This is a genomic window from Nocardioides hwasunensis (genome assembly GCF_014779665.1).
Classification (GTDB): domain Bacteria; phylum Actinomycetota; class Actinomycetes; order Propionibacteriales; family Nocardioidaceae; genus Nocardioides; species Nocardioides hwasunensis.
Map to the genome: position 1 here is coordinate 340,621 of NZ_JACXYY010000002.1, position 112,475 is coordinate 453,095.

Here is a 112,475-nt window from a genome sequence, read left to right on the forward strand (position 1 = left end):
CCAGGAGCTCACCCGCGCCGGTCTCGACCGCGACATCTGGCAGATGCCCGTCGTGCTGCTCGCCGACGTCCGCTCCGTCGGCGTACAAGGGGACGGCCGCACCTACGGCCACCCCGTCGTGATCCGCCCGGTCACCTCCGAGGACGCGATGACCGCTGACTGGGCCCGCCTGCCCTACGAGGTCATGGAGCGCATCTCCACGCGCATCACCAACGAGGTCGAGGAGATCAACCGCGTCACCCTCGACATCACCTCCAAGCCCCCGGGCACCATCGAGTGGGAGTGACCTGAGGCTCGCTCACGCCAAGGTCGAAGATCGCTCGTGCATGGTGCGAGCAGACTTCGACCTACGAGCCTGGCGGCGGACCGTCGGAGCGGCGTAGCGTCCAGCCCATGGCGAAGGGAACCGCTGACAATCCCCACACCTACCCGCAGGGCGTCACCTGCTGGATCGACGCCCAGGTCCCCGACGCACCGGCGGCGGCTGCGTTCTACGGTGAGCTGCTCGGCTGGCAGACCCGCGACGCGCTGCCGCCCGAGGTGCCGGCGTCGTACCTGGTCGCCACGCTCGACGGTCACGACGTGGCCGCGATCGAGCCACGCGAGGGCGAGCAGGCGTTCTGGCTGACGTACGTCGCCGTGGACGACGTCGACGCGATGGTGCCGCGCGCGGTGGACGCGGGAGCGACGCTGGTCGACGGTCCGCACGACGCGGGCCCCGGCGGGCGGTGGGCCGAGCTCCGCGACCCGGAGGGAGCGGTCTTCAGGATGTGGCAGGCCCGCAACCGGCTGGGCTCGCAGCTCAACAACGCGCCCGGCGCGTGGAACTTCAGCGACCTGCACACCACCGACGTCGCGCGCGACCTCGACTTCTACCGCGAGGTGTTCGGGTGGGAGGTCGAGGACATGGGCCCCGACGCCGGCGCGACGATCAAGGTCCCCGGCTACGGCGACCACCTCGAGGCCACCGTCGACCCCGACATCCGGGTCCGGCAGGCCGGCGCCCCCGAGGGTTTCGCCGACGCGATCGGCGGAGCAGTCGGGCTGACGGGCGAGGAGCATCCGCACTGGCACGTGACGTTCAGCGTGGCCGACCGGGACGCTGCGGCGCAGCGGGCCGAGAGCCTCGGCGCGAGCGTCGTCAGCACCGACGAGGGCACCTGGGCGCGGACGGTGCGCATCCGCGACCCGTGGGGCGCCGAGCTCACCCTGAGCCAGTTCGTCGCACCGGGCTGAGCCTCCCTTCGCAGGGGTGGTCGCGCCGCACGCCGTGACAGGTCTAGGTTGCTGGATGGCCCACACATGAATCTTGGGAGGTGCGCATGTCGTCCGACACCTTGATCAACGCATCCTGGCTCGACTACCTGCTGGTGGCGATCTACTTCGGCTTCGTGCTCGGCATCGGCGTGATGGCCCGGAGACAGGTGTCCGACTCGATCGACTTCTTCCTCTCGGGCCGCTCGCTGCCCGCCTGGGTGACGGGCCTGGCGTTCATCTCCGCCAACCTCGGTGCCGTCGAGATCATGGGCATGTCGGCCAACGGCGCGCAGTTCGGCCTGCCGACGGTGCACTACTTCTGGGTCGGCGCGGTGCCCGCGATGCTGTTCCTCGGTGTCGTGATGATGCCGTTCTACTACGGCTCCAAGGTCCGCTCGGTCCCCGAGTTCATGTTCAAGCGGTTCGGCACCGGGGCCCACCTGGTCAACGCGATCAGCTTCGCGGTCGCGCAGCTGCTCATCGCCGGAGTCAACCTCGCGCTCCTCGCCGGCATCGTCCATGCGCTGCTCGGCTGGCCGATCTGGGTCGCCCTCGTCGTCGCCGGCGCGATCGTGCTGTCGTACATCACCCTCGGCGGGCTGAGCGCCGCGATCTACAACGAGGTCCTCCAGTTCTTCGTGATCGTGGCCTCGCTGCTTCCGCTCACGCTCATCGGCCTGCACCGCGTCGGCGGCTGGAGCGGGCTCACCGACAAGATCACCGCGGCCGCCGACAGCGCGCCCGCCAGCGCCGGTGTGGCCCCCGCGGCCCAGCAGCTCGAGTCCTGGCCGGGCCAGGCGCTCTCGGGCTTCGACTCGCCGCTGTTCTCGGTGATCGGCATCGTCTTCGGCCTCGGCTTCGTGCTGTCCTTCGGCTACTGGACGACGAACTTCGTCGAGGTGCAGCGCGCGATGGCCTCCGACTCGATCTCCGCGGCCCGCAAGACGCCCATCATCGGGGCCTTCCCGAAGATGTTCGTCCCCTTCATCGTCATCGTGCCCGGCATGGTCTCCGCCGTCTTGGTGAAGGAGATGATCGACCTCAAGAACGGCGGCTCGCCCGCGGGCGGCGCCTCCGGCGACGGGGTCGCCTACAACGACGCGCTGCTGCTGCTGATGCGCGACGTGCTGCCCAACGGCCTGCTGGGACTGGCGATCGCCGGTCTGCTGGCAGCCTTCATGGCCGGCATGGCGGCCAACATCTCGGCCTTCAACACCGTCTTCTCCTACGACCTGTGGCAGCGCTACATCCGCAAGAACCACAGCGACGACTACTACCTGCGGATCGGGCGGCTGGCGACCGTCGCGGCGACCGTCATCGCGATCTTCACCGCCCAGATCGCCATGGGCTACGACAACGTCATGAACTACCTGCAGACGCTGTTCGGGTTCTTCAACGCCCCGCTCTTCGCCACCTTCATCCTCGGTATGTTCTGGAAGCGGATGACGCCCACCGCCGGGTGGGTCGGCCTGGTCGCCGGCACGTTGTCCGCCATCGCGGTCGACCGGCTCGCAGCCGCCGGGGTCATCGACCTGCCCGGCCAGGGCGCGGCGTTCCTCGCCGCGTCGACCGCCTTCGTCGTCGACATCGTGCTGAGCATCGTCGTCTCGCTCGTGACCAAGCCGAAGCCGGCCTCCGAGCTGAAGGGGCTGGTCTACTCCGAGACGCCCCGGGAGGATCGCACCGACCCGCACGAGGCGGCCATGCCGTGGTACCAGCGCACGGTGCCCCTCGCCGGCATCGCGCTGGTGATGGTCATCATCCTCAACTTCGCCTTCTGAGAGAGGGGCAGACATGTCCGACGACACGACCGGCGGTGCCCCGCACAAGGCGGGCGCCTTCGACATCCGCAACATCATCGGCGCGCTCATGGGCGTCTACGGCATCATCTTGGCCCTGGCCGGGCTGTTCGGCGAGCACGAGCCGGAGAAGACGGGCGGCGTCAACGCCAACCTGTGGACCGGCATCGCGCTGATCGTCGTCTCGGCGGCCTTCATCGGCTGGGCACAGCTCAAGCCGATCGTGGTGCCGGCCGAGGTGGAGCGTCCCGACGACGACCCGACCCGTCCCGCCCCGCAGCGCAAGCGGCCGCCCGCCCACTGATCGCCCCGGTGGTCTCGACCACTCGGTAACGAACCGGCAACAGCGCCCCGTGGGGTCTGGACGTGACCGTCATCACTACATATGTTGTGTCGAACAACATATGTACGGCGGTCCGGCGCTGAGCCACCACCGACCGTGCGATCAGAAATCGCTAGGAGGCGGTTCGCGTGAAGCGGAAGCACAGTTTGGTTCTCGTCCCTCTGCTGGGTGCCGCTATGGCGCTGACCGCCTGTGGCAGTGACTCCGACAGCGGATCGGACGGCGGGTCGGACGCCGGCAGCGGCGGCGGCGACGCGACCGGCAAGATCGGCGTCATCCTCCCCGACACCGAGTCCTCGGTGCGCTGGGAGAGCGCGGACCGCCCGGCCCTCGAGTCCGCCTTCAAGGAGGCCGGGGTCGACTACGAGATCCAGAACGCCGAGGGCGACGCCGAGAAGATGACCACCATCGCCGACAGCATGATCGGCAGCGGCGTCACGGTCCTCGCGATCGTCAACCTCGACTCCGAGTCGGGCGCGGCCATCCAGGAGAAGGCTGCGTCGCAGGGCGTGGCGACCATCGACTACGACCGGCTGACGCTGGGTGGATCGGCGGAGTACTACGTCTCCTTCGACAACACCAAGGTCGGCGAGCTGCAGGGCCAGGGCCTGGCGGACTGCCTCGGCGACAAGGACGCCAACATCGTCTACCTCAACGGTTCGCCCACCGACAACAACGCCACGCTCTTCGCCGAGGGCGCGCACAGCGTGCTCGACGACATGAGCAACTACACGGTCGTCGGTGAGCAGGCCGTGCCGGACTGGGACAACGAGCAGGCCGCCACGATCTTCCAGCAGCTCTACACCGCTGCCGACGGCAAGGTCGACGGCGTGCTCGCGGCCAACGACGGCCTCGGCGGCGCGGCGATCAGCATCCTCGAGGGTGCCGGCCAGGCCGGCAAGGTCCCGGTCACCGGCCAGGACGCCACCGTCGAGGGCCTGCAGAACGTGCTCGCCGGCACGCAGTGCATGACGGTCTACAAGTCCGCCACGCAGGAGGCCGGTGCGCTGGCCGACGTCGCGATCGCGCTCGCCAAGGGTGAGGACGCCGAGACCACCGGCACCACGGTCGACTCCTCCGACGACAGCGAGGTCCCCTCGATCCTGCTCGACCCGCAGTCCATCACCAAGGACAACGTGGGCGACGTGATCGACGACGGTGGCCAGAAGGCCGCGGACGTCTGCACGGGCAAGTTCGCCGACCTGTGCAAGGAAGCCGGGATCTCCTGATCCCGGTCTGACGACCCAAGGACGACGCCCGGGCCGGGACTCCGGGCCCGGGCGTCGCTCCTGTCCACCCGCACAACAAATCAGTCTCGCGATCGGAAGTGAATTGCATGGTCGAGCCGCTGCTCCAGCTGAGCGGAGTCAACAAGAGCTTCGGCGTGGTGCACGTCCTGCACGACGTCGACTTCGCCGTCTACCCCGGACAGGTCACCGCGCTCGTCGGTGACAACGGCGCCGGCAAGTCGACCCTGGTGAAGATCATCGCCGGCATCTACGGCCGCGACTCCGGTGACTACCGCTTCGAGGGCAAGGCCGTCGACGTCCACGGCCCGCGCGACGTCGCTGGCCTCGGCGTGGAGGTCGTCTACCAGGATCTGGCCCTCTGCGACAACCTCGACATCGTCGAGAACATGTTCCTCGGTCGTGAGGAGACCACCCGCTTCGGGCTCGACGAGGTCTCCATGGAGACCCGGGCCCGCGAGACCCTGGCGTCGCTGTCGGTGCGCACCGTCAAGTCGGTGCGCCAGAGCGTGGCGAGCCTCTCGGGTGGGCAGCGCCAGACCGTCGCCATCGCCAAGGCGGTCCTCTGGAACTCCAAGGTCGTGCTGCTCGACGAGCCCACTGCCGCCCTCGGTGTGGCGCAGACGCGCCAGGTGCTCGACCTGGTGCGCCGCCTGGCCGACCGCGGGCTCGGGGTCGTGCTGATCTCGCACAACATGGGCGACGTGCTCGAGGTCGCCGACCGCATCACCGCGCTCTACCTCGGACGCGTCGCCGCTGACGTGGCTGCCAAGGACGTCACGCACGGCCAGATCGTCGAGCTCATCACCGCCGGACGCTCCGGAGACCTCGGCATCGCCGACTCCGCGACCGCGGCCGTCTGACAAGGACCGGAGACCTCCATGACCGTCGACAACGACACCCAGCCCGCCCCCGCGGCCCAGCCTGCGGGTGGCTTCGACAACGACAACCGCCAGGCCGGCAGCGTCGGCGACGCAGCTCGCGACTACGTCAACCGCCTCCGTGGCGGCGACATGGGCTCGCTGCCGGCGATCCTCGGCCTCGTCGTCCTGGTGGCGATCTTCGCCTCCCTCAACGACCGGTTCCTCACGACCTACAACATGGCCAACCTGGTGATCCAGGCGAGCTCGATCATCGTGCTGGCCATGGGCATCGTCTTCGTGCTCCTGCTCGGCGAGATCGACCTGTCGGCCGGTGTCGCAGGCGGCGCCTGCGCCACGATCACCGCCTTGATGCTCATCGACTACGACTGGACGTGGTGGATGGCCACGCTGGCCGGCGTCGCGTTCGGCGCCGTCATCGGCCTGGCCATCGGCTCCCTCGTGGCGCTGCTCGGGATCCCGTCCTTCGTCGTCACCCTCGCGTTCTTCCTCGCCCTCCAGGCGGTGCCCCTCAAGCTGATCGGCTCCGGCGGGTCGCTGCGCTTCAACGACCCCGTGCTGCGCGGCCTCTCCATCAAGAACGTCCCGGCGTCGGCAGGATGGATCGCGGCGATCGTCATCGTCGCGGTGTTCGCCGCCCTGTCGCTGTGGCGCTTCCGCTCCCTGTCGTCCAAGGGCCTGGTCCACCCGCCCCTGGGGCTCGTGGTGATCCGCATCGGCGTACTGGCCGTCATCGTCCTCGGCCTCACAGCGCTGCTCAACCTGAACCGCTCGCCGAACCCGACGTTCAACATCAGCGGCATCCCGTGGGCGGCACCGGTCGTGATCGCGCTGCTGCTCTTCTGGACCTTCATGCTCACCAAGACCCGCTTCGGCCGGCACCTCTACGCGGTCGGCGGCAACGCCGAGGCTGCGCGTCGCGCCGGCATCAACGTGCGCCGGGTGAAGATCACCGCCTTCGTCATCTGCACGAGCATGGCGGCGCTCTCCGGCCTGCTGTCGGCGTCCTACACCGGCAAGGTCTCGCCGGGCTCCGGTGGCCAGAACGTGCTGCTGTACGCCGTCGCGGCGGCGGTCATCGGTGGCACCAGCCTCTTCGGTGGACGTGGCCGGGCGATCGACGCGGTCATCGGGGGGTTGGTCATCGCGACCATCGGCAACGGCCTCGGGCTGCTCAACCAGGCCGCCTACATCAACTTCCTGGTGACCGGTGGTGTGCTGCTCCTCGCCGCGAGCGTGGACGCGATCTCGCGCCGCCGTCGTTCCTCGGCCGGCGTGTAGGCCCGGAGCATGAGCCCGCAGCGGCGCTCGGGCCTCGGCACCAACCAGGAGGCCATCCGCCGTCACAACCTCGGCACGGTGCTGCGGCACGTCCACGGTGCCGGCCAGACGTCGCGAGCAGAGCTGACCAGCCTCATGGGTCTCAACCGGAGCACGATCGCGGGGCTGGTCAGCGAGCTGGAGTCGCTGGGCATCGCCGAGCACGCCACGCCGCTCGAGGGATCGCGTCAAGGTGCGGGACGGCCGTCGGCCCGGGTGCGGATCGCCCGGGAGGGGCCGTACGTCATCGCGGTCGACCTGGGGGTCGACCGCGCCGTCGTAGCCCGCGTCGGACTCGGCGGACACGTGATCCAGCGCGCGCAGGCCCCCGTGCTGCGCGACGGGGAGGCCTGGCAGGTGGGGGCGGCGGTCGCGACCCTCATCCGCACGGTCATCGAGGGCGCGCCGAGCGCAGCGCCACTGGTGGGGATCGGGATCAGCGTCCCCGGCCTGGTGCGCCGCAGCGACGGCCTGATCCGCCTCGCCCCCAACCTCGAGTGGCACGACGTCTCGTTCGGCGGCATCGTGCTGGCGGCCCTCGGGCTCGACGTGCCGGTCTCGCTGGCCAACGACGCCGACCTGGGAGCACTCGCCGAGCACACGCGCGGGGCCGGGGTCGGCGTCGACGAGCTCATCTACGTCTCCGGCAACGTCGGTGTCGGTGCCGGCGTCATCTCGGGCGGACACCGCCTCGAGGGCGTCGGCGGCTACGCGGGCGAGGTCGGCCACCTGCGGTTCAATCCGGACGGACGGCCGTGCCACTGCGGCAACCTCGGGTGCTGGGAGACGGAGGTCGGGGCCTTCGCGATCGCCGAGGCGATCCAGTGCCCGCCCGACAAGGTCGCCCAGCTCGACGAGGTCCTGGACGAGTTCGACCGGCCGTCGACGGCGCTCCGCGCGACCGGTACGTCGCTGGGCCAGGGGCTGGCGAGCATCGTCAACATGTTCAACCCGCAGGTCGTCGTGCTGGGCGGCTACTTCCGCTCGCTCTACCGCCTGGTGGGTGCTGACGTGGACGCGGGCCTGGCCGACCGGGCGCTGCCCGCGCCGCTGGAGTCCGTGCGCCTCGAGCTCCCCGGTCTCGGGTCCGACTCGCCCCTCCACGGCGCGGCCGAGATCGCGCTGGAGCCGCTCTTCGTGGACCCCGTCGCTGCCCTCGGCACGGCACTCGTCGACGTGCGCGCTCGGCTGGCCGGCTGAGGATCCCGGGGCCTCGCGCGGGTCAGGCAGACAGCTCGAGCTCCCCGGTGAAGACCGGACCGAAGGACCGCTCGGCCGCGCCGAGCGCGGCAGCCTCGATGCCCAGCGTGCTGGGCCGCAGGTCGGGTCGCACCTGCATCTGCGAGGGCAGGCGCTCGTCGAGCGTGCGTCGAGCGGGCTCGAGCACGAGGTCGCCGAGCGGGGCGAAGTAGCCACCGAGCACGACCACCTCGGGATCGAGCACGTTGCTGAGCATCGCCAGCCCGAGGCCCACGTCGCGACCGACGCGCTCGAGCCCCGCCCGGACCCCGGGATGGGTGCGGGCGCGCACCGCGACGGCCTCGGCGGTGCGCAGCGGAGTGTCGAGCTCGACCATGTCGACGGCGGCGAGCATCGCGTGCAGCCCGATCGACGCCTCCCAGCAGCCGCGGCGTCCGCATCCGCACAGGGCGGTGGAGTCACCGACAGGCATGTGGCCGACCTCGCCAGCGAAGCCTGCGCCGCCGCGCATCACCTCACCGTCCTGCACGATGCCGGCCCCGATGCCGACGGTGCCGGTGAGGTAGAGGGAGTGGGCCACGCCGACGGCGGCACCGTGGTGCGACTCGGCGTACGCCGCGCAGTTGGCGTCGTTGCTGACCTCGATGCGTCGGCCCGGGACCAGCGTCTCGAGGAGGTCGGACACCCCCGGCCACGCGACGTGCAGGTTGGGTGCCCACGCGACGGTGGCGTTGTCGCCCCGCACCAGTCCGGGCACCGCAAGCGTCGCCCCCACCAGGCGGGTGTCCGCGCCGACGTGCTCGGACAGGGTGGTGCGGGCCAGGTCGCGGAGGTCCTCGCCCGCGCTGCCGGGGCGACTCGAGCTCGCCACGATCGTCCCGGCGAGGTCGAGGACCACAGCGGAGACGTAGTCGACGTTGAGCTCCAGCCCCAGAGTGAGGAAGCGCCCGCCCCGCAGCGCGACCGGTCGTCCGGGCCGACCGCGCACGCCGGGCCGTGAGCCCTCCTCGATGACCGCACCCGCCTCCTCGAGGTCGGCGACGATCACCCCGACGGTCGCCTTGGCCAGGCCGGTGTCACGGGCGAGCTCGACCCGCGTGGACGGACCGAGGCGACGCAGCGCACGGAGCACGGCCCCGGTGTTGCTGCGCCGCAGCCGCTCGGTCCCGGCGGTGGAGCGCTGCCGCACCGTCAGCGGACGCCGTACAGGTGCTCGAGTGCGAGTTGGTCGAGCAGCTCGAACCCACCGCCCCGCTGCGCGAGGACCTCGGGGTCGGCCAGCTCGGCGTCGAGCAGGCCCTGCCAGCCCTCGCCCTCGGCGACCGTCGAGATCCCCAGCTCGGGCACCTTGGCGGCCTCCATCGCGGCCTGCACCTCAGGGTCGGCACGGAAGGCCTTCACCTTCTCGCGCAGGATGAGGTAGTTGCGCATGTTGGCCTCGGCCGAGATCCACACGCCGTCCTCGTCCTCGGTGCGGGCCGGCTTGTAGTCGAAGTGGACCGGGCCGTCGTAGCCGCCGGCGAGCAGCGCGTCGACGACCCAGAAGGCGCCCCGCACGTTGCCGGCGCCGAAGCGGAGGTCCTGGTCGTACTTCGGACCGTTCTGGCCGTTGAGGTCGATGTGGTAGAGCTTGCCGGCCCACATGGCTTGGGCGTAGCCCGCCGCGGCGTTCATGCCGGCCATCTCCTCGTGGCCGATCTCCGGGTTGACGCCCACCAGCTCGGGACGCTCGAGCTGCTCGATGAAGGCCAGGGCGTGGCCGATCGTCGGCAGGAGGATGTCGCCGCGCGGCTCGTTGGGCTTGGGCTCGATCGCGAACCGCAGGTCGTAGCCCCTCTCGGTGACGTAGTCGCCGAGGACGTCGAAGGCCTCCTTCATGCGGTCGAGCGCGAGCCTGGTGTCCTGGGAGGCGCCGTACTCGGCACCCTCGCGGCCGCCCCAGGCGACATAGACCTTGGCGCCCAGCTCGGCGGCGAGATCGATGTTGCGCATCACCTTGCGCAGCGCGAAGCGTCGGATGTCGCGGTCGTTGTTGGTGAAGCCGCCGGACTTGAAGACCGGGTGGCTGAAGAGGTTGGTCGTCGCCGTGGTGACCACGAGGCCGGTGTCGTCGAGGCCCTTCCTGAAGCGGGCGATGATCTGGTCGCGGGTCGCCACGTCGCTGCCGAACGGGATCACGTCGTCGTCGTGGAAGTTCACTCCGTAGGCGCCGAGGGCGGCGAGCTTCTCCAGTGCGTGGACGGTGTCCATCTGCGGGCGGGTGGCACCACCGAAGGGGTCCACGCCCTGCCAGCCGACGGTCCAGAGGCCGAAGGAGAACTTGTCCTCGGCGGTGGGGGTGGGGATCTGGGTGCTCATGACATGCCTTCCGTGGTGGGTCTGCGGCTGGTGGGTGAAGGGATCTCAGGGGTCCAGGCAGCGGTGTGCTGCTCCAGCCCCCGTCCGTCGTCGGCGTCGGGGGACGGCCTCGGTGGAACGGGTGGCACAGCAGATGCCGAGCACGAGAGCCTCGGCCTCATTAAGTACGAGACTCAAACTAATGTCAAGCGCGCCGCACCGGGCCTGCCCGCGACGGAAGGTCCGAGGCCTGTGAGACTGGGGCGCATGGAACAGCGAAGCCTCGGAAGGACCGGCCGGCAGGTCTCGGTCGTCGGACTCGGCACCTGGCAGCTCGGGGCCGACTGGGGCGAGGTCAGCGAGGCCGACGCACGTGCGGTGCTGGAGGCGTCGGCCGAGGCCGGGGTCACCTTCTACGACACCGCCGACGTCTACGGCGACGGGCGCAGCGAGCGGATCGTGGGGGAGTTCCTCGCCGCCCACGCCGAGGACGGCTTCACGGTCGCCACCAAGATGGGACGGCGCGGTGAGCAGGTGCCCGCCAGCTACGTCGAGGACAACTTCCGCGCCTGGCTCAACCGCTCCCGTCGCAACCTCGGCGTCGAGCGCCTCGACCTGGTGCAGCTGCACTGCCCGCCCGCCGAGGTCGTCGAGGACGACGCGACCTACGACGTGCTCGACCGGCTCGTCGACGACGGGGTCATCGCTGCCTACGGGCTCAGCGTGGAGACCGTCGACCAGGCGCTCGCCGCCATCGCCCGTCCCCACGTGGCCAGCGTGCAGATCATCCTCAACGCCTTCCGGCTGAAGCCGCTCGAGGCGGTGCTCCCGGCTGCCGAGGCGGCCGGCGTGGGCATCATCGCCCGGGTGCCGCTCGCCTCCGGGCTGCTCAGCGGGAAGTACGGCCACGACACCCGCTTCGCGCCCGACGACCACCGGTCCTTCAACCGGGACGGCAGTGCCTTCGACGTCGGCGAGACCTTCTCCGGCGTCGACTACGACACCGGGATCGCGGCTGCCGCAGAGTTCCGAGAGCTGGTGGAGTCGAGCGGGCTGCAGGACGTGTCGCCCGCGCAGGCCGCCATCGCATGGGCCTGGCAGCTCCCCGGCGTCTCGACCGTGATCCCGGGGGCACGCAACGTGACGCAGGCGCAGTCCAACGCCGCCGCCGGCGAGGTCGCCGAGCTGCCGGCCACGTTCCTCCAGGGTGTCCGCGACCTCTACGACCGCCGGATCCGGGCGGAGCTCCATGACCGCTGGTGACCGCTGGTTCGGTCGGCTCCCCGACGGGCGCGACGTCGAGGTGGTGAGCATCGGCCACGCGCCCGGTCCGGTGGTGGACGTGCTGACGCTGGGCGCGACGGTGCACCGGCTGGAGGTCAGCGGTCGGGACGGCGTACGACGCAACGTCGTGCTCGGACTCGCCGACGTCGACCAAAGGCTCGCGAGCGGCTCCTACATCGGTGGGACCATCGGCCGCTACGCCAACCGCATCGCGGCCGGATCCTTCCCGCTCGACGGGCGCCAGGTGCACGTCCGCACGCATGATCGCGGCAACAGCCTCCACGGAGGACCGGACGGCTTCGACCTCCGCCTCTGGGAGGTGCGCGAGCAGGGGCCGGACGAGGTGGTGCTGGCGTTGACCAGCCCGGACGGCGACCAGGGCTTCCCCGGCACGCTGGCCGTCACCGTCGGCTACCGGGTCGACGGCGACACTGTGGTCGTCACGATGGAGGCGAGCACCGACACCACCACGGTGGTCAACCTGACGAACCACGCCTACTTCGACCTCTCCGGAGAGGGTTCAGGCACGATCGAGGACCACCTGCTCCAGGTCGAGGCCGATGAGTTCACCCCGATCGACGCGACGGGCATCCCGCTCGACGGGCACGCGCCGGTCGCGGGAACTCCCTTCGACCTCGGGGTGGCGACCCCCCTCGGGGTGGCGCTCGCCTCGGAGCACCCCCAGATGGCCACCGCGCACGGCATCGACCACAACTTCGTGGTGCGGGGTGCCGGCCTGCGACGGGCCGCGGTCCTGGCCTCGCCCGACGCTGCCACGGAGCTCGAGCTGTGGAGCGACCAGCCGGGCCTGCAGGTCTACACCGGCAACGCCCTCGACGGCACCCACCACTCCGCCGGCGGCGCGCGGCACCAGCGTCGCGGGGGAGTGGCGCTCGAGCCGCAGCTCTTCCCGGACTCCCCGAACCGACCCGAGTGGCCGTCGGCGACGTTGCGCCCGGGAGAGACCTACCACTCCGTCATCGAGTGGCGCTTCGGTGGACCTGCGGGCTCCGCGGGGCGGCTCGGATAACCTCCTCCGGATGCTTCGTGCCCGACTTCTTGCCTGCCTGCTCGTCGCCGTTGCACCCCTGCTGAGCGGGTGCATCGGCGACGAGCCGACGGTCGCCCTCCTTGTTGCCGACGGCTCCGACTCCGCCGCCCGCGCCGTCGACGCCGACGCGTTCACCGAGCGGGTCGAGGCCACCTGCGACGAGTGCCGGGTCGTCGTCTTCGACGCCGAAGGTGACGCCGGCACCCAGAAGAGCCAGGCCCGCCAGGCCGAGGCGAGCTCCGCCGACGCGATCGTCGTGGATGCCGTCGACCCCGACGACCTCCAGGCGGTCGCCGGACGCGAGATCCCGCTGATCTCGCTCGGCACCCTCGTGCCGGGCTCGGAACGCTTCGTCGGCCTCACCGGGGGTGACGTGCCCGAGCGGGCCGGTTCCGACCTCGACGCTGCCCGCGACCTGGTGCTGGGCGAGGAGAAGACGATGTCGTGGGTGCCCACCCGCGCGATGAGCGAGCGGGCCGCCGACGTCGCGGTCGCCTTCCTCGCCGACATCGAGCCGCCGGACGGCGAGGACGTCGACGGCGTCGAGACCTGGCTCTACGAGGAGCAGGACATCACCCTCGACAACCTCACCAGCGTGCTCGTCGCCCAGGGCATCCTCTCGCTCGACGACATCTGCGGCGGCGAGACCGCGAAGCGGTGTGCGAGGCTAGGCCTGCGATGATCGAGATCCTCACTCCCGTCCAGGTGGACCGGGCCCGGCGCACGGGTGCCCTCGTCGGCACCATCCTCCAGACGCTCAAGGAGCGTGCCGAGGTCGGCACCAACCTGCTCGACCTCGACCGCTGGACCCAGGAGATGATCCGCGAGGCCGGCGCCGAGTCCTGCTACGTCGACTACGCGCCGTCGTTCGGCCGCGGGCCCTTCGGCCACTACGTCTGCACCGCGGTCAACGACGCCGTGCTCCACGGCCAGCCGCGCGACCAGCGGCTCCAGGACGGGGACCTGCTCACGCTCGACCTCGCGGTGCGCCTCGACGGCATCGCGGCCGACTCCGCGATCAGCTTCGTCGTCGGCGACAGCCGCCCGGCTGGGAGCGTGGAGCTGATCGAGGTCACCCAGGAGGCGCTGGCCGCCGCGATCGACACCGCCGGCCCCGGCGTACGCATCGGCGACCTGTCACACGCGATCGGCTCCGTGCTCAGCGGCGCGGGCTACCCCATCAACATGCAGTTCGGCGGCCACGGCATCGGCACGACGATGCACCAGGACCCGCACGTCTCCAACGACGGCCGCCCCGGACGCGGCTACCAGCTCCGCCCCGGCCTGCTGCTCGCGCTCGAGCCGTGGGTGATGGCCGACACCGACGAGCTGGTCACCGACGACGACGGCTGGACCCTGCGCAGCGCCACCGGCTGCCTGACCGCCCACAGCGAGCACACCGTCGCCATCACCGAGGACGGCGTGGAGGTCCTGACCCTGCCGGGCTGATGCCCGCAGCCGTCGGTCAGTGCACCGTCTCCATCGGCACGTCGACCTCGGCCTCGGTCAGCGGCGCGTCGGCCGAGTCGAGCTTGCTCGGCCACCAGATCTTCCCGCCCAGGTCGAGGTTGAGCGCGGTCACCAGCACCGACCGTACGACGATCGTGTCGAGCATGACGCCCAGCGCCACCGCGACGCCGAGCTCGGCGAGGAACACCAGCGGCAGCGAGCCCAGCACGAGGAACGTCGCGGCCAGCACGACGCCGGCCGAGGTGATCACGCCACCGGTGGAGGCGAGCGCGATCAGCGAGCCCTTGCGGGTGCCGAAGGTCGCGGTCTCCTCGCGCACGCGGGTCATGAGGAAGATGTTGTAGTCGATGCCGAGCGCCACGAGGAACACGAAGGCGAACAGCGGGAACCCGGGGTCGGAGCCGGCGAACCCGAAGACGTGCTCGAACAGCAGCGCCGAGATGCCGAGCGCGGCGCAGAAGGACAGCACCACCGTCGCGATCAGGATCAGCGGGGCGATCACGGCCCGCAGCAGGCCGATGAGGATGAGCAGCACCACGGCGAGCACCAGCGGCATGATCACCCGGCTGTCACGGTCGGAGGCGATCTTGGTGTCGAGCAGGAACGCCGATCCGCCACCCACGAGGGCGTCGGCGCCGTCGACTCCGTGCACCGACTCGCGCGCTGCCTCGACGACGTCCGAGGCGGCGGACGAGGAGGCGTCGGCGTCGATCGTCGCCTCGAACCACGAGCGGCCGTCGGCCAGGGGCTGCACCTCGCCCGCGGCGCCGAGCCCGTCGACGCCCTTCAGCGAGGCGACCACGTCCGCAGCCGCGTCGGTGTCGGTGACGACCTGGATGGTGTTGGAGTTGTCGGACAGGTCGTGCTCGGCGAGCAGCCTCTGTCCCTTGATCGAGTCGAACTCCTGGGTGTAGCTGTCCTCGGCCGACAGCCCGGAGGTGTCGAGCTGCAGCAGGCCGAGGCAGGCGATCAGCAGCACCCCGGTCGTCATCACCCACACCCGGCGCGGGCGGTGGCTGATGACGCGGCCCACCTTGGCCCACAGGCCGTCGGAGGTCGGCTCCGCGCTGCGGTAGGTCGGGCGCTTGGGCCAGAAGACCCAGCGCCCGCAGATCACCAGCAGCGCCGGCAGCAGCGTGATCATCACGAGCATGGTCACGGTGACACCGATCGCCGCCACGGGTCCGAGCCCGGCGGTGGAGTTGAGGTCGGCGAACGCCAGGCACAGCATGCCGACCGCGACCGTCGCGGCGCTGGCGAGGATCGCCGGAGCGGCACGGTGGAGCGCGAAGGCCATCGCCTCGTGACGGTCCTCGTGGCGACGCAGCTCCTCGCGGTAGCGCGCCACGAGCAGCAGCGCGTAGTCGGTGCCGGCGCCGATCACCAGGATGCTGAGGATCGCCTGGCTCTGGCCGTTGACCGTCAGGTCGGCGTACTTCGCGAGCAGGTAGACCAGGCCGGTGGCGATGAAGTTCGCGACCACGGCGCAGGTGATCGGCAGCAGCCACAGCACCGGACTGCGATAGGTGAAGAGCAGGATCACGATGACGACACCGAGCGTGGCGAAGATGAGGTTGGTGTCGATGCCCTCGAACGCCTCCGCGGAGTCGGCGGACTGGCCGCCGTAGCCGGCGAGGTGGACCTCGCCGCCGTCGATCTTCGCGATGTCGCGGATCTCGTCGGCCGCCGCGGGGATGTCGTTCCAGCCGTTGCTGCCGAAGTTGAGCACGAGGTAGAGGTAGGCGACCTGGCCGTCGTCCGAGACGAGCGTCGGCACCGGCGCCCCCTGGGCGGCGGCCGCCTTCGCGGCGTCAGGTGTCAGCACGCCCTGGTCGGTGACGCCCTCGAGCTCGGCGATCTCCTTGCCGTCCTCGTCCATCGCGGCGAGGTCGGCGTCGGTCAGCCCGCCGTCGCGGTGGTAGACCACCAGCGTCGGGATGTCGTTGGGGTCCACCGATGCCGACAGCTCGTCGAGGACCTTGGTCGACTCGGCCGAGCCCGGCAGCCAGGAGGACGCCTCGTTGTTCTGCACCGAGGCGAGCCTGGCCGAGAAGGTCGTCATGATGCCGGCGACGACCAGCACGGCCACGAGGACGAGCCACTTGGTGATCCGGCCGGTCAGCGACCCGGCGATCCGTCGATGCATGGCACCCAGTGGATCAGCGTCGGTGCGCACCGTGCATCGGTGATCCCACCGAGGTCTAGACCGGGATCGTCCCGGGGACCGTCACCGGGTCTGCAGCTGGAACGGCGACCGCACGTCGGTCCCGGTGCGCGGGGCGACGGCGTACTCCATCGATCCGTCGACGCCGAGGCGCACGACCGCCCACTGGCCCTGGCCCCCACGACCGCGCTGGAAGGTCACCACGAGCACGTGCGCCGCGTCCTCCCAGACCTGCTCGAAGTACGTCGCCGAGCGGGCGTTGCCGGTGAACGAGTGCACCACGGCGCCGTCCTTCGTCGCCAGGACGTCGAGCTCCAGCGGGCCGAAGCCGTCCGCGTAGGCCGGGGTCCCGATGACGTGCCGGTTGTCGGTCGAGATGCCGGAGAGCTGGTTGTCGCACGTGCGCCAGCGCACCTTCCCGCCGCGCATCATCACGCTGCACGAGCCCATGTCGGAGAGCGACGTGATGCCGCCGAGCCAGCGGTTGCGGCCGGTCGTGGTGGTCCGGACCTTCGGCGCCGTGTCGACGATGCCGTGCGAGGAGGTGAACCAGCTCCCGGCGCGGCCCGCGTCGGTGCCGTTGACGTAGATCGTGCAGCCGTTGCCGTCGTCGCCCTCCTTGCAGCTCTCGCCGACGAGCGCGGCGGCACGCCCCTTCCCCGGGATCGGCACGGGGTTGAAGCGCAGGACCCGGTCGCCCTCGTCGTCGATCGACCAGACCTTGCCGCCGCGGCCGGAGAACGCCACCGCGCGGCCCTCGGCGGAGACGGCGAGGCCGTAGCCGGTCTTCCAGGTGCGGCGCCCCGGCGTGCCGTCCGAGCCGACGAAGTACGTCGTCGGCGGCCGGGCGCCGGCGGTCTGGATCACGTAGCCCGAGCCCATCGGCGCCAGCTCGCTGATGCTGTGGGGGACCGGTGTGGCGGTGCCACCGACTCCGTGGATCACGGTCCGCCCGGATCGACGCTCGGCCCACGCGATGGCCGGTGGTGCGCCCTGCTCGAGGTGGCGCACGTCGAGCACGGTGCTGGGTGCCCGGTCGTCCGCCGCGGCGGGCGCGGTGGTCGCGGCGCCCGAGGCTGCCGGGGCCAGGCCCGCCGCGAGGGCGAGCATGGTGGCGCCGATCAAGGAGGTCCTCATGACAGGGAGACGCCTTTCGCAGGGCGATGGTTGCTGGGAAAAGCGAGGGGGAGCGGGAGTTCCTCGGAGGCGAGCACGTCGCGCAGCCGCTCGGGACGGTTCGTGATCAGCCCGTCGACCCCGATCCGCACGAAGTGGCGCATGGTCGGCTCGTCGTCGACCACGTAGGGGATGACCGCGAGCCCCGCCGCGTGCGCCTCCTCGACCATCGCCTCGGTCGTGAACGGGCGGTACGTCGGGTCGTCGACGCCGCTCGTGTAGGGAGAGCCGTGCACCGGCGAGATCGCCGTGAAGCCCGCGGCCGCGGCCGTCCGGACGAAGTCGGGGTCGACGACCAGCCCGTCGAACCAGGGGGAGGGACCGTCGGCGGCGCCCCGGAGGTAGGCGGGGGAGACGAGCAGGTTGCGCTCGAGCGACGGGTCGGCCTCGGCGACGCGGACCAGCACGCCCCAGTCGAAGCACTGGATGCTCGTGCGGGGGACCATCTCGTCGACCCGGAGCGCGTCGACCACCTTCTCCACGAAGGCCTCCCGGGTGGTGAGCCCGGACGCGTCGAGGGCGTCGTACTTGATCTCGAGGTTGACCCGCACCGTGTCGGCGTCGCGCTCGTCGAGGAGGGCGGCGACCTGGCGCAGCAGCGGCATCGTCGGCGGCAGCTCTGCTCGGGTGAGCTCGCGGATGCGGCGGGCGTCGGCAAGCCCGCCGTGGACGGTGGGGTCGTGCGAGACCACGACGTCGTCCTGTGCGGTGAGGTGCACGTCCAGCTCGAGCGTGCTCACCCCGAGGGCGAGGGCGCGACCGAAGGCTTCGAGGGTGTTCTCGGGCCAGAGGCCGGCACCGCCGCGGTGGGCCTGGAGGTCGAACCTCACGCGTAGAGGGCGTCGACGACGTCGGCGTACTTGGTCCTCACCACGCGCCGCTTGAGCTTGAGCGTGGGAGTCAGCTCCTCGGACTCAGCCGTCCACTCGTCGGCCAGCAGCTCCCAGGCCTTGACCTGCTCGGGCCGGGAGAGGCGCTCGTTGGCGGCGTCGACGGTGGCCTGCGCCATCGCGCGGATCTGCGGCTCCTGCGAGAGGGCGGCGAGGTCGGTGAACTCGATGCCCATCCTCGCCGCGACCAGCGGCGCGATCTCGCCGTCGAGGGTGAGGATCGCGACGACGTACGACCGGTCGTCACCCAGGGCCATCGCGTGCCCGATGAGCGGCGACTCCTTGAGGAGGTTCTCGATGTTGGAGGGCGCGATGTTCTTGCCCGCCGAGGTGATGATCAGCTCCTTCTTGCGGTCGACGACGGAGTAGAAGCCGTCGTCGTCGACGACCCCGATGTCCCCGGTGTGCAGCCAGCCGTCCTCGTCGATCAGGGCGCGGGTGGCGTCGTCCTGCAGGTGGTAGCCCGGGGTGTTGACCGGGCCGCGGGTGAGGATCTCGCCGTCGTCGGCGAGGCGCACCTCGATGCCGGGGTTGGGCACGCCGACGGTGCCGAGCCTGAAGTGGTCGGGTCCGTTGGAGGTGAAGGCGCCGGTGGTCTCCGTCATGCCGTAGACGTCGTAGACCCGCAGGCCGAGCCCACCCATGAAGGTGGCGACCTCCAGCGGCATCGGCGCCGCGGCACTGGCCGCCCACGTGACCTGGTCGAGCCCGAGCAGCAGCCGTAGGAAGCCGAGGATCGCCTCGTCCGCCCGGGCGTACGCCGTCTCGATCTCCGGGGTCATCGCGTTGCCGTGCTCGTGCGCCCGGGTCCACGCCAGCCCGGCCGCCATCGCATCGCGCACGAGCTCCTGGTTGGCCGGGTCGGGGTCCTCGGCGAGCTTGGCGGAGATGCCGGTCCTGATCTTCTCCCACACCCGCGGGACGCCGAAGAACGCCGTCGGGTGCACCTCGCCGAGCGCGCCGAGCAGCCCGGCGGGGTCGGGGATCGCGTGGACGTGGCTGCCGAGGAAGGGAGGGGAGTACGTCGCCAGGATCCGCTCGGCGATGTGCGCGAGCGGGAGGTAGCTGATCGAGCGCTGCGGGCCGACGAGGCCGGCGTTGTCGAGGGTGGAGACCGCCTCGAACATGACGTTGTGGTGGGTCAGCACGACGCCCTTGGGGTTGCCGGTCGTCCCGGAGGTGTAGAGGAACGTGGCCGGGAGGTCGGGGGTGATGCCGGCCGTGCGCGCTTCGACGCCGCTGGTGTCCCGTCCGTGCGCGAGGAAGTCGTCCCACGTCATCGCGCGCGGGTCCTCGACCCGGTCGGCGTCGCCCAGCATCACCACGTGCCTGATCGAGTCGACCTCGGTGAGGGCGCGCTCCCAGCGCTGGTAGCGGTCATGGTCCTCGAGCACCACCACGACCGGCCGGGCCTCGGCGGCGATGAACGCGACCTGGTCCTGGGCGAGGGTGTCGTAGATCGACATCGGCACCGCGGCCGCGGTCATCGCGCCGTAGTCGGCCAGCGTGTGGGCGGTGCGGTTGGTCGCCATGATCGCCACCGGGTCGCCCGTCTCGACGCCGAGGTCGATGAGCGCGGCCGCCACCTGCTGGGTCAGTGCCCACGTCTCGGCCCAGGTGATGGTCGACCACAGCTCACCCTCGGGCACGTCGAACCGGTCGGAGAACGCCGGCTGGTCACCGAAGCGCTCAGCAGCCTGCCTGACGGTCGCTGGCATGTGCAGTCCGCGGATGCGCGTCTCGTACGCCTCGCGGACGGCGGCGACGTCGGCCGGGACCTCGGCCTGGACCCGGGCGGTGGTGTCGGCCATGGCTGCTCCTCGCGGACGTGCGGTGTGGCGGGGGTCACATCATGCCTCACCTGCCAGCGGGGTCCAGCCCGTCGCGTACGGTCGGGCAGGGTCCTGACTGACACTGGAGGCGACATGGTGGCGAGCCGCTCGGCCCGCGAGCGGAGGGCGACCGCCCAGGCGGGTCCGCTGGGACGGGCCAAGGTCGACCTCGACGGCGACCAGCAGTTCCTCTACCGGATCAGCTGCACGGCCTGCACAGCCCGCGGTCACCGCGCGTGGTCGACCCATCGCGCCGGTGGCGACAACGGCTTCATGGCCGCCATGGACCGGTGGATCTTCCACCTCGTCGAGAGGCATCCCGGACAGGATGCGCCGTGCCTGGAGTTCCTCCCCGAGGCACAGCGGAGGCTCCACGAACGGCGCGAAGAGCGGTAGGCGCGCGGAGTGCGCTACCGTGGGTGCTGTTGAAGGGTCGACCCCGGTCGTCCTGGTCGCGCACCTAGCCGCGGCTCGTGTCTCGTACTCCTGGTTTTCGGTTCGCTGGATATCAGCTCAGTTGGATGTCTTCAGCAGCTGGAGGGCACAGCGTCCTCCGCACCGAACAAGGGAAAAGATCATGGCTCAGGGCACCGTCAAGTGGTTCAACGCTGACAAGGGCTTCGGCTTCATCGCGCAGGACGGTGGCGGCGAGGACGTGTTCGTCCACTTCTCCGCCATCCAGACCAACGGCTACAAGTCGCTCGACGAGAACCAGAAGGTCGAGTTCGACATCACCGCCGGCCCCAAGGGCCCGCAGGCCGAGAACGTCCGCGGCATCTGATTCATCTCGAAGGGCCCCGACCGCACTGCGGTCGGGGCCCTTCGTGCGTCCTGGGCACGTCTCCTGCTGAGCTCGTGGCGTCGCCCGCCGTCGGCCCTGCAGGAAGCCCGCGCCCGCGGCGATGACGGGCTCGGCGGTGACGGACCCGAGCAGGCTGGGGATGCGGGGGACACAGCGTGTGCGGCCCCCGCATCCCGGCTGGTGGGGTCAGACGTGGGCGGAGCTGCGGCGCTGCGTCATCTGCCAGATGACCAGTGCGATGACCGCGCCGATGATCGAGCCGATGATGCCGGCGGGCTGGAGGAAGCCGTCGCCGGCGTCCTTGCCGAAGAGCAGGTAGCCGAGGAAGCCGCCGACCAGCGAGCCGACGATGCCGAGCCCGATGGTGGCCACGATCGACATGTCCTGGCGTCCGGGCACGAGCAGCCGGGCCACGAAACCGGCGATGGCGCCGACGACGAGGATGGTGATAATGAGTCCGAGCATGGGAGTGCCTTCCGTTCGAGGGCCACGGTGGAGGCCCTTGAGGTACACGGAAACACCCCCGAGGGAGGTCAAACACACCCCGGGGTGGGTTAGGCTCACCTGCGTGAGCCAGCCCGGTCGTCCCATCCAGGTCGCCATCGTCGACGACTACGACGTCGTGGTCGTCGGGGTGGCGAACATGCTGGAGCCCTATCGCGAGCGCGTCGTCGTGGCCGAGCTCGACACCAACAAGCCCTTGGTCGACGAGGTGGACGTCGCGCTCTACGACTCCTTCGCCCAGCCCGAGTCCGACCACGACGAGGTCCGGACGCTGATCGACAACCCACGTGCTCGCAAGGTGGTGATCTACACGTGGAACTTCCACCCCGACCTCCTCGACATGGCCCGCGAGCTCGGGGTGGACGGCTACCTCTCCAAGGCGCTGTCCGCTCGTGAGCTGGTCGCGGCCCTCGAGGCCGTCCACGCCGGCGAGACCGTGATCAACGAGCCCGCCGCGAGGACGACGCGCACCACCGCCGGTGACTGGCCCGGACGCAACGAGGGCCTGTCCGACCGCGAGTCCGAGATCCTCGCCCTGATCACCCAGGGCAAGAACAACGCCGAGGTGGCGGCGCTGACCTACCTGAGCCCCAACACGGTGAAGTCCTACATCCGCGGGCTCTACCGCAAGATCGACGTCGAGAGCCGCACGCAGGCCGTGCTCTGGGGCGTACGCCACGGGTTCATGCCCGACCACCGGCGCATCGACCACTGGCGCGGCGGCCCGTGAGCGGCGGCTCGGGACTCGCAGCCTGCTGCCCCGGGCACTCTCGCCGGACGATCTGAGGACGCCGCGCGACCCCGTCGCGGGCGACATCGAGCTCACCGGCGAAGCAGTCCCCACCCGCTGCCGCGTCGCCTTGTGTGGGACTCGTGCTGGAGGGGCGCGTCACTGTGGGCGACGCATGTCGAACCGGTTGCCGGTGTCGATGCCGAAGTAGGCCGTCGGTCCGCCTGCCCGCAGGATCGGCTGCGCCCGGGCTGTGTCGTAGACGCCGTCGACCAGCAGGTCCTCGTCGATGTGCACGCCGACCACCTCGCCGACGGTGAACCAGGAGCCGCTGGCCTCACCGGCTGCCGTCTGCAGCTCGACGATCTGGGTGACTCGGCACTCGAAGGTGACCGGCGCCGCAGCGACTCGAGGCGCCCCGACCTCCCAGGAGGCGACTGCCTCGAGCCCGGCCGCCTCGAACTCGTCGACGTCCTCGGTGGTGGAGGTCGTGTTCATCTGCTCAGCCAGGGAGCGGGTGACGAGGTTCCAGGTGAACTCGCGCGTCGCCTCTGCGTTGGCGACGGTGCCCTTCCAGCCGTTGCTGGAGAACCCCACTAGCGGCGGGCTGTAGTTGAGCGCGTTGAAGAAGCTGTAGGGCGCCAGGTTGCGTCGGCCCTGCGCGTCCAGCGTCGCGATCCAGCCGATCGGGCGCGGGGCGACGATGGAGTTGAAAGGGTCGTGCGGCAGCCGGTGGCCGTCCGCAGGGCGGTAGAAGTGTTCGCTCACCTGTGCATGACATCAGAGCGCACAACACCGCTGACGAGGGGGACCGCGCCCACGGCGCCTGCGAGTGGTGCGGTCCTCGTCAGCGCCGACGATCAGGCCAAGGATGCGGTCATTCGGATCGAGACGAGCAGGCCAGGCACCTCGGCTCCGAGCCTGGCCGCGTAGCGCGCCGGCGGTTCTGTCGGGAACCAGCGGGCGTACTCCTCGTTCATGCCGGCGAAGTCGCCCGGGTCGCTGAGCAGCACGCCCACTTCGACGACGTCATCGAGCGACGCACCTGCCGCCCGCAGGATGGCCTCGCAGTTCCCGAGCGCCTGCCTGGTCTGGGCTCGGATGTCGTCGCCCGCCATGCGACCGGTGCTCACGTCGATCCCTGTGGTGCCTGAGACGAACACCTGGGACCCGGCCCTGACTCCTTGGCTGAAGAGCGGCGAGTGGGGCGCGTCTGGAGTGGTGATTGTCTGGCGGGGCATGTCCGACCTCCTGCTCGATGGTCGCACCACCAGGTGCCCAGTGGAAGACGGTAGTCGTCGCACGCCCCGCCACGCGGTGGAATGCGGCTTCCTGGCGGCTGATGCGGTGGCCCGACGGATCGAGGAACGTGGGTCACGCCCGCCGGGGGGCCGTCCGCTGTCGACTCGTCGCGCTTCTGAGCCGATCGCGACACGCATGTCCAAAGCGTGAGCAATCGCGACGTCGGAGGAACCTTGTATCTACTATCTTGACCATGTCAGTAGAGATAGGCCTCAATGAGAGGTCGCCAACCACCGATGAGTCCTTGCGTCTCGGGATGGATGACCGCCTGGCCACGCCGGTTCGCTCGCGCCGCGCGCGACGTCAGGTCCCGCACGGCCTCGGCCGGCTTCTCGGACCGGTCGTGCTGGTGGCGTTGTGGTTCGTCGCGACGAGCGCAGGCTGGGTCGACGCGCGCACCCTTGCCTCACCCGCCGCCGTCTGGGATGCCGCACAGCGGCTCCTCGAGACCGGCCAGCTCCAGGACAACCTCCTGGTGTCGCTGCAACGTGCGATGACCGGCCTCGCCATCGGCGTCACGGTCGGGGTCGTCCTCGCCCTGGTCTCGGGACTGACCCGCGTCGGGGAGTTCCTCCTCGACGCGAACCTGCAGATGCTGCGGTCGATGCCGATCCTCGCGCTGGTGCCCCTGGCGATCGTGTGGTTCGGCATCGGCGAGGAGGTCAAGATCCTGCTCGTCTCCCTCGCGGTGATGTTCCCGATCTACCTCAACACCCATGCCGCTGTCCGCGGTGTCGACAGCCGCTTCGTCGACCTCGCCTCGACGGTCGGCCTCGGCCGGATCGCCCTCGTGCGGCGGGTCATCCTGCCCGGCGCACTCCCGGGCTTCTTCACGGGCCTGCGCTTCTCCGTCGCCATCGCCTGGCTCGTCCTCGTCGTCAGCGAGCAGATCAACGCCTCGTCAGGGATCGGCTACCTCATGACCCAGGCACGCAACATCGGTCAGACCGACGTCATCATGGTCGGGCTCGTGGTCTACGCGCTCCTCGGCCTCATCTCGGACACCCTCGTCCGACTTCTCGAGAGGAAGGCGCTCACGTGGCAGTCCACCCTGCAGTCCCGCTGAACGACGCACCCGTCACCGACCGCCCGGCCGGACCGGTGGCCGTACGAGCGTCTGGCTTGTCACGAGCATTCGACGGACGCGGCATCCTGCACGACATCGACCTCGAGATCCGGCAGGGCGAGTTCGTCGTGCTCCTCGGCCGCTCCGGCTCGGGAAAGAGCACGCTCCTGCGGATCCTGGCCCGGCTCGACGCCGAGTTCGACGGCGAGCTCCGGGTGCCCGACCGGCCGTCCGTGGCCTTCCAGGACTCCCGGCTCCTGCCCTGGAACCGGGTGATCGACAACGTCACCCTCGGACTGACCGACAAGGACGCCAAGCGCCGCGCGGCCGAGCTCCTCGCCGAGGTCGGTCTCGCCGACCGGGCGCGCGCCTGGCCCAAGACGCTCTCGGGCGGCGAGGCCCAACGCGCCGCACTGGCCCGCGCGCTGATCCGTGAGCCCGAGCTGCTCCTGATGGACGAGCCGTTCGGGGCGCTCGACGCGCTGACCCGCATCCGGATGCACCGCCTGCTCCGCACGCTGTGCGAGCGCTACCGACCCGGCGTGCTGCTCGTCACCCACGACGTCGACGAGGCCGTGCTGCTCGCCGACCGGATCCTCGTGCTGACCGACGGCCGCGTCTCGCTCGACCTCACCGTCGACCTGCCGGCCGCAGGACGTCGCCACACCCAGGAGTTCACCGACCTCCGGACCCGCCTGCTCACCGAGCTCGGGGTCGAGGACGACGACCAGTAGGTCCTCGCCACCGGCCGGTCTCGGGCCGTCTCACGCCCTCGCACACACTCACCTCGAAGGAAGACCCATGCACACATCGCTCCTGCGCGCCCGGAACATGGCGGCCGTCGCAGTCGCCGGCGCCCTCCTGCTCGGCACGTCCGCCTGCTCCGACGACGCGTCCGCCGACGCCGCGTCGGGTGGCGGCGACCGCACCCTCAACGTCGGCCAGCTCGGCGCCAGCAAGGTCACCGAGGCACTCCTCGACGCCGCCGGCGAGGCCGACGACCTCGGCTACACCGTCGAGTACAGCCTCTTCCCGACCGGCGGAGGCGGCTTCATGGAAGCCGTCCCCAGCGGATCGGTCGACGTCGCCCTGATGGCCGACACCCCACCCATCTTCGGCCAGGTCGCCGGCGTCGAGACCAAGGTCGTCGGCGTCCAGACCTCGGTGGTCGACGGCGCGTCGACGGTCGAGGTCTTCGCGGGCAAGGACTCGGGCATCGAGTCCGCCGCGGACCTCGCGGGAAAGAAGGTCGCGCTCACCGAAGGGACGATCCTGCAGTACACCGTGGTGAAGGCCCTCGAGGAGGAGGGGCTGAGCTATAAGGACATCACCCCGGTCAACCTCCCGCCGGCTGACGCCATCACCGCCTACCAGAGCGGTGACGTGGACGCCGTCGCCGCGCTCGGCCCGCAGCTCGCGCAGCTGACCGCCGCCGGCGACGCCGTCGTGGCCGACGGAGTCGGCACGACCACGGGCTACCAGTACGCCGTGGCCACCTCCGCCGCGCTCGATGACGAGCAGAAGGTCGACGACATCACCGACTACCTCCAGCGCGTCGGGCGCGCCCAGGCCTGGGCCGCCGACCACCAGGACGAGTGGGCCGCGAAGTACGCCGAGGTGACCGGTCTGCCCGTCGAGATCGCCCAGATCCTCGTCGAGCGCGAGTCCTACGAGTGGCTGCCGATCGACGACAGCGTCATCGCCGCCCAGCAGGCACAGGCCGACGCCTACACCGACCTCGGCCTGATCCAGACCGACCTCGACGTCGCGCAGGAGTTCGACGACCGCCTCAACGACACGCTGGCCGGGAGGTGAGCGACGTGACCGACCAGGACCCCACCACTTCCACCCCCACGTCCAGCTCCGGCTCCAACGGGTCGGGCATCCCGCCGCACGCACGCGGCTACGAGGGCTTCCCGGGCACCATCGGGCGTACGGTCCGCGAGTCGACTCGAGCCTGGCCGCGCGAGCGCCGCGCACCCGACTCCGCGCCGAACATCGTGGTCGTTCTCCTCGACGACATGGGCTACAGCGACATCGCACCCTTCGGCTCCGAGATCCCCACGCCCAACCTCGACCGCATCGCCGGCGGTGGGCTGAGCCTGGCCAACTACCACACCACCCCGGTCTGCTCCCCTGCCCGCGCGGCCATGATGACCGGCCTCAACCCCCACCGGGCCGGGTTCGCCAGCGTCGCCAACTCCGACCCCGGCTACCCCAACATGCGCGTCGAGATCGACGAGGACGTCGCGACGCTCCCCGAGGTGCTGCGTGGCCAGGGTTACGCAACGTTCGGCATCGGGAAGTGGCACCTCACTCGCGACGCCCTCATGAACGACGGGGCGCCGAAGCACACGTGGCCGCTCCAGCGCGGCTTCGACCGCTACTACGGCACGCTCGAGGGCTGCAACAGCTTCTTCCACCCCAACCGCCTCGTCCGCGACAACACCGCACTGGACGTGGCCGAGCTGCCCGACGACTACTACCTGACCGACGACCTCACCGACCAGGCCGTCTCGATGATCAAGGGCCTGCGAGCCAACGACTCGCGCAAGCCGTTCTTCCTCTACTTCGCCCACCACGCCATGCACGGTCCGCTCGGCGCGAAGCCCGAGGACATCGAGCGGTTCCGCGGGAAGTACGACGAGGGCTGGGACGTCGTGCGCGAGCGACGCCACGCCCGTCAGGTCGAGCTCGGCATCATCGGTCCCGACGTCCCCCTGCCGCCGCGCAACGCCGAGCCGGGCTTCGACGTCCCGGCCTGGGACTCGCTGCCAGCCGAGGAGCGCGAGCTCTACGCGCGCTACATGGAGGTCTACGCCGCCATGGTGCACAGCGTCGACGAGAGCCTCGGGCGCATCCTCGACACCATCGAGGAACTCGGCGAGCTGGACGACACCATCGTCATCTTCACCTCCGACAACGGTGGCACGGCCGAGGGCGGTGCGGAGGGAACGCGCAGCTACTTCAGCCGGTTCGTCCACATCCCCGGCATCCCGAAGGACTGGGAGGCTGACGTCGCGCGAGACCTGGACCTGATCGGCGGACCGCGGACCATGGTCCACTACCCGCGAGGGTGGGGGATGGCATCGAACACGCCGTTCCGCTTCTACAAGGGCCAGACCTTCGCCGGCGGCGTCCGCGTGCCGTTCCTCATCAGCTGGCCCAACGGGTTCGGGGCGGGAGGGGTGCGTCACCAGTACCAGTACGTCACCGACGTGCTGCCCTCGCTGCTCGATCTCGCCGGGCTCGAGCACCCGGGGGAGCGCAACGGCGTACCGACCAAGAGCGTCGACGGCTTCAGCTTCCGACCGCTCACCGAGTCGCCCGATGCCGAGAGCACCCACCCCGAGCAGTACGCCGAGTTCGGCGGCAACCGAGGCTTCTACCGTGACGGCTGGAAGGTCGTCACGAACCACGCGCCCGGGACACCGTTCCACGACGGCGAGTGGGAGCTCTACGATGTGCGCACCGACCCCAACGAGCTCAACAACCTGGCGGACGACGAGCCCGGGCTGCTCAAGGAGCTGGCCGAGGCGTGGGAGGACGCCGCCTGGCGCAACACGGTGTTCCCGCTCGGCGCCTCGATGCTCCCGGGCCGCCGGCCCGCCGAGGAGGAGCTCGCGCGCTCGGTCCGGATCCTGCCGGGCACGCCGAAGCTCGAGCGCTACCGCTCGAGCCGACTGACGTCACTGCGCTCCTTCGCAGTCGAGATCGACCTCGACCACGCCGACGATGACGCAGGCGTCCTCGTCGCGCACGGCGACCAGGGTGGCGGATACGCCGTCTACATCGAGGACGGACGCCTGCGGGTGGCCTACAACGAGTACGGCCGGATGCGCGACATCGACGGCGGCGCTCTGCCCGAGGGACACCACCTCGTCGAGCTCCGCGTGGACTGGCAGCCGGACTTCCACGTCGACGTGCACCTCGTGCTCGACGGCGTGGAGGTCGGGGCCCTGCCGGGCGTCTGGATGCTCGTCGGGATGGCCCCCTTCAGCGGCATCGACGTGGGCCTCAACCGAGGCGGCCCGGTCCACTGGGAGCTCCACGAGCGCCACGGCAGCTTCCCCTACTCGGGACGGCTCCACCACGCCACGTGGACACCAGGAGAGGTCGCTGACTACGACCCCGCCCAGGTCGCGCAGGCCGAGATCGAGACGGCCGCCTTCTACGACTGATCAGTCGGGGCCTCGAGCGTGTCCGCGCTCGAGGCCCCGACTCACTCGATCGCCCCGTGGTGGTGGGGGCGGAGGAGTCGCCGGGTGAGGCCCCACGAGGCAGCCTGGCCCGTCGGGCAGGCATCCGTCCCACCCGCACGCACGCCGCAGCAGGCGACGAGCCGGGTCAGCCGCGGCCACCCCGAGACACCGACGGGTGCGCCAGCGCATCACGCACCGCAGGCACGACGTCGTCGACGCTCGCCACGCACCGCGCGATGGCGAGGTCGGCAGGGTCGACGATGAGCCCGGCACCGACCACGTCGCGGACGTCCTGCCACGGCTGGCCCACCATCACGAGCTGGGCAGCATCGGGTTCGGTCTGCGCGGCGCCCCAGACCATCGCGGCCTCGGCGAGGGTGCCGAGCCCACCGGGGAGGGCGACCACGACGTCGGCGGCCATCAGGTGCCGCAGCCGTTCGGCGTAGTCGGCGGCCCAGCGCACCTCGGCGTTGCTCTCGTGCGGGGTGAGGTGGGTCCACGCCGACATCGGCAGGCCGACGGTGTGCCCACCGGCCGCGGCCGCGCCCGACGAGGTGGCGCCCATCAGGCCGCCGTAGCCGCCGGTGACGACCGTCCAGCCCTCGGTCGCCAGCGCCCGCCCGAGTCGTACGGCGTCCTGGTAGACCTCGTCGTCCGGACCCAGCCGGGCGGACCCGATGACGGCGATCTCGACACTGTCCCTCTGCGCACCCATGCGTCGAAGCCTCGCACGGGTAGGTTCGAGGGGTGTACGACGACTACGACACGTGCTCCGTGTGCGGCTCCGCGGTCCGGCTGCTCCCGAACCCGGGTGCATCGGCTGATCCCTCGGACGGGCCGGGCGGCCCCCGCGACGGGTTCGTCGGGGCGGGTGACGACCCCGTCGACGTGCGCGAGTGCACCAACGAGGACTGCCCGACGCGGAAGGTCGACGGCCCGAACGCCTAGCTGCGCGGGGGCAGCCGGTGGAGCGTGACGTCGCGCAGCTGCCCGTCGGCGGCCGTCGCGGTCAGGTAGGTGCCGTGCGGCTGGCGCCGCCGGTCGGTCGGGGAGCCGGGGTTGAGCAGCCGCAGCCCGGTGGCGGTGGTGCTGTCCCACGGGATGTGGCTGTGCCCGAAGACCAGGACGTCGAGGTCGGGGTGGAGCTCGCTCATCCGCTCCTCGCGGCCCTTCGCCTGCCCGGTCTCGTGCACGACCCCGATCCGCACGCCCTCGACCTCCACCCGGGCGACCTCGGGCAGGCGGGTGCGCAGCTCGCCGTGGTCGTTGTTGCCGAAGACCCCGACGAGCCGGCGCGAGCGTGCCTCGAGCGCGTCGAGGAGGCGTACGTCGACCCAGTCGCCGGCGTGCACCACGACGTCGGCCTCCGCGACGGCACCCCACACCTCCGCGGGCAGGTCCTTCGCCCGCTGCGGGAGGTGGGTGTCCGCCAGGAGCAGCAGCGAGGTGGCCATCCCCCTAGGCGAGCGTCACCGGCATCGCCGGCAGCTCGCGGTCGGTGTCGGCGACCGACATCATCTTCTCCACGAGGGGCTTGACCGGCGCCGATGTCATGACCTTGTCGGCCAGCCCGCGGAGGGCCAGCCCGAGCCGCGTCTGCGGGTAGGCGAACCCCAGCACGGCCTTCGGGATGGTCTGGACGTCGTCGACCAGCGGCCGCATCCACTCGTCGTAGGCGGCGAACGCGGCCTCGAGGTCGTCGGGGTGCTCGGCCAGCGAGGCGGCGAGGACGTAGCCGCTGGTGAGCGCGAGGCTCGCGCCTCCACCGCCCATCGGCGTGACGCACCATGCGGCGTCACCGGAGACGACGACGCGGCCGCGGTGCCAGGACTCCATCCGGATCTGGGTCAGGCTGTCGAGGTAGACGTCGTCGGAGTCGTCGAGTCCGTCCAGGATCCGCGGCGCCTCCCACCCGACGCCTTCATAGCGCTCACGCAGCGCGGCGAGCGCGTCGTCCCGGTCGAGGGCGGCGAGGTCGTCGTCGTCGCGGTACGCCAGCATCGCGCGGGTGGTGCCGTGGTTGTCGGGGCGCAGGTGCACCTGGCGGCCCTCGGTCGTGGTGTGCCAGCGCCACTGCCGGTCGTCACTCGGCGTGCGCGCGATGGTGCCGAAGGCCATGTTGACGCCGAGCGGGTGTCGCTCGACGTCGTCGAAGACCAGGTCGCGCGTGCGGGAGCGCACGCCCTCGGCGACGACGAGGAGGTCGGCGCTCCACGACTGGCCGGCGGCCGTGGTCACGGACACCGCGCCGCCGACGTCGTCCACCGTGCTGATGGCGTCGTCGAAGACGATCTCGACCCCGTCGGGCAGGTGGTCGCGCAGCACCTGGGCGAAGTCGCCGCGCAGGATCTCCAGCTCGGCGGTCGCGCCGTCGGTGCCGTCGGACGGCAGCTCGGCGGTCACCTCGCCGTCCTCGTCGACGAACACCGTCCCGGTCTCGGTGGTGTTGAGCGCCTTCACCGCGTCGAAGAGGTCCATGCGACGCAGCACCTCGCGCGCCACGCCGCGCACGTCGACGTTCTGCCCGCCGTCGCGGAACTCGGGAGCGCGCTCGACGACCACGACGTCCCAACCGGTGCGGCGCAGCCAGTAGGCGGCGGACAGGCCGGCGATGCTGGCGCCGGACACGACGGCGAGTCTGTTGCTCATGCGGCCAGTTCAGCACGTGCGACCTAGGGTCGTGGCATGGCTGACGTCGTGGTGGTGGGTGCGGGCATCTCGGGAGTCGCCTGCGCGCGCGAGCTGCGCATGGCCGGGATCGACGTACGCCTGGTGGAGCGCGGGCACACCGCCGGCGGGCGGATGGCCTCACGCGGGCTGTGGGACCGGCGGGTCGACCTCGGGGCGTCCTACTTCACGGTGACCGACCCCGGGTTCGCCGCGGTCGTCGACGACTGGTCGGCCCGCGGGCTGGCGCACGAGTGGACCGACACCTTCTGCCTGCTCGACCGCGGCGACGTCTCGCTCAAGCAGGGACCGGTGCGGTGGGGCGCGGCGCGCGGCATCCGGTCGCTGGTCGAGGACCTGGCGACGGACCTGCGGCGAGACCGGCACGAAACGACGTCGCTTGCCGACCTCGAGGAGCAGGTCGTCGTGCTCGCCATGCCCGACCCGCAGGCGCGACGCCTGGTGGGGGAGCACCCGGTCGCCGAGCAGCTCGCCCGCGAGTGGGAGCCGGTCATCGCGCTCGCCGCGCGGTGGCAGGCGCGCACCTGGGACCGGGTGAGTCCGACCGGTCGCTTCGACGGTGCCTTCGTGCACGGTGACGACGTCCTCGACTGGATCGCCGACGACGGGCGCCGGCGCGGTGACGACGCAGCCGTCCTGGTGGCCCACTCGACGGCCGCGCACGCGCAGGCACACCTCGCGGACCCCCAGGCCGCGGGACCGTCGATGCTGGCCGCGCTGCGCGACCTCCTCGGGCTGGACGAGCCGGCCCAGACCCACGCGCACCGCTGGACGTACGCCCGCCCGGCGGGTGAGCGAGACCTGCCGTACGCCCTCGCCGAGGGCGACCGGCTCGTCGGCGTCTGCGGCGACGGATGGGGCGCGGCACCCAAGGTCGAGACCGCCTGGCTCTCGGGCGCGCAGCTCGGCCGCGAGCTCGCGGGTCGGCTCAGCGCGACCTGAAGCCCGAGCACAGCACCCGCAGGTGCTCGATCCGCTCGCCGCCGCGGTAGTAGGCCTGCTGCTCGGCGACGAACGCGCCGTCCGCGTTGGTCAGGTCGAAGCGATAGCTGACGCGCGCGGTGTCGGCGACGTCCGTGCCGTCCTCGACGTCGATGACCCGCTCGATGGTGTCGGACTCCTCGAACCACGACCCCAGCACCGTCTCCACCACGGCGTCGGGTCCGGTGCCCTCCCACAGCCGCCCGGGCGTCAGGCCCTTGAAGTCGACGTCGTCGGCGAGCAGGTCGCGCAGCGCGGCAGCGTCCTTCGCGGCGATGGCGTGCGCAAGCCGGCTGCCGAGGGACTCGTTCATCTGCTCAGTGTGCCCGCGTCCGGGCGGCCCGGGAAGGTGGCGGGCGAACCGGACGTCGCCGACCTCGCTAGAGTCCGCGTCGTGGCCGGTCCCGACATGCGTGCACGCGACTCCGACCGCAACGAGGCGATCGAGGTCATCGAGACCGCGTGGAGCGACGGACAGCTCGCCCGTGAGGAGTACGACGCCCGCACCACGAAGGCGTTGACCGCGACCACGCTCGGCGACCTCGAGCGACTCGTCCGCGACCTCCAGGAGCCGGGCAAGAAGCGGGTCCGGGCGAGCCTCACCCGGCTCGCGGAGGTGCGCGGCAGGCCAGCGCCCACCCAGACCCAGGTGGCGATGGCCGAGGGGCTCGCCGGCTTCGCCCGCAGGTTCGGCACCGGGGTGCTCGTCATCGCCGTGACGGCGTTCGCCGTGCTGGTCGCCCTGCCGTGGCTGCTGCGCGGCTCGGCGGATCCCGCCGAGGGCACGCAGTCCTCGGCCCCGGTCGACCTGCTCACCGCCGACGGCTTCCGCACCTTCGTCGAGGCGGTCGACGACAAGACCGGAAGCACCCTGGTCTTCGACGCCTTCGTGGGCTCGGAGAGCTACGGCGCGGCCACCGTCCCGGCCGACGCGACGAGCGACCGCTACGTCCGGTGGACCTGGCGCGACGCCGGGTTCGTGGACGGCGAGTCGACCGGCCGCGACGAGGGCGCCATCCGCTTCGACCTGTCCCGGATCGACGCCGACGCCGTCCCCGGCCTGGTCGAGCAGGCCGGGGACCTCGTCGACGAGCCCGACACCTTCACCCTCACCATCAGCCCGGACCCGTACGACCTGGAGCGCCAGTGCTACCGGGTGATGGCCGGCAACCGCTTCAGCGAGTACGCCACCATCACCGCGTCGTGCTCCGGGCGCGTGCTCAAGACCGACGCCCCCTAGCCCGGCAGCTCGGCCAGGTCGCGCTCGGCGTAGAGCCGGTGCTCCCACTCCTCGTTGAGCACGACCTTCAGGCACTGCGCGACCGTGAGCCCCGACGCCTCGGTCATGAACGGCGTCGCCGAGGAGACCTCGCGGGCCAGGCCCTCGTCGGCCGAGCCTCCATCAGTGAGGCCGTCGAGCACCGCCTGCGCGGTGGCGCGCCGCTGCGCTCGCACGCCGAGCACCTCGTCGAGCGAGGGTCGCACGTCGCGGTCCCACGGCACGCCGTCGACCGTCGGCGCCTCGTCCCACGGCAGGTCGAGCGGGTGCCAGGGCGACGGATCGGCCAGCACGATGCCGCCGACCCAGCAGGCGTGCGCGAAGCCGAGGTGCCGCAGCGTCTCGGTGAACGACCACTCGCCGTCGACCTGCTCGTGCAGCCGCTCCGGCGGCAGGGCGCGGGCCCGCTCGACCGTGCCGGCCCAGAGCCGGTCGAGCGTCGCGAACGCCTCGCGGAAGCCGGCCGCGTCGGTGGGCCGCATCAGCGCCCGCTCGGGCATCCGGCGGTCGAGCTCGGCCTCGACGAGCGGCACCACGTCGACGCCGTTGACCACGAGCCGTCCGAGCTCGCCGTGGATCTCCATGTCCGGCACCTCCACGCCGGTCATCCGCACGCCCTTGAGCCAGGCGGCCCGGACCCGGAGGTCGCTGAGGTCGGCGTCGCGCAGGTCGGCGCCCGCGAGCCGGACGCCGTCGAACGTCGAGCCGCTGAGGTCCACGCGCCGGAACGTCGAACCCGCCAGGTCCTGCTCGGTGAAGTCGGTCATGGCTGCAGGCTAGGAGGTGTTGCGGACGATCCGCGACCGGTTCGACACTGGCCTCATGACCGATGCGCCCCGCACGCCCGGGACGGTCGCCGTCCCCGGCGCCGTCCTCTCCTTCACCGTGGTCGGGGACCTCGCCGACGCCACGGATGGTGCGCCGCCCCTGGTGCTCGCCGGATCACCGATGGACAGCACCGGCTTCGGCAGCCTGGCGGCCGGGCTCGAGGGACGGGTGCTCGTCCTCACCGACCCCCGCAACGTGGGCCGCAGCACCCGTGAGGACGACACGGCGGCCGTCACGCCCGAGCAGCACGCCGAGGACCTGCACGCCCTCGTCGAGGCACTGGGCATGGGGCCCGTCGACCTGTTCGCGTCGTCCGGAGCCGCGGTCAACGCGCTGTTCCTCGTCGCCGCGCACCCCGACGACGTACGCCTGCTGGTGGCGCACGAGCCGCCGATGACCGCGCTGCTGCCTGACGCGGAGCCCATCGCCCGCGCGTGCGACGACCTGGTCGCGGCCTACGACGCCGCGGGCATCGGCCCCGGGATGGCGCGCTTCATCAGCCTGGTGATGCACCGCGGCGAGTGGACCGGGGACGAGCCGATCCCCGACCCCGCGATGTTCGGCCTGCCGGCGGAGGACGACGGCTCCCGCAGCGACGCCCTGATGGCCAACATGCGCGGCGAGGGCTGCACCCGCGTCCCCGATCTCGACGCGATCCGCTCGGCGTCGACGACGGTGGTCATCGGCGTGGGCGAGGAGTCCGGCGGACCCGAGGACGGCGAGATCGCGGGCCGGTCGGCGTACGCCGTGGCGCGGGCGCTCGACGTCGAGCCGGCCGCTTTCCCGGGCGGCCACAACGGCTTCCTGGGCGGTGAGTTCGGTCAGACGGGCAAGCCGCAGGAGTTCGCCGCGCGGCTGCGCGAGGTGCTCGGCGACTGAGCCGATCTACCAGGTGAGCTCGATCTCGACCTCGTTGTCGTCGCCGAGCTCGACCTCGACCTTGAGCCGCACCTCGTCGGGGACGGCCACGGTGATCCGTCCTCCGTCGCGCGCGAACTCGACCGAGTTGTGCTTGGCGAGGGAGTCGGCGAGCAGCCGCAGCCGGTTCGCGGCGTCCTCCCGGCTCATGGTCTGGGTCTGGTCCATGTCGAAGAGGTCCATGCCTCGAAAGTAGCGAGAGGGTGGGAACGACAGACCCACCGTGAGAGCGCACCCGGCTGGTCGCAGGCTGGTTTGATCGGAGCATGGACAGCGCGCTCGGCTCCCAGCTGCGGCTCTGGCGGGACCGGGTCACGCCGGCGGCCGTCGGGCTGCCGAGCCGGGCACGTCGGCGGGCGCCCGGCCTGCGCCGCGAGGAGGTCGCGCAGCTCGCCGGTGTCTCGGCGGACTACCTGGTCCGGCTCGAGCAGGGACGGGCCCGGCACCCGTCCGCGCAGGTGGTGCAGTCGCTGGCGCGGGCGCTGCGGCTCGACGACGAGGAGCGCGACCTGCTGCACCGCATGGCCGGTCTGCTGCCGCCGACGTCGGGCCGCATGGACCGGCACGTCACGCCGAGCGTGATGCGGCTGGTCGACCGGCTCGGTGACACCCCGGTCAGCGTGATCGACGCGTCGTGGCAGACCGTCGTGCAGAACCGGGCCGCGGAGGCGCTCTTCGGCGACCTGTCCGCGATGACCGGGCTCGAGCGCAACCGTGCCTGGCGCACCTTCATGGACGTGCCGGGCATGGGACGCATGGAGCCCCAGACCCGCTCGATGGTCGAGCGCGACGTGGTCGCCGACCTTCACGCGGCGCTGCTGCGCCTGCCCGACGAGCCGGACATCGCCGCCGTCGTCGAGGCGCTGAAGCGCGACAGCCCGCGCTTCGCCGAGCTCTGGGAGACCACGCCGGCCAGGGTGCGCGGCGCCCAGCGCAAGACGCTGATCCACCCGCAGGTCGGTCGGTTGACCCTCGACTGCGACGTGCTCTCCGTGCACGGCAGCGACCTGCAGATCGTCGTCTTCACCGCCGAGCCCGGCACGCCGGACGCCGAGGCCCTCGCGCTGGCGGTGGTCGTCGGGCTCCAGCAGCTGGGACCCGAGCTCACCGCCGGCGGGTGATCCTCAGAGCTCGACGGGCTGGGGTCCGACCTCGTCGAGCCGGGTGAGGTCGGCCTCGTCGAGCACGATGTCGAGGACGGCCATGTTCTCCTCGAGGTGTGCGACCGAGCTGGTGCCCGGGATCAGCAGCACGCGGTCGTCCTGGGCGAGCAGCCAGGCCAGCGCCACCTGGCTGGGGGTCACGCCGTGCTTCGCCGCGACCGCCGACACGTGCTCGTCGGCCGCGAGCGCCTTCGGGCCGCCGTTGAAGGCCGAGCCGAGCGGGAAGTAGGGGACGTAGGCCACACCCAGCTCGCGGCAGGCGTCGAGCACCGGGCGGTCACGCTGGTCGAGGATGCTGAACGCGTTCTGCACCTCGCCGATCCCGACGAGCTCGTGCGCCCGGCGGACGGTCTCCGCGGTGACGCTGGAGACGCCGATCAGGTCGAGCTTGCCCTCGTCGCGGAGCTCGGCCAGCGCGCCGAGCTGGTCCTCCAGCGCGGGCTCGACACGGTCCGGGTCGTCGCGCTCGAAGCGGCGCAGGTTGACCAGGTCCATCCGCTCAACGCCGAGGGAGCGGAGGTTCTGCTCGACCTGCGCCTTGAGGTCGGCCGTCTCGGCGCCGGGGACCCAGGCGCCCTGGTCGTCGCGGGTGGCGCCGACCTTGGTGACGAGCCGGAGGCCCTCGGGATAGGGGTGCAGGGCCTCGCGGATCAGGTCGTTGACGACGTCGGGGCCGTAGAACTGGGCAGTGTCGACGTGGTCGACGCCGAGCTCGATCGCGCGCCGGAGCACGGCGCGCGCCGTCGGGATCGGCCGGCGGACCGAAGACGCCCGGACCGGCGAGCTGCATGGCACCGAAGCCGATGCGGTGGACGGGCCGGTCGCCGAGGAGGGAGGTGCGGGTGGTCTCTGTGGTCATGCCTCCACCGTGCGCCGACGTCCGGCCCCGGACCAGTGGACCCGTTGTCATGGGAACGGCAGTGCCACCCTCCGCGGGCTCAGAGCCCCAGCATCCGCCCGATGATCTCCTTCTGGATCTCGGTCGTGCCGCCGTAGATCGTCTGGATCCGGGAGTCGACGTAGGCCTTGGCGATCGGGTACTCGTTCATGTAGCCGTAGCCGCCGTGCAGCTGCACGCCCGCGTCGACGACGCGCTTCTGGAGCTCGGTGGTCCACCACTTCGCCATCGACGCGAGGGCGGTGTCGACCTCGCCGGCGTTGAGCCGCAGCACGCAGTCGTTGATGAAGACCCGCGCGATGTGGGCCTCGGTCGCCATCTCGGCGAGCAGGAACCGGTTGTGCTGGAACGTCCCGATCGGCTTGCCGAAGGCCTCGCGCTCCTGGACGTAGGCCAGGCACAGGTCGAGGACGTGCTCGATCGCCGCGACCGCGATGCACCCGATCGAGACCCGCTCCTGCGGCAGGTTCTCCATCAGCGAGACGAACCCCGACCCCTCAGCGCCGAGGAGGTTCTCCTTCGGCACGCGCACGTCGGTGAAGCTGAGCTCGGCGGTGTCCTGCGCGTGCAGGCCCATCTTGTCGAGGTTGCGACCGCGCTCGAAGCCTTCCGTGCCCCGCTCGACGACGAGCAGCGAGATGCCCTGGTGACCGGCGTCGGGGTCGGTGCGGCAGACCACGACCACCAGGTCGGCCAGGATGCCGTTGGAGATGAAGGTCTTGGAGCCGTTGAGGACGTAGTGGTCGCCGGCGTCGACTGCAGTCGCACGGATGCCCTGCAGGTCCGAGCCCGCGCCGGGCTCGGTCATCGCGATGGCGGTGACGAGGTCTCCGGAGACGCAGCCGGGCAGCCACCGCTGCTTCTGCTCGTCGGTGCCGAGGGAGGAGAGGTAGGGGACGATGATGTCGGTGTGCACGGCGAAGCCCGGGCCGGAGGCGCCGGCTCGCGCGGACTCCTCGGCGAGCACCATGTTGTAGCGGAAGTCCCTGATGCCGGGGCCGCCGTAGGCCTCGTCCACGTCGAAGCACAGCAGCCCGCGCTCACCGGCCCTGCGCCACACCTCGCGATCGACGATGCCGTCGCGCTCCCACTGCCCGTGGAAGGGCACGACCTCCTTGTCGAAGAAGGCGCGCGCCACCGCGCGGAAGTCCTCGTGCTCCTGCTCGAGGATGCTGGGCCGCTCGGGCATGGGTCAGGACACCCATTCCTTGAGCTGCGCGACCGTGGCGGCGGGATCGTCGGAGGCGGGGACGACGGTGAGGTCGGTGACACCGGCCTCCTCGAAGGCGGCGATCCGCTCCTTGACGTAGGACGCGGGACCGACGAGGTTGGCCGCCTCGAGCCACTCGGCGGGGACGAGCGCCTCGGCCTCCTTCTTCTTGCCGGAGAGGTAGAGGTCCTGGATCTTCTCCGCCTCCTCCTCGTAGCCGTAGGCGCGGGCGACGTCGTTGTAGAAGTTCTTGCCCTTCGCGCCCATGCCCCCGACGTAGAGGGCGAACAGGGGCCTCGCGAAGTCGAGCAGCGCCTTGGTCTCGGGGCCCTCGCCGATCGCGACCATCCCGCCGGCCATCACCTGCAGCGGGCCCAGCCCGTCGAGCCGCTTGGCGTTGCCCGCCGCGAGGGCGTCGCCCCAGACGAGGTGCGCCTTCTCGGGGTGGAAGAGGTGGGGGATCCAGCCGTCGGCGATCTCGGCGGTCTGCTCGACGTTCTTCGGGCCGAGGGAGGCGATCCAGATCGGGATGCTGTCGCGCTCGACCTTGGTGAGCAGCTTGAGCGGCTTGCCGAGCCCGGTGACCGCGCCGTGCTCCCGGTCGAGCGGCAGGTGGAAGACGCCGTCCGCGGTCAGCGGCTCACGTCTGAGGCCGCGCCTGATCAGGTCGATGACCTCGGCGGTGCGGGCCATCGGTTTGCTGTAGGGGACGCCGTGGAAGCCCTCGATCACCTGAGGTCCGCTGACCCCGAGGCCGAGGATCGCGCGTCCGCCGCTGACGTTGTCGAGGCCGGCCGCGGTCTGCAGCAGGGCGCCGGGCGTGCGGGAGTAGATGTTGAGGATCGCCGATCCGATCTTGACGGTCTCGGTCTTCGCCGCGAGGTAGCCCATGAGCGTGGGGGAGTCGAAGCCGTAGGCCTCTGCGACCCACACGCTGTCGAGGCCCGCCTTCTCCAGCGCGACCACCTGGTCGGCCGCGGTGCGGGGGTTGCCGTCGTACATCAGGGAGGTCGCGAGGCGCATGCCACAACTGTGACAGTGACACTGTCACGATGGCAAGACTGCCCCGATCGCCCCCGATCGCCCCCGATCGCCTCGGCGTCCGCCGCCGTCAGCTCGAAGAAGCCCAACCGGATCCTGCTGGTCGGCAGGTGATCGCGGACCTCGGCGAGCGCCGCGCGGCCGACATCCCACACGTGTCCGAGATGTTGCCCTGTGGGAGCGCGATTCGGGGCGAGAAGCCGGACACGTGTCCGAGTCGTCGCCCTGCCGGCGCGAGCGGGAGCCGGACTCAGGCACCGCTCGAGGACGAGGTCCCGTGCCACGACTCCCAGAGGGCGGCGTACGACCCGCCGGCGGCGACGAGCTCGTCGTGCGAGCCGAGCTCGGAGATCACGCCGTCCTCGACGACGGCCACCCGGTCGGCGTCGTGGGCGGAGAAGAGCCGGTGCGCGATCGCGATGACCGTACGTCCCTCCAGCACCGCCGCGAGCGAGCGCTCGAGGTGCCGGGCCGCGCGGGGGTCGATCAGCGAGGTGGCCTCGTCGAGCACGAGCGTGTGCGGGTCGGCGAGCACCAGCCGGGCGAGCGCGATCTGCTGGGCCTGCGCGGCGGTGACGCTGCGGCCGCCGGAGCCGATGACCGTGTCGAGCCCGTCGGGCAGCGCGGTCGCCCACTCGTGGGCGTCGACGGCGACCAACGCGGTGTGGATCTCGTCCTCGGTCGCGTCGGGACGGGCGAGGATGAGGTTCTCGCGCAGGGTGCCGACGAAGACGTGGTGCTCCTGCGTGACGAGAGCGACGTGCCCGCGCAGGTCGCCCAGCGGCAGCTCGACCAGGCCGACGTCGCCGACGGTGACCGCGCCCGAGCGCGGCGTGTGGATGCCGGCGAGCAGCCGGCCCAGCGTCGACTTGCCGGCGCCGGAGGGGCCGACCATCGCGATGCGCTCGCCGACGCCGACGTCGAGGTCGACCCCGTGCAGCACGTCGCGGCCCTCGACGTAGGCGAAGCGCACGTCGTCGGCGTCGAGCTTCTCCGAGGACGGCACGCGACCGGACACGGTGCGGTCGTCCGGCACCTGCGACACACCCAGCAGCCGCGACAGCGCGGCGGCGCCGAGCTGGAGCTCGTCGAGGATCGACACGATCCGGTCGACCGGGTCGATGAGCATCTGGACGTAGAGCGTCGCGGTCGTGACCTCCGCGAGCGACACCTCGCCGCGGGTGTAGAGCCAGCCGCCGAACAGCAGCGTCCCCACCACCGGCAGGAGGTAGCTCAGCTCCATGCTGGGGAAGAAGACGGTCCGCAGGTGGAGGGTGTACTTCTCCGCCTCGAACGACGCCGCGCAGTCGTCGTCGCCCTGCTGCACCCGCTTGTCCCCGAGGCCGAGGGCCTCGACGGTGCGCGAGCCCTCGACGGTCTCCGAGAGGCTGGTCGTGATCTGGGAGTACGACGCCGTCTCGGCGAGGTAGCCGTCCTTGGCGCGGGCGAGGTACCACCGCAGCCCGACCACCAGGGGCGGCGTCGCCAGCAGGCAGGGCAGGAAGACCCACCAGCCCACCGACAGCGCGGCGCCGAAGGTGAGCACGGCGGTGACGACCGCGATCGTCCACTCCGGCAGCGCCCACCGCACCGACCAGCCGAGGCGGTCGATGTCGGACCCGGTCCGGGTGAGGAGGTCGCCGGACCCGGCCGCCTCGACGGTGCCGACCGGCAGCGCGAGGGTGTTGGCGACGAAGTCCTCGCGCAGCTCGGCGAGCACCAGCTCGCCCATCACCTGCGAGCGGTACCGCGCGTAGCGGGTGAGCACCGACTGCGCGACGAGGAAGACCGCGAGCAGCACCGCGATCCGGTCCACGTAGGCCCGGGTGGTGCCGTCCTCGACCGCCTGCACGAGGTCGCCGAGCAGTCGCGGTGCCGCCAGTGCTGTGACCGCCGCCAGCACGTGCAGGCCCAGCGCGGACCAGAGGAGGAAGGGGTGGCGGTGCGCGACCCGGCCGACGTAGCGGCGCACGGCCGGGCCGTCTGCGATCGGCAGGCGCGTGGTGACGCTCATGAGATCGCCTCCACGTCGCGTACGACGACGCGGCGGTAGGCGGCGTGGTCGGCCAGCAGGTCGGCGTGGGTGCCGACCGCCGCCACACGTCCGTCGACGAGGAAGGCGACCTCGTCGACGGCGTCGAGCAGGAGCGGGCTGACGGTGGTCACCACGGTCGTACGCCCCGCGCGGTGCTCGCGCAGCCGGGCGGCGATGCGAGCCTCGGTGTGGGCGTCGACGGCGCTGGTGGGCTCGACGAGCACCAGGATCTCGGGGTCGGCCGCCAGCGCCCGGGCCAGGACCAGGCGCTGGCGCTGGCCGCCGGAGAAGGAGCGACCCTTCTCGGTCACGACCGTGTCGAGGCCGTCGGGCAGGGCGTCGAGGATGTCCTCGGCCGAGGCGGTGGCGAGCGCCTGCTGGACCTCGCCGTTGCCCCGTTCGTCGAGACGGTCCGCGAGGCGACCCGCGAAGAGGGCGGCGCCGGTGTCGGAGACCATGATCCGCTCGCGCACGAGGGCGTGCGGCAGCGAGGTCAGCGGCGTGCCCGCGAGCATCACCTCGTCGTCCTGCTCGCCCGCGCAGAGGCCCAGCCGGTCGGCCAGGTGGGCGGAGTCGTCGGGCTGCTCGGAGACGATCGCGGTGAGGGTGCCCGGTCGGATCCGCAGACCGGTGCGGGCGTCGTGCAGCTCGGCGTCCGACGGCGGGGGATCGGCCGGCGTGGCGGGCTCGACCACGTCGGGGTCGAGCGCCAGCACCCGGCACACGCGGGCGGCGGCGACCCGCCCGCGGATCAGCTTGTTGGCGAACTCCGTGGCCGTGCGCAGGGGCAGCATCAAGAACGCGGAGTAGCCGTAGAACGCGACCAGCTCGCCGGCGGTGATCTCGCCGCTGACGGCGGAGCGGGCGCCGAGCCACACCACGAGCACCACGAAGACCCCGGGCAGGAACACCTGGAGCGCGTCGAGGACCGACTGCAGCTTGGCCACGTTGACGGCTGCGGTCCGGGTGGCCTGCGACTCGCGTCGGTAGCGGTCGAGGAAGACGCCCTCGCCACCGATGCCGCGCAGGACGCGGAGCCCGCCGACGATGTCGGTGCCGGTGTTCGAGAGGTCGGAGCGCATCTGGCGCTCGGTCGCGCTGCGCGCCTGGAGCGGCTTGAGGAGCGGCCCCATCACCAGCAGCAGGAGCGGCACCCCGACGAGCACCACCAGACCGAGCTGGACCGACGTGGACAGCAGGATCGCGGAGACGAGCAGGAAGGAGACGATCGCGCCGGCGAAGCGGGCGGTCACGTCCATGACGTTGCCGATGTGGTCGAGGTCGGTGGTGCCGATGGCGATCACCTCGCCGGTGCTCACCTTGCGCGGCAGCGAGCCGCCGAGCCGGACGGACTGGCGGGTGGTGATCTGGACGATGCGGTAGGACGCGGTGAGCCAGTTGGTGACCGCGAAGCGGTGGCGCATGATCCCGGTGACCGCCTGCAGCAGTCCGATCACGAGCATCACGCCGGCCCACAGCAGCAGCTGCCGGTCGTCGCGGGCGGCGATGCCGCGGTCGATGGCGCGGCCGAGGATCGCCGGCAGGACCGCCTGGCACGACATCCACACGATGCCGAAGCCCATCCCCCCGAGGAGGGTCTGCCACTGGTGCCGGGCCAGCCACCACAGGAAGCGGTTCGGTGTGCGGTGGTCCGCCACTCCGGGATCGGGGACGGGAAGGGTTCGCACCGATCGATACTAGGGAGCGCCCCGGGGCCCCGCTAATCCTTTACGGCGTCAGGCCTCGGCCCAGGAGGCGCCGTCGAGCACCTCGCGGACGGGTCGGGACCGGGCTGGGGTGCCGAGCAGCGTGGCGGTGACGAACTCGGCGGCGTAGCGCTCGAACGTACGCCCGTGGCGCAGCATCGCGTGCCGGCCGCCGGGGACCGCGACGTAGCCGACCCGGCCCGACTCCGACAGCCGCCGGGCCAGTTGGAGCGAGCGCTCGGGACGGGCGATGCGGTCGTCGGTGCCGTGCACGAACAGCACGCGGGTGTCGCCGAGTCGCACGCGGTCGGTGGTCTGCACCCACGGGTTGAGGGCCACGATGCTGTGCACGCCGGGCTCGACCCCGCCGAGCAGGGCGGCGCGACCGCCGAGCGAGTGGCCGACGAGCGCGACGGGGAGGTCACCGTGTCGCTCGGCGACCCGACCGAGCGCCCAGGCCACGTCCATCACGGGGGTGGTGCTGGCGTCCCAGCCGCGGTGGCTGTTGAGCAGTCGGTGGACCGCGAGCCGCGACCGTCCGGCGTGGGCGATCCGGCGCGCCACGGGCACCATCCGGAGCACCGACAGCTGCGTGGGGCTGACCATCGCGCGCGTCCCGCGGCTGGCGCCCCCGTGCAGCACGAGCACGATCCCCTCGGGCTGCCGAGGCGTGTGGACGTCGATCAGGCGGGCGTTGCTCACCGACCGAGGTCCGCAACGACCTCGGCGCCGGGCAGGTCGGCCAGGAGCCGGCCCGGGACCAGCAGCTTCGAGGTGCGTACGCCGCTGCCGACCACGACGACCGGCTCGTCGAGCAGCGCCTCGTGGACCAGGACGCGCCAGCCGTCGGGCAGGCCGACCGGGGTGATCCCGCCGTGCTCCATCCCGGTCTCCTCGACCGCGCGGTCCATCGGCAGGAACGACGCCTTGCGCACGTCGAGCATCTTGCGGACCAGGGTGTTGACGTCGGCGCGGGTGTCGGCGCGGACCACGCAGGCGGCGATCCGCTCGTCACCGGCGCGTGAGCCCGAGACGACCACGCAGTTGCCGCTCGCGGTCATCGGGATGTCGTAGGCCTCGCTCATCGCCGCGGTGTCGGCGAGCCCGGGGTCGATCTCGACGACCGCGACCTCCGCGGCGCCCGGCCATGCGGCCAGCGCGGCCGCGACCGGCGGGGCGACGAGGTCGGGGTGGTCGACCGCGGGCAGCGAGGTGAGGGTCGCGAAGGAGGGGAGTGTCACGCGGTCATCATGCGCCATTCACCCTGACGACACCGGGCGGTCCCGCAGCGCGCGCACCGTGGTGGCATGACGGTGACCGCCGAGGCGCCCCTGGGTCGGATGAGCAGGGCCTCGTCGTTGGTCCTCACGCCCGCCGTGGTTGCGCACCGCGGCGCCAGCGGGCACCGTCCCGAGCACACGCTCGACGCCTATCGCACCGCGATCCGGATGGGCGTCGACGACATCGAGCTCGATCTCGTCTGCACCAAGGACGGGGTCCTGGTCGCCCGGCACGACCTCGAGCTCAGCACGACGACCGACGTCGCGCGTCGCGCCGAGCTCGCCCACCTCCGCCGCACCGTCACCGTGGACGGGGTGGCGCAGCGCGGCTGGTTCGTGCAGGACCTCACGCTGCCCGAGCTCAAGACCCTGGCCGCTCGCGAGCGGATGCCGGCCACCCGGCCCGCCAACACGGCGTACGACGGTGCCGAGGGCGTGCCGACCCTCACCGAGGTGCTGGCGATGGTCGGCGCCGAGTCCGCCCGTCGTGGTCGTCCGGTCGGGGTGCTGCTCGAGCTCAAGCACGCGGACCACCACGACGAGATCGGCCTGCCGCTCGACGCGCCGCTGCTGCGCGACCTGGCCCGGCACGGCCTCGACCACCCGTGGGCGCGGGTCACGCTGATGTCGTTCGAGTCCCGGATCCTGCGGCGGCTGGCCGAGCGCACCCGACTGCCGGTCGTGCAGCTGATCGAGCGCGACGAGCCCGTCACGCCGGAGGTGCTGGACGGGATCGACGACTACGCCGACGGCATCGGCCCGCACACCTCGCTCGTCCTGCCGCGTGACGACCGGGGTGCCATCGCGGAGCCGTCGAGCCTGGTCCGTGAGGCCCACCGTCGCGGCTTGACGGTGCACGTGTGGACGGTGCGCGGCGAGAACCGCTTCCTGCCCAGCAACCTGCGGCACGGCGACGCCCCCGATGCGCTCGGGGACATGGCGGCCGAGGTCCGCGCCCTGCTCGCGGCCGGTGTCGACGGGGTGATCACCGACCACCCCGAGGCCGCGCTCGCGGCCCGGCGCTCACCTGCGTGAGGGCCAGACCGACGCCGCGAGGCCGGCCGCACCGGCGGCGAGCCACGGGATCGGCAGCAGCCAGCGCAGGTCGCCGGTGGCGACCACGTCACTGCGGATGAGCGCCCACACCAGCACGATGCCGACGAAGGCGACGCCCATCACGAGCTGGCCGATGTTGACCGGGTGGAAGCCCGACGGCTTCTCGGGGGCGTCGAGCGGGCCGGTCATCGGCTCGTCGTAGGTGGCGTGGACGGCCGTGTCGTAGCTGGTCTCGGGGTACGTGTCGTCAGTCATGGCGATGCTCCTCAGGCCGCTTCGCGGACGAGGATCTCGCCGCCGACCAGGTCGATGGTGATGGACATGTCGGGGGCCTGGGTGCCGCCGTCCAGGAATCCGTTCTGGGCGACGTCGAAGCCGTCGCTGCGCTGGTCGAAGACCCGGCTGCTGCCGCCGACCACGCTGGTCCTCACGTCGACGTCGACGCCGTCGGGGACGATGACCTCGATGCGGCCGCCGACCCCGTCGATGGCGATGTCGCGACCGTCGAGCGCGTCGACGTCGGAGACCTCGGAGAGGTCGAGGGTGAACCGGCCGCCGCCGAAGTCGTAGCTGTCGCGCAGCTGGGCAGAGGTCGTCGGGGTGTAGGCGCGGTCGCCTGCGTCGAAGTCGTCGCCGACCGTGGCCGCGGCCGTGCCGAGCGCGGCGACGAGACCCAGGGCGATCAGGCCACCGGCGCGACCCCAGAAGGCTCCGACCAGCAGCATCACCGCGGTGATGGCGAGGGCCAGCGCCGGGTAGGCGCTCCCGGCCACCGCGACCCCGGCCAGGTCGACCACGCCGAGGACGCCGATGCCGAGCGCGATCAGCGCCAGGGTGAAGCCGAACAGGATCGGGCCGCGCCTGCGCGGGTTGCGGGGACGCTCGCGGACGTACGTCGTCGGCGGCACCCAGGCATAGGGCGGCTGGGCGTCGTGCTCGGCGTACGACCGGGTGTCGGGCTCGGCGTACGTCTCGCCGGTCGCACCGTCAGCCGGAGCGGCGTACGGCGCCGTGGCGGGCTCACCGGCAGGCGCGGCGTCACCGCTCTGGTAGGCGGCTGCGTAGGGGTTCTGGTCGGGTCGGCCGGACGAGTAGCCGTAGCCCGACCTCGGGCGCGCCGAGCCCCTGTCCTTGCGGTGCAGGAACCACACGACGAGCGCGGCGAGGATGGCCAGCGGCCACGGGAACCAGAAGGCACCGGCCCAGTCGCCGACCGCGCACAGCACCGCGAGGATGCCGACGCCCACGAGCGCGATCGTGCGGTTGCGCTTGTCGAGGCCGAGCGGCTCGTCCGCCGATCCCTCCTCGGGCACGAGCACCCAGGCGCCGACGTAGGCCAGCAGTCCGGCGCCGCCGAAGAAGATGCCCACGACGAGCACGACCCGCACGATGATGGGGTCGATGTCGAGGTGGCGGGCCAGGCCGCCGGCGACACCGGCGATGTGCCGGTCGGTGACGCTGCGGCGCAGGCGGCCGAGGTCCTTGACGTCGTCGCGGCCGACCCGAGGGCCGGTCGGGCCGGTCGGGCCGGTCGGGCCGGCGGCGGGCTGCTCGGTGTCTGTGTCTGTGCCGGGGCTGGGGTTGTCCATGGCTCAACTCTCGTCGGCGGGGACGGGCCGCACCATCGGGGACAGCCCTGATTCGTCTGCTCCCGGCCGGGGTCCGGCTCAGGGTCGGCTCGGGGTCAGTCCTCATGGTCGCGCACCTGCGTGCCTGCGACGATGGAGGCACGATGACGCAGCCCAGCTCCTCCCGACACGCCCTCCCGCCCCTCGCCGCGGCGGGCGGCGCGCGGTCGCGCCCGGGCGACTCGAGGGGCACCGCCGGTCCGCGACGCGCCTACCGCGACACCTCGTCCTCGATCGTCGGCGGCGTCGCCGCCGGGCTGGCCGCCCATCTGGCGGTGCCCGTGCTGTGGGTGCGCTGCTTCTTCGTGGCCACCGCCCTGCTGGGTGGCTTCGGGCTGATGCTCTACGCCGGCCTCTGGTTCTTCCTGCCGGCCGGCCAGGGCTTCGACGTCAGCGCGCCCGGGCTGGAGAGCGCGACCCGCACCGGCAAGCGTCCAGGGCGACGCACCCGGCTGCGCGACGCCGGACCGGCGCTCGCGCTGGGTGCCCTGCTCTTCGGAGTCGTGCTGGGCTTCGAGGGGGTCTTCGGCCAGGGTGCGCTGTTCTGGCCGGTGGTGCTCGCGGTGGCCGGCGTCGCGCTGCTGTGGCGCCAGGCCGACGAGGCGCAGCGCGAGCGGTGGATCGACTCGACGGGCCGGATCGACCCGTTCCGCGCGGTCTTCGGCAACGGCGGCTGGGCGGCGTACGCCCGCATCGCCGCGGGTCTGGGCCTGGTCGTCACCGCCCTGATCGTGTTCGCCGTCGTCGCCGGTCAGGTGACCTTCGCGCTCCCGGTGCTGATCGCCGGGCTGCTCGGCCTGGTGGGGCTGGCGATCGTGGTCGGGCCGTGGGTGATGAGGCTGGTCGACGACCTCGGAGCGGAGCGGGCCGAGCGGGTCCGCACCCAGGAGCGCGCCGACATGGCCGCCCACCTGCACGACTCGGTCCTCCAGACGCTCGCGCTGATCCAGAAGAACGCGCACGACGCGTCCACCGTCGCCCGCCTCGCCCGCTCCCAGGAGCGCGACCTCCGACAGTGGCTCTTCGAGGCCGACACCGCCGACGCGACGACGCTCGCCGGCGCGCTCAAGGAGATGGCCGCCGACGTGGAGTCGCAGCACGACGTCGTCGTCGACGTGGTGACCGTCGGTGACTGCCCGCTCGACGAAGCGTTGCGCCCCCTCGTGCTCGCCGCCCGCGAGGCGGTCGTCAACGTCGCCAAGCACGCCGGCACCAAGCGCGCCGACGTCTTCGCCGAGACCTCCGCCGCCGCGGTGGACGTGTTCGTCCGCGACCGCGGCGCGGGCTTCGACGTCGACGCGGTCGCCGCCGATCGCCAGGGCGTGCGCACCAGCATCGTGGACCGGATGGCCCGCCACGGCGGACGGGCGGACGTACGCTCGGGCCCGGGTGAGGGCACCGAGGTCCGGCTGCACATGCCCCGCACCGACTCCCACTCCACCTCTCACACCACGTCCCGCGACCCCTCCCACGAGCAGGAGAACCGATGAGCCAGGCCAGTCCCGCCGCCCCGGGAGGTCCCGTGCGGGTCGTCCTGGTCGACGACCACGCGATGTTCCGCGCCGGGGTCCGCGCCGAGCTGGCCGCGTCCGGGACCGGCGTGGTCGAGGTCGTCGGGGAGGCGGCCGACGCCGACGCCGCGATCGCCGTGGTGCGCGACCTCGCGCCGCAGGTGGTGCTGCTCGACGTGCACCTGCCCGGCGGAGGTGGCGTGGAGGTGATGCGCCGCCAGCCCTCGCCCGACACGCTCTACCTCGCGCTGTCGGTCTCCGACGCGGCCGAGGACGTCATCGGCACGATCCGCGGTGGTGCCCGGGGCTACGTCACCAAGACGATCACCGGCCCCGAGCTGGTCGACGCGATCAGCCGGGTCGCCGGCGGTGACGCCGTCTTCTCGCCGCGGCTCGCGGGCTTCGTGCTCGATGCCTTCGCCGGCTCGATCGACGTCTCGGCGGTCGACGAGGACCTCGACCGGCTGACCGAGCGCGAGCGCGAGGTGATGCGGCTGATCGCCCGCGGCTACGCCTACAAGGAGGTCGCCAAGGAGCTCTTCATCTCGGTGAAGACCGTCGAGACCCACATGTCGTCGGTGCTGCGCAAGCTGCAGCTCTCCAGCCGGCACGAGCTCACCAAGTGGGCCTCGGACCGGCGCCTGCTCTGAGGTGTGGCGATCCCCCTCGGGGTGGTCGACGGTTGACATCGGCTCGCCGAACCGCTGGGGTCGGGTGATCGCACTCGCCTCTCGGAAGTGAGGGCCACCCGTGGCCGACACCGCAACAGCACCGGCCGTGGACGACGAGGGCGGCCTCAAACGGTCGATCACCGGACGGCTGCTCTTCTTCTACGTGCTCGGCGACGTGCTCGGGTCGGGCATCTACGTGCTCATCGGCTCCGTTGCCGGCGAGGTGGGAGGGGCCTTCTGGGCCGCCTTCGCGGTCGGGGTCACGGTCGCCGGGTTCACCGGCCTGGCCTACGCCGAGCTCGCGACCAAGTATCCCCAGGCGGCCGGCGCCTCGCTCTACGTCAACAAGGCCTTCGGCAAGAAGCCGCTGACCTTCCTCACCACCGTGCTCTACCTCTCGGCCACCTTCGCCGCCGCCGGGTCGCTGGCCGCCGGGTTCTCCCAGTACGTCGCCGAGGTGTGGGACGCGCCCCCGGCCCTGCTGGTGATGATCGCCTTCATCATCTTGCTCGCGGTCCTCAACTTCATCGGCATCACCGAGTCGGTGGTGGCCAACATGCTGATGACCTTCGTCGAGGTCACCGGTCTGCTCATCGTGCTCGTCATCGGGGTGATCTACGTTGGGCAGGGCAAGGCCGACTTCTCGGTCCTCGCCGACTTCTCCACCGACGACAACATCATCTTCGCGATCGTCGCCGGCGTCGCGCTGTCGTTCTTCGCGATGACCGGCTTCGAGAACGTCGCGAACGTCGCCGAGGAGACCGTCGACCCCCACAAGAACTTCCCGATCGCCCTCATCGGCGGCATGGCCACCGCAGGCGTCATCTACGTCCTGGTGTCGATGGCGGCCGCGCTGACGGTCCCGGTCGACACCCTCGCCGACTCCGACGCGGCCCTGCTCGAGGTCGTCAAGGCCGGCATCCTGCCGATCTCGGTGACCGTGATGACGCTCGTCTTCGCCGTCATCGCGATGATCGCGATCACCAACACCACGCTCGTGCAGGTCGTCACCCAGTCGCGGATCCTCTACGGCATGGCCCGCGAGGACGTCGTACCCGGCGCGTTCGGCAAGATCCACAGCTCGCGCCGCAGCCCGTGGGTCGCGCTGCTCTTCAGCGCCGTCGTCGTCATCGGACTGGTCGTGACCGGCGACGTGCTCGGCCGCATCGGCCTCGACGTCGACATCGTGAGCCGGCTGGCCTCGGTCACCGTCGCACTGCTGCTGGTCGTCTACGCCGGTGTGATCGTCTCGTGCTTCAAGCTCCGCGGGAGCGACGAGTCGGAGAAGACGTTCCGCGCGCCGAGCGCGCTCCTCGTGCTGGGGCTCATCGGCAACGTCGTGCTGCTCGGCTACGTCATCGCCACCGACCCGACCTCCCTCATCTGGTGCGCCGGCCTGGTGGGCCTCGGCGGACTCCTCTACGTCGTCGAGGCGGTCTTCGGCTCGCGCAACCCCGACTCGACCGACACCGGCGCCGTGAAGGGAGCCTGACATGCACGTCGTCGTCGCCACCGACGGTTCGCGCCAGTCGCTCGCCGCAGCCAAGCAGCTCAAGGCGTTCGCCGACCCGGCGAAGATCACCGAGATCTCGGTGGTGGCGGTCATCCGCCCGCTGGCCTCGGTCGCCTTCGCCGACGACGTGTCGGGGAGCGGGTTCGACGGGTCCTTCCGCGACGCCGCCCAGAGCGCCGTCGACGCCATCGCCGCGGTCTACGACGGCTGGGGGCCGAAGGTCAACAAGCGGATCCGCAGCGGATCGGCGGCCAACGAGATCATCAAGGCGGCCCGGCAGTACGACGCCGGGCTGGTCGTCGTCGCCGCCGGCGGACGCGGGCTCAGCGACAGCGTGCTCGTCGGCAGCACCGCCCAGCGGGTCCAGCACTACGCACCGTGCCCGGTGCTCGTCGTACGCCCCGCGCCGAAGAAGGCGCGCAAGGGCTGACTCACTAGGGTGTGCGCCATGGAGACGCTCCGCCTGGTCCTGCTGTTCCTCCACATCCTCGGCTTCGCCGCCCTGCTCGGCGGCCTCCTCGTGCAGGTGCGCGAGGACGTCAAGTCGGTCAACCCGCTGATGCGCGACGGCGCCGGCACGGCGTTCCTCGCCGGCCTGCTGCTGGTCGGGGTGCTGGAGGCCGGCGACGGCGAGGTCAACCACGCCAAGATCGGCGTGAAGTTCGCCATCGGCCTGGTCATCCTGGTGCTCGTGATGGTCAACATGCGCAAGCCGAGCATCCCGCAGGGGCTCTACCTCGGGTTGCTCGCGCTCACGATCATCAACATCGCGGTGGCCGTCTTCGTCTCGCCCGCGCACGTCTGACCCGCGGCACCCTCCACAGGCCGCGGGCAGGGGCCGCGGGTGTCGTACCGGCCGCATAGGCTGGGCAGGACATGAGCCCCACCGAAGCCTCCGACCGTGCGCTGATCGACAACCCCCTCCTCGAGGGCCTCAACGAGCCCCAGCGGGCCGCCGTGACGCACGCCGGCGCACCCCTGCTCGTGGTGGCCGGCGCAGGATCGGGCAAGACCCGCGTGCTGACCCGGCGCATCGCCTGGTTGATCAACGAGCGCAAGGCCCATCCGGGCTCGATCCTGGCGATCACCTTCACCAACAAGGCCGCCGCCGAGATGAAGGCGCGGGTCCAGGAGCTCGTCGGCAACCGGGCTCGGATCATGTGGGTCTCCACCTTCCACTCCTCGTGCGTGCGGATCCTGCGCAAGGAGATCGACCGGCTCGGCTTCAAGTCCAACTTCTCGATCTACGACGCCGCCGACTCCAAGCGGCTGATGACCCTGGTGCTGCGCGACCTCGAGCTCGACCCCAAGCGCTACCAGCCCAACGCCGTGCTCAACTGGGTCTCGGACCAGAAGAACGAGCTGCGCGACGCCGAGGACGCCGCCAAGGAGGCGCGCAACTCCTTCGAGGAGGCCTACGCCAAGGCGTTCGTCGCCTACCAGCGCCGCCTGCGCGAGGCCAACGCGCTCGACTTCGACGACCTGATCATGACCACGGTCCACCTGCTGCAGGCGTTCCCCGACGTGCGGGAGCTCTACCGCCGCCGGTTCCGCCACGTGTTGGTGGACGAGTACCAGGACACCAACCACGCTCAGTACAGCCTGATCCAGCAGCTCTGCGGCGCGTCCTTCGAGATCGGCACCGATCCTGACGCCGAGCTGGCCGGGGAGCGGGTCGAGCCGAGCGAGCTGATGGTCGTCGGTGACGCCGACCAGTCGATCTACGCCTTCCGCGGCGCCGACATCCGCAACATCCTCGACTTCGAGAAGGACTTCCCCGACGCCACCACGATCCTGCTCGAGCAGAACTACCGCTCCACGCAGACGATCCTCAGCGCCGCCAACTCCGTCATCGGCAACAACCGCGGCCGCAAGCCCAAGCGGCTGTGGACCGACGCCGGCGCGGGGGAGCGGATCGTCGGCTACGTCTCCGACGACGAGCACGACGAGGCACGCTTCGTCAGCCAGGAGATCGACCAGCTCGTCGACGACGCCGGCATCCGGCCCGCCGACGTCGCCGTCTTCTACCGCACCAACGCGCAGTCGCGCGTGTTCGAGGAGGTGTTCATCCGCACCGGCCAGCCCTACAAGGTCGTCGGCGGGGTCCGCTTCTACGAGCGCAAGGAGGTCCGCGACGCGCTGGCCTACCTCCGGATGCTCGTCAACACCGCTGATGAGATCTCCCTGCGCCGGGTGCTCAACACGCCCAAGCGCGGCATCGGCGATCGGGCCGAGGCGTGCATCGCCGCGCTCGCCGACCGCGACCGCACCACGTTCTGGGAGGCCCTGGTCCGGGCCGACGAGGCGCCGGGCCTGGCGACGCGGAGCCTCAAGAACATCCAGGCCTTCGTCGCCATGGTCCAGGAGATCCAGTCGATGGTCGAGGCCGACGAGCGCCCCGACGTCATCCTCGAGTCCGTGCTCGAGCGATCGGGCTACCTCACCGAGCTCGAGGCCAGCGACGACCCGCAGGACGGCACCCGCGTGGAGAACCTCGCCGAGCTCGTCGCCGTCGCGCGCGAGTTCGCCGAGGACCCGCAGCCCGGCCCGAGCGCCGATCCGGCCGAGGTCGAGGCCGGCACCGTCTCCGTGGGGCTCGGCGACTTCCTCGAGCGCGTCGCGCTGGTGGCCGACGCCGACCAGATCCCCGACAGCCCCGACGGCGACGACTCGGGCGTGGTCACCCTGATGACCCTCCACACCGCCAAGGGCCTCGAGTTCCCCGTCGTCTTCCTCACCGGCCTCGAGGACGGCGTCTTCCCCCACCAGCGCTCGCTCGGCGACCAGCCCGAGCTCGAGGAGGAGCGCCGGCTGGCCTACGTCGGCCTCACCCGCGCCGAGAAGCGCCTCTACATCTCACGTGCGCTCGTCCGCTCGGCCTGGGGCGCGCCCAGCCACAACCCCGCCAGCCGCTTCCTCGACGAGCTGCCCGTCGACCTCGTCGACTGGCGGCGTACGGCGTCGGAGCAGACCAGCTGGGGGCGCCAGGACCTCTCCGGCGGCTCGACGCGCCTGGGCACCCCGACCGACGCCGGACGGCGCAACTTCAGCTCCGCCGCCCTCCGCGCCGACGCTGCCTCGAAGGCCAAGCCCGCCCGCGAGATCCCGAGCCTCGCGCCCGGCGACCGGGTGGTGCACGACTCGTTCGGGATGGGCACCGTCGTCGCCGTCGACGGGGTCGCGGAGAAGTCCGTCGCCTCGATCGACTTCGGCTCCGAGGGCGTCAAGCGGCTGCTGCTGCGCTACGCCCCGGTCGAGAAGCTGTAGCTCGCCCGCCGGCCGCGCGGCGCTGACGTCATGGCGCGTGGCCGCCCGGGCAGCCGGTGGCCATGACGTTGCTGTCGCTTCGTGGAGCGGTGACCCACCCACGTCTCCAGCGTCAGGAATGTCGCTCCATCACCGCTCGAGCTTCGGCTCTGGGCACCAACGGTGAGTGGTGCAGGTTCTGCGCGGCGAGAACATGTCTCACTCACCGCTCGGAGCAGGGCCCCGATCAGGTGTCACGGAACGATGCCGTGCTCCACGAAGGCCTGGAAGGGGTCGACCGGGCCGCCGCCGCCGGGGCGGACCTCGAGGTGGAGGTGCGAGCCGGTGACGTTGCCGGTGGCGCCGACGGTGCCGATGGTCTCGCCGCCGTTGACGCGCTCGCCGACGGAGACGTAGATCGTGGTCTGGTGGCAGTACCAGATCTCGGTGCCGTCGTCGAGGACGACGGCGGTCTTGTTGCCGTACGCGCCGTCGTAGCCGGTGAAGGTCACGGTGCCGTTGGCGATGGCGTGGATCGGGTCACCGGTGTTGCCGTTGAAGTCGAGACCGGTGTGGTAGTTCGCCCAGAGGCCGTACTGCCCGAAGACGGCGGTGATCTGGTAGTTGTCGAGGGGGAGAACCCACTTGTTCTCCTTGATCTTCACCGCCTGCTTCTCGGCGTCCTTGCGCATCTGGGTGAGCTTGGCGTCGCGCTCGGCCTTCTGCTTCTCGGCGAGGGCGACGAGCTGCGGGTCGGTGTCCTCCCCGGCCTCGCGGGTCTCGCTGCGGCTCACGACCTCGCCGCGGCGGGCGAGGGCCTGACCGGCGGCGGCGCCGACCGAGGCACGGGCCTCGACCGAGGAGCCGGTGGGGGCCAGGGCGGACACGCCTGCGCCGGACGCGGTGACAGCACCGCCGGCGGACACGGCGAGGACCGCCACCCCGGCCACGAGGGGCAGGGACGGCAGGCGCAGCGGGGAGCGACGAGGCGGTGTGGCGGCACGTCGCTTGCCCGTCACCGGGGTGACGGGAGTGCTGACGAGGGTGGTCGCCGAGGTGCGTCGCCGGGGGGCGCGCTCCGCTCGGTGGTTGCCCATAGGGGTAGTTACCAATCTGCCGGGTCAGGGGGGTCGGGTCGGCAAGACCGCGACCGACCATAACGGAAAGATCACGGGAAAGTGCAACCGTGGATCAAATTGATGTGCACAACCCGGTCGTCGTCCGGATTCCGGACGAGGTCCGTCGCAGCGACCTCACCCTCGCACGGCCTGGTAGCGGTCGAGGGCCTCGCGCCGCTCGTCGGCGTGGTCGACGATCCGGAGCGGGTAGTCCTTCTCGTAGCCCACGTCGGACTTCCACGGCTCGTGCGCGGACTTGCCGGGCAGGTGGGCGAGCTCGGGCACCCAGCGGCGCACGTAGTCGCCCTGCGGGTCGAACTTCAGGCCCTGGGTGATCGGGTTGAACACCCGGAAGTAGGGGGAGGCGTCGGTGCCGGTGCCGGCCACCCACTGCCAGCCGTGGTTGTTGGAGGCGACGTCGCCGTCGATGAGCAGGTCGAGGAAGTGCCGCGCACCCACGGGCCACCACACGTGCAGGTCCTTGGTGAGGAAGGAGGCGGTGATCATCCGCACCCGGTTGTGCATCCACCCGACCTCACGCAGCTGGCGCATCCCGGCGTCGACGATCGGGAAGCCGGTCGTGCCGGTGCGCCACGCCTCGATCGCGTCCTCGGGCTCGTCGTAGCGCAGCCCCTTCAGCGCCGGCTTGAGGTCCTCCCACGCCGACGACGGCGTGTGCCACAGCACGTCGGCGTAGAACTCGCGCCACGCCAGCTCGTTGGCGTACGTCGTCGAGTGGTCGATCTCGGCCAGCAGCGAGCGCGGGTGCAGCACCCCGAGGTGGAGGTAGGGCGAGAGCCGCGAGGTGCCGTCGTGGTCGGGACGGTCGCGCTCGGAGGAGTACGAGCCCAGGCCCTCGTCGCGAAACGAGCGCCAGCGACGCCAGGCGGCGTCCTCGCCGGCCCCCGGCAGGTCGAACGGCGCGTCGGCCACCGCCTGCTCCAGCATGTCGATCGCCTTCTGGTGGGAGTCGCCGGCGACGACGTCGGGGGAGCGGGGCGTGCGCGCGGGCTCGGGCCACCCGCGCTCGCGCCAGGCCCGGGAGAAGGGGGTGAAGACCTGGTAGGGCTCGCCGCTGCCGTTGCGCACCAGCCCCGGCCCGACGGCGTACGGCGACCCGGTGGCCACCAGCTCCACCTCGTCGGCGACGGCGTCGTCGCGGCGTCGGCCGTAGGGCGTGGTCTCGGCGGAGACGTGCACCCGGCGGCCGTCGGCCACGCGAGGCACGACCGTGCGCGGATCGCCGTGCTGGATGGTCAGCGGGATGCGCTCGGCGAGGGCGAGCACGTTGGCCGCGAGCCAGGCGCGTCGCGCCGCACCTGCCCCCGACCAGATGGCCGGGTCGACCACGAACAGCGCCGTCACCGACCCCTCGTCGAGCGCGGCGAGCAGCGCCGGGTTGTCCCGCACCCGCAGGTCGCGACGGAACCACATCACCGAGGAGCTCTTGGCCGACATGGTCCTCAACCTAGCCGCGGAGTGAGCACCACCACGCTCGCCCGGCCTCGTGGTGGCCCCCTCGACAGGTCTAGGGTGCCGAGAGGTAATCCCGGGAATGACCGCAGACGAAAAGGACTGGGTACGTCGTGGACCTGATGGAGTTTCAGGCGAAGGAGCTCTTCGCCAAGCATGGAGTGGCGACCACCCTCGGGGTGGTCGCAGAGACGCCGGAGGCCGCACGTGCCGCCGCCGAGGAGATGGGCGGGGTGACCGTCGTCAAGGCCCAGGTCAAGGCTGGCGGCCGGGGCAAGGCGGGCGGTGTGAAGATCGCGAAGAGCGCCGACGAGGCGGAGTCCTACGCCCGCGACATCATCGGCATGGAGATCAAGGGCCTGCGCGTCAACCGCGTCCTGGTCACCCCGGCGACGCCGCCGGTGGAGGAGTACTACTTCTCCTTCCTGCTCGACCGCTCCAACCGCTCGCACCTGTGCATCGCCTCGGTCGAGGGCGGCGTGGAGATCGAGGAGGTCGCCAAGACCAACCCCGACGCCGTCAAGCAGATCCCCGTCGACGCCATCGAGGGCGTGACGCCGGAGAAGGCCGCCGCGATCGTCGACGAGGCGAAGTTCCCCGCCGAGCTGCGCGACCAGGCCATCGAGATGGTGCAGGCGCTCTGGAAGGTCTACGTCGAGGAGGACGCCACCCTCGTCGAGGTCAACCCGCTGGCTCGGCTCGAGGGCGACAAGCTCGAGGCGCTCGACGGCAAGGTGTCGCTCGACGACAACGCCTCGGAGGTCCGCCACCCCGACCACGAGCAGTTCGAGATCCGCGAGGAGGCCGACCCGCTCGAGGCCAAGGCCAAGGACAAGGGCCTCAACTACGTCAAGCTCGACGGCGAGGTCGGCATCATCGGCAACGGCGCGGGCCTGGTCATGAGCACCCTCGACGTCGTCGCCTACGCCGGTGAGGCGCACGGCGGCGTGAAGCCTGCCAACTTCCTCGACATCGGCGGCGGCGCGAACGCCCAGGTGATGGCCGACGGCCTCGACGTGATCCTCAACGACGAGCAGGTCAAGAGCGTCTTCGTCAACGTCTTCGGTGGCATCACCGCCTGCGACGAGGTCGCCAACGGCATCAAGGGTGCCCTCGAGATCCTCGGCGACAGCGCCACCAAGCCGCTGGTCGTGCGTCTCGACGGCAACAACGTCGACAAGGGCCGCGCGATCCTCGACGAGCTCAACCACCCCCTGGTCACCCAGGTCGACACGATGGACGGCGCGGCCGACAAGGCCGCCGAGCTCGCCCACCAGGCCTGAGAGAGAGAAACAGAACGCAATGTCTATCTACTTGAACTCTGACTCGAAGATCATCGTCCAGGGCATGACCGGCGGCATGGGTGCCAAGCACACGACCCTCATGGTCGAGTCGGGCGCCGACATCGTCGGCGGCGTCAACGCCCGCAAGGCCGGCACCACCGTCGAGCTCGGCGGCAAGGAGCTGCCGGTCTTCGGCACCGTCGAGGAGGCCATGAAGGAGACCGGCGCCAACGTGTCCGTCGCCTTCGTCCCGCCGGCCTTCACCAAGGACGCCTGCATCGAGGCCATCGACGCCGAGATCCCGCTCCTCGTGGTGATCACCGAGGGCGTCCCGGTCCTCGACACGGCCGAGGTCGTCGCCTACCTCGAGGGGAAGTCCACCCGGATGATCGGCCCGAACTGCCCCGGCATCATCACGCCGGAGGAGTCGCTGGCCGGCATCACGCCGCACACCATCGCGGGCAAGGGCCCCATCGGTCTGGTGTCCAAGTCGGGCACGCTGACCTACCAGATGATGTTCGAGCTGAAGGACTTCGGCTTCACCACCGCCATCGGCATCGGCGGCGACCCGATCATCGGCACCACCCACATCGATGCCCTCGAGGCCTTCGAGAACGACCCGGAGACCAAGGCGATCGTGATGATCGGCGAGATCGGCGGAGACGCCGAGGAGCGTGCCGCGGCCTACATCAAGGAGCACGTGACCAAGCCGGTCGTCGGCTACGTCGCCGGCTTCACCGCTCCCGAGGGCAAGACCATGGGCCACGCCGGCGCCATCGTGTCCGGCTCCTCGGGCACCGCGCAGGCCAAGAAGGAGGCCCTCGAGGCCGCCGGGGTCAAGGTCGGCAAGACGCCGTCGGAGACCGCCGAGCTCATGCGTGAGGTCCTGAAGGCCCTCTGATCAGGGTTGCTCGAGACGGCTCCGCAGGTCCGCCTGCGGGGCCGTCCGCGATTTCGGCTGGAGGTCGAGGTGGCGGGTCTCCCAGAGCAGTCGCCACACGACGTGGGCGCCCAGCAGGCGCACCGGCGTCGCAGCGCTCAGCCTGCTCGGCGACGGCAGCGTCGGGCAGGCCGAGCTGGCCAGCGTGGAGGGTATGGACATGTCTCAGCACCCCGTCTTCGTGAACGCGCACATCGCGGAAACGATCTGCCCGGTGGTCTCGGTGACCCCGTCGGCCTGGCTCCCCAGCGATGCGAGCGAACCCTCACCGTACGTCTGCACCATCAGCCGAGCAGAACCGACCCGAGTCACCTGGAAGACCGAGCTGCCGAGCCCGTCGTCGTAGGTCAGCCCCATCGTCACCGTGTCGTAGCCGGTGTCGCGCTCGAGGTCGGTCCACACCTGGTTGTCGAGCGAGCGGCACTCCTCGGCCGCCTGCCGGAGCGCCGCCATCCCCTCGACGGCAGCGTCGGCGTCCTCGTGGACGATGAGCTCGCGGGCGTCGAAGTACTCGGGGCCGAGGGCGCTGGTGACCAGACGCTCGGTCGGGCCGACCTCGACGCCGCGGGCGTGGGGCCACACGACGCGGCCGCACATCTCGACCTCGCCCATCCCGTCGCCGTCGGCCGACGGGGGAGACACCTCGGTCTCGCCGTCGCCGTCCGGCAGGCCGACGCCCAGTGGGAAGTCGGCGGGGATCGTGGCGGCCGCGCCGGTGGACGCGGGGCTGGGTGTGCTGCTGGGCGTGCTGGGCGACGCCGCCTGGTCGGCGAAGACCGCGAGGGAGGCGACCGTCCGGGCGAGAGGCTCCGCGGTCGAGCTGATCTGGGCCTCCAGGTCGTCGGCACCCCACTCGCCGTACGTCGACGTGGCCAGGAGGGCGGCTCCGGCAGGCACGACCTGGATGATCGTCGCGCCCGGGCCGGGCTCGCCGTCGAGGGTGTAGGTCTGGACGAGGGTGGCGGCCGGGCTCGGCCCGAACGGCGAGCGCCGGACCTCGGTGGTCGTCTCGGTGCGGCCGCTGGTCTCGGTGGCCCCGCACGTCGTCGGCAGCTCGCTGATGGTGGTGGCCAGCGCGGCCGCCTGGCCCGGGTCGCCCAGCAGCACCAGCTCGCGGGTGTCGGCAGCCTCGCCGCCGCTGTTGTCGGCCACCATCCGGTCGCGTGTGGGCAGGCCGCGCAGCGGGGTCGTGCCGCACAGCGTGAGGTCGCGCAGCCCGGTGCCGGACCGGGAGGTCACGATGGTGTCCTGCGGCCCGCCCATGCCGTCGGCGAGAGGGAAGTCGTCAGGGATCGCACCGACCGCTCCGGTGGTGCCCGTCGCAGGGCTCGTCGTGCCGGTGGCGTCGGCGGCGTCGCCGGCGCCCCCGGACGAGGCGTCGTCGGGAGCCCGCTCACCGCACCCGGCCACGGCCAGGGTGCCGGCCAGGGCGGCCGTGGCGATCGCTGCGCGGAACCTCACGCCTATGAAGACTCCGCGGAGGGCGAAAAGGTTGCCCCGGAGCGGGTCCCGCTCGCGCGCGAGTGGCGTGTCAGGCCGAGTCGAGGGTGTCGAGACGGTCGAGCACACGGCGGGCCAGGGCCACGAAGTCGGGCCGCGCCATCGTCATGTCGCGATCGGGGGCGAAGCCGAGCTGGGAGACCGCGGTCCCCTCCCGCGCGATGGCCATCAGGAAGGGGTAGGACTGCTTGTCGTTGAGCTGGATCGTCATGGCCCAGACACTGAGGTCCCGCTTGTCCGACGAGGTGGAGGCGAGCGGCGTCACGCTCGTGCCGAGGTTCTCCTGGGCGCACTGCCGGATCCGGTTGCGCACCTGCTCGACGAACGAGCGCGCCCGGGCCGGCCTCATCTTCCCGACCGTCTGGGTGAGGCCGAGCTGCTGGGCGTTCGGCGTCTCGGGGAAGACGAAGGTGCGGGTCAGCGCCTGGCTGATCCCCTTGCCCTGGAACGACGTCTCGTCGCACCTGGTGGCGGCGGTGTTGGTCTTCGCCCGCTCGGGGTCGGTGCCCACCCACGGCCCCCGGACCGCGGCGACGGGGGGCAGGTCGACGACCGACAGCACTCCCGGAGGGTTCCCGATGTCGAGAGGGCGGGTGACGTTGGACCGGGGGCGGCCGGCACAGGCGCCGACGGCGTCGGAGGTGCACAGGCCGTTGACCGAGGCGGCCAGGCCGGCGAGCGCGTCGCGGTCGCTGACCGGCCTGCCCTGGCTGCGCACGGCGCTAGTCACGACCAGGCTGCCGGTGCGGGCGACGCCGACGGTGATGGAGGCCGGCTCCGATCCCCACGACCGGAGCCGGAAGAGCCGGGCGTCGTCGCCGATCCGCTTGACCGCCTGGGTGCTCATGAGCTGGGTGCGCACGTCGGTGCACGCGGCGAACCACATGATCGAGGTCGCAAAGCCGGCCTCGGCGCTGGCGACGTCCTGCGACAGCTCGACCGTCTCGACCGCGGTGGCGGTCACGTCCGTGACCTGCCGTTTCCTGCTCCGCTGCTGCTTGCCCTGGCCGACCTTCTTCTCCACGGTGCGGGTCGCGGAGCCCTCCCAGGTGCGGGTCAGTGCGCCCACGTTGGCGGGGTCGGCGAACCGGTCGCGCTGGCAGGGGACCACGAGCCCGTCGCCGTCGAGGTTGTCGCCGGTCGAGGTCTCCTGCCAGTCCAGGCCCGGGCCGAAGCGGGTGAGCTGGTCGGGGGCGAGCAGCGAGTCCGCGCTGATCAGCTCCCCGCCGGTGTCGCTGACGGGCTCGTGGACGGTGACGCCGCCGTTGGCCTTCTCCTGGCTGAGGCTGGTCGCCTCGGCGCCCGAGCCCGTCGCCACCAGCGAGCCGGAGGCGATCAGCGCGGCGGTCGCGACCCCGGCGCCGATCACCGTGTGCGTGCGCCGGCGAGCGGCACCGGCGCGCCGGACGACCGTCGCGCGTGGCCAGCGGATCTCCTCGAGGGGAGCCGCGAGCTCCTGGACCAGGCGGCGGATCTCGGTCGTGGGCAGGTCGCGGTGCAGGGCGAACTGCGACGTCGCGGTCTGCAGCTCGCGCTCGGCGTCGGAGCGGGTGAGACCGACCTCACGTCCCATGTCGGCGAGGCTCAGCGTGGTGAGGTTCGTCAGCACCAGCAGCTCGCGCTGGCGCGAGGTGAGCTTGGACAGCGCGTCGAGCGTCGAGCGCACCTCGGGATCGAGCGACTTGTCGCGGTGCCAGATGCGCGCGGTGTGGCGCCGGCGGGCGCGCCGGAACGCGAGCGGACGGACGTAGGAGTCGCGGTCGTCGAGGGCGGCGACCTTGCGCCAGTGGTGCCAGGCGACCACGAAGGCGTCCCGCACGGCGGCGCGCGCGGCCGGTGCGTCGCCGGTCAGCGCGTAGGCCTCGTGCAGGAGTCGCGTGCGTGTCTCCGCGTAGTAGGCGTCGAACGTCTCCGGGCTCCTCATGACCGCTCCACGGTACGGGAGCGGTCCATGCCGTGCACATCGGTCGGACGGCTCGTCCGGGCCCCCGACCGCGGCGTTCCCGGAGCGTCGGCGGGGCGGCGTGGGAGCGCGATCCGCGCCACCGGCCGGGTGATGATGGCCCGGCCATGACGTCGCTCCTCACCCGACCCGACCGCGCCCGGACCGAGGCTGTCCCGCCGCGTCCGCTCGTGCTGATCGCGACGCTCGGGGGAGCGCTGGCGGCGCTCGGTCCGCTGGTCGTGCTGCTGGCGGTGGGCGTGATCGGCTGGTTCATCTCCGACGCCGGCGTCCACGGCGCCCCGCGCGACGGCATGCGGATGGGCGCGCTCGCCTGGCTGGCCGGTCACGGGTCCGGCTTCACCGTCGAGGGGGCGCGGGTCACGATCGTGCCGCTCGGCGTCACCGCCGTCGTCGCGTGGTCGATGTGGCGGCTCGGCCACCGCGTCGGTGATGCGGTGTCGGGACACGGGCCCGACGCGGACCGGATCTCCGACGGCGAGCGCGACTTCACCGTGCCGACGGCGATCTCGCTGTTCTTCGCCGGCTACGCCGTGGTCGCCGTCCTGGTGGCCACGCTCGCGGCTGGCACCACCGCCGACCCGTCCGTGCCGCGGGTGCTCGCGTGGACCCTCGTGCTGACCGCGCTGGTGGCCGCGCCGGCGATCGCGACCGGCTCGGGGCGGGCGGCGATCTGGGCCGCCCTCGCACCGGCGACCGTGCGTGCCGGCGCGGCCGTGGCGCGAGCGGTGCTGACCAGCCTGCTCGCGGTCTCCGCCCTGCTCTTCCTCGTGGCGCTGGTCCTGTCCTTCGACGAGGCCGCCACGATGATGGCCCGGCTCCACACCAGCCCGTCCGAGGCGGGTCTCTACACGCTCGTCAACGCCGCCTTCCTCCCCAACGCCTCGCTCTTCGCCGGCTCGTGGCTGCTCGGCCCCGGGTTCGCCGTCGGCGGAGCCACGCTGGTCTCGCCCGGTGCGGTGGTGCTGGGTCCGCTGCCGGTGGTCCCGCTCCTCGCCGCACTGCCCGCAGCCGGCACGCCGGCGGGATGGGTGGCGTCGCTGATGGTGCTCCCGCCCCTGGCAGCGGCACTCGTCTCGTTCCGCGCCCTGCGCCGGAGCGCGCTCTCGTGGGACCGGATCGCCCTCGCCGGGTGCGGTGGCGGGCTGGCCGCGGGCGTCGGCCTCGCGGTGCTCGCGGCTCTGTCGGGCGGCGCGGCCGGTCCAGGTCGGATGCGGTTCATCGGCCCGTTCGTCCCCGACGTGCTGGTGCACGCCATGACCGCCTGCGGTCTCGGCGCCCTGCTCGGCGCGGCGGTCCCGGCCTTCCTCGCCTGGCGCACGGCCCGCGGCCGGGCCGCCGAGGTCGTCCGGCAGGATGACGACATGCCCGAGGACCGGACCCGCGTCGCCGCGGACGACACCCAGGCCATCAGCGCGACCGACCTCGACGAGGACTGAGCGTTGGGGGCTGGCCACAGCCACGGCGAGCGTCCTGCACTGGGACCCGCGCCGCGGGACATCAGGACGCTCATGGCGGTCCTGGTCGGACCGCTCGTGCTCGCGACCCTGGTGGGCCTGGTGACGTTCTGGCCCGACGGCGACCTCGAGCTCACCGGCCCCGGCCTGGAGGTGCAGCGCGGGACCGCCGAGGTGACCGGGTTCGTCCCCTGCCGGCTCGTCGACGGCAAGGAGATCGAGGGCTGCCAGGCGGCGACCGTCGACGTGCTCAGCGGCACCGGGAAGGGCAGCGAGCAGGTGGCGGTGCTGCCCTACGGCGAGAAGGCGCCCCAGGTCGACGTCGGCGACCGGATCATCGTGTCCTACGCCGAGCAGGCCCCTGAGGGCGAGCAGTACTCCTTCCAGGACTTCGACCGCGGACCACCGCTCCTGCTCCTGACGATCCTCTTCGCCGTCGGCGTCCTCGCGCTCTCGCGCTGGCGCGGCATCGGCGCCCTGGCCAGCCTGGCGTACTCCCTCGTGCTGATCGTCGTCTTCACGCTGCCGGCGATCATGGAGGGCTCCTCGCCGCTGGGCGTGGCCGTGGTGACCGCGGCGGCGATCATGCTCGTCACGCTCTACCTCTCCCACGGCTTCACCATCCGCACGACCGTCGCCATGCTCGGCACGCTGGTCTCGCTGGTGGTCATCGGCGTGATCGGCTGGGTCTTCACCCGGATCGGTCACTTCACCGGGCTGGTGGACGAGGGCAGCCAATACATCTCCGGCATCGCCGCGCAGGTCGATCTCCGCGGTCTCCTGCTCGCCGGGCTGGTGATCGGCGCGCTCGGCGTGCTCGACGACGTCACCGTCACCCAGACCTGGGCGGTGTGGGAGCTCGCCGACGTCGACCCCGACGCCAGCGCGCGCTCGCTCTTCGTCCGGGCGATGCGGATCGGTCGCTCGCACGCCGCCTCCACCGTCAACACCCTCGTCCTGGCCTACGTCGGGGCGACGCTCCCGCTCATGCTCGTCTTCTCCGCGCTCGAGCTGCCGTTCGGGATCGCGGTCAGCCAGGAGGTCGTCGCACAGGAGGTCGTGCGCGGCCTCGTCGGCGGGCTCGGGATCCTGGCCGCGGTGCCCGTGACGACCGCGATCGCCGCCCTGGTGGCCGGCCGGCTGGTCCGCGACCGGACAGCCGACGGCCCGCCCTCCCACCGGGCCTAGACTCCTGCGGTGCCCGAAGCCCGTCTCGTCGTCCTGGTGTCCGGCTCCGGCACCAACCTGCAGGCCCTGATCGACGCCTGTGCCGATCCGGCGTACGGCGCCCGCATCGCGGCGGTCGGCGCCGACCGTGAGGACATCGAGGGACTCGCGCGCGCCGAGCGGGCGGGCATCCCGACCTTCGTCCGGCAGGTGTCCGACTTCGAGACCCGCGAGGGCTGGGACTCCGCCGTCACCACCGTCGTGGAGCGGTTCGAGCCCGACATCGTGGTCTCGGCCGGCTTCATGAAGCTGCTCTCGCAGGACTTCCTCGACCGCTTCCTCACCCTCAACACCCACCCGGCGCTGTGCCCGTCGTTCCCCGGCATGCACGGGCCCCGCGACGCGCTCGAGCACGGCGTCAAGGTCACCGGCGCGACGCTCTTCGTCGTCGACGCAGGCGTCGACACCGGTCCGATCGTGGCGCAGGTCCCGGTCGCCGTGGAGGAGGACGACGACGTCGCGTCCCTGCACGAGCGGATCAAGACCGCCGAGCGCGCCATGCTGGTGGACGCGGTCGGTCGCATCGCCCGCGAAGGCGTCAGCGTGGACGGGCGCAAGGTGCGCATCGGCACGTCTGCTGGGTAGTCTGCGGCTCACACGACTGGCGCAGGTGGGACACCACCAGGGAGTGACGCGCGAGGACATCGAACGCCTGGGTGCCCTCGACTCGATCCGCAACGAGGAGTCCCGTGTCCGACAGCACCCCTGACCAGATCGCCATCAAGCGCGCGCTCGTCTCCGTCTACGACAAGGCCGGCCTCGACGACCTCGTCCGCGGCCTGCACGACGCCGGCGTCGAGCTCGTCTCCACCGGCGGCTCGGCCGCACGCATCGAGTCGCTCGGCCTGCCGGTGACGAAGGTGGAGGACCTCACCGGGTTCCCCGAGTGCCTCGACGGCCGGGTCAAGACGCTGCACCCGCGGGTGCATGCCGGCATCCTGGCCGACCGCCGCCTCGACTCCCACGTCGAGCAGCTCAAGGAGCTCGAGGTCGAGCCGTTCGACCTCGTCGTCAGCAACCTCTACCCCTTCACCCAGACCGTCGCCTCGGGAGCGAGCCCCGACGAGTGCGTGGAGCAGATCGACATCGGCGGGCCGTCGATGGTGCGCGCGGCAGCGAAGAACCACCCGAGCGTCGCCATCGTCACCTCGCCCGCGACGTACGCCGACGTGCTGGCCGCCGTCGCCGCCGGGGGCTTCACCCTGGCCGAGCGCCAGCGCCTCGCCGCCGAGGCTTTCGTGCACACCGCGACCTACGACGTGCACGTCGCCTCGTGGATGGGCAACGTGCTCACCGACACCGGCTCGGACGGTGGCTCCGGCTTCCCGGCGTGGATGGGCGGCACGTGGGACAAGGCCGGCGAGCTGCGCTACGGCGAGAACCCGCACCAGTCCGCCGCGCTCTACACCCAGCCCGCGGGCGGTGGGCTGGCGCGTGCCGAGCAGCTCCACGGCAAGGAGATGTCCTACAACAACTACGTCGACGCCGACGCGGCCCGCCGGGCGGCCTACGACTTCGACGAGCCGGCCGTGGCGATCATCAAGCACGCCAACCCCTGCGGCATCGCGGTCGGCGCGGACGTGGCGGCGGCGCACCGCAAGGCCCACGCGTGCGACCCCGTCAGTGCCTTCGGCGGTGTGATCGCCACCAACGTCGCGGTCTCGGTCGCGATGGCCGAGCAGGTCGCCGAGGTCTTCACCGAGGTCATCGTGGCCCCGGGCTACGAGGACGGCGCGGTGGAGGTGCTGCAGGCCAAGAAGAACATCCGCATCCTCACCTGCGAGCCCGTCGTCCGGGGCGAGGTGGAGATGCGACCGGTCTCCGGCGGCCTGCTGGTGCAGCAGCGCGACTACGTCGACGCCCCCGGTGACGACGTCTCCACCTGGACCCTCGCCACGGGCGAGGCCGCCTCGCCCGAGGTGCTCGCCGACCTGGCCTTCGCCTGGCGCGCGTGCCGCGCGGTGAAGTCCAACGCGATCCTGCTCGCCGCTGACGGCGCCTCGGTGGGCGTCGGCATGGGTCAGGTGAACCGCGTGGACTCCTGCCGCCTCGCGGTCGAGCGCGCGGGGGACCGGGTCACCTCCGCGGTGGCCGCCTCCGACGCGTTCTTCCCCTTCGCCGACGGGCCGCAGATCCTCATCGACGCCGGCGTGAAGGCGATCGTGCAGCCGGGTGGCTCGGTCCGCGACGCCGAGGTCGTCGCGGCCTGCGAGGCCGCCGGAGTGACGATGTACCTCACCGGCACCCGCCACTTCTTCCACTGATGTTGCGCATCCCGCACTGCGTGGCGCATGGCGGAACATTCGGACTGTCGGAAGGACCTCTCCCGTGCCTAGGATGCCCACCGTGACCGCACAGACCCTCGACGGCGCAGCCACCCTGCGGACCATCAAGACGGAGCTCGCCCAGCGCGTCGCCGCCCTCAAGGAGCAGGGGGTGGTCCCCGGGCTCGGCACCGTGCTCGTCGGCGACGACCCCGGCTCGCACTGGTACGTCGGTGCCAAGCACAAGGACTGCGCCGAGATCGGCATCACCTCGATCCGGCGCGACCTGCCGGCCACGGCCACCCAGGCCGAGGTGGAGGCCGTCATCGACGAGCTGAACGCCGACGACTCCTGCACGGGGTTCATCGTGCAGCAGCCGACCGGGCTCGACGAGTTCGCCCTGCTCTCGCGCGTCGACCCCGACAAGGACGTCGACGGCCTGCACCCGACCAACCTCGGCAAGCTCGTCCTCGGCGAGGCGGGACCGCTTCCCTGCACGCCGGTGGGCTCGATCGAGCTGCTGCGTCGTCACGGGGTGGACATCGCGGGTGCGGAGGTCGTGGTCGTCGGCCGCGGCATCACCGTCGGCCGTCCGCTCGGCCTGCTGCTGACCCGGCGCTCGGAGAACGCGACCGTCACGCTCTGCCACACCGGCACCGTCGACCTCGCCGCCCACGTGCGCGACGCCGACATCGTCGTCGCCGCGGCCGGAGTGCCCGGCATCATCACCGCCGACATGGTCAAGCCGGGAGCGGCCGTGCTCGACGTCGGCGTCTCGCGGGTCGACGGCAAGGTCACCGGCGACGTGGACCCCGGCGTCTGGGACGTCGCCGGCTGGGTCTCGCCCAACCCCAAGGGCGTGGGCCCGATGACCCGCGCGATGCTGCTGAGCAACATCGTCGAGATCGCGGAGAGGTCCGTCCGGTCCTGATGACCGAGCCCGACCTGCCCGACCGTTCCGACCACATCCATCCGCCGGAGTCGGTCGAGCCCGTCTCGGCCGAGCCGGTCGACCCCGACGAGCCGCGGCGCTATCCCTCGACCATCGGAGGCGCCTTCTACCTGATGGTCCTCGCCGTCGTCGGGGCCGCGCTGGTCCTGGTGTTCCTCCACGAGTGGCGCACCGGCATCCGGGTGATGGGCGGGGCGCTCGTCTTCGCCGCCCTGGTCCGGCTGCTCCTCCGGGCCCGCGACGCCGGCATGCTCGCCGTACGCCACAAGGTGCTCGACGCGCTCGTGCTGGTCGCCCTCGGGGGCGCGCTGATCTTCCTGGCCGGCTCGATCCCGGACCAGCCCGGCGGGTTCTGACCGAGACGCACGAAGGGCCGGACCCAGCGGGTCCGGCCCTTCGTCGTCGGCTCAGATGAGACCGAGCTCGGTGACCGCGTCGCGCTCCTCGGCGAGCTCGGCGGTGGAGGCGTCGATCCGGGCGCGGGAGAAGTCGTCGATCTCGAGGCCCTCGACGATCGTCCAGTCGCCGCCGGAGGTGGTGACCGGGAACGACGAGATCAGGCCCTCGGGCACGCCGTACTCGCCCTGCGAGGCGACGGCCATCGAGACCCAGTCGTCGGCCGCGGAGCCGAAGAGCCAGTCGCGGGCGGCGTCGATCGTGGCGGACGCGGCCGAGGCGGCCGAGGACGAGCCGCGGGCGTCGATGATCGCGGCGCCGCGCTTGGCGACGGTCGGGATGAAGTCGTTCTCCAGCCAGGCCTGGTCGCCGACCAGCTCGGCGGCGTTCTGGCCCTTCACGTTCGCGTGGAAGAGGTCGGGGTACTGCGTCGCGGAGTGGTTGCCCCAGATCGTCATGTGCGTGATGTCGGTGACGGCCGCGCCGGTCTTGGCCGCGAGCTGCGAGATCGCGCGGTTGTGGTCGAGGCGGGTCAGCGCGGAGAACCGCTCACGCGGGATGTCGGGCGCGTTGGTCATCGCGATGAGGGCGTTGGTGTTGGCCGGGTTGCCGGTGACACCGATGCGCACGTCGTCGGCCGCGACCGCGTTGAGGGCCTTGCCCTGCGCGGTGAAGATCGCACCGTTGGCCGAGAGCAGGTCGCCACGCTCCATGCCGGGACCGCGCGGGCGGGCGCCGACGAGGAGGGCGAGGTTGACGCCGTCGAAGATCTTCTCGGCGTCGGAGCCGATCTCGACGCCGGCGAGGTTCGGGAACGCGCAGTCGTCGAGCTCCATGACGACGCCCTCGAGCGCCTTGAGGGCGGGCTCGATCTCGAGCAGGCGGAGCTCGATCGGGCGGTCCGCCGCGAGCGCGCCGCTCGCGAGGCGGAACAGCAGGCTGTAGCCGATCTGACCGGCGGCGCCGGTGACGGCCACCTTGAGAGGTGCGGAGGTCACGGTGGGTTGTCTCCTCGTGATGATGGTCTCTGGTGCCGCTGACGCTAGCAGCGCCGAATTCCTCGTCAGCGGCTGGCATGCTGGCGCCCATGCCTCGAGACGTACGACGTCCGCGTGCGGCCGTCGCCGTGGCTGCCGGGCTGGCCGCCGCCGGTGTGCTGGGCCTGTCGGGGTGCGCCGGCATCGGGCAGCCGGCCCCCTACGACTCGCCCGGCATCAACGGCCTGGTCATCCCGACGCCGACGCCCGACCCCTCGGACTTCACCGACGCCGTCGACAACCCGTGGCTGCCCCTGGCCGTCGACGCGACCTGGCGCTACGACGTCACCGGTGCCGGTCGCACGATCGGCACGATCGACGCCGAGGTGGTCGACGGCACGACCGACGTCGCCGGCCTGAGCGCCACCGCCGTGCTGACCCGCACGACGATCGAGGACCGGACCTCCGCTGTCACCCGCTTCTACGCCCAGGACGTGACCGGCAACGTCTGGCTCGTGGGGGAGGATCTCGACGGCATCGGCTGGCGGGCCGGCACGGACGGGGCGGAGGCCGGGCTGGCGATGCCCGCCGATCCCCGCCTCGGCGACGGCTGGCGGCCCTACGTCGTCCCCGGGCTGCCCGGGGCGGGCACCACGATCGATGACCAGTCGGCCTCGATGCTGCAGACCAGCGAGACCGGGACGGGCGTGGACGGCGACGAGGCCGGCACCACGACCCGCAACGTGTACGAGAGGGGTGTCGGCCTCGTCGGTGTCGAGGACCTCGACGCCGGCTGGACGGCCCGCCTGGTGGGGCAGTCCGGCTCCTAGGAAGCCTCCGGCGTGCCGGGATCAGTCGGGACGGCGGACCTGTGTGCGGCCGTCGTCGTCACCGTCCGGGTTGCCCCAGTGGCCGGGCGCGCTCTGCTGGCCGGGCTGGGCGGGCTGCTGCTGCTGGGGGGCACCCCACTGGCCGGGCTGCGCCGGGGGCTGCTGGGGCTGCTGCGGCTGCTGCTGGGGAGCGCCCCACTGTCCGGGCGGCGCGGCCTGCGGTGCGCCGTACGCCGGGTCGGGTTGCTGCGGCTGCTGCTGCGGGGAGGGCTGGCCCCACTGCTGCTGCGGGGGAGCGCCCCAGGCGGCACCGGGCTGGCCCCAGCCGCCCTGCTGGCCCTGGTTCCACTGGGCCTCGTAGTTGCCGGGGACGAACTGGTCGCCCTTCTTGCCGCCGCCGAAGTTCAGGCCGGATCCCGCGACCGGCTCGGCGCCCTGGCCGAAGAGGAGCGGGTAGGTCAGGCCGGCGATCGCGGCGCCGACGAGCGGGGCGAGCACGAAGACCCACAGCTGCACGATCGCGTCCGTGCCGGCGAAGACGCCGACGCCGATGGAGCGGGCCGGGTTGACCGAGGTGCCGGTGGCGCCCATCGAGGCGAAGTGGATCATCGCCAGCGTGAGACCGATGGCCAGCGGGCCCATCAGGGCGTTGACCTCGTTGCGCTCGTCGGTCACCGCGAGGATCACCCAGAGGAACACGGCCGTCAGGAGGATCTCGATGACCAGGGCTCCCCAGAGGGCGAAGTTGCTCGCGCTCTGGTCGCCGTAGCCGTTCTGGGCGAGGCCGGCGACGGAGACGTCGTAGCCCGGGAAGGCGTTCATGATGCCGAACAGCGCACCACCGGCCACGAGGCCGCCGAGGAGCTGCGCGGCCATGTAGATGCCGGCCTGGTTCCACGGCAGCCGGCCGCCGAGCACGGCACCCAGCGTGACGGCCGGGTTGAAGTGGCCGCCCGAGATGCGGCCCACGGCATAGGCCATCACCACGACGGTGAGGCCGAAGGTGAGTCCGGTGGCGACGTAGTCGCCGCCACTCATGAGGGCGGCGCCACAGCCGAAGAACACGAGCACGAAGGTGCCCATCGTCTCCGCGGTGAACTTCTGCCCGGTGCTCGGTGTGTCTTCGACGGTGTCGCTCATCGCGAGTCCCTCCAGAGTCTGATGGCCGCCCCCCGGCGGCCACCGTGACTCTAGCGGCGCCGTTGCGGGGGTGCGAGGGTAGGCGAGTCGCAACCCAGCCCAGCGTCAGGTATCTTGACGTCAAGAGTTATGCCCGGATGAGATCGCGATCTACAGGAGCTGTCGTACCCATGGCCAAGATCATCTACACCCACACCGACGAGGCGCCGCTGCTCGCGACCTACTCGTTCCTCCCGATCATCGCCGCCTACGCGAAGACCGCCGGTGTGGACGTCGAGACCCGCGACATCTCGCTCGCCGGTCGCGTGATCGCCCAGTTCCCCGACCGCCTCACCGACGAGCAGCGCCTCGACGACGCCCTCGCCGAGCTCGGCGAGCTGGCCACGAAGCCCGAGGCCAACATCATCAAGCTGCCCAACATCTCCGCCTCGATCCCGCAGCTCAAGGCCACGATCGCCGAGCTGCAGTCGCAGGGCTACGACCTCCCGGCCTACCCGGAGAACCCGCAGACCGACGAGGAGCGCGACGCGCGCGCCCGCTACGACAAGGTCAAGGGCTCCGCGGTCAACCCGGTGCTGCGCGAGGGCAACTCCGACCGCCGCGCGCCCGCGTCGGTGAAGAACTACGCCAAGTCGCACCCGCACTCGATGGGTGCGTGGAGCAGCGAGTCGAGGACCAACGTCGCCACCATGGGCCACGACGACTTCCGGAGCAACGAGAGGTCGGTCGTCATCCCCGCCGACGACACGCTCTCGATCGTCCACGTCGCGGACGGCCAGGAGACCGTGCTCAAGGAGGGCCTGGAGGTCCTGACCGGCGAGGTCGTCGACGCGACCTTCATGAGCGCGGCCAAGCTCGACGCCTTCCTCGAGGAGCAGGTGGCCAAGGCCAAGGCCGACGGCGTCCTGTTCTCCGCCCACCTCAAGGCCACGATGATGAAGGTCTCCGACCCGATCATCTTCGGCCACGTCGTGCGCGCCTACTTCGCCGACGTCTTCAGCCAGTACGGCGAGCAGATCGCCGCCGCGGGCCTCTCGGCCAACGACGGGCTGGGCGCCATCTTGTCCGGCCTCGACTCCGTCGACGGCGGCGCGGAGATCAAGGCCGCCTTCGAGAAGGGCCTGGCCGACGGCCCGGCGCTCGCGATGGTCGACTCCGACAAGGGCATCACCAACCTCCACGTGCCCTCCGACGTCATCATCGACGCCTCGATGCCGGCGATGATCCGCACCTCGGGCCAGATGTGGAACGCCGACGGCGAGCAGCAGGACACCCTCGCGGTCATCCCGGACTCCTCCTACGCCGGCGTCTACCAGGCCACGATCGACGACTGCCGCGAGCACGGCGCGCTCGACCCGTCGACGATGGGCTCGGTGCCCAACGTCGGGCTGATGGCCAAGGCGGCCGAGGAGTACGGCTCGCACGACAAGACCTTCGAGATCCCCGCCGCCGGCACCGTCGAGGTCCGCAACGCCGCCGGCGAGGTGCTGCTCTCGCACACCGTCGAGGCCGGTGACATCTGGCGCGCCTGCCAGACCAAGGACGCCTCGATCCGCGACTGGGTCAAGCTCGCCGTCACGCGTGCCCGGGCCAGCGAGACGCCCGCGGTGTTCTGGCTCGACGAGACCCGTGCCCACGACGCCAACCTGATCCGGCTCGTGCACACCTACCTGGCCGAGCAGGACACCGAGGGCCTGTCGATCGAGGTCATGGCCCCCGCGGCAGCGACGACGTACTCGCTGGAGCGGATCCGCAGGGGCGAGGACACCATCTCGGTCACCGGCAACGTGCTGCGCGACTACAACACCGACCTGTTCCCGATCCTCGAGCTCGGCACCAGCGCCAAGATGCTCTCGATCGTGCCGCTGATGAACGGCGGCGGCCTGTTCGAGACCGGTGCCGGCGGCTCGGCGCCCAAGCACGTGCAGCAGCTGGTCAAGGAGGACTACCTGCGCTGGGACAGCCTGGGTGAGTTCTTCGCGCTGGCCGCGTCGCTGGAGCACCTCGCCGGCTACGACGACAACGCGCGCGCCCGGATCCTCGGAGCGACGCTCGACCGCGCCACGGAGACCTTCCTCAACGAGGACCGCTCGCCGGGTCGCAGGCTCGGCACGATCGACAACCGCGGCTCGCACTTCTACCTCGGCCTCTACTGGGCCGAGGAGCTCGCACAGCAGACCGAGGACGCCGACCTGGCCGCCGCCTTCGCGGCGCTGGCCGGCTCGCTGCGCGCCGACGAGCAGAAGATCGTCGACGAGCTGCTCGCGGTGCAGGGCAAGCCGGCCGACATCGGTGGCTACTTCCGCCCCGACTCCGAGAAGGCGGCGGCCGTGATGCGCCCGTCGACCACCTTCAACGAGGCGCTCGCCTCGCTCGGCTGAGCGAGCACCGCATGACCACGGGGGAGCAGGGACTGCCACGCGCGTCCCTGCTCTCCACCTTCGGGCTGGTCGTCGGCAACCTGGTCCCCCTGTGGGCGGTGTGGGCCGGCCACATGTCCGTGGGCGACGTGCTGATCGCCTACTGGCTCGAGAACGTCGTCTACTGGGCCCTCACGATCGTCAAGATCAGCACGGCCCAGGGCCTGGCCGCGGACGGCCGCCAGCCCACCATCCGGGTCAACGGTCGCGTGGTCGACGCCTCCCGCAACCGGGGGATGCTGGCCGGCTTCTTCGCCCTGCACTACGGCATCTTCACGCTCGTGCACGGGGTGTTCGCCGGGGTGATGGCCGTGCTCGTCGGCGGCGACCTGAGCGTGCGGACCGCGGCGCTGGCCGGTCTCGCCCTCGTGCTGGGGCACGTCGTGTCGCTCTGGCTGAACTGGTTCGGCGACGGCGAGCGGCTGCGGGTCTCGCCCACCACCGCGATGTGGGAGCCCTATCCCCGGATGCTCGTCCTGCACGTCACGATCCTCGTGGGCTTCGGTCTCGCGATCCGCTCCGTCGGGACCAGCGACTCGACGAGCGGTCTGGTGCACCTCGCACCCGTGCTGCTGCTGGTCGGCCTCAAGACCGTCGTGGACCTCGGTCTCCACGTCTGGTCCCGCCGCCGGGCGGCGCCGGACGCGACTGCCCCGTCGCCGGCGACGTGGTGATCCGGGACACGCCGGGCCTCGCGGGGGAACAATCCTCGGCCGGCTCGTCTTGCGGCAGGTGATGACCACGACTGCCGCCACCGACTCCTCGTCGGCCGAGGTCGACGTCCCCTCGGTCACCGCCCGCCACTTCGGCCTGGCGGTGCTCGCGCTCGCCATGGGCGGCTTCGCCATCGGCACGACCGAGTTCGTCACCATGGGACTGCTGCCGCAGATCGCCGGCGGCGTCGACGTGTCCATCCCGACGGGCGGCCACGTCATCTCGGCGTACGCCGTCGGGGTCGTGGTGGGAGCCCCCCTGCTGGCCTTCCTCGGTGCCCGACTCCCACGGCGCGCGCTGCTCGTCGCGCTGATGGCCGCCTTCGCCGCGGGCAACGCGGTCAGCGCACTCGCGGCCAGCTACGAGCAGCTCATGCTCGCCCGGTTCGTCGCCGGTCTGCCGCACGGCGCCTACTTCGGCGTCGCCTCACTGGTCGCCGCCAGCATGGCCCGCCCCTCGCGCAAGGGCCGTGCGGTCGCCCAGGTGATGCTCGGTCTGTCGTTCGCCAACGTCGTCGGTGTGCCGGCCGCGACCGTGCTCGGCCAGGAGCTCGGCTGGCGCGCGGCCTTCTGGGCGTCCTCCGCCCTGGCGCTGGTGACGCTGGCGATGGTGGCCTGGTTCGTCCCGTCGGTGCCGGGCGACGCCGCGGCGAGCGGGCGACGCGAGCTCGCCGCCTTCAAGGTCCCGCAGGTGTGGCTGACGCTCCTCGCCGGAGCGGTCGGCTTCGGCGGCATGTTCGCCGTCTACTCCTACATCGCGCCCGTCGTCACCGACGTGGCCGGGCTGGGGGAGCGGTCGGTCGCGGTGTTCCTGCTGTTCTTCGGGCTCGGGATGGTGGCCGGCACGTGGGTGGCCGGGATCATGGCCGACTGGTCGATCTTCCGCTCGCTGATCATCGGCGGCACCGGCATGGCCGTCACGATGCTGCTGTTCTGGTTGGCCGCCCCGCACGGCTGGGCCGCGCTGCCCGTCGTCTTCCTCATCACCGTGCTCGGCTCGGTCCTCGTGGTGAACCTCCAGCTGCGGCTGATGGACGTGGCCGGGGACGCCCAGACCCTCGGCGCCGCGATGAACCACGCCTCGCTCAACGTCGCCAACGCCCTCGGTGCCTGGCTCGGCGGTCTGGTCATCGCCGCCGGCTGGGGACTTCGCGCCCCGGCGCTGGTCGGTCTCGCGCTCTCCCTGGGCGGGGTCGCGATCCTGCTCCTCTCGGCGAAGCTCCACGTGCGCGAGCGCTCGACCGAGCAGCTGACCACCAGCTGACCACGGACTCATCGCGGGCTGACGGCGCAGCCTGCAAGCGAGATGCGTGCACGTGTTTTCCGCTGATGTTGCGTGGAGTTAACACAACCGGAACTCTTGCGTAGCCCGACCTTGGAACGATCAAATCCATGACGGGTGGAGGTGCCACCCGCAATCTTCCGGAGGGGGAGTCATGGTGGATGAGGAGAAGGTCGCAGCAGAGATGGAGCGCCGTCGCTTCCTCGCCGACCGCAACGTGGGCGACGTGGTGAGCCTCCTGCAGCGCCGGGCCGAGCTGCGCGGGGTCTATCCCGCGGCCGACCTGGTCGCCGACAACGTGGGCTGGGTCGTCTGACCCGGTCCCCGGACCGACGGCCCCGTGGGCCCTGTCCTGGCTCAGCCGACACGCTCAGCTGAACCCCGGCAGGGGCTGCGGGGCCCAGGTGGTTCCGTCGTCGGAGCACCGCAGCGTGTCGACCGGATCGCCGTCCACGACCACGCAGACGGCGTCCTCCACGACGAAGGCCGCGGAGTCGCGCGGTGAGAGCGGCGTCGCCTTCGCGTTGCCCTCGGGGTCGACCCGGACCAGTCCGTCGCTGGTGGTGAGGTACGTCGACCCGCCCGGGGTCACGACCATCGAGGACAGGTCGTGCAGACCGTCGGCGCCGTCGAGGTCCAGCCCGGCGGGCTCGGACCAGGTCACGCCGGCGTCGTGCGAGACCAGCACCTGCTTGACGGGCACCGGGGGCCGCCCGCCGTCGGGGGACAGGTAGTCGTCGCCGACGGCGACGGCGATGTGGTCACCGGACCCCGCCATCTCGGTGATGTCCTCGAACTCGGCAGACCTGGTCACCACCGGCTCCTCCCAGGTCCGCCCGTCCGGCGCTCCCGGGCCTGGTCCAGGACTGGGACGGCACGCCCGAGGTGGATCCGAGACTTCCCGACGCCGTCGAGACGCTCCTGCGGGACGGGCAGCCCGAGGTGTACGACGTCGCGTCGTCCGCCGAGGGCACCGCCGTCGTCTGGAGATCGTGTCCGGACACGCCGGTGTGCCGGTTCGTGCTGACCATCGGCTCGATCGACCGGCTGTCCGAGCGGCCGGGCCCGACCGCGAACCCGATCCCGGCGACGACGACGGCGGCCGCGAGTCCCGAGGCGGTCGTCCGGCAGGTCGGCGTACGCCTCCTCCGCGACGAGGCGGTGGCTGACGTCGCGGAAGAAGCGGCTGCGCCGCCACCGGGTGCGGGTCACGTTGACCGCGACGGTGCGCAGCCACGCCTCCGGGTTGTCGGCGGCGAGGAAGGAGCGCGAGGAGTTCACCGCACGGGCGAACGCCTCCATGACGGCGTCCTCCGCCTCGACCGGGTCACCGGTCACGCCGGTCAGCTGGCCCACGAGCCGGCGGTAGGAGGTGGCGTACACCTCCTGCACGCGGTCCACCGTGCTCGCTCGGGGCATGGCCCACCCTCCCACTCGTCGTCGGCTCTCACGAGCCCTCGCCAGCACGACTCGTGGGACGCCCGTGCGGTTGCATCCGGGCGGCGGAGCGGCAGTGGCGTCGCCCCAACATGTGACGTCGGTCGCACTCGAGCGCTCGCGGGACCCCGTCGGTGCCCAGGGCGCGGCGATGAGAGACTTGTCGCATGCCCTCAGCTCCAGCCGCGCGCCCGCGGGTCCTGTCCGGCATCCAGCCGACGGCCGACTCGTTCCACCTCGGGAACTACCTCGGTGCGCTGCGACAGTGGGTGGCGCTCCAGGAAGACTTCGAGACCTACTACTTCATCGCCAACCAGCACGCGATCACCGTGGAGCAGGACCCGAAGGTGCTGCTCGAGCGCACGCTCGTGTCGGTCGCGCAGCTCCTCGCGGCGGGCGTCGACCCGGTGCGCTCCACGATCTTCGTGCAGAGCCAGGTGCCGGCGCACAACCAGCTCGCCTGGGTGATGGAGTGCCTCACCGGCTTCGGCGAGGCCCGGCGGATGACGCAGTTCAAGGACAAGTCCGCCAAGGGCGGCGAGGGTGCGGCCAGCGTCGGCCTCTTCACCTATCCGATCCTGCAGGCGGCCGACATCCTCCTCTACCGCCCGCAGTACGTCCCGGTGGGGGAGGACCAGCGCCAGCACCTCGAGCTGACCCGCGACGTGGCCAACCGGTTCAACCACCGCTACAAGAAGACGTTCCGCGCGCCCGAGCCCTACATCCTCGAGTCCACGGCGAAGATCTACGACCTGCAGCTGCCCGAGAAGCAGATGTCGAAGTCGATCGGCGGCCAGGGCTGCGTGTGGGTGCTCGACGATCCCCAGGTGCTGACCAAGAAGTTCCGCTCGGCGGTCACCGACTCCGAGACCGAGATCCGCTTCGACCGCGAGGCCAAGCCGGGGGTGAGCAACCTGCTCACCATCCACTCGGCCCTGTCGGGGGAGAAGGTGGAGGCCCTCGAGGCGACCTTCGAGGGACGCGGCTACGGCGACCTCAAGTCGGAGGTGGCCGAGGTGGTGCTCGAGACCCTGACGCCGCTGCGCGAGCGCACCCGGGAGCTGCTCGGCGACCGCGCCGAGCTCGAGCGGATCCTCGCCGGGGGCGCCGAGCGGGCGGGTGCCGTGGCAGAGGCGACGCTGCGCGACGTCTACGACCGCGTCGGCTTCCTCCCCCCGGCTCGCTAGGGTCGACGCGTGCCGACCATCGGAGTAGCGATCGCGATCCCCGAGCCGTGGGCCAGTGAGCTCCAGGACTACCGCACGTCCGTCGGCGACACGATGGCGACGCAGATCCCCACGCACATCACGCTCATCCCGCCGGCCGAGGTCGCGAGCGACGACCTCGACGAGGTGACGTCACACCTGGCGGAGGCGGCGACCAACGTCGACCCCTTCGACATCCACCTGCGCGGCACCGGCACCTTCCGACCGGTCTCGCCGGTCGTCTTCGTCACGCTGGCCGAGGGCATCTCGGCGTGCGAGCTGCTCGCCGACGCCGTACGCCAGGGGCCGCTGGCGGTGGACCTGGACTTCCCCTACCACCCGCACGTGACGGTCGCGCACCACCTCGACGACCCCACGCTCGACCGCGCGTTCGACGAGCTGGCCGACTTCGAGTGCCGCTTCGCCGTCGACGCGTTCAACCTCTATGTCCACGACCAGCGCTCCGGCTGGCAGCCCACCAGAGAGTACGGTCTCGGCTGATGTCGCTCGTCTCGGGAATCAAGCAGCGCATCGCGGACCTTCGTGAGCGACGTCCGTTCGTCGATCATGTCTTCCGGATGATCGAGCACTACGGCAACGTCAACGGCAACGCCCTGGCCGCCGCGGTGACCTACTTCGCGTTCTTGTCCTTCTTCCCGATCCTGGCGCTGTCGTTCGCGATCTTCGGCCTCGTCGCCAAGGTCTACCCCGATGCCCAGGACACGCTCGTCGACGCGGCCAACTCGGTGCTGCCGGGACTGGTCGGCCCGCCCAACGGCGTCTCCCTCGACACCCTCCAGTCGGCCGCGCCGGGCATCTTCAGCGTCGGCATCCTGCTGACGCTCTACTCCGGGCTGGGCTGGCTCTCCGGCATGCGCCAGGCGCTGGTCGCGGTCTTCGAGGAGCCGGAGCGCGAGCAGCCGGGCTTCGTGCCCGGCAAGATCCGAGACATCCTCGCCATGCTCGCGCTGGGCTCGGTGCTGATGCTCAGCGTCGCGGTCTCCGGCGTCGCGACCAAGCTCCTCTCGCCGATCCTCGACGCGCTGGGTCTCGGCCTGGTCGCGGGTGTCTTCCTCGCGGTGCTGGCGATCGTGCTCGGCCTGGCGGCCAACACGCTGCTCTTCTTCGCGTTCTTCCGCCTCCTCGCGCAGCCCGAGATCCCGTCGAGGTCCCTGTGGCAGGGGGCGCTGCTCGGCGCGGTCGTCTTCGAGCTGCTCAAGCAGGCCTCGACCTTCCTGCTCAAGTCCACCGCGAACTCCGAGGCCTTCCAGGCCTTCGGCATCGCGCTGATCCTGCTGGTCTGGATCAACTACTTCTCCCGCGTCGTCGTCTACGCCGCCGCGTTCGCGTACACCTCGCGCGAGGCCCGCGCGATCCGCGAGGCTCGGACGATCGCCGAGCAGACCGTCGAGGGCCCGCAGATCGACCTCGCTGCGGCAGCGGCCGTCGTACCCTCCTCGGCCTCGGCGTCCGCCGCCTCCACCACCTCGCCCCAGGCTGCCTTCGCCGCCGGCGCAGCCTCGATGCTCGGCCTCGTCGCACTCCTCCGCCGCCGCCGCTGACGCGTCTCGCCCCGCTCGAGCGGTGAGTGAGACATGCTTTGACACGCGTTTTCGTGTCTCACGCACCGCTCGGCGATGTGAGGTGATCGGAGCGGTGAGTGAGACATGATTCGGCGGCGAGAAACCTGCCTTACGCACCGCGCGTGAGCCACGAGTCGTTCACAGGAGCTCGTACGTCGCTGTCGTCCACAGGCGCTCGTCGATCGCGTTGGAGAGACGTCTGCGCTCGTGGCTGCATGGATTCGTGTTCACGGTCACGGACAGCTTCCGCCGCCGGCCCTTCAGCAGGGCTGAGGCGCTCGACAGCGGCATCACCAGAGGCGTGCTTCAAGGTCGGCACTTCATTCGGGTCCACGAGGGCGTCTACGTGCATCGGGACCATGAGATGACGTAGGCCGATCGCGTCAAGGCGGCCCGACTGGCGTTGCCCGACTCAGCGCGTACGACGGGCACCACCCGCTTGCGACAGCTCGGCTACGACATCGGGCCACCGTTCCCGCTGCACTTCGTGGTCGAGGGTGACCACCACCTGGCGCTCGACGGTGTCTTCCTCCATCGCACGGTGAAGATGCCGCCGTGCGACGACGCGGGCGTCACGGTGGAGGCAGCGTTCGTCGCCTACTGCGCCGACGTCCGACTCATCGATGCGATCGAGGTCGGTTGCTTCCTGTTGCACAAGGAGTGGATGCACGGCGACCTCCTCGACCAGCTCCTCACCGACGCGAAGTGGCGCCGCGGGGCGCCGGAGACGGCGTACGCCCTGCCGTTCCTCGACGACCGGCCCCGCTCGATGCCTGAGGCGGTGCTGCTGGCGTACGTCGTGTTCTCGGGCCTGCTGGTCCCCGAGGTCAACCTCCGGGTCGAGATCGCCCCCGGTGTCCGGGTGACGCCGGACCAGTGGTTCGGCCGGTTGCGTGCCGCCGTCGAATACGAGGGCGGCCACCACCAGGACGATCGCGCGCAGTACAACGCGGACATCGATCGTTACGCCGACTATCGCAAGCACGACGTCGCCTACGAGCTCGTGACCAAGGAGCGGATGAGGACGCCCAAGACGGTGATCCGGAAGGTCCACTCCATGCTGGTGAGTCGCGGGTACGACGGACCGCCGCCGGACTTCGACGAGACGTGGGACTCGCTCTTCCGGCCGCTGCAGGAACTCGTACGTCCGCGGACACGTGGGAAGCGGTGAGTGGCGCAGGTTCTTGGCCGCGAAGACATGTCTCACTCACCGCTCCATCGGCACCCCGCAGTGCCGCGGTGAACAGGACATGTTCTGAGGCGCCAGAGGATGTCTCACTCACCGCCCACCCCACCCCGGGAGACGCAGCGAGGGCCGGGGATCGCTCCCCGGCCCTCGTCAGTCGTGCAGCAGGATCAGTGGCCGTGCCGGATGGCCGTGCGGAGGTCCTTGTTGAGCTGGGAGATCACGTCGAGCGGGATCTCCTTCGGGCAGGCCGCGGTGCAGGCGCCGATGTTGGTGCAGCCACCGAAGCCCTCGAAGTCGTGCTGGGCGACCATGTTGACCACGCGCTCGTCCCGCTCGGGCTGTCCCTGGGGGAGCAGGCCGAGGTGGGTGATCTTGGCCCCCATGAAGAGGGAGGCCGAGCCGTTGGGGCAGGCCGCGACGCACGCGCCGCACCCGATGCAGGTCGCGACGTTGAAGGCGCGGTCGGCGTCCTCCTTCGGCACGGGCACCGAGTGGGCCTCGGGGGCAGATCCGGTGTTGACCGAGACGTAGCCGCCCTGCTGGATGATGCGGTCGAAGGCGCTGCGGTCGACGATGAGGTCCTTGACGACCGGGAACCCCTCCGAGCGCCACGGCTCGATGGTGATCGTCTCGCCGTCCTTGAAGGAGCGCATGTGCAGCTGGCAGGTCGTGGTGACCTCCGGGCCGTGCGCGTCGCCGTTGATCATCAGCCCGCACGCGCCGCAGATGCCCTCGCGGCAGTCGGAGTCGAAGGCGATGGGCTCCTCGCCCTCGGCGTTGAGCTGCTCGTTGAGCACGTCGAGCATCTCGAGGAACGACATGTCCTCCGAGACGTCGGCGAGCTGGTAGGTGTGCATCGCCCCGGCACTCGAGGCGTCCGGCTGGCGCCAGATCTTCAGGGTCAGGTTCACTTGTAGCTCCGCTGCTTCATCTCGATGGCCGAGTAGACCAGGTCTTCCTTGTGCAGGACGGGGGCGGCATCCTCGCCGGCCCACTCCCACGCGGACACGTACGCGAACTCGTCGTCGTGGCGCAGAGCCTCGCCGTCCTCGGTCTGCGACTCGCCGCGGAAGTGGCCGCCGCACGACTCGCGACGGTTGAGGGCGTCGATGCACATCAGCTCGCCCAGCTCGAAGAAGTCGGCCACGCGGCCGGCCTTCTCCAGCGACTGGTTGAGGGTCTCCGCCGAGCCGAGCACCTTGACGTTGCGGTAGAAGTCGTCCTTGAGCGAGCGGATGAGGTCGATGGCCTTCTTCAGCCCGTCCTCGGTCCGCTCCATCCCGCAGTACTCCCACATGATGTTGCCGAGCTCGCGGTGGTAGGAGTCCACGCTGCGCTCGCCGTTGACCGTGAGGAAGTGCTCGATGCGGCCCTCGACCGACGCGCGCGCCTCGACCACCGCGGGGTGGTCCTCGGCGATCGGCTCGAACGGTCCGTCCGCGAGGTAGTCACGGATGGTGTGGGGGAGCACGAAGTAGCCGTCGGCGAGCCCCTGCATCAGCGCCGAGGCGCCGAGGCGGTTGGCGCCGTGGTCGGAGAAGTTGGCCTCTCCGGTCACGAACAGGCCGGGGATCGTCGACTGCAGGTCGTAGTCGACCCACAGGCCGCCCATGACGTAGTGCACGGCCGGGTAGATCCGCATCGGGACCGCGTAGGGGTCCTCGCCGGTGATCCGGGCGTACATGTCGAACAGGTTGCCGTACTTGTTCTCCACCGCGTCGCGGCCAAGGCGCTCGATCGCGTCGGCGAAGTCGAGGTAGACCCCACGGCGTACGCCGTCGACCTCGGGCCCGACGCCGCGGCCGTCGTCGCACTGGTACTTCGCCGCACGCGAGGCGATGTCGCGGGGGACGAGGTTGCCGAAGGCGGGGTAGATCCGCTCCAGGTAGTAGTCGCGGTCCTCCTCGGGGATGTCGCGCGGGTCCTTGTCGCAGTCGGCCTGGTTCTTCGGGACCCAGATCCGACCGTCGTTGCGCAGCGACTCCGACATCAGCGTCAGCTTGGACTGGTGGGTGCCGGTGACCGGGATGCAGGTGGGGTGGATCTGCGTGTAGCAGGGGTTGGCCATGTAGGCGCCCTTGCGGTGCGCACGCCACGCGGCCGTGACGTTGGAACCCATCGCGTTGGTGGAGAGGTAGAAGACGTTGCCGTAGCCGCCGGAGGCGAGCACCACGACGTCGGCGAGGTGGGTCTGGATCTCGCCGGTGACCATGTCGCGGGCGATGATGCCGCGCGCCTTGCCGTCGGCGACGACGAGCTCCAGCATCTCGTGGCGGGAGTACATCGCGACCGTGCCGGCCGCGATCTGCCGCTCGAGGGCCTGGTAGGCGCCGATCAGCAGCTGCTGGCCGGTCTGGCCGCGGGCGTAGAACGTGCGCGAGACCTGCACGCCGCCGAAGGAGCGGTTGTCGAGGAGCCCGCCGTACTCGCGGGCGAACGGGACGCCCTGCGCGACGCACTGGTCGATGATGTTGGTGCTGACCTCGGCGAGGCGGTAGACGTTGGACTCGCGCGAGCGGTAGTCGCCGCCCTTGACGGTGTCGTAGAAGAGACGGTGGACCGAGTCGCCGTCCTCCTTGTAGTTCTTCGCCGCGTTGATGCCGCCCTGCGCCGCGATGGAGTGGGCACGACGCGGGGAGTCCTGGTAGCAGAACGTCTTCACGTGGTAGCCCGCCTCGCCCATCGTCGCCGCCGCCGACGCGCCGGCGAGGCCGGTGCCGACGATGATCACGTTGAGCTTGCGGCGGTTGGCCGGGTTGACCAGGCGCGCCTCGAACTTGCGCGTCTCCCAGCGCTCGGCGATGGGCGCGTCGGGCGCCTTGGTGTCGACCAGCGGCGAGCCGGGCGTGTAGTAGCCGGCCGCGTCGTCGTGGTCGGCGGTCATGACGGTGTCGTGGCTCACGAGCAGTGACCCCTTACTTGGTGATGATGCCCGCGAGGACACCGAGCGGGACGAGGGAGAAGCCGACCGAGACGATCAGCGCGAGGGCGAGGGCGAGGCGCTTGGCGCGGACCCGCTTCGCGGCGTTGCCGGTCCAGCCCAGGGTCTGCGCCGCGCTCCAGACGCCGTGGTTGAGGTGGAGGCCGAGCGCGACCATGGCGACGAGGTAGATGAGCGTCAGCCACCAGACGTCGAAGGTGTCGACGAGCAGGTTGTAGGGGTCGTTGGTCGCCCCGCCCTGCGGGTTGATCTTGCCGATCGTGAAGTTGAGCAGGTGCCAGACCAGGAACACCAGGATGGTCAGGCCGCCCCAGCGCATCGTCAGGCTGGACCGCGAGGCGCCGGTGTTCTTCTTGGTGACGTACTTCGTGCCGCGGGCGTGCGACGCGCGGCGCCACAGCACGACCGCGCAGTAGACGTGGACGACCAGCGAGACGATCAGCCCGACGCGGAGGATCCAGAGCACCCCCTCGTGCGGCAGCATCGGCTCGCCGATCTGGCGCAGGTGGTGGGCGTAGTCGTTGAACGCGTCGTGCCCGGCGAACGCCTTGAGGTTGCCGTACATGTGAGCGAGCACGAATCCGATGAAGATGAAGCCGCTCACCGCCATGCCGAGCTTCAGCGCGATGGTGGTCCGAGCGGCCCGCGCGTTCTTCACCAGGGTGGGGGGAGTGAGTTGGGTTGCCACGTGGGCACGTTATCGCGGTACGCGGGCGTGCGACGCGCCGAGTGGGTGTGACCTTCTCGATGGCGCGTCACGACCGGCTCCGCTGTGACGTACGCCATAGCGGCGCGCTAGGCGTTCGGGGGCCGCACGCGGCGCTGGGTCGTCGCACGTCCGCGGTGCGCGACCTCGATGCGGCTGCTCTCGCGGTCGGCGGCGGCGCCGGACACGGTGATCGTGACGAGGCCGTCCTCGAACGCCGCCTCGATGTCGTCGGCCGTGACGGCCTCCGGGAGGGTGATCGAGCGGCGGAACTCGCCGTAGTAGCGCTCGCGGACGAGGAACGCCGAGGCGTCCTGGCCGTCCTCGTCGGCGTGCCGCACCCCGGAGACGGTGAGCACGCCGTGGCTGAACCTGAGGTCGACGTCGGCCGGGTCCACCCCGGCGAGCTCGATCCGGATCACCAGGTCGTCGCCGGCCGCGAGGATGTCGGTGCTCGGCACCCAGGCCGAGGCGTGGGTGCGCTCGGCGACCTCGCCGGTCGCCTCCACGGTGCCGTGCATGCCGAGGGAGCGCAGCCGCGACAGCTCGCTGACGAAGTCGGTCACGCCCTCGAAGGGATTGCGGCGGTCGGGCATCGGCTCTGCTCCTGCTCTCGGGGTGCGTGCGGTGGCGCGGCGGTGGGGTCTAGCGGTTGCGCAGGGGCGTCATCAGGCCGACGCGGCGCAGGAACGACCGGGCGACGTCGCTCTCGCTGCGGCCGTCGGTGACCTCGGCGTTCATCTCGACCATGGCGTCCTCGCTCAGCTCGGAGTTCACGGTGTCGATGACGTTCATGAAGGCCTCGGAGTCGATCGAGGCGAGCTTGTCCTCGTCGACGACCATCACGACGTTCTGCGAGCCGAAGAGCAGCTCGGGGTCCTCGAGCAGGGTGTACTTCCCGCCGCTGAGCTGCGGGTCGGTGGTGAAGGCGTCGACGGCCTGGGCGTCGCCGTCGTCGAGCATCGCGTACTGCTCGCCCAGCTCGGCCGGCACGAACTCGGCGTTGTCGAGGCCGTAGACGTCGCGCAGCCCGGTGAGGCCGAGCTGGAGGTCCTCGAACTCCGGGCGGGCACCGAGCACGAAGGAGTCGAGGTCGCCCAGGTCGCCGATCGAGGAGAGGCCGTTGTCCTCGGCGAAGGCGTCGGCCACCGCGATGGCGTCCTTGTTCTGGAAGGGCGTCTGCTCGCTGACGACCATGCCCTGGCCCTCGTAGTAGTCCCGGACCGCGTCGTAGGTCGCCGTGGGATCGAGCCCGGTCACCTCCTGGTCGGCCACGATCGAGAGCACGGTGCCGGTGTAGGCGACGTAGCCGTCGACGTCGCCGTCGCGCAGCGCCTGGTCGAGGTCCTCCGCCGGGCCGACGGCCTTGCGCAGGTTGACGGCGTAGCCGTTGACGGCCAGCGCCTGGCGCCACAGCTCGCCCAGGACGAGTGCCTCGGGGAACTCCTGGGTGCCGATGGTGACGCGCAGGGTCGCGCCCTGCGGCTGCTGGGAGGCGTCGCGCTCGGTGTTGGCCCCGCAGGCGCCGAGCGCCAGCGTGGCGAGCACGACCAGGGCGAGGAGCGGGGACGTACGTCGGCTCACGAGGCGTCTCCCGACCGCGCCGGCGCCTCGACGGCCACGTCGTCCGCTGACCCGTCGGGTGGATCGGTGCGGGTCTCCTCGCGTAGCGCCTTGAGCCAGCACCAGGCGACACCCACGAGCACGAACGTGAAGGGAACCGAGCCCAGCACGGCTGCCTGTTGCAGTGCGGTCAACCCCCCGACCAGCAGCATCGCGCACGCGATGCCGCCCATCAGGACGCCCAGCACGATGACGACGAACTTCGACGGCGCGATCGACCCGCGCGAGGCCATCGTCGCCATCACCACCGAGGCGGCGTCGGCGCCGCTGATGAAGAAGAGCGCGATCAGCACGATGCAGAGGAACGAGCTGATCGCCGACAGGGGCAGTGCGTCGAGGGCGGTGAAGAGGACGAGCTCGGGTGTGTCCAGCGAGCCGACGATGTCGGCCCGGCCGCTGCGCTGCAGCTCGATGCCGACGCCGCCGACGACGGCGAACCACAGGAAGCCGAAGCCGGTCGGGGCCGCCGCGACGCCGATGATGAACTCGCGGATCGTGCGACCGCGCGAGATGCGCGCCACGAACATGCCGACGAAGGGTGCCCACGAGACCCACCAGGCCCAGTAGAAGATCGTCCAGCCGGCCATCCACTGCTCGTCGCCGACCCCGGTCTGGAGCGACATCGGCAGCACCTGCAGGACGTAGTTGCCGATCGACTCGATGCCCTGCGAGATGACGAGCACGGTCGAGCCGCCGACCACCAGGAAGAAGAGGAAGAGGCCGATGGTGGCGAAGGACCCCATGTTGGCCAGGAAGTTGATGCCCTTCTCGACCCCGGACGTCGCCGAGACCACGAACAGCAGGGTCACCATGACGATCACGATCACCGTGACTGCGTTGGACTTCGGGATTCCGAAGAGATAGTTCAGACCGCTGTTCAGCTGGAGCCCGTTGAGGCCGAGCGCCGTGGCGGTGCCGAAGAGGGTGGCGACGATGGCCAGCGCGTCCACGAGCCGGCCGAGCGGCTTGGTGGAGGCATCGGGGCCGAGGACCGGGGTGAAGGTCGAGCTCACCAGGACCGGCAGGCCCTTGCGGAAGCTGAAGAAGGCCATCGCGCCGCCCATGACGGCGTACATCGCCCAGCCGTTGAAGCCCCAGTGGAAGTAGGAGTAGCGCAGCGCGACCAGCGCGGCGGCCTCGGACTCGGGGTCGGCCAGGCCGTGCGGCGGCGAGGTCCAGTGGGAGACCGGCTCGGCCACGCCGTAGAAGAGCAGGCCCGCGCCCAGCCCGGCGGCGAACATCATCGAGACCCAGGAGAACGTGCTGAACTCGGGGCGCGAGTCGTCGGGTCCGAGGCGGAGGCGGCCCCAGGGGTGGAGCACCAGGAAGATGCAGAGCACCAGCACGGAGAAGGCGATCAGGATGAACGCCCAGCCGAAGTTGCCGATCACCCAGTCGAGCGCGGTCTTCATCACCGTGCCCAGGCTCGACGGGCCGAGCAGGCCCCAGCCGACGAACACCGCGATCAGTCCGGCCGAGCCCCAGAAGACGACCGGGTCGACGTCCTTGAGCATGCGCTTCATCGGGTCTCCCGCCCGCAGGTACGGGCGAGGGCTCACCCGAGATCGATCCACCTTGGTGGGGCGGCGGGCGCCGTGTCAATGGCATTGTCCACTCGTTGAGTCGACTTTGATGTCGGCCGTCGAGTGAGACCTATCCCATAAGCCCACGCGGTGCCGGGCGGGTGACGAGCGTCCTATTGTGCGCTCATGACCGACGTCGCCGGTGGACTGGACGAGCCCGAGGAGCTGCAGCCCGAGGAGGGCTCGCTCCGCCTCGTGGGCGAGGGCGACTCGTACGACGTCGCCGCGTGGGAGGCAGCCACGGCCGCGGTGCTGCGCAAGGCGCGCCGCCTCGGCGAGGACGCCCCTGACGCCGACGTCTGGTCCGCGCTGACCCGCACCACCCTCGACGGCATCGCCGTCGCACCGATCGGCCAGGCCTCCGACCTCGAGGGCCTCACCACCGCCGGCCGGCCCGCCCGTGCAGGCGCCTGGGACGTGCGTACGTCGCTGGTCGGCGACGACGCGGCCGCGGTCAACGAGGCGGCGCTGGTCGACCTCGACAACGGCGCCACCTCGCTCCACCTCGACCTCGCCCACGGCACCGACCTGGCCGCGGCGCTGCGAGGTGTGCTGCTCGACCTGGCCCCGGTCACCCTGGAGCGGCCCGACGCCACACAGTCCGAGGCCCTGGCCCGGCTGCTCGAGGAGACGCCCGGCGACCCCCACCCCGGCAGCAACCTCTCGGCCGACCCGGCGACGGCCCTGGCCCTCGGCGACGGCGTGGACGACGGCAGCACCCTCGTCGAGGGGTTCGTCGCGACCGTGCGGCGCGCGCAGGCGCTCGGCGTGCTCGGTGCCGTCGTGGACGGCACCGCCCTGCACGACCTCGGTGCGAGCGACGCGCAGGAGCTGGGCTGGACGATGGCCGTCGGCGTGCACTACCTGCGCCTGTTGACCGAGGCCGGACTCCCGGTCGACGAAGCCGCCGGACTGATCGAGTTCCGCTATGCCGCGAGCGACGAGCAGTTCCCCACGATCGCCAAGCTGCGCGCCGCCCGCCGGCTGTGGGCGCGGGTGCTCGAGGCGTCCGACTGCTCCGACGTCCCGCAGCGCCAGCACGTCGTGACCAGCCGCGCGATGATGGGCAAGGTCGATCCCTGGGTCAACATGCTGCGCGGCACCGTCGCAGCCTTCGCCGCCGGCGTGGGTGGCGCCGACGCGATCACCGTCGTGCCGTTCGACGAGCGTCTCGGCCAGCCCGACGCGCTGGGTCGACGGATCGCCCGCAACACCTCCTCCCTGCTGATCGAGGAGTCGCACGTCGCCGCGGTCACCGACCCGGCCGGCGGCTCCTACGCAGTCGAGAGGCTCACCGATGACCTCGCCGTCGCCGGCTGGGCCGAGCTCGGCCGGATCGAGTCCGACGGTGGCGTCGGCCAGCAGGCCGCGGCGGGCGTGAAGGAGCGGGTGTCCGCTGTCCGGGCCGAGCGCGAGGCCGGGATCGCCGACCGCTCACGCCCGCTGACGGGCATCTCGGAGTTCCCGAACCTCGCCGAGACCCTGCCCGAGCGCGAGCCGTGGAGCCGTGCGGGCGTGCACTACGGCCAGGCCTACGAGGACATGCGCGCGGCACCCGCGGTGCAGCCGGTCTTCCTCGCCACGATGGGCACGGTGGCGGCCCACACGGCCCGCGCCACCTTCGCCACCAACCTCCTCGCCGCCGGCGGTGTCGCCGTCGAGGCGGCGGGCGCCACCTCCGACGTCGCGTCGGTGACGACGGCCTACGCGGGCCAGCCCGTCGTGTGCCTCGCCGGCACCGACGCGGCCTACGCCGAGTGGGGCGCCGACCTGGTCGCCGCGCTGCGGGCGGCAGGCGCGGCGTACGTGGTGCTGGCGGGCAAGCCGGGGGAGCGGACCGTGACAGAGGTCGACGACTCGTGCGCCATGGGAGTCGATGCGCTCGGCTTCCTCGGCCGGATCCGAGAGGAGCTCGCGAAGTGAGCATCCCGAAGAACTTCGCCGAGGTGGGCCTCGGCTTCGACACGCCTCGTTCCTCGGCGGCTCGACCGGCGGCCCAGTCCGAGCCGTGGGCGAGCCCGGAGGGGATCGACATCCTCCCGGTCTACGGACCCGAGCACCTCGCGGGCCTCGACGGCCTCGACACCTGGCCGGGCATCGCGCCGTTCCTGCGCGGGCCCTACCCGACGATGTACACGACCCAGCCGTGGACGATCCGGCAGTACGCCGGCTTCTCCACCGCGGAGGCGTCCAACGCGTTCTACCGCCGCAACCTCGCGGCCGGCCAGAAAGGGCTGAGCGTCGCCTTCGACCTCGCCACCCACCGCGGCTACGACTCCGACCACCCGCGGGTGCGCGGCGACGTCGGCATGGCCGGCGTGGCGATCGACTCGATCTACGACACCCGCACCCTCTTCGACGGCATCCCGCTCGACGAGATGTCGGTGTCGATGACGATGAACGGCGCGGTGCTGCCGGTGCTCGCGCTCTACATCGCGGCGGCCGAGGAGCAGGGGGTGAAGCCGGAGCAGCTCGCGGGGACCATCCAGAACGACATCCTCAAGGAGTTCATGGTCCGCAACACCTACATCTACCCGCCGTCGCCGAGCATGCGGATCATCAGCGACATCTTCGCCTACACCTCGCAGAAGATGCCCCGCTTCAACTCGATCTCGATCTCCGGCTACCACATCCAGGAGGCCGGTGCGACGGCCGACCTCGAGCTGGCGTACACGCTGGCCGACGGCGTGGAGTACATCCGCGCGGGCCTCGAGACCGGGATGACCATCGACCAGTTCGCGCCGCGGCTGTCGTTCTTCTGGGCCATCGGGATGAACTTCTTCATGGAGGTCGCCAAGATGCGCGCGGCCCGGGCGCTGTGGGCGCGGCTCGTCGATGACTTCGACCCGCAGAACCCCAAGTCGCGCTCGCTGCGCACGCACAGCCAGACCTCGGGCTGGTCGCTCACCGCGCAGGACGTCTTCAACAACGTCGGGCGCACCTGCATCGAGGCGATGGCGTCCACGCAGGGCCACACGCAGTCGCTGCACACGAACGCCCTCGACGAGGCCATCGCGCTGCCGACCGACTTCTCCGCGCGCATCGCCCGCAACACCCAGCTGCTGCTGCAGCAGGAGTCGGGCACCACCGAGATCATCGACCCGTGGGCCGGCTCCTACTACGTGGAGAAGCTCACCCACGACCTCGCCGAGCGCGCGTGGGCGCACATCCAGGAGGCCGAGCGCGCCGGTGGCATGGCCGCGGCGATCGAGCAGGGCATCCCGAAGATGCGCATCGAGGAGGCGGCCGCCCGCACCCAGGCGCGGATCGACTCCGGCAGCCAGAAGGTCATCGGCGTCAACACCTTCCGCCTCGCCGCCGAGGACAAGCTCGACGTGCTCCGCGTGGACAACGACGACGTCTACCGCCAGCAGGTCGCCAAGCTCGAGCGGCTGCGCGCCGAGCGCGACGACGACGACGTACGCCGGGCGCTGGAGGCGCTGACCAACAGCGCCGAGCGCGGCCCGGTCGGCGGCGGCTCCCTCGACGGCAACCTCCTCGCGCTGGCCGTCGACGCGGCCCGCGCGAAGGCCACGGTCGGGGAGATCTCCGACGCGCTGGAGAAGGTCTACGGCCGCCACCAGGCGGTCATCCGTACGATCAGCGGCGTGTACCGCGACGAGGCAGGCGCCGCCGAGGGCAGTGCCGTTGCTGCCGTGCTCGCCGCGACCGAGGAGTTCGAGGCCGAGGAGGGTCGCCGCCCGCGCATCCTCGTCGCCAAGATGGGCCAGGACGGCCACGACCGCGGTCAGAAGGTCGTGGTCACGGCGTTCGCCGACCTCGGCTTCGACGTCGACGTGGGGCCGCTCTTCTCGACGCCCGAGGAGGTCGCCCAGCAGGCGATCGACGCCGACGTGCACATCGTCGGGGTGTCCTCGCTCGCGGCCGGGCACCTGACCCTGCTGCCCGCGCTCAAGCAGGCGCTGGCCGACCAGGGCCGGCCCGACATCATGATCGTCATCGGCGGCGTGATCCCGCCCGACGACGTGCCCACGCTCAAGGAGATGGGTGCCGCGGCGGTCTTCCTGCCCGGCACCGTGATCGCGGAGTCCGCGCTCGACCTGCTGGCGCGGCTGCGCTCGGAGTGACCGCCTGATGGCCCGGCCCTCCCGAGTGGTCGACGTCGCGGCGCTGGTCGAGGGCGTCCGCTCCGGCCGGCGTGCCGACGTCGCGCGCGCCATCACGCTGGTCGAGTCCTCCCGCGCCGAGCACCGGGCGGCCGCGCGCGAGCTGCTGACCTCGCTCGCCGACGTGCCGGTCGAGCAGCGAGCGCCGGCGAGCGTGTCGAGACCCGCGTCGCGGCCCGGCCTCGCCACCCGGGTCGGCATCTCCGGCGTGCCCGGCGTCGGCAAGTCCACCTTCATCGAGTCCCTCGGCACCCGCCTGACCGCGGCCGGCCACCGGGTCGGCGTGCTCGCCGTGGACCCGTCGTCGGTGCGCACCGGTGGCTCGGTGCTCGGAGACAAGACCCGCATGGCCGCGCTGTCGGTCGACCCGAACGCCTTCATCCGGCCCTCGCCGGCGGCCGGCACGCTCGGTGGCGTCGCCCGCGCGACCACGCAGGCGATGCTGGTGCTGGAGGCGGCGGGCTACGACGTCGTGCTGGTCGAGACGGTCGGCGTCGGGCAGTCGGAGGTGACGGTGGCCGGGATGGTCGACACGTTCCTCTTCCTCACCATTGCCCGCACCGGCGACCAGCTCCAGGGCATCAAGAAGGGCATCCTCGAGATCGCCGACGTGGTCGCGGTCAACAAGGCCGACGCGCAGGGAGGCGACCACGAGTCCGAGGCCCGGGTGGCCGCGCGCGAGCTCGCCGGGGCGTTGCGACTGGTGCGCGGGCACGCGGAGTGGGCGCCGCCGGTCGTGACCTGCTCGGGGCTGACCGGGGTCGGCGTCGACGACGTCTGGGACCGCGTCGGACAGCACCGCGAGCACCTCGGCGTCGACGGGCTCGCGCACAAGCGCGCCGCGCAGCAGCTCGAGTTCACCTGGGCACTGGTCCGGGACGAGCTCGACGAGCGGCTGCGCTCCTCCACCGGCGTCGCGGCGGTGCGTGACGACGTACGGCGTGCCGTGCTCGCCGGAGACCTGCCGGCCCCACTGGCCGCGGACCGGATCCTCGCCGCCTACGACGGTGACGCGAACTAGACTGGGCAGGTCATGCCTTCCCAACCAGCATCAGCTGCCACCGCCGTCATCGCCGAGGTCGTCGACAAGCACGCCGACGACCTCGTTGCGTTGCGGCGTGATCTCCACGCCCACCCCGAGCTGAGCTGGAAGGAGGACCGCACCTCCGAGGCGGTCGAGTCCGCCCTCGCCGGCTCCGGCTGGCGGGTCACCCGACCCGAGGGCGGGGGAGTGCTGGCCGACATCGGCGCCGACGGCCCGCTCGTCGCGCTGCGCGCGGACCTCGACGCGCTCCCGGTCGACGACCTCACCTCTGACCCGTGGAAGAGCACCCAGCCCGGTGTCGCCCACGCGTGCGGACACGACGTGCACACCGCCGGGCTCGTCGGCGCCGGGCTGGCGCTCGCGGAGGTCGCGGCCCGCGGCCTGCTGCCCGGACGGGTGCGACTGATGTTCCAGCCCGCCGAGGAGGTCATGCCCGGCGGTGCGCTGCACCTCATCTCGGAGGGCGCGCTCGACGGCGTCTCCCACGTCTTCGGCCTGCACTGCGACCCCAGCCTCGACGTCGGTCAGATCGGGCTGCGCGAGGGGCCGCTCACCGGTGCCGCCGACGCGCTGACCATCCGGCTGTCCGGCCAGGGCGGGCACACCTCGCGCCCGCACCTGACCGAGGACCTCACCTTCGCGCTCGGCAAGGTCATCACCGAGCTGCCCGCGATCCTCAGCCGCCGCCTCGACCCGCGCGCCGGCGTGAGCGTCGTGTGGGGCATGGTCCGCGCCGGCTCGACGCACAACGTGATCCCGCACGGCGGCGTCGTCGCCGGCACCGTCCGGATGCTCGACGCGGTCGCCTGGAGCGAGGCCGAGCACCTGATCCGCCAGCTGATCACCACCATCATCGCGCCCTACGGCGTCGCCGCCGAGGTGACCTACCAGCGCGGTGTCCCGCCGGTGGTCAACCACCCGGTCTCGACGGAGCTGCTCGGCTCGGCGCTCGACACGGTCCTCGGCCCGCAGGGCCACGTCACCACCGCGCAGAGCCTGGGCGGTGAGGACTTCGGCTGGTACCTCGACTCGGTCCCCGGCGCCATGGCCCGCCTCGGCACCCGCACCCCCGGTGGACCGACCTACGACCTGCACCAGGGCAACCTCCGCGTCGACGAGGCAGCCACCTGCCTCGCCTCGCGCGTCCTCGCCGAGGCCGCGGTCGGCGCGCTCAGCTCCTGAGCCTGTCGTGCCCTGTTCGATGCTCACCGGGTGGAGCTGGCCGGTGGCATCGATCTCCGCGACCGTGGCGATCGTCGCGCCAACCTGCCCTACGTCGTCTTCGCGCCGCGCCGACGTCGAGGGCCGCCCGCGAAGCGGTCGGGCTCGCCACGAGCTGGGCTCTGGGTCACCTTCCGGTCGACGCCGTCGTGGCCGTGATCGATGTGGACAACCAGCCCTCGCGGGCCACGGTCGAGAAGGCCGGCTTCGTGTGCGAGGGCCTGGCCGAGCGGTGGGAGTACGACGAGTCCGGGCCGTCGTTGAGGTACGTGTATACGCGGTCGTAGCGACCCCGGCGGTGAGGGGCGTCGCTATCAAAGGCTGTCGTCATCATGTTCGAAAACAACTGTCCGCATGGTGGATCAACGTTCGATAAGTGGGGGTCGCTGTCAGTGGTCCCTGCTGGAATGGGGTGATGACGACGCAGCTGATGGGGCCGGAGCTGCCGGTGTTCGAGGGGATCCTCGAGCAGCCCGACGCGTCGTCCATCGCGCTGCTCGCCCGCGTCGTGGGGGAGTCCCGCACCGGGCTCGCGCTGGGCGTGCCGCTGGCCGACGCCGAGCGGGTCGAGCGCCTCTCGGCGCTGGAGGACCTCAAGTCCGCGGCGGCCGCAGCGCAGGCCCTGCTGGCCGCCGAGCTCGACGAGTCGCGCCGGATGGTGGAGCAGGCGCAGGGAGTCCCCGTCCCGGAGCAGGGGCGAGGTGTGGCCCACGAGGTGGCACTCGCACGCCGTGAGTCGCCGCACGCAGGTGGCAGGCTGCTCGGGCTTGGCAAGGCGCTCGTGCGGGAGATGCCGCACACGCTCGACGCGCTTCGCTCCGGTGCCGTCTCCGAGTGGCGGGCGACCCTGCTCGTCCGCGAGACCGCGTGCCTGTCCCGCGAGGACCGCTCCGCCGTCGACGACGAGCTGGCCGGCACTCCCGAGGCGGCCGCCGAGCTGGGTCGGATGGGCACGCGCGCGATCGTCGCCGCAGCGCGCCGTGTCGCCTACCGCCTCGACCCGCAGGCGGTCGTCGACCGGACCGCCCGCGCCGCCGACGACCGCTACGTCTCGCTCCGCCCTGCGCCCGACTGCATGGCGCAGCTGACCGCCCTGCTCCCGGTCGCGCAGGGTGTGGCTGCCTATGCCGCGCTGAAGGCCGAGGCCGACTCCGCCCAGGCGAGCGGTGACCCGCGTACGCGCGGCCAGGTGATGGCGGACGCCCTCGTCACCGGGATCACCGGGCAGGAGCGCGCCGACGCGGTCCCCGTCTGCGTCAACCTGGTGATGGACGCCGACGCGCTTCTCGGGTCGGGCACCGGCACGGCCGAGGTCTCCGCGCCGGGCGCCGGCTCGGTCGGCCCGATCCCCGCCGCCATCGCCGCGGGCATCCTCAGCGCGGCGCCCGACCACGGTCGCTGGATCCGCCGCCTCTTCACCCGCCCGGCCACCGGCCAGCTCGTGGCCACCGAGTCCCGCCAGCGCGCCTTTCCCGCCGGGATCGCCCAGCTCATCACCCTGGTGCACCCCACCTGCCGTACGCCGTGGTGCGACGCACCGGCCATCCAGGCCGACCACGTCCGTGATCTCGCCAAGGGCGGCGCAACGGCCCTCCACAACGTCCAGGGCCTCTGTCAGGCCTGCAACCTCGCCAAGTCGTTGCCTGGTTGGCGAGCCTCTCCGATCGGCAACGGCACCGGGCCACCTGTGGCGGTGGCGACCACCACGCCCACCGGGCACGTATACACCTCGGGGAGTGAGCCGTAGGGCGAGGCGTAGCCCAGCCGACTCTATCGGTGACCATCGCAACATCCGCTCATGCCGATGTCAGGGCGTTAGTCCGTCGTCAAACTGTGCGATCGCCTCCTGGGCGTCGGCTCACCCGGACCTGCGTAGTCGAGAGCGAGCGGCGTGTATCGACACACGGTGAGGAATTCGCCAGAGCCAGACCATGTGGTCACATCGCCCCTGATCACCTTCGTGGAGACCTGGCTGCGACGGCGATGCGCCTGCGCCTCAACCGCTAATCTGATGCCGCGGATGCCTGGGCTCCGCAAAGCGGAGCGAGACAAGGGGTGACGCTGTCCATGCTGCGGTTCCACCCCGCGGATCTGGCGTCCGCTGCAGAGTCGGTCGGGCAGGTGGCTTGGCGGTGTTGGTGGGTGTTCCTCGCGCTGGGAGCGTTGCTGATGGCGCGGGAGGCGAATCTCGGTGACGGTCTGGACATGGTGACCTGCGTCCAGGGGAGGTCCGGATGCGCCGTCGACGAGTGGGCCGCCGTCAGCTTGGCACCAACACTGGCGGCTGTGGCCGTCGCAGCCCTTGTCCTGGGCTCGCTGGCTCGCCTCGTCGAGCACTGGATCGTGTTGGTCTCCCATGTCGTCTCTGGGATCGCCGTTGGCGTCAGCGGGGGACTGATGCTGCTGTTGGTGGCCTGGGACGATCAACGTTGTCGGGCTTCGATCGTGTGTTCCTCCGGGCAGAAGCTCCCGGACTCGTTCTACGTCTGGCGGTACCTCGGGGACGGTGAGGTCGCTTTCGGCGCGGAGTGGCTCGCCTGGGGCCTCGCCGGCGGCGCGATGGCGACCGCAGTCATCGCCGTGCGGTTCTGGTGCGCCCGGACATGACGTCCGGGAACGGCCGGCCGTGTCGAGCACCCATGGGCCGATCGGAGCGGAGCTCACCGAACATCCGGATCTGGCTCCCCTCTGTGTCAAGGAGTGGCTGGGGCGAGGGTCTTCCTGCCTAGGGGTGGTCGGCGTAGCGTCGGTTGCGCGGGTCCGGGAAGTGGCTGATCCGAAGTGTCGATGAGCGGGTGTGAGTCGGCCGCGCTGGATTGAAGTGTCGCCCCGCAGTGCCCTCCCGGATCCGCTTCATCAGGCTGAGCAGGCTGGGCGTCGGCGACGAGTTGGCGGTAGACGACGTCGGAGAGGCGTCGTTTGAGGCATCGCAGTGCTTCCAGTGGTGTCTTCCCGGCGGCGAGCTTGCGTCGGTAGTAGGTCCGGCCTTCGGTGTCGTGGCGGATCTGCACGATCGCCGCGACGTGCAGGACGTGGTTCATCCGTCGGTTCCCGGCCCGGGACAGGCGGTGGCGGGTCTGCTCGCCGGACGAGGCGTCGATGGGTGCGGTGCCGGTCCAGGACGCGAACCGGTTGCGGTCGGCGAACCGGGCCACGTCACCGACATCAGCCAGCACCCGTGCAGCGCCGGCTGGGCCGATGCCGTAGATGTCCATCAGGTGCGAGCCGTGCTCGAGCACCGCGGCCTTCAGTTCGGCCTTGATGCGCTTGAGCTTGGCGTCGACTGCGACCAGGTCGGCGATCTCCTCGGCGGCCATGCGACGGCGGGTCTTGCCGGCGATGTCGCGGGGGCGCACGGTGGCGAGCATTGCCTTGGCCTGGGCGGCTGACAGGTCGCGTTTGCGTTGGCCGGGCAGGAGTTCGCTGAGCAGGCGCTGCACCCGGTTGACGGTTTGTACTCGTTGGTGGGCGAGCTCGTCGCGGCGATCGGTGAGCATCCGCAGTGCTTCGAGCTCGCCGTCCTCGACCAGCACCCGCAGCCCGTCGGTGCGGACCGCGACCACGGCGATCGAGTGTGCGTCGAGGGCGTCGGTCTTGCGGTTGTGGCCGGTGTCGAAGAGCCGCACCCGGGCAGCGAGCTTGGCCGGGACATCGACCACGTGTTCGCCGGCGGCGAGAAGTCTTTGGGCCAGCGGGCGTCCGGCGCCGTTGGCTCCCTCGACCGCCCAGAGCCGGTCCGGCCACTGCCTCACATAACGCCGCATCGCGGCATACCCGGCATTCGTCGTGTCGAACCGGCCGCCACCGAGAAGCCGTTCGTGGGTGTCAACGACCTCGATCGTCACCGACATCTTGTGTGGATCAACACCAATGATGGCGCTCTTCTGCTTGCTCATCTGCTCACCTCGTCTGCGCTCGAGTTCCAGCTGGGAAGGCGAGGTGGGCAGTGCTACTACGAGCTGGGCAGACCCCTCTTGAGCCACGCCTCGTCACGATGACCGGCGGCTCGCAGTCCAGATGAGAGCCACACCCAAGTACGGGTGGGCAGCCGCAATGAGAGCGTCCCGCCGGTCACCTGGATCAGAGTCTGGCCAGACCCCGATCCTGCGGGAAGTCTCCTAGTAGCCGCAATGGATGCGGCGTTCCGCCGCACATGGCTGCCGACTACGGCGCATCCCGCAAGGCCGAAGAGGAACAGAAGTAGGAGAGTCTCGAGGCCCGGCGCCTCCAGACGCTCATGGGGCGTGCTGCTGGACGATGTTGAGCACGTTGCCATCGGGCGCGCGGACGAAGAATCGAGTCACCCCCCAGGCTTCGGTCGTGAGGGGATGCACGATCTCGTAGCCGCGCTCCTGGGCTTGGCGGTAGGCGGCTTCGACGTCGTCGACCATGACCGAGACCACGGGGTCCACGGGTGCGGTGGCATCGCTCGTCATCACCTGGAGCGTCGCCTTGGACACCGGCGAGGTGTGGCGGGCCACCCAACCCAGGTTGAGCTCTTCGTCGGCTAGTCCGAGGTAGTCGCTGTAGAAGCTCCTGGAGGCGGGGAGGTCGGGGACGTGGAGGTCGGCGATGATCTGCGTGACGCGGATGCGGGACGGATCGGCGCTCTCCGCCTGCTCGGCACCCAGGAGGTGGATCCAGCGCGGGTCCTGCTGGCCGGAGCGGCGCTCGAGCTCGCGCACCAGCGGTTGCGGGCGGCTGGCCATCCGCCGCAGGCAGTCCTCGACCTCTCCCCGGTCGGCGAACCCGTGCAACCGTTGAGTGCGGGTGCGAAGCTCGCCCGGCGCCTGGGCGCCGCGGAGCAGCAGCACCGTGAGCAACGCGCGCTCGTCGGGCTCGAGAGCGAGACGCTCGTCGAGGATCTGGTGGTACTTCAGTGTCCGGCGCCCGGTGTCGGACCACACGATCCTCAGCAGCCCGCGCTCCTTGAGCGACTTCGCGGTCTGTTCGACGACCTGCTGCTCGAGGTCGGTGACGGGGTCGCGGCTGCTCGACTGGTTGCACGCCGACACCAGTGCGTTCGCGGAGAGGGGATAGGTGGCGGGCACGGTCGTCTGCTTCTCCAGCAGGCTGCCGAGGATGCGCTGCTCAGTGGCATCGAGGACGGGAAGCTCTGTCACATGACGACCCTATTGCTGTCTGTACGGCACCCCGTCGGCGGCGGGCGGCCGCGACCTGCCCACCAGCCCCGCCACGGCGAAGATGGTGACGAGGTAGGGGAGCATCAGCATGAACTGGCTCGGCACGGGGGAGCCGATGGCGGAGAGCACGCCCTGGAGGTTCGTCGCGAAGCCGAAGAGCAGCGCGGCGAGGGTGGCTCGGATCGGGTCCCACTTGCCGAAGATGACCGCGGCCAGCGCGATGTAGCCGGCGCCGCCGGTCATCTCGCGGTTGAACTGCGACACCGACACCAGGCTGTAGTAGGCGCCACCCATGCCGGCGATCGCACCGGCGAGCAGGATCGTGCGGTAGCGCGTGCGGTTGACCTTGATGCCGACGGTGTCGGCGGCCTTCGGGTGCTCGCCGACCGCGCGGACGCGCAGGCCCCAGCGGGTGCGGTAGAGGGCGTACGCCACGACCACGACCACGATGTAGAGCAGGTAGACCAGCGGTGTCTGGCGGAACAGGATCGGGCCGATCAGCGGGATGTCGCCCAGGATCGGGATCGGCAGCCGCTGGAAGCGGTCGGGGGAGTTGAGCGTGTCCGCGTTGGGGGTCAGGACCTGGCGGAACAGGAAGTTGGTCAGGCCCAGCACCAGCACGTTGAGCACGACGCCGACGATGACCTGGTCGACGAAGTAGGTGATCGCGAAGAGGCCGAGGACCAGCGCGACCAGCGCGCCGGCCACAGCCGCGGCGATCAGGCCGGCCCACGGCGAGCCGGTGGTGGAGGCGGCGATCGCGGCGGCGAAGGCACCGAGGAGCAGCTGGCCCTCGATGGCGATGTTGACGACGCCGGCGCGCTCACCGAGCACGCCACCCAGCGCACCGAAGACCAGCGGCACGGCGAGCGCCACCGCACCGCCCAGCAGGCTGACCACCAGGATCCTGCTGTCGGCCGCGGCCCAGCTGAGGAAGCCCGACATCCAGGCGATGGCGAAGGCGATCGGGATCCAGATCGGCTGGCGCAGGTGCGCGAGCATGCGGCGTACGGACTCGCCGGTGAGCGCGAGGCTGATGACCACCATCACCCACGCTGTGGGCCCGGAGGGCACGACGATGTCGGGCAGCTGCACGAAGTCGCTGTCGACCGCGAGCTGGAACCTGGTCTTGCCCGAGTGGCCCGAGCGGAGCAGCACGATGGCCAGCGCGATCGTGAGGACGCCGAGGATGATCGGCAGCTTGCGGGTGCCGGCCGACCTGGTCGGGGTCACCACAGTGTCGGGCGCGAGGCCTCCGCTGTCGGGAGTGGGCTGTTCGATCGCGGTGCTCACTTGGCCTCCTGGGCGGGGAGCCGGAAGATCGCGCGGACCAGGGGCGGTGCGGCGAGGAAGAGGACGATCAGCGACTGGACGACGAGCACCAGGTCGACGGAGATGTTCTCCGAGGCCTGCATGGTGAAGCCGCCCGCCTTGAACGCACCGAAGAGCAGGCCGGCCGCCAGGATGCCGAGCGGCCGGGAGCGGCCGAGCAGGGCGACGGTGATGGCGTCGAAGCCGATCGAGGCGTCGAGGTCGAGCGAGACGCCGCTGGAGACGGTGCCGAGCACCTGGTTGACGCCGGCCAGGCCGAGCAGCGCCCCGGCGATCATCATCACGACGGTGTAAGTCCGCCCGACGTTGATGCCCGACGCGCGGGCGGCGTGCGGGTTCTCGCCGACGGCCCGGATCCGGTAGCCGAGGGTCGAGCGGTTGATCAGCCACCACACCACGGCGACGGCGATCAGGGCCAGCACGAAGCCGAAGTGGAGGTTGAACGTGTCGCCCAGCACCTTGGGGAGGATCGCGGTGTCGTGCATCGGCGGCGACTTCGGGTTGACCGACCCCGGCGTCTTGAGCAGCCACTCCTTGGTGAGGGCGTAGAAGAGCAGGTAGTAGCCGACGTAGTTGAGCATGATCGTGACGATCACCTCGTGTGCGCCGGTGCGGGCCTTGAGCAGTCCGGCGATGCCGCCCCACAGCGCGCCGAACAGCATGCCGACCAGGATCGCGAGCGGCAGGTGGATCACCATCGGCAGGTCGAGCTGGAAGCCGATCCAGCCCGCCGCTCCTCCGGCGATGAGCATCTGGCCGCGACCGCCGATGTTGAACAGCGCGGCCCGGAACGCCAGACCGACGCCGAGGCCGCCGAGGATCAGCGGGCCGGCGAACTTCAGCGTCTCCGTCAGCGGCCGCCACTGTTGTGCGGGGTTGTCGAGGATGTAGTTGAAGATCGCGCCGCGGAACATCGCGCTGTAGGCACCCGAGATGGCCTCCCACAGCGCGGTGAAGAAGTCGGACGGACGGGCGGTGATGTAGCTCGCCGTCTGGCGCACCGTCTCGTCGGTGGCCGCGATCATCACCGAGCCGACGAAGACGGCGAGGAAGACCGCGAGCACGCCCGCCATCGCGTCGCCCGAGGCGATCTCGCGCAGGACGGAGCGGGAGCGGTCCTCCGGGGTGGCGCTGGCGTCCTCGGCGGTGTCGACCTCGGCCGGCTCCGTGGGCTCGGTCGCCACGTCGAAGTCCGACCGGGGCGTCCGGTCAGGCTTCTCCGACTCGGGCGTGGGCTGGTCGTCGTCGCTCATACGGCCACGTCCTTCAGATCGGTGGGGCGTTCGCCGGTCATCATGAGTCCGAGGGTCTCGCGCGGGGTGTCGGCAGGGACGATGCCCACGATCTGGCCGCGGTAGAGCACCATGATCCGGTCGGCCAGGGCGACCACCTCGTCGAGCTCGGTGGAGACCACCAGGACCGGGATGCCGGAGTCGCGGGTGGCGACGACCTGCTTGTGGATGAACTCGATCGAGCCGACGTCGACGCCGCGTGTGGGCTGCGCGGCCACGAGCAGGCGCAGGTCACGCGAGAGCTCACGGGCCACGACGACCTTCTGCTGGTTGCCGCCCGAGAGGTTCGCGGCCAGCGAGTCGATGTCGCGCGCGCGGACGTCGTACTCGGTGAGCTTCTGCTGCGCGAAGGCGCGCAGGGCGCCGATGCGCAGCGCGCCGTTCTTCACGAACGGCGACCTGAAGCTGCGGTTGAGCATGAGGTTCTCGGCGATGGTGAATCCCGGGACCAGGCCGTCGACCTGCCGGTCCTCGGGGATGAAGCCGACGCCGGAGTCGAGGACCTTGCGCACGGACTTGCCGACCAGCTCGATGCCGTCGAGCGTGATGGACCCGCTGGTGTCGTCCTGCAGGCCCATGATGGCCTCGGTGAGCTCGGTCTGACCGTTGCCCTGGACGCCGGCGACCGCGAGCACCTCGCCGGCGCGGATCGTGAAGCTGATGCCGTCGACCTGGGTGTGGCCGGCCGCGTCGACGACGCGGAGGTCCTTGACCACGAAGGCCTCCTCACCCAGCGTCGGGGCCGCCTTCTGGACGACCAGCTCGACCGGGCGACCGACCATCATCGAGGCGAGCTCGGCGTTGCTGGCCTGGGGGTCGGCCTCGCCGACGACCTTGCCGTGGCGGATGACGGTGATGCGGTCGGCGACCTCGCGGACCTCGCGGAGCTTGTGGGTGATGAAGACGATCGCCTTCCCGGCCTCCTTGAGCTGGCGCATGATGTCCATCAGCTCGTCGGTCTCCTGGGGCGTGAGCACCGCGGTCGGCTCGTCGAAGACGAGGAGCTCGGCATCGCGGGAGAGGGCCTTGATGATCTCCACGCGCTGCTGGACGCCGACCGGGAGGTCCTCGACGACGGCCTCGGGCCTCACCGCGAAGCCGAAGCGGTCGGAGATCTCGGTGACGCGGTCGCGAGCCGCGTCGAGGTCCAGGTTGCCGGCGAAGCCGGTGGACTCGTTGCCGAGCATGACGTTCTCGGCGACGGTGAAGACGGGGATGAGCATGAAGTGCTGGTGGACCATGCCGATGCCGGCGGCCATCGCGTCGCCCGGCCCGGTGAAGTGCTGGACCACGCCGTCGAGCTCGATCTCGCCCTCGTCGGCCTTGTAGAGGCCGTAGAGGACGTTCATCAGGGTCGACTTGCCGGCGCCGTTCTCACCGAGCAGGCAGTGGATCTCGCCGGGCTCCACCGTGAGCGAGATGGAGTCGTTGGCCACCACGCTGCCGAAGCGTTTGGTGATGCCTCGCAGGACGAGTCTCATGGCATCGCATCCTAGGGGTCGGAATGTGCGGGTCCGGCCTCGCGGGGCCGCGCTCGGGCGCGGCCGCCGCGGGCGGACGCGCGAGGAACAGTGAGGGAGGCCGACGGGTCCCGTCGGCCTCCCCCAGTGGTGAAGCAGTGGTGAAGCGTGGGTGGTGCTGTGGTGATCAGCCTCCGAGGTAGGAGTTCACCTTGATCGAGCCGTCGATGATGCCGGACTTGATCGTGTCGAGCTCACCGGCGAGGTCGGGGTTGACCTTGTCCTCGAAGTTGTGGAACGGCGCGATGCCGACGCCGTCGTTCTCGAGCGTGCCGATGTAGGGCGAGAAGTCGAAGTCGTCGCCGTCCGCGGACATGATCGCCTCGTAGGTCGAGACCTTCATGTCCTTGAGGATCGAGGTCATGACGTAGTCCTGGGTGGACGGGTCGGTCTCGTAGAGGTCGGCGTCGACGCCCACCATGGCGACGTCCTTGCCGGAGTCCTCGATGGCGGTGATGGCGCCCTGGTAGATCGGGCCGCCGACCGGGAGGATCACGTCGACGTCCTGGTCCAGGATCTGCTTGGCCGTGCTGGTCGCGGCCTCGTTGGCCTCGAAGCCGCCGGTGAAGGAGCCGTCCTTGCCGTCCCAGCCGACGACCTTGACGTCCTTGTCCTTCTCCTTGGCGTAGTACTCCGCGCCCTGCTTGAAGCCGTCCATGAAGATCGTCACGGTCGGGAAGGGCAGGCCGCCGTAGGTGCCGACCTTGCCGGTCTCGGTGTAGTCCGCCGCGGCGTACCCGGCCAGGAACGCGGCCTGGGCGGTGTCGTAGAGGAGGGGCTTGATGTTGGGCTGGTCGGCCTCGCCGTCGAAGGTCTGGCCGTCGTCGCCGCCGTCGGCGGAGTCGTCGATCAGGATGTACTTGATGTCGGGGTTGGCCGCGGCCGACTCCTTGGTGGCCGCCGCGAGGGCGAATCCGACCGTCACGATGACGTTGCAGCCCTGACCGACCAGGCTCTCCAGGTTGGGGCCGTAGTCGTTCTCGCTGTTGGACTCCACGGGGATGAGCTTGACGCCGAGCTCGTCGGCAGCCTGCTCGGCGCCCTCGAAGCTGAGCTGGTTGAACGACTTGTCGTCGAAGCCGCCGGCGTCGGACACGATGCACGGCACGACGTCGCTCGAAGCCTCGCTCCCGCTGCCGCTGCCGCCGTTGGTCTCTTCGTCGGGCGCGTCGCCACAGGCTGCCAGGGTCGCGGCGGTGAGCAGCGCGACCAGGCCGCTCGCGACGACCTTCCTCGTCTTCAACACAAGTGCCTCCAAATTCGTGCACCCCGGGGTGGGGTCAGCGTTCGGGCGTCATGATGCCTGCCACCGCGTCCGTCGTCACGGGGGACAGCACGAACGAGATGCGTTTGAGACCTAAAACCCGAGCAGGTCTTTCGGCGGAACCTGCCGATGACCGTCGAGTCGTGCCATGCGTCATAGTGGCCCGCGTGGAACAGACGGACTGGGACGACCTCAAGGCGGCTGCCGTCGAGGTGATGGCCCGCGCCTACGCGCCGTACTCGAGCTATCCGGTCGGCGCCGCGGCGCTCGTGGACGACGGTCGCGTCGTCGTGGGCTGCAACGTCGAGAACGCGGCCTACGGCGTGGTGCTGTGCGCCGAGTGCGGCCTGGTCTCGCAGCTCCACGCGGGCGGCGGGGGCCGGTTGACGCACTTCGTGTGCGTCAACGGCGCCGAAGAGGTCATCATGCCGTGCGGCCGTTGCCGCCAGCTGCTCTTCGAGCACGGGGGCCGTGACCTGCTGGTCTGGACCGTGTCCGGAGTCAAGCCCATGTCCGAGGTGCTGCCCGACGCCTTCGGGCCCGACGACCTGACCCACGTGACCGACGCCCGCGGTGCGGGTCCCGATGCAGGAGGAGACAACTAGTGGCCGCCCACGACGCCGTCGAGGTCATCCTCGCCAAGCGCGACCAGCACGAGCTCACCGACAGCCAGATCGACTGGGTCATCGACGCCTACACCCGGGGCGAGGTGGCCGACGAGCAGATGTCGGCCCTGGCGATGGCGATCCTGCTCAACGGGATGAACCGCTCCGAGATCTCCCGCTGGACCGCGGCGATGATCGCCTCGGGGGAGCGGATGGACTTCTCCACGCTGTCGCGACCGACCGCCGACAAGCACTCCACCGGCGGCGTGGGCGACAAGATCACCCTGCCCCTCGCGCCGCTCGTCGCCGCCTGCGGCGTCGCGGTGCCCCAGCTCTCCGGGCGCGGCCTCGGTCACACCGGCGGCACCCTCGACAAGCTCGAGTCCATCCCCGGCTGGCGCGCCGCGCTGAGCAACGAGGAGATGTTCACGATCCTCGAGGACGTCGGCGCCGTGATCTGCGCGGCGGGCGACGGCCTGGCCCCGGCCGACAAGAAGCTCTACGCCCTGCGCGACGTCACCGGCACCGTGGAGGCGATCCCCCTGATCGCGAGCTCGATCATGAGCAAGAAGATCGCCGAGGGCACGGGCGCGCTCGTGCTCGACGTCAAGGTCGGCAGCGGGGCCTTCATGAAGGACCTCACGACCGCTCGCGAGCTCGCCGAGACCATGGTCGCGCTCGGGACGGACGCCGGTGTGCGCACCGTCGCGCTGCTCACCGACATGGCCACCCCGCTTGGGCGCACCGCCGGCAACGCGGTCGAGGTCCAGGAGTCGGTCGACGTGCTCGCCGGCGGCGGCCCGACCGACGTGGTGGAGCTGACCCTGGCTCTCGCCCGCGAGATGCTCGCCGGTGCCGGGCGGGGCGACGTCGACCCGGCCGACAAGCTGGCCGACGGATCGGCGATGGACGCCTGGAAGGCGATGATCCGCGCCCAGGGAGGCGACCCCGACGCAGCCTTGCCGCAGGCGAAGGAGTCGCACGTGGTGACCGCACCCACCAGCGGCACCCTGACCCGCCTCGACGCGATGGCGGTCGGCATGGCCGCCTGGCGTCTCGGCGCCGGTCGGGCCCGCAAGGAGGACCCGGTGCAGGCAGGCGCTGGCGTGGTCTGGCACGCCCGACCGGGTGACGCGGTCACGGAGGGCGAGCCCCTCTTCACGCTCCTGACCGACGAGCCGGAGCGGTTCGACCGCGCACTGGCCTCGCTCGAGGGTGGGTACGACATCACGGACGGCGCGGAGTTCACGCCGGGTGACATCGTGCTGGACCGCATCGGCGGCTGATCACCCCACGAAGGCCCGTCCGACGGCGGCGGCCAGCGCCCGGCGCCGTCGCGCGTGCACCTCGGCCGGCTCGTCGGCGTCCGCGGTCAGGGTCAGGGACGCCTGCGCCCAGCTGCCGGCCAGCGCGATGAGCATCGACCACAGGTCCTCGACCTCGATGTCGTCCACGAGCACGCCCGCGGCCTGGGCCTCGTAGAGCTTGGCCAGAGCCGGTCCGTCGTGGTGCGGAGCGGTGAACAGCTGGCCGCTGCGCCGGGTCTCCAGGCGGGTCCAGGTGAGCAGTCGCACCAGCGACTCGTCTGCGAGGTAGGCGTCGTAGAGCCGCGTGGCGTAGCCCGGCAGGTCGTCGACCGTGAGCGGGACGCGACCGAGCATGCTGGAGACCAGCTGCGCCACGGCGGCGTCGTACAGGGCCTCCTTGTTGCCGACGTAGTGGTAGAGCTGCGCCTTGTTGATCCGGGCGTTCGCGGCGATGCGGTCGACCCGCGCGCCGGCGAGGCCGTGGGCGACGAACTCAGCCGTGGCGGCCTCGAGGATCCGCCGTCGGGTGTCGTCCGCCTTGCCCATGGTCGTACTGTAGCCAGAAGAAACCAACCAGTTGGTTAGTTTCCTAGCAGAGGAGATGCCCATGTCCCGCACCACCGGCTACCGCGCCACCACCACGCCCGGTCAGGTCGAGGTCTTCGACTTCGACCGTCGCGCCCTGCGCCCCGACGACGTGGAGCTCCGCATCACGCACTGCGGGGTCTGCCACACCGACCTCCACGCCCTGGGCGGACCGGCCGATCAGCGCGGGGACGCGCCGCTCGTGCCGGGCCACGAGCTCGTCGGTGACGTGGTCGCGATCGGCTCCGACGTGACCCGCTTCGCCGTGGGTGACCCGGTGGCCGTGGGCAACATCGTCGACTCCTGCGGCGAGTGCGCCCGGTGCCGGGCCGGGCAGGAGAACATGTGCGAGGACTTCCCGACCCTCACCTACGGCGGGGTCGACCGGCTCGACGGCACGGTCACGCTGGGCGGGTGGTCGTCGTCGTACGTCGCCCGCGAGGCGTTCGTCTACCACCGTCCGGCCGGCCTCGACCCGGCCGCCGTCGCCCCGCTCATGTGCGCCGGGGTCACCGTGTGGGAGCCGCTGCGCGAGTGGGGCGCCGGGCCGGGCGTGCGGGTCGGGGTCGTCGGCCTGGGCGGGCTGGGTCACCTCGCGGTGAAGCTCGCCGTCGCGCTGGGGGCCGAGGTCACGGCCTTCACCCGCACGGCCGGCAAGGCGGACGACGCGCGGGCCCTGGGCGCCCACCAGGTCGTGGTCTCGACCGACGAGGGGGCGATGGCGGCGGCCGGCTCCAGCCTCGACCTGATCATCGACTGCGCCCCCACGACGCACGACCTCGGGCCCTACCTGCGCACGCTGGCGCTCGACGGCACGCTCGTGGTGGTGGGGGACCTCGGCGAGGCGCGCGTGCAGGCGATGGACCTGCTCCGGGCCCGTCGTCGGCTGGCGTCGTCCGGCAGCGCCGGTCGGGTGCGGACCCAGGAGATGCTCGACTTCTGCGGGGAGCACGGCGTCGTGGCCGACGTGGAGACGCTCCCCTCGGCCCAGGTCGCCAGCGCCCTGGACCGGCTGGCCCGGGGCGACGTCCGCTACCGCTTCACCCTCGACCTCACCGACCTCGAGGTGCGCTGAGCGGCCCTCAGGCCAGCAGCAGCACCACGTGAGCGGCCACGCAGGCCGGCTTGTCGTGGCCCTCGATCTCGACGGTGTGCTCGATGATCAGCTGCTTGCCGGTGGGCAGGTCGCGCACCTCGCCGAACCGCACGTGGGAGCGGAGCCGGCTGCCGACGGGCACCGGGGTGGGGAACCGCACCTTCTCCAGGCCGTAGTTGAGCCGGGCGCCGGGGGTCTCGAAGCCGAAGACCTGGGAGGAGAAGTGGGGGAGCAGGCTCAGGGTCAGGAATCCGTGCGCGATCGTGGATCCGAACGGGCCCTCGCCCGCGCGCTCGACGTCCACGTGGATCCACTGGTGGTCGAGCGTGGCGTCGGCGAACGCGTCGATGCGGGCCTGGTCGATCTCGATCCATTCGCTGGTGCCGATCTCGCTACCGGCGGCGGCCGCGACGTCCTCGAGGGTGGTGAAGGTGCGCATGGCCTCACTTTAGGAGGGACGCCTCGGCGGCTGGTTGGATGTCCACGTGAGCGCTCCCACCCCGACCCGCGACCAGATCCGCCAGGCCCCCAAGGTGCTGCTGCACGACCACCTCGACGGTGGGCTGCGTCCGCAGACGATCGTGGAGCTCGCCGCCGAGATCGGCCACGAGCTCCCCGCCGGTGACGCGGGGTCGCTGGCCCGCTGGTTCACGGAGTCGGCCGACTCGGGCTCGCTGGTGCGCTACCTGGAGACCTTCGACCACACGGTGGCCGTCATGCAGAACGGCCCCGCGATCGCCCGCGTCGCCCGCGAGTGCGTCGAGGACCTGGCCGCAGACGGCGTCGTCTACGCCGAGATCCGCTACGCCCCCGAGCAGCACGTCGAGGGTGGGATGAGCCTCGACGAGGTGGTCGCCGCGGTCCAGGAGGGCTTCGACGCGGGGATGTCGGCGAGCGGCGGCAGGATCGTCGTACGTCAGCTGCTGACCGCGATGCGGCACCAGGCACGCTCGATGGAGATCGCCGAGCTCGCCATCGCCTGGCGCGACCGTGGCGTGGCCGGCTTCGACATCGCGGGCGCGGAGGCGGGCTTCCCACCCACCCGTCACCTCGACGCGTTCGAGTACATGCAGCGCGAGAACGCCCACTTCACCATCCACGCCGGCGAGGCCTTCGGGCTGCCGTCGATCTGGGAGGCCCTCCAGTGGTGCGGCGCCGACCGGCTCGGCCACGGCGTGCGGATCATCGACAACATCACCGTCGCCGACGACGGCTCGGTCGAGCTCGGTCGGCTCGCGTCCTACGTCCGCGACAAGCGGATCCCGCTGGAGATGTGCCCGCGCTCCAACATCCAGACGGGCGCCGCCGAGTCGATCGCCGAGCACCCGATCGGGCTGCTCACCGAGCTGCGGTTCCGGGTCACGGTCAACACCGACAACCGCCTGATGAGCGGCACGTCGATGACCGACGAGATGGTCGGGCTGGTCGAGGCCTTCGACTACTCGCTCGAGGACCTGCGCTGGTTCACCATCAACGCGATGAAGTCGGCCTTCCTGCCCTTCGACGAGCGGTTGGCGATCATCGACGAGGTCGTGAAGCCGGGCTACGCCGCGCTGGTCGCCGCGCGCTGACAGCGACCCGCCTCATCGCGTCAGCTCGACGTACGCCCGGTCGCCCGTCGCCTTCCGGCAGCCCGCCCCGACGGCGTGGGCGACGACCCGCTGCTGGTCGCGCATCAGCGCGAAGCCGCGCCGCAGCAGCATGAGCGGGGGCTTGCGGTGCTCACGCAGGTCGCGGGTCAGGCGCCGCCAGAAGGTGACCAGCGGATGCTGGGTGATGCAGTAGGCGGCCGCGAGGATGCCGTCCTCGCGACACGCGGCGACGACGTCGGGCGCGAAGATCCCCTCGGCCACGAAGCGGGTGCTCCCCTCGAGGTCGACCGTGCGTGATCCGCAGCGGCCGTTCCGGGCGATCTCGTAGACCGGCACCTCGCTGCGGCCGGTGGCGCACAGCTGGCGCAGGGCCGCCAGCGCGTCGGCCCGGTGCCAGGAGTCCGGGTGGTCCCAGTCGACCAGCCCGGCGTTGGCGCCGTGGGTGATCCGGGGGAGCGTGGGGTCGTCGCCGTCCTTGTAGAAGTCGTCCAGCCGGAGGACGGGCAGGTCGAGTCGCTCGGCCAGTCGGGACTTGCCGGCTCCGCTCGGACCCGCCAGGACGACCACCTGGGCACTGCTCATCGCTCAGACGCCGATGGGGTGCCAGACCGTCTTGGTCTCGAGGAAGCGCGTCATCCGGTCGAGGTCGGGCTCGACGAGCCAGTCGGTGTCGGGCGCGGGCCGGCGTACGCGCTTGAGATTGTCGGCCGCGGCCACCTCGAGCTCGCTCGCCAGCTCCACGTCGGTGACGCCGGTGAGGTCGAGGCCGTTGACGTCCATGTGCGAGGCCAGCCACGGGGCGATCTCGGCCTGCGAGCCGGTCAGCACGTTGACCACACCGCCGGGCAGGTCGCTGGTCGCCATCACCTCGCCGAGCGTGATCGACGGCAGCGGGTGGTCCTCGCTGGCGATCACGACCACCGTGTTGCCGGTGACGATGAGCGGCGCGACGACGCTGACCAGCCCGAGCAGCGGGCCGGACGGTGCGACGACGGCGATGACACCGCTGGGCTCCGGGGTCGACAGGTTGAAGTAGGGGCCGGCGACGGGGTTGGCGTTGCCGACCACCTGGGTGATCTTGTCGGCCCAGCCGGCGTACCAGACGAGGCGGTCGACGGAGGCGTCGACCGCCGCCCGGGCCCTGGCCGCGGTGACGCCCTCCGAGGCACGGATCTCGGCCTCGAACTGCTCGCGGCGGCCCTCGAGCACCTCGGCGATGCGGTAGACCACCTGCGCGCGGTTGTACGCCGTCCGCCCGGACCAACCGCCGAAGGCCGCCCGCGCTGCCACGACGGCGTCGCGGGCGTCCTTGCGGGAGGCCTGCGAGGCGTTGGCGAGGAGCTTGCCCTTGGCGTCGTTCACGACGTAGGAGCGGCCCGACTCCGAGCGGGGGAACGCACCGCCGATGTAGAGCTTGTAGGTCTTGCGGACATCGATGCGCGACATCAGTCGTCAGCTCCCTTCAGGTAGGCCTCGAGCCCGTGCCGGCCGCCCTCGCGTCCGTAGCCGGACTCCTTGTAGCCGCCGAAGGGCGAGGTCGGGTCGAACTTGTTGAACGTGTTGGCCCACACGACGCCGGCCCGGAGCTTGTTGGCCATCGAGAGGATGCGCGAGCCCTTGTCGGTCCACACGCC

Annotated in this window: 109 protein-coding genes and 1 riboswitch (2 of these 110 only partly in view); of the genes, 59 read left to right on the top strand and 50 right to left on the bottom strand. The window is 71.2% G+C overall.

The features are described 5' to 3' along the window. From guaA to IEZ25_RS05680, 8 genes are all read left to right on the top strand, one after another. A protein-coding gene (guaA, locus tag IEZ25_RS05645; protein ID WP_191198420.1) for a glutamine-hydrolyzing GMP synthase crosses the window boundary here: on the top strand, positions 1-286 show its end. The gene continues 1,292 nt to the left of window position 1, outside the view; 286 of the gene's 1,578 nt are visible here — the last part of the coding sequence; its start codon lies beyond the left edge, outside the window; it ends in the stop codon at positions 284-286. 107 nt (positions 287-393) lie between these two features. Then, positions 394-1,236 carry a VOC family protein gene (locus IEZ25_RS05650; RefSeq protein ID WP_191198421.1) on the top strand — a complete coding sequence of 281 codons (843 nt, stop codon included), beginning with the start codon at positions 394-396 and terminating at the stop codon, positions 1,234-1,236. Positions 1,237-1,322: 86 nt separating this feature from the next. Continuing rightward, on the top strand, positions 1,323-3,038 hold the full coding sequence (locus tag IEZ25_RS05655; protein WP_191198422.1) for a sodium:solute symporter family protein: 1,716 nt from the start codon (positions 1,323-1,325) through the stop codon (positions 3,036-3,038). Between the two features lie 13 nt (positions 3,039-3,051). Continuing rightward, complete coding sequence (locus IEZ25_RS05660) at positions 3,052-3,360, top strand: hypothetical protein (protein WP_191198423.1); 309 nt, start codon at positions 3,052-3,054, stop codon at positions 3,358-3,360. Between the two features lie 215 nt (positions 3,361-3,575). Next, complete coding sequence (locus IEZ25_RS05665) at positions 3,576-4,628, top strand: sugar ABC transporter substrate-binding protein (protein ID WP_224748504.1); 1,053 nt, start codon at positions 3,576-3,578, stop codon at positions 4,626-4,628. A 107-nt stretch (positions 4,629-4,735) separates the two neighbouring features. After that, entirely contained in the window at positions 4,736-5,509 is a 774-nt protein-coding gene (locus tag IEZ25_RS05670) for an ATP-binding cassette domain-containing protein (RefSeq protein WP_191198425.1), read from the top strand. Between the two features lie 18 nt (positions 5,510-5,527). Beyond that, entirely contained in the window at positions 5,528-6,808 is a 1,281-nt protein-coding gene (locus IEZ25_RS05675; protein WP_191198426.1) for a sugar ABC transporter permease, read from the top strand. A gap of 9 nt (positions 6,809-6,817) precedes the next feature. Next, positions 6,818-8,047: an ROK family protein gene (locus tag IEZ25_RS05680; protein WP_191198427.1), complete on the top strand. Its 1,230-nt coding sequence runs from the start codon at positions 6,818-6,820 to the stop codon at positions 8,045-8,047. A 22-nt stretch (positions 8,048-8,069) separates the two neighbouring features. Here the strand turns inward: IEZ25_RS05680 and IEZ25_RS05685 are convergent, their stop codons facing one another. Both IEZ25_RS05685 and xylA read right to left on the bottom strand, forming a co-directional pair. Further along, positions 8,070-9,236 carry an ROK family protein gene (locus IEZ25_RS05685; protein ID WP_191198428.1) on the bottom strand — a complete coding sequence of 389 codons (1,167 nt, stop codon included), beginning with the start codon at positions 9,234-9,236 and terminating at the stop codon, positions 8,070-8,072. A 2-nt stretch (positions 9,237-9,238) separates the two neighbouring features. Beyond that, on the bottom strand, positions 9,239-10,405 hold the full coding sequence (gene xylA, locus IEZ25_RS05690) for a xylose isomerase (protein ID WP_191198429.1): 1,167 nt from the start codon (positions 10,403-10,405) through the stop codon (positions 9,239-9,241). A gap of 246 nt (positions 10,406-10,651) precedes the next feature. On the opposite strand from xylA, the gene IEZ25_RS05695 reads away from it, so the two are divergent. Genes IEZ25_RS05695 through map form a run of 4 tightly spaced genes read left to right on the top strand, consistent with a single transcriptional unit; the run spans position 10,652 to position 14,168 of the window. Then, positions 10,652-11,647, top strand: a complete 996-nt coding sequence (locus tag IEZ25_RS05695) for an aldo/keto reductase (RefSeq protein ID WP_191198430.1) — start codon at positions 10,652-10,654, stop codon at positions 11,645-11,647. Then, positions 11,634-12,698 carry an aldose epimerase family protein gene (locus IEZ25_RS05700; protein WP_191198431.1) on the top strand — a complete coding sequence of 355 codons (1,065 nt, stop codon included), beginning with the start codon at positions 11,634-11,636 and terminating at the stop codon, positions 12,696-12,698. The genes IEZ25_RS05695 and IEZ25_RS05700 overlap by 14 nt, the downstream gene beginning before the upstream one ends. A 10-nt stretch (positions 12,699-12,708) precedes the next feature. After that, positions 12,709-13,401: a type 1 periplasmic-binding domain-containing protein gene (locus IEZ25_RS05705; protein WP_191198432.1), complete on the top strand. Its 693-nt coding sequence runs from the start codon at positions 12,709-12,711 to the stop codon at positions 13,399-13,401. Further along, positions 13,398-14,168 carry a type I methionyl aminopeptidase gene (map, locus tag IEZ25_RS05710; RefSeq protein WP_191198433.1) on the top strand — a complete coding sequence of 257 codons (771 nt, stop codon included), beginning with the start codon at positions 13,398-13,400 and terminating at the stop codon, positions 14,166-14,168. Before IEZ25_RS05705 ends, map begins: the two co-directional genes overlap by 4 nt. Positions 14,169-14,184: 16 nt before the next feature. Here the strand turns inward: map and IEZ25_RS05715 are convergent, their stop codons facing one another. From IEZ25_RS05715 to IEZ25_RS05730, 4 genes are all read right to left on the bottom strand, one after another. Then, positions 14,185-16,335 (bottom strand): MMPL family transporter, encoded by a 2,151-nt coding sequence (locus tag IEZ25_RS05715; protein WP_191198434.1) that lies wholly within the window; start codon positions 16,333-16,335, stop codon positions 14,185-14,187. Between the two features lie 81 nt (positions 16,336-16,416). Further along, positions 16,417-17,490, bottom strand: a complete 1,074-nt coding sequence (locus IEZ25_RS05720; RefSeq protein WP_191198435.1) for a hypothetical protein — start codon at positions 17,488-17,490, stop codon at positions 16,417-16,419. Beyond that, positions 17,487-18,359: a glycerophosphodiester phosphodiesterase family protein gene (locus IEZ25_RS05725; protein WP_191198436.1), complete on the bottom strand. Its 873-nt coding sequence runs from the start codon at positions 18,357-18,359 to the stop codon at positions 17,487-17,489. Before IEZ25_RS05725 ends, IEZ25_RS05720 begins: the two co-directional genes overlap by 4 nt. Then, positions 18,356-20,230, bottom strand: a complete 1,875-nt coding sequence (locus IEZ25_RS05730) for an AMP-dependent synthetase/ligase (protein WP_224748505.1) — start codon at positions 20,228-20,230, stop codon at positions 18,356-18,358. Before IEZ25_RS05730 ends, IEZ25_RS05725 begins: the two co-directional genes overlap by 4 nt. Before the next feature lie 114 nt (positions 20,231-20,344). Here IEZ25_RS05730 and IEZ25_RS05735 point away from each other — a divergent pair, with 114 nt between their 5' ends. Both IEZ25_RS05735 and IEZ25_RS05740 read left to right on the top strand, forming a co-directional pair. After that, complete coding sequence (locus IEZ25_RS05735) at positions 20,345-20,647, top strand: hypothetical protein (RefSeq protein WP_191198437.1); 303 nt, start codon at positions 20,345-20,347, stop codon at positions 20,645-20,647. Between the two features lie 181 nt (positions 20,648-20,828). Further along, complete coding sequence (locus tag IEZ25_RS05740) at positions 20,829-21,032, top strand: cold-shock protein (RefSeq protein WP_191198438.1); 204 nt, start codon at positions 20,829-20,831, stop codon at positions 21,030-21,032. Positions 21,033-21,239: 207 nt separating this feature from the next. Here IEZ25_RS05740 and IEZ25_RS05745 read toward each other — a convergent pair whose 3' ends face one another. Beyond that, positions 21,240-21,518, bottom strand: a complete 279-nt coding sequence (locus tag IEZ25_RS05745) for a GlsB/YeaQ/YmgE family stress response membrane protein (protein WP_191198439.1) — start codon at positions 21,516-21,518, stop codon at positions 21,240-21,242. Between the two features lie 103 nt (positions 21,519-21,621). Here IEZ25_RS05745 and IEZ25_RS22140 point away from each other — a divergent pair, with 103 nt between their 5' ends. Next, positions 21,622-22,287 (top strand): helix-turn-helix transcriptional regulator, encoded by a 666-nt coding sequence (locus IEZ25_RS22140; protein ID WP_318152063.1) that lies wholly within the window; start codon positions 21,622-21,624, stop codon positions 22,285-22,287. 159 nt (positions 22,288-22,446) lie between these two features. Here IEZ25_RS22140 and IEZ25_RS05755 read toward each other — a convergent pair whose 3' ends face one another. Beyond that, entirely contained in the window at positions 22,447-23,055 is a 609-nt protein-coding gene (locus IEZ25_RS05755) for a flavin reductase family protein (RefSeq protein WP_191198441.1), read from the bottom strand. A gap of 92 nt (positions 23,056-23,147) precedes the next feature. Continuing rightward, positions 23,148-23,726: a RidA family protein gene (locus IEZ25_RS05760; RefSeq protein ID WP_318152064.1), complete on the bottom strand. Its 579-nt coding sequence runs from the start codon at positions 23,724-23,726 to the stop codon at positions 23,148-23,150. A 119-nt stretch (positions 23,727-23,845) separates the two neighbouring features. On the opposite strand from IEZ25_RS05760, the gene IEZ25_RS05765 reads away from it, so the two are divergent. The 4 genes from IEZ25_RS05765 to IEZ25_RS05780 all read left to right on the top strand — a co-directional run bounded on the left by IEZ25_RS05765 (position 23,846) and on the right by IEZ25_RS05780 (position 28,836). Further along, the gene (locus IEZ25_RS05765) at positions 23,846-24,655 is read left to right on the top strand and encodes an ABC transporter permease (RefSeq protein WP_224748506.1); all 810 of its coding nucleotides are present in this window, start codon (positions 23,846-23,848) and stop codon (positions 24,653-24,655) included. A 56-nt stretch (positions 24,656-24,711) separates the two neighbouring features. Next, positions 24,712-25,389, top strand: coding sequence for an ABC transporter ATP-binding protein (locus IEZ25_RS05770; RefSeq protein WP_224748507.1), 678 nt, complete (start codon positions 24,712-24,714; stop codon positions 25,387-25,389). 67 nt (positions 25,390-25,456) lie between these two features. Further along, positions 25,457-26,470, top strand: a complete 1,014-nt coding sequence (locus IEZ25_RS05775; RefSeq protein ID WP_191198445.1) for an ABC transporter substrate-binding protein — start codon at positions 25,457-25,459, stop codon at positions 26,468-26,470. 5 nt (positions 26,471-26,475) lie between these two features. Further along, entirely contained in the window at positions 26,476-28,836 is a 2,361-nt protein-coding gene (locus IEZ25_RS05780) for an arylsulfatase (protein WP_318152065.1), read from the top strand. A gap of 166 nt (positions 28,837-29,002) precedes the next feature. Here the strand turns inward: IEZ25_RS05780 and IEZ25_RS05785 are convergent, their stop codons facing one another. Then, on the bottom strand, positions 29,003-29,572 hold the full coding sequence (locus IEZ25_RS05785) for an LOG family protein (protein ID WP_191198446.1): 570 nt from the start codon (positions 29,570-29,572) through the stop codon (positions 29,003-29,005). 32 nt (positions 29,573-29,604) lie between these two features. Between IEZ25_RS05785 and IEZ25_RS05790 the strand changes: the two genes are divergently transcribed. Then, complete coding sequence (locus IEZ25_RS05790) at positions 29,605-29,805, top strand: hypothetical protein (RefSeq protein WP_191198447.1); 201 nt, start codon at positions 29,605-29,607, stop codon at positions 29,803-29,805. On the opposite strand, the gene IEZ25_RS05795 is transcribed toward IEZ25_RS05790, so the two are convergent. Beyond that, positions 29,802-30,311 (bottom strand): metallophosphoesterase family protein, encoded by a 510-nt coding sequence (locus IEZ25_RS05795; RefSeq protein WP_191198448.1) that lies wholly within the window; start codon positions 30,309-30,311, stop codon positions 29,802-29,804. The two genes, IEZ25_RS05790 and IEZ25_RS05795, sit on opposite strands and share 4 nt — an antisense overlap. 4 nt (positions 30,312-30,315) lie before the next feature. Further along, positions 30,316-31,506, bottom strand: coding sequence for an FAD-dependent oxidoreductase (locus IEZ25_RS05800; RefSeq protein WP_191198449.1), 1,191 nt, complete (start codon positions 31,504-31,506; stop codon positions 30,316-30,318). Between the two features lie 36 nt (positions 31,507-31,542). On the opposite strand from IEZ25_RS05800, the gene IEZ25_RS05805 reads away from it, so the two are divergent. After that, positions 31,543-32,487: an NAD(P)/FAD-dependent oxidoreductase gene (locus IEZ25_RS05805; protein ID WP_191198450.1), complete on the top strand. Its 945-nt coding sequence runs from the start codon at positions 31,543-31,545 to the stop codon at positions 32,485-32,487. Here the strand turns inward: IEZ25_RS05805 and IEZ25_RS05810 are convergent. Then, complete coding sequence (locus IEZ25_RS05810; protein ID WP_191198451.1) at positions 32,474-32,839, bottom strand: nuclear transport factor 2 family protein; 366 nt, start codon at positions 32,837-32,839, stop codon at positions 32,474-32,476. The genes IEZ25_RS05805 and IEZ25_RS05810 overlap by 14 nt on opposite strands. Positions 32,840-32,920: 81 nt before the next feature. Between IEZ25_RS05810 and IEZ25_RS05815 the strand changes: the two genes are divergently transcribed. Continuing rightward, positions 32,921-33,766, top strand: coding sequence for a DUF1707 SHOCT-like domain-containing protein (locus tag IEZ25_RS05815; RefSeq protein ID WP_191198452.1), 846 nt, complete (start codon positions 32,921-32,923; stop codon positions 33,764-33,766). Here the strand turns inward: IEZ25_RS05815 and IEZ25_RS05820 are convergent. Next, positions 33,763-34,572 carry a DinB family protein gene (locus tag IEZ25_RS05820; RefSeq protein ID WP_191198453.1) on the bottom strand — a complete coding sequence of 270 codons (810 nt, stop codon included), beginning with the start codon at positions 34,570-34,572 and terminating at the stop codon, positions 33,763-33,765. The genes IEZ25_RS05815 and IEZ25_RS05820 overlap by 4 nt on opposite strands. Positions 34,573-34,627: 55 nt before the next feature. Here IEZ25_RS05820 and IEZ25_RS05825 point away from each other — a divergent pair, with 55 nt between their 5' ends. Next, positions 34,628-35,512 (top strand): alpha/beta fold hydrolase, encoded by an 885-nt coding sequence (locus IEZ25_RS05825; protein WP_191198454.1) that lies wholly within the window; start codon positions 34,628-34,630, stop codon positions 35,510-35,512. Positions 35,513-35,518: 6 nt separating this feature from the next. Here the strand turns inward: IEZ25_RS05825 and IEZ25_RS05830 are convergent, their stop codons facing one another. Further along, positions 35,519-35,734, bottom strand: coding sequence for an amphi-Trp domain-containing protein (locus IEZ25_RS05830; RefSeq protein ID WP_191198455.1), 216 nt, complete (start codon positions 35,732-35,734; stop codon positions 35,519-35,521). 83 nt (positions 35,735-35,817) lie between these two features. Between IEZ25_RS05830 and IEZ25_RS05835 the strand changes: the two genes are divergently transcribed. Next, complete coding sequence (locus IEZ25_RS05835) at positions 35,818-36,672, top strand: helix-turn-helix transcriptional regulator (RefSeq protein WP_191198456.1); 855 nt, start codon at positions 35,818-35,820, stop codon at positions 36,670-36,672. 3 nt (positions 36,673-36,675) lie between these two features. On the opposite strand, the gene IEZ25_RS05840 is transcribed toward IEZ25_RS05835, so the two are convergent. The 7 genes from IEZ25_RS05840 to IEZ25_RS05870 form a co-directional block, all read right to left on the bottom strand. Further along, positions 36,676-37,446: an aldo/keto reductase gene (locus IEZ25_RS05840; RefSeq protein WP_318152066.1), complete on the bottom strand. Its 771-nt coding sequence runs from the start codon at positions 37,444-37,446 to the stop codon at positions 36,676-36,678. 206 nt (positions 37,447-37,652) lie between these two features. Beyond that, a complete protein-coding gene (locus tag IEZ25_RS05845; RefSeq protein WP_191198457.1) occupies positions 37,653-38,801 on the bottom strand; it encodes an acyl-CoA dehydrogenase family protein in 1,149 nt (382 codons plus the stop codon). A gap of 3 nt (positions 38,802-38,804) precedes the next feature. Next, complete coding sequence (locus IEZ25_RS05850; protein WP_191198458.1) at positions 38,805-39,845, bottom strand: LLM class F420-dependent oxidoreductase; 1,041 nt, start codon at positions 39,843-39,845, stop codon at positions 38,805-38,807. Positions 39,846-40,113: 268 nt separating this feature from the next. Next, positions 40,114-41,877, bottom strand: a complete 1,764-nt coding sequence (locus IEZ25_RS05855; RefSeq protein ID WP_191198459.1) for an ABC transporter ATP-binding protein — start codon at positions 41,875-41,877, stop codon at positions 40,114-40,116. Beyond that, a complete protein-coding gene (locus IEZ25_RS05860; protein ID WP_191198460.1) occupies positions 41,874-43,586 on the bottom strand; it encodes an ABC transporter ATP-binding protein in 1,713 nt (570 codons plus the stop codon). The genes IEZ25_RS05855 and IEZ25_RS05860 overlap by 4 nt, the downstream gene beginning before the upstream one ends. 48 nt (positions 43,587-43,634) lie before the next feature. Further along, positions 43,635-44,306: an alpha/beta hydrolase gene (locus tag IEZ25_RS05865; RefSeq protein ID WP_191198461.1), complete on the bottom strand. Its 672-nt coding sequence runs from the start codon at positions 44,304-44,306 to the stop codon at positions 43,635-43,637. Beyond that, a complete protein-coding gene (locus IEZ25_RS05870) occupies positions 44,303-44,845 on the bottom strand; it encodes a YbaK/EbsC family protein (protein ID WP_318152067.1) in 543 nt (180 codons plus the stop codon). Before IEZ25_RS05870 ends, IEZ25_RS05865 begins: the two co-directional genes overlap by 4 nt. A 66-nt stretch (positions 44,846-44,911) precedes the next feature. Between IEZ25_RS05870 and IEZ25_RS05875 the strand changes: the two genes are divergently transcribed. Beyond that, the gene (locus IEZ25_RS05875) at positions 44,912-45,919 is read left to right on the top strand and encodes a glycerophosphodiester phosphodiesterase family protein (protein WP_224748508.1); all 1,008 of its coding nucleotides are present in this window, start codon (positions 44,912-44,914) and stop codon (positions 45,917-45,919) included. Here the strand turns inward: IEZ25_RS05875 and IEZ25_RS05880 are convergent. Together IEZ25_RS05880 and IEZ25_RS05885 are read right to left on the bottom strand one after the other, a co-directional pair. Then, the gene (locus tag IEZ25_RS05880) at positions 45,908-46,195 is read right to left on the bottom strand and encodes a hypothetical protein (RefSeq protein ID WP_191198463.1); all 288 of its coding nucleotides are present in this window, start codon (positions 46,193-46,195) and stop codon (positions 45,908-45,910) included. The two genes, IEZ25_RS05875 and IEZ25_RS05880, sit on opposite strands and share 12 nt — an antisense overlap. A gap of 11 nt (positions 46,196-46,206) precedes the next feature. Beyond that, a complete protein-coding gene (locus tag IEZ25_RS05885) occupies positions 46,207-47,529 on the bottom strand; it encodes a PspC domain-containing protein (protein ID WP_191198464.1) in 1,323 nt (440 codons plus the stop codon). A gap of 143 nt (positions 47,530-47,672) precedes the next feature. On the opposite strand from IEZ25_RS05885, the gene IEZ25_RS05890 reads away from it, so the two are divergent. The 6 genes from IEZ25_RS05890 (at position 47,673) to pcrA (ending at position 54,530) form a co-directional block, all read left to right on the top strand. After that, on the top strand, positions 47,673-49,058 hold the full coding sequence (locus IEZ25_RS05890; RefSeq protein WP_191198465.1) for an ATP-binding protein: 1,386 nt from the start codon (positions 47,673-47,675) through the stop codon (positions 49,056-49,058). After that, on the top strand, positions 49,055-49,729 hold the full coding sequence (locus IEZ25_RS05895) for a LuxR C-terminal-related transcriptional regulator (protein WP_191198466.1): 675 nt from the start codon (positions 49,055-49,057) through the stop codon (positions 49,727-49,729). Before IEZ25_RS05890 ends, IEZ25_RS05895 begins: the two co-directional genes overlap by 4 nt. Before the next feature lie 100 nt (positions 49,730-49,829). Beyond that, positions 49,830-51,242 carry an APC family permease gene (locus tag IEZ25_RS05900; protein WP_191198467.1) on the top strand — a complete coding sequence of 471 codons (1,413 nt, stop codon included), beginning with the start codon at positions 49,830-49,832 and terminating at the stop codon, positions 51,240-51,242. A 1-nt stretch (position 51,243) separates the two neighbouring features. Then, entirely contained in the window at positions 51,244-51,693 is a 450-nt protein-coding gene (locus IEZ25_RS05905) for a universal stress protein (RefSeq protein WP_191198468.1), read from the top strand. Positions 51,694-51,711: 18 nt separating this feature from the next. Beyond that, positions 51,712-52,068, top strand: a complete 357-nt coding sequence (locus IEZ25_RS05910; protein WP_191198469.1) for a hypothetical protein — start codon at positions 51,712-51,714, stop codon at positions 52,066-52,068. A gap of 71 nt (positions 52,069-52,139) precedes the next feature. Then, the gene (gene pcrA, locus IEZ25_RS05915) at positions 52,140-54,530 is read left to right on the top strand and encodes a DNA helicase PcrA (RefSeq protein WP_191198470.1); all 2,391 of its coding nucleotides are present in this window, start codon (positions 52,140-52,142) and stop codon (positions 54,528-54,530) included. Positions 54,531-54,763: 233 nt separating this feature from the next. Here the strand turns inward: pcrA and IEZ25_RS05920 are convergent, their stop codons facing one another. After that, a complete protein-coding gene (locus IEZ25_RS05920) occupies positions 54,764-55,606 on the bottom strand; it encodes a M23 family metallopeptidase (protein WP_191198471.1) in 843 nt (280 codons plus the stop codon). Between the two features lie 156 nt (positions 55,607-55,762). Continuing rightward, positions 55,763-57,085, bottom strand: coding sequence for a cryptochrome/photolyase family protein (locus IEZ25_RS05925; protein ID WP_191198472.1), 1,323 nt, complete (start codon positions 57,083-57,085; stop codon positions 55,763-55,765). Between the two features lie 128 nt (positions 57,086-57,213). Between IEZ25_RS05925 and sucC the strand changes: the two genes are divergently transcribed. Together sucC and sucD are read left to right on the top strand one after the other, a co-directional pair. Then, positions 57,214-58,383: an ADP-forming succinate--CoA ligase subunit beta gene (gene sucC / locus IEZ25_RS05930; protein ID WP_191198473.1), complete on the top strand. Its 1,170-nt coding sequence runs from the start codon at positions 57,214-57,216 to the stop codon at positions 58,381-58,383. A gap of 19 nt (positions 58,384-58,402) precedes the next feature. Next, a complete protein-coding gene (sucD, locus tag IEZ25_RS05935; protein ID WP_191198474.1) occupies positions 58,403-59,284 on the top strand; it encodes a succinate--CoA ligase subunit alpha in 882 nt (293 codons plus the stop codon). Here the strand turns inward: sucD and IEZ25_RS05940 are convergent, their stop codons facing one another. The 3 genes from IEZ25_RS05940 to IEZ25_RS05950 form a co-directional block, all read right to left on the bottom strand. Beyond that, the gene (locus IEZ25_RS05940) at positions 59,285-59,485 is read right to left on the bottom strand and encodes a hypothetical protein (protein ID WP_191198475.1); all 201 of its coding nucleotides are present in this window, start codon (positions 59,483-59,485) and stop codon (positions 59,285-59,287) included. It abuts the gene before it with no gap. 3 nt (positions 59,486-59,488) lie between these two features. Continuing rightward, a complete protein-coding gene (locus IEZ25_RS05945) occupies positions 59,489-60,784 on the bottom strand; it encodes a hypothetical protein (protein ID WP_191198476.1) in 1,296 nt (431 codons plus the stop codon). A gap of 70 nt (positions 60,785-60,854) precedes the next feature. Beyond that, complete coding sequence (locus IEZ25_RS05950; RefSeq protein WP_191198477.1) at positions 60,855-62,747, bottom strand: SigE family RNA polymerase sigma factor; 1,893 nt, start codon at positions 62,745-62,747, stop codon at positions 60,855-60,857. A 146-nt stretch (positions 62,748-62,893) separates the two neighbouring features. On the opposite strand from IEZ25_RS05950, the gene IEZ25_RS05955 reads away from it, so the two are divergent. The 6 genes from IEZ25_RS05955 to IEZ25_RS05980 all read left to right on the top strand — a co-directional run bounded on the left by IEZ25_RS05955 (position 62,894) and on the right by IEZ25_RS05980 (position 69,042). Then, positions 62,894-64,225 (top strand): cell division protein PerM, encoded by a 1,332-nt coding sequence (locus tag IEZ25_RS05955; RefSeq protein WP_191198478.1) that lies wholly within the window; start codon positions 62,894-62,896, stop codon positions 64,223-64,225. A gap of 72 nt (positions 64,226-64,297) precedes the next feature. Beyond that, positions 64,298-65,431: a YibE/F family protein gene (locus tag IEZ25_RS05960; protein WP_191198479.1), complete on the top strand. Its 1,134-nt coding sequence runs from the start codon at positions 64,298-64,300 to the stop codon at positions 65,429-65,431. Positions 65,432-65,440: 9 nt separating this feature from the next. Continuing rightward, positions 65,441-66,055: a phosphoribosylglycinamide formyltransferase gene (purN, locus tag IEZ25_RS05965; protein ID WP_191198480.1), complete on the top strand. Its 615-nt coding sequence runs from the start codon at positions 65,441-65,443 to the stop codon at positions 66,053-66,055. A gap of 2 nt (positions 66,056-66,057) precedes the next feature. After that, a riboswitch (ZMP/ZTP riboswitch) is annotated at positions 66,058-66,135 on the top strand. A gap of 24 nt (positions 66,136-66,159) precedes the next feature. Beyond that, positions 66,160-67,734 carry a bifunctional phosphoribosylaminoimidazolecarboxamide formyltransferase/IMP cyclohydrolase gene (gene purH, locus IEZ25_RS05970; protein WP_191198481.1) on the top strand — a complete coding sequence of 525 codons (1,575 nt, stop codon included), beginning with the start codon at positions 66,160-66,162 and terminating at the stop codon, positions 67,732-67,734. An 82-nt stretch (positions 67,735-67,816) separates the two neighbouring features. After that, positions 67,817-68,665 carry a bifunctional methylenetetrahydrofolate dehydrogenase/methenyltetrahydrofolate cyclohydrolase gene (locus IEZ25_RS05975; RefSeq protein WP_191198482.1) on the top strand — a complete coding sequence of 283 codons (849 nt, stop codon included), beginning with the start codon at positions 67,817-67,819 and terminating at the stop codon, positions 68,663-68,665. Then, entirely contained in the window at positions 68,665-69,042 is a 378-nt protein-coding gene (locus tag IEZ25_RS05980) for a DUF3017 domain-containing protein (protein ID WP_191198483.1), read from the top strand. The genes IEZ25_RS05975 and IEZ25_RS05980 overlap by 1 nt, the downstream gene beginning before the upstream one ends. Positions 69,043-69,093: 51 nt before the next feature. Here the strand turns inward: IEZ25_RS05980 and IEZ25_RS05985 are convergent, their stop codons facing one another. Next, positions 69,094-70,080: a malate dehydrogenase gene (locus tag IEZ25_RS05985; RefSeq protein ID WP_191198484.1), complete on the bottom strand. Its 987-nt coding sequence runs from the start codon at positions 70,078-70,080 to the stop codon at positions 69,094-69,096. Between the two features lie 89 nt (positions 70,081-70,169). On the opposite strand from IEZ25_RS05985, the gene IEZ25_RS05990 reads away from it, so the two are divergent. Continuing rightward, the gene (locus IEZ25_RS05990; RefSeq protein WP_191198485.1) at positions 70,170-70,889 is read left to right on the top strand and encodes a hypothetical protein; all 720 of its coding nucleotides are present in this window, start codon (positions 70,170-70,172) and stop codon (positions 70,887-70,889) included. Positions 70,890-70,910: 21 nt separating this feature from the next. Here IEZ25_RS05990 and IEZ25_RS05995 read toward each other — a convergent pair whose 3' ends face one another. Further along, the gene (locus tag IEZ25_RS05995; protein ID WP_191198486.1) at positions 70,911-72,029 is read right to left on the bottom strand and encodes an MIP family channel protein; all 1,119 of its coding nucleotides are present in this window, start codon (positions 72,027-72,029) and stop codon (positions 70,911-70,913) included. Between the two features lie 170 nt (positions 72,030-72,199). Between IEZ25_RS05995 and IEZ25_RS06000 the strand changes: the two genes are divergently transcribed. The 4 genes from IEZ25_RS06000 to IEZ25_RS06015 all read left to right on the top strand — a co-directional run bounded on the left by IEZ25_RS06000 (position 72,200) and on the right by IEZ25_RS06015 (position 76,760). Then, a complete protein-coding gene (locus IEZ25_RS06000) occupies positions 72,200-74,410 on the top strand; it encodes an NADP-dependent isocitrate dehydrogenase (RefSeq protein WP_191198487.1) in 2,211 nt (736 codons plus the stop codon). Positions 74,411-74,421: 11 nt separating this feature from the next. After that, the gene (locus IEZ25_RS06005; RefSeq protein ID WP_191198488.1) at positions 74,422-75,123 is read left to right on the top strand and encodes a DUF6498-containing protein; all 702 of its coding nucleotides are present in this window, start codon (positions 74,422-74,424) and stop codon (positions 75,121-75,123) included. Positions 75,124-75,184: 61 nt separating this feature from the next. Continuing rightward, positions 75,185-76,426, top strand: a complete 1,242-nt coding sequence (locus IEZ25_RS06010; protein ID WP_191198489.1) for an MFS transporter — start codon at positions 75,185-75,187, stop codon at positions 76,424-76,426. Between the two features lie 172 nt (positions 76,427-76,598). After that, positions 76,599-76,760 carry a hypothetical protein gene (locus IEZ25_RS06015; RefSeq protein ID WP_191198490.1) on the top strand — a complete coding sequence of 54 codons (162 nt, stop codon included), beginning with the start codon at positions 76,599-76,601 and terminating at the stop codon, positions 76,758-76,760. A gap of 54 nt (positions 76,761-76,814) precedes the next feature. On the opposite strand, the gene IEZ25_RS06020 is transcribed toward IEZ25_RS06015, so the two are convergent. Both IEZ25_RS06020 and IEZ25_RS06025 read right to left on the bottom strand, forming a co-directional pair. Next, positions 76,815-77,258: a hypothetical protein gene (locus IEZ25_RS06020; RefSeq protein ID WP_191198491.1), complete on the bottom strand. Its 444-nt coding sequence runs from the start codon at positions 77,256-77,258 to the stop codon at positions 76,815-76,817. Then, entirely contained in the window at positions 77,255-77,863 is a 609-nt protein-coding gene (locus IEZ25_RS06025) for a sigma factor (RefSeq protein WP_191198492.1), read from the bottom strand. The genes IEZ25_RS06020 and IEZ25_RS06025 overlap by 4 nt, the downstream gene beginning before the upstream one ends. 185 nt (positions 77,864-78,048) lie before the next feature. Between IEZ25_RS06025 and trpS the strand changes: the two genes are divergently transcribed. The 4 genes from trpS to IEZ25_RS06045 all read left to right on the top strand — a co-directional run bounded on the left by trpS (position 78,049) and on the right by IEZ25_RS06045 (position 81,840). Next, entirely contained in the window at positions 78,049-79,068 is a 1,020-nt protein-coding gene (gene trpS / locus IEZ25_RS06030) for a tryptophan--tRNA ligase (RefSeq protein WP_191198493.1), read from the top strand. A 9-nt stretch (positions 79,069-79,077) separates the two neighbouring features. Beyond that, entirely contained in the window at positions 79,078-79,587 is a 510-nt protein-coding gene (locus IEZ25_RS06035; RefSeq protein ID WP_191198494.1) for a 2'-5' RNA ligase family protein, read from the top strand. Beyond that, positions 79,587-80,648, top strand: coding sequence for a YihY/virulence factor BrkB family protein (locus IEZ25_RS06040; protein ID WP_191198495.1), 1,062 nt, complete (start codon positions 79,587-79,589; stop codon positions 80,646-80,648). Before IEZ25_RS06035 ends, IEZ25_RS06040 begins: the two co-directional genes overlap by 1 nt. A gap of 424 nt (positions 80,649-81,072) precedes the next feature. Then, a complete protein-coding gene (locus tag IEZ25_RS06045) occupies positions 81,073-81,840 on the top strand; it encodes a hypothetical protein (protein WP_191198496.1) in 768 nt (255 codons plus the stop codon). A 185-nt stretch (positions 81,841-82,025) separates the two neighbouring features. On the opposite strand, the gene IEZ25_RS06050 is transcribed toward IEZ25_RS06045, so the two are convergent. From IEZ25_RS06050 to IEZ25_RS06075, 6 genes are all read right to left on the bottom strand, one after another. Next, positions 82,026-82,769 carry a succinate dehydrogenase/fumarate reductase iron-sulfur subunit gene (locus IEZ25_RS06050; protein ID WP_191198497.1) on the bottom strand — a complete coding sequence of 248 codons (744 nt, stop codon included), beginning with the start codon at positions 82,767-82,769 and terminating at the stop codon, positions 82,026-82,028. Further along, entirely contained in the window at positions 82,766-84,742 is a 1,977-nt protein-coding gene (locus tag IEZ25_RS06055; RefSeq protein ID WP_191198720.1) for a fumarate reductase/succinate dehydrogenase flavoprotein subunit, read from the bottom strand. Before IEZ25_RS06055 ends, IEZ25_RS06050 begins: the two co-directional genes overlap by 4 nt. 31 nt (positions 84,743-84,773) lie before the next feature. Continuing rightward, positions 84,774-85,487: a succinate dehydrogenase cytochrome b subunit gene (locus IEZ25_RS06060; protein WP_318152068.1), complete on the bottom strand. Its 714-nt coding sequence runs from the start codon at positions 85,485-85,487 to the stop codon at positions 84,774-84,776. Positions 85,488-85,594: 107 nt separating this feature from the next. Further along, positions 85,595-86,101, bottom strand: a complete 507-nt coding sequence (locus IEZ25_RS06065; protein WP_191198498.1) for an Hsp20/alpha crystallin family protein — start codon at positions 86,099-86,101, stop codon at positions 85,595-85,597. A 49-nt stretch (positions 86,102-86,150) separates the two neighbouring features. Next, positions 86,151-87,089, bottom strand: coding sequence for an ABC transporter substrate-binding protein (locus IEZ25_RS06070; protein WP_191198499.1), 939 nt, complete (start codon positions 87,087-87,089; stop codon positions 86,151-86,153). Beyond that, positions 87,086-88,651, bottom strand: coding sequence for a BCCT family transporter (locus tag IEZ25_RS06075; RefSeq protein WP_191198500.1), 1,566 nt, complete (start codon positions 88,649-88,651; stop codon positions 87,086-87,088). The genes IEZ25_RS06070 and IEZ25_RS06075 overlap by 4 nt, the downstream gene beginning before the upstream one ends. A 186-nt stretch (positions 88,652-88,837) precedes the next feature. On the opposite strand from IEZ25_RS06075, the gene IEZ25_RS06080 reads away from it, so the two are divergent. The 7 genes from IEZ25_RS06080 to IEZ25_RS06105 all read left to right on the top strand — a co-directional run bounded on the left by IEZ25_RS06080 (position 88,838) and on the right by IEZ25_RS06105 (position 97,711). Further along, positions 88,838-90,634 carry a methylmalonyl-CoA mutase family protein gene (locus IEZ25_RS06080; RefSeq protein WP_191198501.1) on the top strand — a complete coding sequence of 599 codons (1,797 nt, stop codon included), beginning with the start codon at positions 88,838-88,840 and terminating at the stop codon, positions 90,632-90,634. Next, the gene (gene scpA / locus IEZ25_RS06085) at positions 90,571-92,799 is read left to right on the top strand and encodes a methylmalonyl-CoA mutase (RefSeq protein WP_449866949.1); all 2,229 of its coding nucleotides are present in this window, start codon (positions 90,571-90,573) and stop codon (positions 92,797-92,799) included. The genes IEZ25_RS06080 and scpA overlap by 64 nt, the downstream gene beginning before the upstream one ends. 7 nt (positions 92,800-92,806) lie before the next feature. Continuing rightward, the gene (gene meaB, locus IEZ25_RS06090; protein WP_191198503.1) at positions 92,807-93,859 is read left to right on the top strand and encodes a methylmalonyl Co-A mutase-associated GTPase MeaB; all 1,053 of its coding nucleotides are present in this window, start codon (positions 92,807-92,809) and stop codon (positions 93,857-93,859) included. Between the two features lie 12 nt (positions 93,860-93,871). Then, a complete protein-coding gene (locus tag IEZ25_RS06095) occupies positions 93,872-95,065 on the top strand; it encodes an amidohydrolase (protein WP_191198504.1) in 1,194 nt (397 codons plus the stop codon). Between the two features lie 2 nt (positions 95,066-95,067). Next, the gene (locus IEZ25_RS22440; RefSeq protein ID WP_397183334.1) at positions 95,068-95,391 is read left to right on the top strand and encodes a GNAT family N-acetyltransferase; all 324 of its coding nucleotides are present in this window, start codon (positions 95,068-95,070) and stop codon (positions 95,389-95,391) included. A 128-nt stretch (positions 95,392-95,519) separates the two neighbouring features. After that, positions 95,520-96,851: an HNH endonuclease gene (locus IEZ25_RS06100; protein WP_191198505.1), complete on the top strand. Its 1,332-nt coding sequence runs from the start codon at positions 95,520-95,522 to the stop codon at positions 96,849-96,851. Positions 96,852-97,171: 320 nt separating this feature from the next. Then, positions 97,172-97,711, top strand: a complete 540-nt coding sequence (locus IEZ25_RS06105; protein WP_191198506.1) for a hypothetical protein — start codon at positions 97,172-97,174, stop codon at positions 97,709-97,711. An 86-nt stretch (positions 97,712-97,797) separates the two neighbouring features. Here the strand turns inward: IEZ25_RS06105 and IEZ25_RS06110 are convergent, their stop codons facing one another. The 6 genes from IEZ25_RS06110 to IEZ25_RS06140 all read right to left on the bottom strand — a co-directional run bounded on the left by IEZ25_RS06110 (position 97,798) and on the right by IEZ25_RS06140 (position 105,638). Then, a complete protein-coding gene (locus IEZ25_RS06110; RefSeq protein WP_191198507.1) occupies positions 97,798-99,000 on the bottom strand; it encodes an IS110 family RNA-guided transposase in 1,203 nt (400 codons plus the stop codon). A gap of 339 nt (positions 99,001-99,339) precedes the next feature. Continuing rightward, on the bottom strand, positions 99,340-100,227 hold the full coding sequence (locus IEZ25_RS22145) for a DUF480 domain-containing protein (RefSeq protein WP_318152069.1): 888 nt from the start codon (positions 100,225-100,227) through the stop codon (positions 99,340-99,342). Positions 100,228-100,236: 9 nt separating this feature from the next. Beyond that, positions 100,237-101,541 carry an ABC transporter permease gene (locus IEZ25_RS06125; protein WP_318152070.1) on the bottom strand — a complete coding sequence of 435 codons (1,305 nt, stop codon included), beginning with the start codon at positions 101,539-101,541 and terminating at the stop codon, positions 100,237-100,239. After that, complete coding sequence (locus IEZ25_RS06130) at positions 101,538-102,833, bottom strand: ABC transporter permease (protein ID WP_191198508.1); 1,296 nt, start codon at positions 102,831-102,833, stop codon at positions 101,538-101,540. The genes IEZ25_RS06125 and IEZ25_RS06130 overlap by 4 nt, the downstream gene beginning before the upstream one ends. Further along, the gene (locus IEZ25_RS06135) at positions 102,830-104,353 is read right to left on the bottom strand and encodes an ABC transporter ATP-binding protein (RefSeq protein ID WP_191198509.1); all 1,524 of its coding nucleotides are present in this window, start codon (positions 104,351-104,353) and stop codon (positions 102,830-102,832) included. Before IEZ25_RS06135 ends, IEZ25_RS06130 begins: the two co-directional genes overlap by 4 nt. A 166-nt stretch (positions 104,354-104,519) precedes the next feature. Then, a complete protein-coding gene (locus tag IEZ25_RS06140; protein ID WP_191198510.1) occupies positions 104,520-105,638 on the bottom strand; it encodes a BMP family lipoprotein in 1,119 nt (372 codons plus the stop codon). Between the two features lie 185 nt (positions 105,639-105,823). Here IEZ25_RS06140 and IEZ25_RS06145 point away from each other — a divergent pair, with 185 nt between their 5' ends. Together IEZ25_RS06145 and IEZ25_RS06150 are read left to right on the top strand one after the other, a co-directional pair. Continuing rightward, positions 105,824-106,261 (top strand): cytidine deaminase, encoded by a 438-nt coding sequence (locus tag IEZ25_RS06145; protein WP_318152071.1) that lies wholly within the window; start codon positions 105,824-105,826, stop codon positions 106,259-106,261. Beyond that, positions 106,261-107,547 carry a thymidine phosphorylase gene (locus IEZ25_RS06150; protein ID WP_191198511.1) on the top strand — a complete coding sequence of 429 codons (1,287 nt, stop codon included), beginning with the start codon at positions 106,261-106,263 and terminating at the stop codon, positions 107,545-107,547. The genes IEZ25_RS06145 and IEZ25_RS06150 overlap by 1 nt, the downstream gene beginning before the upstream one ends. On the opposite strand, the gene IEZ25_RS06155 is transcribed toward IEZ25_RS06150, so the two are convergent. Next, a complete protein-coding gene (locus tag IEZ25_RS06155) occupies positions 107,548-108,114 on the bottom strand; it encodes a TetR family transcriptional regulator (RefSeq protein WP_191198512.1) in 567 nt (188 codons plus the stop codon). A gap of 61 nt (positions 108,115-108,175) precedes the next feature. Here IEZ25_RS06155 and IEZ25_RS06160 point away from each other — a divergent pair, with 61 nt between their 5' ends. After that, positions 108,176-109,228, top strand: a complete 1,053-nt coding sequence (locus IEZ25_RS06160; protein WP_191198513.1) for an NAD(P)-dependent alcohol dehydrogenase — start codon at positions 108,176-108,178, stop codon at positions 109,226-109,228. Positions 109,229-109,235: 7 nt separating this feature from the next. On the opposite strand, the gene IEZ25_RS06165 is transcribed toward IEZ25_RS06160, so the two are convergent. Then, positions 109,236-109,688: a MaoC family dehydratase gene (locus IEZ25_RS06165; RefSeq protein ID WP_191198514.1), complete on the bottom strand. Its 453-nt coding sequence runs from the start codon at positions 109,686-109,688 to the stop codon at positions 109,236-109,238. Positions 109,689-109,734: 46 nt separating this feature from the next. Here IEZ25_RS06165 and IEZ25_RS06170 point away from each other — a divergent pair, with 46 nt between their 5' ends. Next, positions 109,735-110,820: an adenosine deaminase gene (locus IEZ25_RS06170; protein ID WP_191198515.1), complete on the top strand. Its 1,086-nt coding sequence runs from the start codon at positions 109,735-109,737 to the stop codon at positions 110,818-110,820. A 12-nt stretch (positions 110,821-110,832) separates the two neighbouring features. Here IEZ25_RS06170 and IEZ25_RS06175 read toward each other — a convergent pair whose 3' ends face one another. The 3 genes in view from IEZ25_RS06175 to IEZ25_RS06185 are tightly spaced (at most 3 nt apart) and all read right to left on the bottom strand, a layout consistent with a single transcriptional unit that may run on beyond the window. Continuing rightward, positions 110,833-111,423, bottom strand: a complete 591-nt coding sequence (locus IEZ25_RS06175) for an ATP-binding protein (RefSeq protein ID WP_191198516.1) — start codon at positions 111,421-111,423, stop codon at positions 110,833-110,835. Between the two features lie 3 nt (positions 111,424-111,426). Beyond that, positions 111,427-112,287, bottom strand: coding sequence for an aldehyde dehydrogenase family protein (locus IEZ25_RS06180; protein ID WP_191198517.1), 861 nt, complete (start codon positions 112,285-112,287; stop codon positions 111,427-111,429). Then, positions 112,287-112,475: the final stretch of an aldehyde dehydrogenase family protein gene (locus tag IEZ25_RS06185; RefSeq protein ID WP_191198518.1), read on the bottom strand. The gene runs 1,251 nt beyond the window's last position; only the last 189 of its 1,440 coding nucleotides appear in the window; the start codon falls outside the window, past its right edge — the gene reads right to left on this strand; it ends in the stop codon at positions 112,287-112,289. The genes IEZ25_RS06180 and IEZ25_RS06185 overlap by 1 nt, the downstream gene beginning before the upstream one ends.

Coding starts and splice junctions, on each gene's coding strand:
- IEZ25_RS05705 (WP_191198432.1), top strand. CDS start 12,709: ATGCTTCGTGCCCGACTTCTTGCCTGCCTGCTCGTCGCCGTTGCACCC.
- IEZ25_RS06175 (WP_191198516.1), bottom strand. CDS start 111,423: ATGAGCAGTGCCCAGGTGGTCGTCCTGGCGGGTCCGAGCGGAGCCGGC.
- IEZ25_RS05920 (WP_191198471.1), bottom strand. CDS start 55,606: ATGGGCAACCACCGAGCGGAGCGCGCCCCCCGGCGACGCACCTCGGCG.
- IEZ25_RS06130 (WP_191198508.1), bottom strand. CDS start 102,833: ATGAGCGACGACGACCAGCCCACGCCCGAGTCGGAGAAGCCTGACCGG.
- IEZ25_RS05980 (WP_191198483.1), top strand. CDS start 68,665: ATGACCGAGCCCGACCTGCCCGACCGTTCCGACCACATCCATCCGCCG.
- IEZ25_RS06010 (WP_191198489.1), top strand. CDS start 75,185: ATGACCACGACTGCCGCCACCGACTCCTCGTCGGCCGAGGTCGACGTC.
- IEZ25_RS05880 (WP_191198463.1), bottom strand. CDS start 46,195: ATGACTGACGACACGTACCCCGAGACCAGCTACGACACGGCCGTCCAC.
- IEZ25_RS05740 (WP_191198438.1), top strand. CDS start 20,829: ATGGCTCAGGGCACCGTCAAGTGGTTCAACGCTGACAAGGGCTTCGGC.
- IEZ25_RS06110 (WP_191198507.1), bottom strand. CDS start 99,000: ATGAGCAAGCAGAAGAGCGCCATCATTGGTGTTGATCCACACAAGATG.
- IEZ25_RS05955 (WP_191198478.1), top strand. CDS start 62,894: ATGACGTCGCTCCTCACCCGACCCGACCGCGCCCGGACCGAGGCTGTC.
- IEZ25_RS05890 (WP_191198465.1), top strand. CDS start 47,673: ATGACGCAGCCCAGCTCCTCCCGACACGCCCTCCCGCCCCTCGCCGCG.
- IEZ25_RS05905 (WP_191198468.1), top strand. CDS start 51,244: ATGCACGTCGTCGTCGCCACCGACGGTTCGCGCCAGTCGCTCGCCGCA.
- IEZ25_RS06005 (WP_191198488.1), top strand. CDS start 74,422: ATGACCACGGGGGAGCAGGGACTGCCACGCGCGTCCCTGCTCTCCACC.
- sucD (WP_191198474.1), top strand. CDS start 58,403: ATGTCTATCTACTTGAACTCTGACTCGAAGATCATCGTCCAGGGCATG.
- pcrA (WP_191198470.1), top strand. CDS start 52,140: ATGAGCCCCACCGAAGCCTCCGACCGTGCGCTGATCGACAACCCCCTC.
- IEZ25_RS05820 (WP_191198453.1), bottom strand. CDS start 34,572: ATGACCGACTTCACCGAGCAGGACCTGGCGGGTTCGACGTTCCGGCGC.
- IEZ25_RS05720 (WP_191198435.1), bottom strand. CDS start 17,490: ATGAGGACCTCCTTGATCGGCGCCACCATGCTCGCCCTCGCGGCGGGC.
- IEZ25_RS05835 (WP_191198456.1), top strand. CDS start 35,818: ATGGACAGCGCGCTCGGCTCCCAGCTGCGGCTCTGGCGGGACCGGGTC.
- IEZ25_RS06155 (WP_191198512.1), bottom strand. CDS start 108,114: ATGGGCAAGGCGGACGACACCCGACGGCGGATCCTCGAGGCCGCCACG.
- IEZ25_RS06105 (WP_191198506.1), top strand. CDS start 97,172: ATGCTGCGGTTCCACCCCGCGGATCTGGCGTCCGCTGCAGAGTCGGTC.
- IEZ25_RS05650 (WP_191198421.1), top strand. CDS start 394: ATGGCGAAGGGAACCGCTGACAATCCCCACACCTACCCGCAGGGCGTC.
- IEZ25_RS05925 (WP_191198472.1), bottom strand. CDS start 57,085: ATGTCGGCCAAGAGCTCCTCGGTGATGTGGTTCCGTCGCGACCTGCGG.
- IEZ25_RS05735 (WP_191198437.1), top strand. CDS start 20,345: ATGGTGGCGAGCCGCTCGGCCCGCGAGCGGAGGGCGACCGCCCAGGCG.
- IEZ25_RS06025 (WP_191198492.1), bottom strand. CDS start 77,863: ATGCCCCGAGCGAGCACGGTGGACCGCGTGCAGGAGGTGTACGCCACC.
- IEZ25_RS05675 (WP_191198426.1), top strand. CDS start 5,528: ATGACCGTCGACAACGACACCCAGCCCGCCCCCGCGGCCCAGCCTGCG.
- xylA (WP_191198429.1), bottom strand. CDS start 10,405: ATGAGCACCCAGATCCCCACCCCCACCGCCGAGGACAAGTTCTCCTTC.
- IEZ25_RS05960 (WP_191198479.1), top strand. CDS start 64,298: ATGGCGGTCCTGGTCGGACCGCTCGTGCTCGCGACCCTGGTGGGCCTG.
- IEZ25_RS05745 (WP_191198439.1), bottom strand. CDS start 21,518: ATGCTCGGACTCATTATCACCATCCTCGTCGTCGGCGCCATCGCCGGT.
- IEZ25_RS05895 (WP_191198466.1), top strand. CDS start 49,055: ATGAGCCAGGCCAGTCCCGCCGCCCCGGGAGGTCCCGTGCGGGTCGTC.
- IEZ25_RS06065 (WP_191198498.1), bottom strand. CDS start 86,101: ATGCCCGACCGCCGCAATCCCTTCGAGGGCGTGACCGACTTCGTCAGC.
- IEZ25_RS06075 (WP_191198500.1), bottom strand. CDS start 88,651: ATGAAGCGCATGCTCAAGGACGTCGACCCGGTCGTCTTCTGGGGCTCG.
- IEZ25_RS05730 (WP_224748505.1), bottom strand. CDS start 20,230: ATGGCCGACACCACCGCCCGGGTCCAGGCCGAGGTCCCGGCCGACGTC.
- IEZ25_RS05940 (WP_191198475.1), bottom strand. CDS start 59,485: ATGTCCATACCCTCCACGCTGGCCAGCTCGGCCTGCCCGACGCTGCCG.
- IEZ25_RS05765 (WP_224748506.1), top strand. CDS start 23,846: ATGGATGACCGCCTGGCCACGCCGGTTCGCTCGCGCCGCGCGCGACGT.
- IEZ25_RS05655 (WP_191198422.1), top strand. CDS start 1,323: ATGTCGTCCGACACCTTGATCAACGCATCCTGGCTCGACTACCTGCTG.
- IEZ25_RS05845 (WP_191198457.1), bottom strand. CDS start 38,801: ATGCCCGAGCGGCCCAGCATCCTCGAGCAGGAGCACGAGGACTTCCGC.
- IEZ25_RS06100 (WP_191198505.1), top strand. CDS start 95,520: ATGACGACGCAGCTGATGGGGCCGGAGCTGCCGGTGTTCGAGGGGATC.
- IEZ25_RS05805 (WP_191198450.1), top strand. CDS start 31,543: ATGGCTGACGTCGTGGTGGTGGGTGCGGGCATCTCGGGAGTCGCCTGC.
- IEZ25_RS05950 (WP_191198477.1), bottom strand. CDS start 62,747: ATGAGGAGCCCGGAGACGTTCGACGCCTACTACGCGGAGACACGCACG.
- IEZ25_RS05800 (WP_191198449.1), bottom strand. CDS start 31,506: ATGAGCAACAGACTCGCCGTCGTGTCCGGCGCCAGCATCGCCGGCCTG.
- IEZ25_RS05910 (WP_191198469.1), top strand. CDS start 51,712: ATGGAGACGCTCCGCCTGGTCCTGCTGTTCCTCCACATCCTCGGCTTC.
- trpS (WP_191198493.1), top strand. CDS start 78,049: ATGCCCTCAGCTCCAGCCGCGCGCCCGCGGGTCCTGTCCGGCATCCAG.
- IEZ25_RS06160 (WP_191198513.1), top strand. CDS start 108,176: ATGTCCCGCACCACCGGCTACCGCGCCACCACCACGCCCGGTCAGGTC.
- IEZ25_RS05855 (WP_191198459.1), bottom strand. CDS start 41,877: ATGAGCGTCACCACGCGCCTGCCGATCGCAGACGGCCCGGCCGTGCGC.
- IEZ25_RS05715 (WP_191198434.1), bottom strand. CDS start 16,335: ATGCATCGACGGATCGCCGGGTCGCTGACCGGCCGGATCACCAAGTGG.
- IEZ25_RS05850 (WP_191198458.1), bottom strand. CDS start 39,845: ATGCGCCTCGCGACCTCCCTGATGTACGACGGCAACCCCCGCACCGCG.
- IEZ25_RS05700 (WP_191198431.1), top strand. CDS start 11,634: ATGACCGCTGGTGACCGCTGGTTCGGTCGGCTCCCCGACGGGCGCGAC.
- IEZ25_RS05885 (WP_191198464.1), bottom strand. CDS start 47,529: ATGGACAACCCCAGCCCCGGCACAGACACAGACACCGAGCAGCCCGCC.
- IEZ25_RS06135 (WP_191198509.1), bottom strand. CDS start 104,353: ATGAGACTCGTCCTGCGAGGCATCACCAAACGCTTCGGCAGCGTGGTG.
- IEZ25_RS06055 (WP_191198720.1), bottom strand. CDS start 84,742: ATGACCGCCGACCACGACGACGCGGCCGGCTACTACACGCCCGGCTCG.
- IEZ25_RS05810 (WP_191198451.1), bottom strand. CDS start 32,839: ATGAACGAGTCCCTCGGCAGCCGGCTTGCGCACGCCATCGCCGCGAAG.
- IEZ25_RS06095 (WP_191198504.1), top strand. CDS start 93,872: ATGCCTTCCCAACCAGCATCAGCTGCCACCGCCGTCATCGCCGAGGTC.
- IEZ25_RS05990 (WP_191198485.1), top strand. CDS start 70,170: ATGCCTCGAGACGTACGACGTCCGCGTGCGGCCGTCGCCGTGGCTGCC.
- IEZ25_RS05760 (WP_318152064.1), bottom strand. CDS start 23,726: ATGCGTGTCGCGATCGGCTCAGAAGCGCGACGAGTCGACAGCGGACGG.
- IEZ25_RS05785 (WP_191198446.1), bottom strand. CDS start 29,572: ATGGGTGCGCAGAGGGACAGTGTCGAGATCGCCGTCATCGGGTCCGCC.
- IEZ25_RS06000 (WP_191198487.1), top strand. CDS start 72,200: ATGGCCAAGATCATCTACACCCACACCGACGAGGCGCCGCTGCTCGCG.
- IEZ25_RS05670 (WP_191198425.1), top strand. CDS start 4,736: ATGGTCGAGCCGCTGCTCCAGCTGAGCGGAGTCAACAAGAGCTTCGGC.
- IEZ25_RS06180 (WP_191198517.1), bottom strand. CDS start 112,287: ATGTCGCGCATCGATGTCCGCAAGACCTACAAGCTCTACATCGGCGGT.
- meaB (WP_191198503.1), top strand. CDS start 92,807: ATGGCCCGGCCCTCCCGAGTGGTCGACGTCGCGGCGCTGGTCGAGGGC.
- IEZ25_RS05875 (WP_224748508.1), top strand. CDS start 44,912: ATGACGGTGACCGCCGAGGCGCCCCTGGGTCGGATGAGCAGGGCCTCG.
- IEZ25_RS05795 (WP_191198448.1), bottom strand. CDS start 30,311: ATGGCCACCTCGCTGCTGCTCCTGGCGGACACCCACCTCCCGCAGCGG.
- IEZ25_RS05665 (WP_224748504.1), top strand. CDS start 3,576: ATGGCGCTGACCGCCTGTGGCAGTGACTCCGACAGCGGATCGGACGGC.
- IEZ25_RS06080 (WP_191198501.1), top strand. CDS start 88,838: ATGACCGACGTCGCCGGTGGACTGGACGAGCCCGAGGAGCTGCAGCCC.
- IEZ25_RS06015 (WP_191198490.1), top strand. CDS start 76,599: ATGGTGGATGAGGAGAAGGTCGCAGCAGAGATGGAGCGCCGTCGCTTC.
- IEZ25_RS05825 (WP_191198454.1), top strand. CDS start 34,628: ATGACCGATGCGCCCCGCACGCCCGGGACGGTCGCCGTCCCCGGCGCC.
- IEZ25_RS06040 (WP_191198495.1), top strand. CDS start 79,587: ATGTCGCTCGTCTCGGGAATCAAGCAGCGCATCGCGGACCTTCGTGAG.
- IEZ25_RS05830 (WP_191198455.1), bottom strand. CDS start 35,734: ATGGACCTCTTCGACATGGACCAGACCCAGACCATGAGCCGGGAGGAC.
- IEZ25_RS05775 (WP_191198445.1), top strand. CDS start 25,457: ATGCACACATCGCTCCTGCGCGCCCGGAACATGGCGGCCGTCGCAGTC.
- map (WP_191198433.1), top strand. CDS start 13,398: ATGATCGAGATCCTCACTCCCGTCCAGGTGGACCGGGCCCGGCGCACG.
- IEZ25_RS05660 (WP_191198423.1), top strand. CDS start 3,052: ATGTCCGACGACACGACCGGCGGTGCCCCGCACAAGGCGGGCGCCTTC.
- IEZ25_RS05695 (WP_191198430.1), top strand. CDS start 10,652: ATGGAACAGCGAAGCCTCGGAAGGACCGGCCGGCAGGTCTCGGTCGTC.
- IEZ25_RS05995 (WP_191198486.1), bottom strand. CDS start 72,029: ATGAGCGACACCGTCGAAGACACACCGAGCACCGGGCAGAAGTTCACC.
- IEZ25_RS05680 (WP_191198427.1), top strand. CDS start 6,818: ATGAGCCCGCAGCGGCGCTCGGGCCTCGGCACCAACCAGGAGGCCATC.
- IEZ25_RS06165 (WP_191198514.1), bottom strand. CDS start 109,688: ATGCGCACCTTCACCACCCTCGAGGACGTCGCGGCCGCCGCCGGTAGC.